The following is a 110563-nucleotide window of genomic DNA, read 5'->3' as shown; positions in this document are numbered from 1 at the left end:
TTCCTCCACTTCGATATCGCTGTCGCGGATGATGCGGAAGGTGCCGGCGCCCTTTACCTCGTAGCCGGGGAACAGCCTGTCGGTAAACATGCCGACCACATCCTCAAGCGTGATGTAGCGGATCGTGGCGCCGTCGTCCGGCAGCCGAATGAAGCGATCGAGCGTCGTCGGCAGGCGCAAGAGCCCCGTCATCGGCTCCTTGCCGTGCTTGCTGTGAAGCTGCAGGCCCATCGAGAAGCCGAGATTGGGAATGAACGGAAACGGGTGGGCCGGATCGATCGACAGCGGCGTCAGGATCGGGAAGAGCTCCGCGTCGAAGGAATTGGCGAGCCACGTACGATCCTCCGGAGCAAGCGCCGCCGGCCGCACGACCAGAATGTCTTCCTTGGCAAGATATTGTTGCAGCACCGCGAGCGATGCCTGCTGTTCCATCTGCAGGTTGCCGATCTCCTGCAAGATCGCATCGAGCTGTTCGACCGGCGTCTTGCCGTCCGGACTGCGCACGGCAATCCCCTGACGCACCTGCCCCTCGAGGCCCGCAACGCGGACCATGAAGAATTCGTCGAGATTGGTCGCCGAAATGGAAAGGAAGCGCACCCGCTCCAGAAGCGGATGGGCGGTGTTCAACGTTTCTTCCAAAACGCGGCGGTTGAACTGGAGCCAGGAGAATTCACGGTTGATGAAGCGATCCGGGCTCAGCAGCAATTGATCGGCGGCATTTGCGGCCATCGGCTCGGTTTGCTGCGTTTCCGTTGTCATCGAATCCATCTTATAAACCTCCGCTAACCCTTTGGGTTCTCGATCCAAGTTCCGCGACCACGGTGTCACAGTCAATCGCCGGAGCCTGAATTTCCAAAATCGTTGAGCACTTCCGCGGCCATGGGCCGGGTGATCCGGGTGCCGCGGGCAAGCGCCAGACGATCCAGCCGGTCGACGATCGCCTGAGCCGCCCCGAGCGAACGCTCCATGCGGTTGACGATGTAGCCGACCAGCTTGTCATCGATATAAAGCTGCCGGTCCGCGAAAAGTTTCACGATAACCTGCGCCAGCAGTTCCTCGTCCGGTTCGCCGATCTCCACGACCGTAGCCGCTTTCAGGCGCGACTTGAGGTCGGGCAGCGTCACGCCCCAGGACATCGGCCAGAGCCGCGACGTCATCAGCAGGCTATGGCCGTTCTCCCGCACGCTGTTGATCACGTGGAAGAGTTCGGTCTCGTTGAAACCGCGCCGCTCCGCATCTTCGAAAAGCACCGGGCCGGCGGCGGCAAGTGCGGCTGCATTCGAACCAGCCACCGGGTGAATGTCGGCGGCGCCGGCCTTCTCGCGCCAGATATGGGCAAGGTGCGATTTACCTGATCCCACCGGTCCCGCGAGCACCACGACAGGCGATGGCCAGGCCGGCCATTCGTCGACGATCGCGACGGCCGCCGCCAGCCGCTCGGAGACCAGGAGGTCATCCCGGCCTTTCGCCGCATCATGGGTGAATTGCAGCGGCAACTGCTCGTTTTTCCGCCGCTCGCGTTCGCTTGTTTCTGTCATTGGTCTTTCGGTGCGCCGATCTGCGCGTCGTTTCCGCTGTGCTCCAGCACATGGGGCGGTGGCTCGTCCTGCCAGGGAAGCGTGGCCGTCCGGCCGTAATAGATGTCGCTGTCAAGATACCGCGACAGGGCGAAGCGGACAAGCACGCCGACGACGGCTGCAGCCGGCACGGCGATCAGAAGACCCACGAAGCCGAACATCGCGCCGAATGCAAAGAGCGCGAACATCAGCCAGACGGGATGCAGCCCGACGCTTTCGCCCACCAGCTTCGGCTGCAGAATGTTGCCCTCGACAAACTGGCCGACAAAGAAGACGCCGGCGACCGCCAGTATCCACGGATAATCCGGCCAGAACTGCACCAGCGCGACGCCGACCGAAAGCACCAGCCCGATCAGAGAACCGATGTAGGGAATGAAGCTGATCATGCCGGACACGAAGCCGATCAGAAGCCCGAAATTGAGACCGACGATCGACAGGCCGACCGCATAGAAGATGCCGAGGATGAGGCAGAGCGAACCCTGGCCGCGAATGAAACCGGCGACCGATTCATCCATTTCCCGGGCGATCCGGCGCACGGTATTGACCTGGTCGCGCGGAATCCAGTTGTCGACCTTGGACACCATCCGATCCCAGTCGAGCAGGATATAGAAGGCGACCACAGGCGTGACGATCAGCAGGGAAACCACGTCGACAATCGCCTTGCCGGAATTCCAAATCTGACCGAGCAGCGATCCGATAAAGCCGGCACCCTGGCTCAGCACTTCGGAGAAATTCTGTTTGATCGTCTCGATCTGGCTGCCGACCCAATGGGGCAGGAAGGAGGTTTCGGGGCTGGAGATGATCTGCTGCAACTGCGAGATATAACCCGGCAGCGCAGCGGCAAATTCGGTGAACTGGTTGATGATGATCGGGATCACCAGCATCAGCGACAGCACGAAGACCAGCACGAAGCAGACCAGGATCACCACCGTCGCCATCAGGCGGCTCAGTCCGCGCCGCTCCAGCCAGTCGGCCACCGGATCGAGAAAATAGGCGAGCGCCATACCCGCCACGAAGGGAAGCAGGATCGAGCGGAAGAACCAGAGAAAGACGACAACGACCGAAAGCGCACCGATCCAGAAAAGGATGTGGCGTCTGAGGTTTGCACCGTTAACATGGTATGGCATCGCCGCTCCCTTCAAGCGTGACCGGGGTCGCCGACAGGGATAGGATGCCCGCGCCCGCGTGGTCAAGAGTTCGATCGCAGTGCAGCGAGCCTGTGAAAAGCCTTCAAAACTGCGCCCAACGCTTGCATCCGGCGTCATGTCGTGCAATTGCGGGCCGCTATGACGATCATTGGAGACGGACGATGAGCGAGGCGGGCAAGAACGGTCTCACCTATAGCGATGCCGGTGTCGATATCGATGCGGGCAACCTCTTGGTCGAAAAGATCAAACCGGCGGTGCGCTCCACCCGCCGCCCCGGCGCGGACGGCGAGATCGGCGGCTTCGGCGGCCTTTTCGACCTCAAGGCCGCAGGCTTCACCGATCCGATCCTCGTTGCCGCGAATGACGGCGTCGGCACAAAGCTGAAGATCGCCATCGACGCCGATTTCCATGACACCGTCGGCATCGATCTCGTTGCCATGTGCGTCAACGATCTCGTCGTGCAGGGCGCAGAGCCCCTCCTCTTCCTCGACTATTTCGCCACCGGCAAGCTCGATCCCGACCAGGGCGCTGCGATCGTCACCGGCATTGCCGCCGGCTGCCGCGAGGCGGGCTGCGCGCTGATCGGCGGCGAGACGGCCGAAATGCCGGGCATGTATTCCGACGGCGATTACGATCTCGCAGGCTTTGCGGTGGGCGCTGCCGAGCGCGGCCAGTTACTGCCGGTCGGAGACATCGCCGCCGGTGACCTTATTCTCGGCCTCACCTCTTCGGGGGTCCATTCGAACGGCTTCTCGCTGGTCCGCAAGATCGTAGCGCTTTCCGGCCTCGCCTGGGATGCGCCTGCCCCCTTCCGTGACGGCATGACTCTGGGTGAAGCGCTCCTGACGCCCACCCGCATCTACGTGAAGCCGCTCCTGAAGGCGATCCGCGAGACCGGTGCGCTGAAGGCCTTGGCGCATATCACCGGCGGCGGTTTCCCGGAAAACATTCCGCGCGTGCTGCCGAAGAACCTTTCGGCCGAGGTCGACCTCGATTCCATCCCCGTGCCGCCCGTATTCTCCTGGCTGGCCAAGACGGGAGGCGTGGAACCCAAGGAAATGTTGCGGACCTTCAACTGCGGCATCGGCATGATCGTCGTGGTCGCCGCCGAGAATGCGCAGGCCGTCAGCGACATTCTGCGGGCGGAAGGTGAAGTGGTCGTGCCGCTCGGCCGCATGGTCGATCGCCCCGAAGGCGGCGCCGGCGTCATCTATCAGGGCACGCTCGGTCTATGATCGGGACGCCGCGCAAACGCGTCGCCGTGTTCATCTCCGGCGGCGGCTCCAACATGCTCTCGCTCGCGGATGCCTGCGCCGCACCGGACTTTCCCGCCGAAATCGTCGCCGTCATTTCCGATAAGGCTTCGGCCGGCGGACTTGCCAAGGCGGAAGCGCGCGGCATCAAAACCTTCGCCTTCGAGCGCAAGAGCTTCGCGAGCAAACAGCATCACGAGGCGGCAATCCTTGCGGCGCTGGATGAAATCCGGCCCGACATTCTCTGCCTTGCCGGCTTCATGCGGCTCCTATCCGGCGATTTCATCAGCCGCTACGAGGGCCGCATCCTCAACATCCACCCTGCCCTCCTGCCGCTTTTCGCAGGCCTGCATACGCATCAGCGAGCCCTCGATGCCGGCATGAAGATCGCCGGCTGCACCGTGCATTTCGTAACGGAAGGCATGGATGAAGGCCCGATCCTCGCCCAGGCCGCCGTGCCGGTACTTGCCGGCGACACGGCCGAAACACTCGCCGCCCGCGTGCTGACCGTCGAACACAAGCTATACCCCCTGTCGCTGAAGCTCTTGGCCGAAGGTAAGGTGCGGATGGAGGGTGCGAAGGCTGCATTCTCCGACCTGCCGGAGACGGACCAAGCAAAGCTCATCTCGCCGGCTCTCTAGCTTTCTCGGTACGCCGAACGCCAGCTCAATCAGACTGATAGTTTGGCCCGATTGATCACCGCCCATTGCAGCAGCATTATCGTCTTGGCGTCGCAGATTTCACCGCTTTCGATCATCGCAACGGCTTCGTCGAGCGGCAATTCCAGAACCTCGATGTCCTCGTGCTCGTCTGCCACTCCCCCGCCTCCATTGACGCGGTCGGAGATATCAATCGGGGCGAAGAAGAAATGGACGTGTTCCATGATCGCGCCCGGCGACATGAAGGCCTTGAACAGGAAACGCACGTCGCGCAGACGGTAACCCGTCTCCTCCATCGCCTCCCGGCGGATCGCATCCTCCGGATGATCTTCGTCGAGAAGGCCGGCCGGCAGCTCGATCAGCCAGGCGGGCTCGCCGGCAAGATAGGCCGGCAGTCGAAACTGCTTCACCAGCACGACCGTATCGCGCTTGGGATCATAAAGCAGAATGCATGCCGCCGGCGTGCGGTGATAGATCTCGCGGTGCAGCCGGTGGGTCTCGCCATTCCTGTCGGTGTAATCGAGCTCGTAGTTGGCAAGCCGCGTCCAGCCATCCGACAGCGTCTTTTCGCTGACGATTTTCACCCGATCCCCCGTATCCGTCATGCGGCGTCCCTGCGAAGCCAAACCTTGTTGTCGTGGAAAGCGGCGCCGCCATAGGGCGCAACTGCGTCGGCGCCGGTCAGCACGTTGATGCCCTCGCCGTCGAGATGCGCCTTGTTCGGCCACAGCCCTTCGGCAATCAGTACGCCGGGGCGCGCTCCGGGCACCAGCCGCGCATGCAGGCGGATTTCGCCACGCATATTGCCGAGACGGACGATATCGCCGTCGATGATGCCTAGCCGCGCCGCATCGGAAGGTTCGATCATCACCTCCGGCCGGCCTTCCTTCTGGATCGAGCTTTTCGTTTCCGCGAAGGTGGAATTCAGGAAACTGCGCGAGGGCGAGGTCGCGAGCCGGAAGGGATGCGCCTCGTCCACCACCTCGATCACGTCGACCTGATCGGGAAATTTCGGCAGCTCCGCCACCGGCCCCATGGCGCCGAGATTTTTCGGCGGCTTGTTGGGCGACGGACCGTTCGCCCAGTCCGGGCTGAAACGGAACTTTCCATCCGGATATCCGAAGCCCTTCAGATAGTGGGCGGTCTCGAAATCCGGCTGCGCGTCGATCCATCGATCGCGCTTCAGCTCGTCGTAACTCGACCAGCCGCTCGCCTGCAGCAGGCGGTCGATATGCTCGCGTTCATCGAGGCCGAAACCGGCGTAGTGATCGACGCCGAGGCGCTTTGCCAGTTCCTCGATGACGAAGAGGTTGGTGCGTACCGTTTCCGGCGGCTCGACAAGCTTCGGCCCGAGCAGGATGTGGTTCTGGCCGCCGGCCCGGTAGATGTCGTCGTGTTCGAGGAACATGGTGGCCGGCAGCACGATGTCGGCCACATTTGCCGTATCGGTCATGAACTGCTCGTGCACGGCGACGAACAGGTCGTCACGCATGAAGCCTTGCCGCACCAACCGCTGTTCCGGCGCAACGTTCATCGGATTGGTGTTCTGGATCAAAAGGGCGGTCACCGGCCCGCCATATCGCAAAGCTTCGGCATCGCCGGTCAGCACCCTGCCGATCTGGGACTGATCGAGCTGGCGGATATCCGGATCGGCGTAGGCGGTGCCCATCAGCTCCGACTTTTTGAGCCGGAAAATGTCGCCGTTGTTGTGGAAGGCGCCGCCGCCTTCGTATTGCCAGGAGCCGAGCACGGTCGCGATCGACAGCGCCGCATGCATGGAAACGGTGCCGTTGCGCTGGCGCGCAAACCCGTAGCCAAGCCGGAAGAACGTCTTTTTCGTCGTGCCGACAAGGCGGGCGAAGGTCTCGATCTCGTCAACCGAAAGACCCGTGATCGCGGACGCCCATTCCGGCGTCTTCGTCTTCAGATGCGCCTCGAGGCCGGCCGGATCGTCGGCGTATTTCTCCATATAGGCGCGGTCGGCATGACCGTCGCGGAAGGCGATATGCATCACTGCGCAGGCAAGCGCAGCATCGGTGCCGGGCCGCAGCACGAGCGCCATGTCCGCCTGCTTCATGGTCGGGTTGTCGTAGATGTCGATGACGACGATCCTGGCGCCGCGCTCCTTGCGGGCCTTCACCGCGTGGGTCATCACGTTGACCTGGGTGGAGACCGCGTTGGTGCCCCAGATCACCACGCAATCGGACTTCGCCATCTCACGCGGATCGGGACCGCGAAGCGCTCCGGTCCCCATCACATAGCCGGTCCAGGCCATGTTGGTGCAGATCGTCCCGAAGAAGCCCGAATATTTCTTGGCGTGCCGCAGCCGCTCGATCGAATCGCGCTGCACCTGCCCCATCGTGCCGGCGTAGAAGTAGGGCCAGACGGCTTCCGAGCCGTGCTTGGCTTCCGCCTTGACGAAGGCATCGGCAATCTCGTCGAGCGCCGCCTCCCAGGAAACCTCTTGCCAGCTTCCCTCGCCCTTCCGGCCCCTGCGCCGCTTCGGCACCATCAGGCGACCTGGATGGTAGATGCGCTCGGAATAACGAGCAACCTTGGCGCAGATCACCCCGGCGGTATAGGTATTGTCAGCCGAGCCGCGCACCCGGCCGATGCGGCCGTCGGGCGTGAGGTCGACATCCAGTGCGCAGGCGGACGGACAGTCGTGGGGACAGACGGTATGGCCGACCTTGGTCGGCGCAGCGGCGGTTTTCGCGGTGATCGGGGTCGCAACGTTCATGGCTTTTCTATATTGCATGCTAGGCCACGCAAAAAGCGCGATTTGGCGCCCATCAAATTAATTCACGCGAGACAGCAGCGACGATGAACTACCGGCATATCTATCACGCGGGCAATTTCGCCGATGTCCTGAAACACGCGGTGCTGGCGCGGCTGATCCGCTATGCGCAGAACAAGGACAAGGCGTTCCGCGTGCTCGATACCCATGCCGGCATCGGGCTTTACGATCTTTCCTCCGAAGAGGCGCAAAAGACCGGAGAATGGCGCGACGGCATCGGCCGGCTGATGGAGGCCGAGTTGCCCGCAAGAGTATCCGAACTGCTCGAGCCCTATCTGATGGCGGTGAAGGAGCTGAACCCGAATGGCGGGCTGAAGCTTTATCCCGGCTCCCCGAAGCTCGCGCGGATGCTGTTCCGCCCGCGGGACCGGCTTTCTGCGATGGAGCTGCATCCGGAAGACTTCAACCGCCTGCACAACCTCTTCGAAGGCGATTTCCAGGTGCGGGCGACCGAACTCGACGGCTGGCTGGCGCTCGGCGCGCATCTGCCGCCGAAGGAGAAGCGCGGCATCATCCTCGTCGATCCGCCCTTCGAGGAAGAGGGGGAATATACACGGCTCGTCGGGGGGCTCGCCACGGCCTGGCGCCGTTTTCCCGGCGGCACCTACTGCCTCTGGTATCCGATCAAGAAGGGCGCGCCGATCAAGGCTTTTCACGAGGAACTGCAAGCGCTGGAAATCCCGAAGATGCTCTGTGCCGAACTTACGGTGAAGAGCGACCGGGAAGCGACCGGCCTGTCCGGCTCCGGGCTCGTGGTCGTCAATCCTCCCTTCACGCTGAAGGACGAGCTGCACGCAATCTTGCCGGTACTGAAGGACATTCTGGCGCAGGACCGGTTTGCCTCCCAGCGTGCCTTCTGGCTCCGCGGCGAATAGTCGGCTTCAAGAGTTTTCCCGCTTGCCGCGCTCCATGTCGGGCAGATGCTCGATCTTCCACCGCGACCGTTCGAACAGCAGGACTACCACCAGCGCCATCGCGAACGGGATGAGCAGGTAGAAGAGCCGGAAGATCAGCAGGGCGGCGATCACGTCGGCCTGGTCCATGTCCGGCAGTCCCATGATGAAGACGAGCTCGAGCACGCCCAGCCCGCCCGGCGCATGGGAGATGAGTGCGGCCGAAAAGGAAATCAGGAAGATGCCGAGGACGATCATAAAGCCCGGATTTCCCGTCTCGGGCAGCGCGAAATAGATGATTCCGGCCGCCCCTATGAGTTCGACCGGGGCGATGAGGAGTTGCGGCAGCACGACCGGCGGCGCGGGATAAAATATCTTCAGCGAGCCGATCTGAAGCGGCCGGAGCTTCATGAAGCTCGCCGCGACATAGAGCGCCACCAGCCCGAGCAGCACATATCCCGTCGCCGCCGATGCCTCCAATGGAAGGAGGTCGCCGAAACGACCCGTGACTTCGGGCTCGATGATCAGCACGATACCGGCGAGAAAAAGCGTGCCCAGAATGAACGTGAAGGAGCAGACTGCAATCAGCACGCCGATCTCAGCGGGCGTCAACCCCTTGGCGGAATAGGCCCGATATCGCACCACCGCTCCCGACACGACGGACGCGCCGATATTGTGAGAGAGCGCGTAGGTGGTGAAAGAACAGAGGGTGATGAAGAGCCAGTTCACCTTGCGGCCGAGATGCATCAGCGCGATCCGGTCATAACCGGCGAGCGCGGCATAGGCCAGCAATGTGGACAAACCACACAGGATCCAGTTTCCCGTCGAGATGGCGTCGAAGCTGTCTGCCAGCTCGTCGAGCGACAGGCCGCGAAGTTCCTGGTAGAGAAACCTTGCCGAAACGACGATGGTTATGGCGCCGACCACAGGCCAGAAGTACTTCTTGAATTTCATTCCGATATTGCCGTTCTTCCCACCCCTGTTTAAATCAACACCGTTAAGGCTTCGGTCGCATATTCATTGCAGGGGGTACCTTTGGCCGATCAACTTCGCCGGCGCGCTTTTAGTTGCTTCCTCGCCTGTTTTCTTGCCGTCGCTCCGGCCGCGGCGCAGGATAGAGCGGGAAAATTCGATTTCTACGTTCTGTCGCTCTCCTGGTCGCCGACCTTCTGCGCCACGCAAAATGGCGGCCGGAACGAGCAGCAATGCGGTGGAGATGAGGATTTCCGCTTCATCGTGCATGGGCTCTGGCCGCAATATGAAAAAGGTTATCCCGATTTCTGCCAGACACGCGAACCGCAGCGCGTGCCGCGCTCACTCGGTCAAACCATGTTCGACATCATGCCGTCGATGGGGCTTGTCGGCCATCAATGGCGCAAGCATGGAAGCTGCACGGGCTTGAACCAGGGCGAATATTTCGCCAAGGTCCGCGAGGCCTTCGGGCGCATCCGCCTGCCATCCGATCTCTCCCGCGGCGAAACCTCGGTCACCGCCTCAGCCGACCAGATCGAGGACCGATTCGTCGCTGCGAACCCAGGTTTGAGTCGCAGGGGCATCGCCACAAGCTGCGAGGGAAACCGGTTGGAAGAAGTGCGCATCTGCCTGACAAAGGACCTGTCTTTCCGCGATTGCCCGGAAGTGGACGGCGACGGCTGCAAGATCGGCCAGATCACCCTGCCTCCCGCTCAATGATTTCAAAAGAGGATCAATGATGAAGCTATTATATTCGCCGGCCTCCCCCTATTCCGCCAAAGCACGGATGGCCGCCCGTCATCTGGGCATCGAGATCACCGAGGTGAAGACCGATACCAACGCCAATCCGCCGGATCTCATCGACAACAATCCGCTCGGCAAGATCCCGGTGCTGATCCTAGACGGCGAGCCGCCGGTCTACGACAGCGTCGCAATCATGCACTATCTCGACCGTCTTTCGGGCGGAAAGCTCTATCCGAAGAAGGATGCGAAGCGCACCGAGGTCGAAGTTCTGGAAGCCTTGTGCGACGGAATCATGGATTGCCTGCTGGCGATCATCTACGAGCGTCGTTTCCACCCGGAAGACAAGATCCACCAGCCATGGATCGACAAGCAATGGGAAAAGGTCGTCCGTGGTCTCGATCACCTGGAAAAGAACCTGCCGAAGACCGGCAAGAAGCTGAATGGCGGCCATTTCGCGCTCGCGGCGCTGATCGGCTATCTCGACCTGCGCTTCAACGGGCAGTGGGCCGAGGGCCGTCCGGAACTCGCCTCCTGGCCGGACATTTTCAGCAAGCGCTTTTCGCATTACGGCGAGATGAAATCGGTCGGCTGACAACAAAAAAGCCCGGACCGAAGTCCGGGCTTTTCCCCAGCCTGTAAAGGCTTCGAAGCTTAGAACTTGACGCCGATACCGACCTTGACGCTGTGATCGTCGTAGCCCTTGGAAACCGAACCGGAGTCCAGACCGTAACGTTCCGCAGCGAAGTCCGTGTAGCGGTATTCGACACGAGCGGTGATGTTGTTGGTGATGAGAGCTTCCGCACCAGCACCGACCGTATAACCGACTGAGGTCTTGTTTTCCGACGAGGTTGCGTCGCTCAGTTCGTTGTCCTGCAGAGCCACACCACCGGTACCGTAGATCAGGAAGGGGTTCAGGTCGTAACCGACGCGAGCGCGAACCGAGCCGTTCCAGCCGGCCTTGCCTTCAAAGCCTTCGATCGTGGTGTTCTTTTCGCCGTTGTAGCCGACATCGGCTTCAACACCGTAAACGATCTGGCCGGACTGCCAGTTGTAGCCGGTGTAAGCACCGCCGCCAAACGCGCCATCGCGATCGCCAGTACCGCCGAAGCGGCCCCAGTCGTAAGAACCATAACCACCGAGGTAGAAACCTTCCCAGGTCGCGACCGGTGCCGGCTCTTCGACGGCTGCCGGAGCCTGCGGAATCTGGTCGACGGCATCAGCGGCATTGGCCGCGGAGATGGCGATGAAGCTGGCTGCCGAGGCCATCAGAGTTGCGATGAGAGTACGCATACATTTTCTCCTTTTACTGCTGTGCCGGGTCCGTCGCGACCAAATGCTGCGACGGCTTTGTTCCCTGCCCGCTGAGGCCGAATGTGGATGCGAATTGAGGAAATGAAAGAGCCGAAATGTGAATTGATTGTGGCGTGCAAAAGGCCGAAATTGGATGTTGCTGTATCGCAACATGTATATCATTAACCCTACTTATTCATTAATTTAACTATATACATCTTAAGCTCAATTAATTACTTCTTAAACCGAAAGAACTTCTCGGTCAATAGACCTTCCCTGCGCCGGCTCTACGGCCAAGACGCCGCATTTTCAACTTCTATCCTTAGAACAGCAGAGACAAAGGCACGAAAAACCTGCCGTCTGCACTGCAATAATGACCGAACGCATGAGTTTCATTTCCAGGTGCGCAGGCAAAGTAGGCGCCTGTTGCCAGATTCCTGCCTCAAACAACCGCCGCCTTCCGGGTCGCTCGTCGCTACCGCCCCAAAGGCTCGGACGGACGTCCGTCACTTCCCAAACAGAAGGCGAGTCACTATCTCTGCCTTGGGACCCGATGCCGGGTCGCCCACCCCGCCCGCAAAACTTTGACAAGCTGCCGATCACGGGCTCATGGTTCGAATCGGCGATGGCCAGCGACCGGCTCCGTTCCGGCATCTGGCGGAGACTTTGGAATGAATGGAACGAAGCTGCCGGATGGCGGCGTTCTTTATGACGAGACGGAAGAGGATGACGACGACGCTCCGGTGAGCGAGCCCGTCGAAGGGATCGTTGCGTCCGTCGACTGGAACGAGGCTCTCAAGAACGAGAGCGGCCTCAAGGGCGCCGAACTGATCGCCGAATTCGTCAAGCATCTGCCCAATGCGCCCGGCGTCTACCGCATGTTCAACGAGGCGGCCGACGTCCTCTATGTCGGCAAGGCGCGCAGCCTGAAGAAGCGCGTCGGCAACTATGCCCAGGGCCGCGTCCATTCCAACCGCATCGCCCGCATGGTGCGCGAGACGACGCATATGGAATTCGTCACGACGCGGACGGAAACCGAGGCGCTGCTGCTCGAGGCGAACCTGATCAAGCGCCTGCGCCCGCGCTTCAACGTGCTACTGCGCGACGACAAGTCGTTTCCTTATATCATGATCACCGGCGATCACCGGGCACCGGCAATCTTCAAGCATCGCGGCGCCCGCGCCCGCAAGGGCGATTATTTCGGCCCGTTTGCCTCGGCGGCCGCGGTCGGCCGCACGATCAACTCGCTGCAGCGCGCCTTCCTGTTGCGCACATGCACCGACAGCGTCTTCGAGACCCGCACCCGCCCTTGCCTGCTCTATCAGATCAAGCGCTGTTCCGGCCCCTGCACCCACGAAATCAGCGACGAGGGTTATGCCGCGCTGGTGAGCGAGGCGAAGGACTTTCTCTCCGGCAGGAGCCAGAACGTCAAGGCGGCGATCGCGAGACAGATGGCGGAAGCCTCCGAAGATCTCGATTTCGAACGCGCGGCCGTCTATCGCGACCGGCTCGCCGCGCTGTCGCATGTCCAGAGCCACCAGGGCATCAATCCGGCTGGCGTCGAAGAGGCGGATATCTTCGCCATCCACCACGAAGGCGGGCTCTCCTGCATCCAGGTCTTCTTCTTCCGCACCGGTCAGAACTGGGGCAACCGCGCCTATTTTCCGAAGGCCGATCCGCAGCTTTCTCCTGCGGAAGTCCTCAACGCCTTTCTCGCCCAGTTCTACGACGACAAGCCGGTGCCGCGGCAGATCCTGCTTTCCGAGACTGTCGAGGAACAGGAACTGCTCGCCATGGCCTTCTGCGAAAAGGCCGGTCACAAGGTGGCGATCTCGGTGCCGCAGCGCGGCGAAAAGAGAGACCTCGTCGATCATGTCCTGGCGAATGCCCGCGAGGCGCATGGCCGCAAACTCGCCGAGACGGCTTCGCAGGGGCGGCTTCTCGCCGGCTTTGCCGAGACCTTCGCCCTGCCCTATGTGCCGCGCCGGGTCGAAATCTACGACAACTCCCACATCATGGGCACCAATGCGGTGGGCGGCATGGTGGTGGCAGGGCCGGAAGGCTTCGTGAAGAACCAGTACCGCAAGTTCAACATCAAATCGACCGACATCACCCCCGGCGACGACTTCGGCATGATGCGGGAGGTGATGACGCGCCGCTTCTCGCGGCTGATCAAGGAAGAGGGCCTGCCCGACCGCAATGGACCCCCGGCAACCGCTGAGGATGCGGCAGATGCCGCCTTCCCCGCCTGGCCGGACGTGATCCTCATCGATGGCGGCCAGGGGCAGATGACGGCCGTGCGCGCCATTCTCGACGAGCTCGGCATCCGCGACGTCGTGACGGCGATCGGGGTCGCCAAGGGCGTCGATCGCGAGGCCGGCCGCGAGCGTTTTTTCGCGGATGGAAAGAGCGACTTTTCGCTGCCACCCCGCGATCCGGTGCTTTATTTCATCCAGCGGATGCGTGACGAGGCGCACCGTTTCGCCATCGGCTCGCATCGGGCCCGCCGCAAGAAGGAAATGGTCCGCAATCCGCTGGACGAGATTTCCGGCATCGGACCCGGCCGCAAACGCAAGCTCCTGCAGCATTTCGGCACGGCGAAAGCGGTTTCGCGCGCAGGCCTTACGGATCTGATGGCGGTGGAGGGCATTTCCGAAGCCGTGGCAAAACAAATCTACAATCACTTCCACGAGAATCGCGCCGGGTGAGGAAGGGCGGCGCAGCCGACGAAACGATCCGCTGAATCGTTTCGGATGACGAACACCCCGCGCCAAAGCGAAGGGCAGGTCGTTGCTCTGCCGCAATCCTTTTCAAAAAAGCCGCGAAGGCATGTTGACGGGCGCGGCTTCAGGCATCAACTAGGAAGAAATCGAGCTAACAGGTCGTCCATGGCTTCCCGCGCATACAACATCCCCAACCTGCTCACCTATGCGCGCATTCTGGCCGTGCCCGTCATCGTCCTCTGCTTCTTCATCGAGGGCCGGCTGGAAAGCTCGGATTTCGCCCGTTGGGCAGGGCTGACGATCTTCGTGATCGCCTCGCTCACCGACTATCTCGACGGCTATCTCGCCCGTATCTGGAACCAGACGTCGAATATAGGACGGATGCTCGACCCGATCGCCGACAAGCTTCTCGTCGCTTCCGTGCTGCTCCTGATGGCCGCAGACGGGACGATCGCGGGCTGGTCGCTCTGGGCGGCAATCACCATTCTCTGCCGCGAAATCCTCGTTTCCGGCCTGCGTGAATACCTCGCAGCGCTGAAGGTATCGGTGCCAGTGACGCGCATCGCCAAATGGAAGACGACGATCCAGATGGTGGCGATCGCCTTCCTGCTTGCCGGCCCCGCCGGTGACAAGATCATGCCCTACATTACCGAAATCGGCATCGCGCTTCTGTGGATTGCCGCGATCCTCACCTTCTACACGGGCTACGACTACTTCAAGGCCGGCCTGAAACATCTGGTGGACGAAGAATGAGCACCAAACTCGTCTATTTCGCCTGGGTGCGCGAACGCATCGGCAAGCCGGAAGAGGAAATCACCGTTCCGGCTGATGTCGTCACGGTACGGGATTTGCTGAATCATCTGAAGAGCCTGGGCGAGGAATACGAGAACGCGCTTCAATATCCGGAGGTGATCCGGGTAGCGATCGACCAGGAGCATGTCGAGCATTCGGAAAAGATCGCCGGCGCCCGGGAGATCGGCATTTTCCCTCCTATGACCGGAGGGTGAAACGGTGATCGTCGAGCCGCGGATCCAGGTGCAGAGCCAGGATTTCGACCTCCAGTCCGAGATCGACACCGTTACGGCCGGCCGCAAGAACATCGGCGCGGTGGTCACCTTCAGCGGCCTTTGCCGCGACGAGCACGGCGCGCTTTCGGCGCTTGAACTCGAGCACTATCCCGGCATGGCGGAGGCCGAAATGCGCCGTATCGCCGAGATCGCCATCGAACGCTTCTCGCTCTTGGGTCTCACTGCCGTCCACCGCTACGGAAAGATCATGCCGGGCGAGAACATCGTGCTGGTCGTCGCCGCCGCGCCCCACCGGCAGGCGGCCTTCGATGGCGCGAGCTTCATGATGGATTTCCTGAAGACCTCCGCCCCCTTCTGGAAGAAGGAACACGCAGCGGACGGCACGGCCCGCGACTGGGTGGCCGCCAAGGATGCCGACGACACCGCCCGCGACAAGTGGCGCTGATCTCTAGGGTATTGCCCGTTCCCGCCGGCTCATCACCAGGACCATGACCAGCATGGCGACGACCACCAGGTCGCGCCAGACGATCGGTCCATAGCCGCTCCAGAGCGTTTCGGCAAAGCCGATGACGGCGGCGCCGACGGCCGAGCGCAATGGGTTGGAATGGCCGCCGGCGGCAGCGATCAGCACCACCTTCAGCCCGAACAGCAAGCCCGCGCCAAAATCCATCGTGCCGTAGTGGGAGGTCGCGAGTACGCCGCAGACCGAGGCGTAAAGTGCTGCAGCCGCATAGGAGACGACGAAGACCAGCGAGGAATTGGTGCCGGAGAGCTCTGCCGCCAGCGGATCGTCCGCGACCGCCCGCCAGACGCGGCCCCAACGGGTATGGGCGAGCACCAGATACCCAAAACCGATCATCGCCAGCATCAGTGCGAAATTGATGAGTTGGATCAGCGTCAGCGCCACCGGGAAATCGTCGCTCCGCCAGAAAACCACCGAATTGTTGAGGAAAGGCGGCAGCCAGAGTTCGCGCGTGTTCGAGGCAAGCCTTGCTCCCTCCATCAGCACCATCAGCACGCCGAGCGAGGCGACGATCACCGCATTCGGCGAAATCCTTGCAAGCGGCCGCATGACGAATTGCCCCGCCACCACTCCCGCTCCGAGGCCGCCGGCCAGCGCCGCCACGGCACCGAGGCCAAGTGCTGCGGGAAAGACCAGCCACAGCTGGTTCCAACCGAAATGGGCAAATATCAGATAGATATGGCCCGAAAAGGCGAAGATCGCGCCGTAGGTGATATCCGCCCGCTTGGTCACGGCAAAGGCGATGGAGTAACCGAAGGCGAGCGCCGCATAGAGCGCAGCCAGCGGAAAGGCATTCGCCAGTTGCTGCAACAGATAGGCCATGGATCCTTCCTCAATCCAAGCTAATATAACTGGTAAAATGCCTTTAGCCAGTTATAATGACGGCATGAATTTTTCATGGACCCCGCACCGTTTTGCCGGAGGCGCTCTGGCGCTCGATGTCGCCAACAGCGTCATCCTGCGCTTCGACCCCGCGCGCAGCGTCGACCGTTTCGCAGAAGAGAAGCAGATGGACGCTTTTGCCGAGGCGACAAGCGCCTTTTCGGCCGAGCGCGCCCTGTTCGGCCAACTCTCACCGGTGCCGCCCGCAAACCGCGAACCTTTCCTGACGTTGCGAGAGGCCATCGACCGCTATTTTCGCGCGCGCGTTCAGGGGGATGACGGGTACGGCCTCCTGGCCGATCTGCTTGAAGCCACTGCAGCCATCCTGCGCCGTGCAGAGAAAGGTGCGCTCGAAGCGGCCACCGCCCATTCCGCCCTTCGGCTTCTCGCGAATGAAGAAATCACCCGGCTGAAGATCTGCGGTAATTGCGGCTGGCTGTTCGTCGATCGCAGCAAGAACCGCAGCCGCACATGGTGCGACATGACCGTCTGCGGCAACCGGGCAAAGGCCAGCCGCCACTATCGCCGAAAAAAGAAGGAGGCTGCACCATGATGCGCCGGCTGATCAGCTGCGGTCTCGCCGTGCTTCTGCTCGCCGCCTGCCAGCGCGAAGCCGAACAGCAGCTTGCCGAGCTTTCCGGGCGGATCTTCGTCTTCAACTACCGCGTGGCGACGGCGAACTACCTGGTGACGCTGAGACGAATTGGCACTTTGCCCGAGGGTGGATCTGTCGAGGCGGAGTTCGAAAACCCGCGAGGCGGAAACCCGCTGACCATCCGGGAAAAGCTGTTTCCGATGATGGAGAAGATCTCGCTCGCCAGCCCGCCGATCGAATGCGTCCGGCAGGACCGGCCCTATGCGGTAAAAATCCGCCTTCTCGACAGCGACGGCACGCCGCTCCAGACGATCGAAACCACCGTCACATCGAATGTCGATCAAAGCATATTGCCGGCAAAACCGCTGGTGGTCGGCCCGGGTTATGATCCGAACCCGGAGGTGTTCAAACCCGATGGCAGCGCCGATTATTCGCCGGTCGCCGATTGCCCTGCCTGAAGGTTACGCAAACCGGGCATGAAAAAAGCCGGAGCTTTCGCCCCGGCCTTTTTCTCGAGCTCTGCCTTGCGTCAATCAGCCGACGATTTCGGTTTCGGAGAACCAGTAGGCGATTTCCTGGGCAGCGGTTTCCGGAGCGTCGGAACCATGGACCGAGTTTTCGCCGATCGACAGTGCGAAGGTCTTGCGGATAGTGCCTTCGTCAGCGTTGGCCGGGTTGGTAGCACCCATGATTTCGCGGTTCTTGAGGATGGCGTTTTCGCCTTCGAGAACCTGAACGACGGTCGGGCCGGAGGTCATGCCTTCGACGAGTTCGCCGAAGAACGGGCGTTCCTTGTGGACGGCGTAGAAGCCTTCGGCTTCGCGCTTGCTCATCCAGACGCGCTTGGAAGCGATGACGCGCAGGCCGTTGTCCTCAAACACCTTGGTGATGGCGCCCGTCAGGTTGCGCCTGGTGGCATCCGGCTTGATCATCGAAAACGTGCGTTCAATCGCCATTGTTGTAATCCTTTATCGCCAACGGAAAGTGGGCGGTCTTTACCCGCCCCTTTCGCTGGAAACAAGGGGGTTCGGGCAATTTCACGCGGCTGTCACACGCCGCCCCGCCCCGTCATGCAGGTCCAGGCAGCGCTCGAACCAGCGTCCGACGGGATCATCGTCCTTGAAGACGTCCGCGCCGGCGGTGATGCGCATCCACTGCAGAGCGCCAAAGAGGATGTAGTCGGCAAAGAGCGGGGCATCGCCGCCGATGAACTCCTGATACTTCAGCGTATGGCGGATCGGCTCGAGCTTTGCAGCGAAGGCGTCGATCTCCGTGGAGCGCCCGGCTTCAATCTCCTCCAGGGTTTTGCCGAGGCGCGCCTCGCGGGTCTGGCGGAAATAGACCCGGTCGGTGTCACCCAGCATGTCATGGATGTTCTTCACCGCGATCTTCGTGATCGCCGTATGGATCACCAACTGCGAGAAGCCCTCGACGAACCGGGCCAATGCCTTGCCGCCCTCGCCGCCGAACAGCGTCGGACGGTCCGGATAGGTGTCCTCCAGGTAAAGCGCGATATCGAAGCTGTCGCGGATCAGTTCGTTGCCGTCCCTCAGGATCGGAACGGTCTTTGAAAATCCGCTCTCGACCTTCGAAATCTCGGTAAACGGCATCGGCTTCTCGATGAAATCCAGACCCTTGTGATGGAGCGCGAGCACGATCTTCCAGCAATGCGGAGAAAACGGGCGCGTTTCGTCGGCACCGCAGAGGGAATAGAGGATTCGTGTCATGTTTGGCTCCTGTGTCAGAGATGGCCGGATATTGAAAGCAAAGACCCGGAAGAATCCAGTCAGGAAATTTCATGAATGGCATCACGGAGATCGTCGGGCCGCTCGCATCGTCCATTCTCTCTTAACCCTGAAAGCAGAGGCCGTGCCGTTCTTCAGCGGATGTTAAACGGCACGCGTCATGGCTGGACTTGGTATCGAATAACCCGATCGGATCTTGGGGCAAGATATGACGAGCGAAGTCAGCAAGGCGGTGCGTGACCGGACCCTGCAGGTGGTGAGCCAGCACATGGCGAAGCTGGAGGTGAGCGGCCTGCCGCGCAATTACGAGCTTTTTCACGAGGCTTTGTCCGGCGCCGATGCGGCGCTCTCCCGCGAGGTGCTGGCACTGCCGCTCGCACCTTCCCAAACACTGCTCGATGAAATCGGTCTACGGTATCAACTGCCGGGCTTTGTCGCGCTTGCGCCTGCCAGGTCGCGCGATCACGAGATCAATCTGCTTCGGGACCTGCGGGAAAAGATGACGAGCGGCGTCACGCAGAAGCAAGGCTTCACGCGCGTGCTGGAAGCCGTCGCCCGCAGCCTTCGCGAAGACAGCAATGCCGGACCGATGGATATCCTTGCCGAGATCGAATATCTGAGCGTTTCCTTGTCGGATGCCGTCGTCGCGGAAACGGAACTCGAAGCCGTGCTCAAGGCGGGCGTCGATCGGCTCGTCACTTCGGAGCAAAAAACCGCCGCCGCCCGGGCGATCACCCTGCGGGATCGTCTTACCGCCCTGCCGAACCACGCCGCTTTCGCCGAGCGCCTGGAGACGCTCTATGGAGCAGAGGCCGACAGACGCGACATCGCCCTTTTCCTGGTCACCATCAACGACCTGCCGGACATTGCCCAGACCTATGGTGAGCCGGCCGCCAACCGCATCGTGAGAAAAGCCGCCTCGATTTTCCGCAAGGCGATCAAGAAAAACGACTTCCTTGCCCGCATCGGCAAGGGGGATTTCGCCTTCCTGTTTAAGGATGTCGGCCGCGACAGCGTGCATCCCATTGCCGAACGCCTCGCCGCGTCCATTGTCGACAACCTCGTCTTCGCGGTGTCGGACAGAGCAACGGCGACGCTGACGCTTTCGATCGGCGTTGCGCTCACCGGCGACGCCTTCTCGCCGCAGCAACTGCGCCTGCAGGCAACCGTAGCGCTCGATAGTGCGAAGGCGAACGGCCGCCCGGCAGTTTTCATGCCCGATCAGGCGAGCCGCTAAGATCCCCGTACAGAACCCATGACGACAGATGCTTGCGGCCGTCTTGCCTTCACAGGCAGTTTCGGCCAAAACCGCCGCCATGATCACGATTACCGACCTTTCCGCCCGTATCGCCGGGCGCCTCCTCCTCGACAATGCCAGCGTGACGCTTCCGGCGGGCGCGAAGGCCGGGCTTGTCGGCCGCAACGGCGCCGGCAAATCGACACTCTTCCGGGTGATCACCGGCGACCTCGCTGCCGAAAGCGGTTCGGTGACCATTCCGAGGAACGCCCGCATCGGCCAGGTCGCGCAGGAAGCGCCGGGCACGGAGGACTCGCTGATCTCGATCGTGCTCGCCGCCGACAAGGAGCGCACCGCGCTTCTCGATGAAGCCGAAACCGCGAGCGATCCACACCGCATCGCGGAAATCCAGATGCGGCTCGTCGATATCGACGCGCATTCGGCCGAAGCGCGCGCGGCAAGCATTCTTTCCGGCCTCGGCTTCGACCATGACGCCCAGCACCGCCCTGCCTCCTCCTTTTCCGGCGGCTGGCGCATGCGCGTGGCGCTCGCCTCGGTGCTCTTCGCCGAGCCCGACCTTCTGCTCCTCGACGAACCGACCAACTATCTCGATCTCGAAGGCACGATGTGGCTCGAAGACTATGTGCGGCGCTATCCGCACACGGTCATCATCATCAGCCACGACCGCGACCTCCTGAACAACGCGGTCAACTCGATCGTCCATCTCGATCAGAAGAAGCTCACTTTCTATCGCGGCGGCTACGATCAGTTCGAACGGCAGAAGGCCGAGGCCGACGAGCTGCAGATGAAGGCGAAGGCCAAGAGCGATGCCGCCCGCAAGCACATCCAGAGCTATATCGACCGCTTTCGCTACAAGGCCTCCAAAGCCCGTCAGGCGCAAAGCCGGATCAAGGCGCTGGAACGGATGGGTACCGTTTCCGCCGTGGTGGAAGACCATGTCCAGCCGATCACTTTTCCGGAACCGGAAAAGCAGCCCGCCTCGCCGATCGTCGCGATCAGCAAGGGCGCGGTCGGCTATGCGCCCGGCAAACCGATCCTGAAGAATATCGGCCTCAGGATCGACAACGACGACCGGATCGCCCTGCTCGGCTCCAATGGCAACGGCAAGTCGACCTTCGCAAAGCTGGTTTCGGGCAGGCTGGAGCTCGAAAGCGGCGAGATCAAGCTCGCGCCGAGCCTGAAGATCGGTTTCTTCGCGCAGCACCAACTCGACGACCTGATCCCCAATGAATCACCGGTCGACCATGTGCGCCGGCTGATGCCGGAAGCCCCCGAGGCCAAGGTGCGCGCTCGTGTCGCGCAGATGGGCCTCGCCACCGAAAAGATGAACACCGCCGCCAAGGACCTCTCCGGTGGCGAAAAGGCACGCCTTCTGATGGGGCTCGCGGCCTTCCACGCACCGAACCTCCTGATCCTCGACGAACCGACCAACCATCTCGACATCGACAGCCGCCGGGCGCTGATCGAGGCGCTCAACGACTACAACGGCGCCGTCATCCTGATTTCCCACGATCGCCACCTGATCGAGGCGACCGTCGACCGGCTGTGGCTCGTCAACGAGGGCACTGTCAAAACCTTCGAAGGCGACCTCGAGGAATACCGCGACCTGATCGTCTCTGCGGGACGCAAGAAGGACGAAAAGGCGCAGGCCCCGGACGAGCCTGCCTCCAAGGCCGACCAGCGCAAGGTCAATGCCGAAAAACGCGCCTCGCTCGCGCCGCTCAGGAAAAAGATCAACGAAATCGAATCCTTGACGGCCAAGCTGGAGAAACAGATTCAGGCTCTTGATAAAGAGCTTGCGGATCCGGCGCTCTACGACAAGTCGCCCGCAAAGGCCGCACAGAAGGCCAAGGAACGATCCGACGCGGCGGCGAAACTTGCGGCGGCGGAAGAGGAATGGCTGATGCTCTCGTCGGATTATGAAGAGGCGATGGCGGGCTGAACCTTGTCCACCTCATGAATATACACTACCTTCGGATGTATATTCACGAGGTGCCGCCATGCCCCTTTACGTCCGCGACGAACGCGTCAACGAACTGGCCGAGCAGGCCCGTAAAATTCTGAACGCGCCCACCAAGACGGATGCGATCCGACAAGCGCTGCAGCGTGTGGTGGAAACGTCCGAAGCATCGGACACCTCGGAGAAGCCGCCGCTTACCGAGCGGCTGAAGGCAATCCAGGACGAAGTGAAAAGGCTCGGGAAACCGAATCCGGATTTCGATGACAAAGCCTTCCTCGACGAGATGTGGGAAATCTGATGTTTCTGGATACGTCGGCGATCATTGAAATCCTGCTTAGCGATCCAAAATCAGAAGATTTGATCCGGCAATTGGAGGCATCCGACGACCCGCGATCGACAGGGCCTACCGTGGTGTACGAGGCTGCCGTCGTGCTGTCAGGGAAACAAAACCTGTCCGTTCCTGAATCCGAGCGGCTTGTCCGCTCATTGTTATCTGAACTGAACGTCACGGTCCTCGCGGCAACGGATCAAATTGCCTCGAAAGCCCTGGACGCCTTCGACCGCTACGGCAAGGGCCGTCATCCGGCGAAGCTTAATTTCGGCGATTGCTTCAGTTATGCCGGCGCCAAGGCCGCCGGGGCTGGTCTGCTCTATGTTGGTGACGATTTTGCCCTCACCGACCTTGCCTGAGCGGGCCCGTCCTTTTTGAAAACCCATGAACACGTTGAAGAGCTTTGCCATGGATCTTTTTCTCGAAACCGACGACGACCAGAAGACGCTCGCTTTCATCGCCGAGCGGAACGAGGCCTCCCGCGGGAAACTCTGGACCCCGGAATTCGAAAAGGATCGCGACGCGATCAAGGCGATGATCGAGCGCGACGACCGGCTGATCATTCCGACCCGGCGCGGCAAGTGGCTCTTCGATTTTCACCGCAGCACGGAAAACCCTCTCGGCGTCTGGCGGCGCCTTCCGGCCGATCAAGCGGCGCGGGCCGACGCACCATGGGAGCCGGTATTCGACCTCGATGACTTCTGCCGGAAAGAGGGCAAGCGCTGGATCTACAACGGCGCGGTGACCTGCCCCTGGGAGCCGACGCGTGTCCTCCTGCAGCTTTCCGACGGAGGTTCCGATCTGCAGCGCCTTCTCGAATTCGACGCGCAAACCAAAACCGTTGTCGAAGGCGGTTTCGACACGCCCGCCGTGCGCTCGCATGCGAGTTGGCTCAATCGCGATGAGATCTGCTATTTCGGCTCCATCGACGATGATTCCGCGACCCGTTCCGGCTGGCCGCGAGTGGGCCGGCGGCTGAAACGCGGTCAGAAGCCGCAGGACGCGCCGATCCTCCATGAGGCGGCCGACAGCGACGTCTACGGCTACAGCTTCGTCATCGACCCGATGTTCTGGAACGGGGCCGCAAGCGAACGGCAGATCGAGATCTTTTCGGCCTGCCACGAGATCGGCAAGCAGAGCATCCATGCCAGGGATGGTGACGGAAACCTGCGCCGTCTCGACCTGCCGACCGAGATCGATTTCTCGATCAACCACGATCATCTGCTCTGGCGGGCAAAAACGGACGAACGTTTTCCGATCGGCAGTCTGATCCTGCAACGCTTCACGCCATTTGCCGACGAGCCACTCGACAAGCCCGAGCGTGTCCTGTTCACGCCGAAGGAGGGGCAGTCCGTTTCACAGTTCTCGGTGCTCAAGACCTGGTGCGTCTTCATCGTCAGCGACCGCCTTAAGCCGAGGTTTTTCTTCCTCGACCTGACCAAGGCCGATGCCACGCCGCAGGAGCTTGCCCTGCCGGCCGAAGTCCAGTCGGTTTCCTTCCGGACACTCGATGCCGATCTTCATCAGGGAGAGGAAGTGCTGCAGGTGATCGGCCAGGGCTTCCTCAAACCTCCCGCCTGTTACATCCTCGACCTTTCGAGCCGCAACAACAAAGCGGAGCTTCGACAGACCGCAACGGCTCCCGCCTATTTCGACACGGAGGGAATGCGCTCGGAACTCCTGGAGGCGATATCGGAAGACGGCACCAGGGTGCCTTATCACATCATCCTTCCGAAGGCCTGGACGGAGGGCGAGCTGCCGGTCCTGATGTATGGCTATGGCGGTTTCGAAGCACCTCTCTCGCCCTATTATTCCGGCGCCAACGGCATCTGGCTCGAACAGGGCGGCGCCTATGTCCAGGCCTATATCCGCGGCGGCGGAGAATTCGGGCCGGACTGGCACCGCGTTGCCAAGCGCGCCGGCAGGCACAAGGCATTCGAGGATTTCGTCGCGGTCGCCCGCGATCTCGTCAAGCGCGGCTATACGAAGCCCTCGCGGATCGCCTGCACCGGCGGCAGCAATGGCGGGCTGCTGACGGCGGTCATGCTGACCCGCTACCCGGAGGATTTTGGCGCCGTCTGGACGCGCGTTCCGGTCATCGACATGTCGCGTTTCCATGTTTTTCCCGCCGGCAAGGCCTGGATGGACGAATATGGCAATCCCGACGAAGCGGCCGATCTCGACTACATGCTTTCCTACTCGCCGCTGCATCAGGTGAAAGCGGCCGGAGCGGTTGAATACCCGCCCGTCTACATCGAGAGCTCCTCCAACGACGACCGTGTGCATCCCTCGCATGCCCGCCGTTTCGCCAAGCGTCTGGAGGATAGCGGTCACAACCCGCTTTTCCACGAATTCGGTTCCGGCGGCCACGGCGGCGCCGGCGATTCCAGCGAACAGGCGGCGCGCCCGGCCATGGGCTACAGCTTCCTGCGCCAGACGATCATGCGGCCGCCCTCTTCGACCTGACGGCGCGAATACAGCGACGATTGTTAGGCGTACGTCCGGTGGACGTACAAACAACATTTAATCTTGGTGAATCTACTCATCGGCATCGTTCGGATACGATTAATCGTTGCATTACCGTTTATCGCTATAGTCACCGCTATCTTTCTTTTATTGATGGTCGACTTCATGTTGCGTTCGGGCCTGTTTCGTATTTTTTCTCGCCTGCTTGCCAATCGCCAGGGCAATATTGCGATCATGTTCGCCATTGTGCTCGTGCCGCTGATCACGGCTATCGGAGCAAGCCTCGACTACGTCCGCGCCTACAACACCCGGTCTAAAATGCAGGCAGACCTCGACGCCGCCCTGCTGGGCGCCGTCAAGAGCGTCGGAACCTTGAACGAGGCGGCACTCGAAGCACGCATCAAGGAATGGTTTGCCGCCCAGACCGATCTTGGAAGCGGCGGCTACACACTTGACGATATCGATATCGACACCTCCAACCACAAGATCACGGCAACCGTCCGCGCGTCGGTGGCGACGACCCTCCTCAAGGTCGCGGGCATAGACGATGTCGCCGTGGGCGTTGCCTCATCTGTCGAAGGTCCGGGCCGCGCCTACCTCAATGTCTATGTCGTTCTCGACAAGTCCGCATCCATGCTGCTTGCCGCCACGAGCGCCGGACAGGCCAGCCTGAGGGCTTCTCAGGCGGGCTGTGCGTTTGCCTGCCACACATCCGAAGGCAGCACGTTCAAACACAAGGGCAAGACCTATACCAACGTCTATGACCTTTCGGTGGCGATGGGGATCAAGCTGCGGGCCGACGTCTCCGTCGATGCGGTGGACGAGGTGTTGGATCTGGTCGACGCGGCAGATGCCTCCCACGAACGCATCAAGGTCGGGCTTTACACCATGGGCGAAACCGCAACCCAGGTGCTGGCACCGACCTTCTCCACCTTGAACGCCAAGAAAAAGCTGAGCGACAAGACGAGCGGCCTGACGAGCGCCACCTCGGAGGAAGCGACCTATTTCGATACTTCGTTCAGCGCGCTCAAGACCATGGTGGGGGCTGCAGGGGACGGATCGAGCGAAAACAGCCCGCTGAAGCTCATTCTGCTTTTGACGGACGGGGTCCAGTCGGAACGCAACTGGGTGCTGCAGGGAAATTCCGGCATCCGCTTCCCGACATCCAAGGGCTATCTGCAGACGGCCGTCGCTCCGATCAATTCCGCGTGGTGCAATCAGGTGAAAAGCCTCAATGCCACGGTCGGCGTTCTCTATACGGAATACCTGCCGATGCCTTGGGACTGGGGCTACAATGCCACGCTCGGCAAGACGATGACCAGCAGCGGCTACGCCTCGATCTGGGGCGGCACCGTCGCCCAGGGCCAGGGCAATACCACCCGCACCGACTACATTCCGACTGCACTCGAACAATGCGCAACGAGCGGCGATCTCTTCCTGCAGGCAAACTCTGCCGAGGAGATCGAAAAAGGCCTGTCCGCCCTCTTCAAGCAATATCTCTCCAAAGTCAGGCTGACGAGCTAGGAACCGCCCTCATGAATCGCTTCAAAGCCCTTCTACGCAACGATGACGGGGTGGCTGCGGTCGAGTTTGCGATGCTGGTCTTTCCGTTCCTGCTCTTCCTGTTTTGCATCCTCGACATGGCGCTCATGTTCTTCGTCGACAGCGCGCTCGACTCGGCGCTTCACATGGCGGCTCGCGAAGTGCGCGTCGGCACCGCCCATTCCGGGAGCTGGGACCTCGCCAAGTTCAAGAGCACGGTCTGCAACAACATGGCCCTCTCCTTCGGTTGCGAGGACGAACTGCTCGTGACAACGACGACCATGTCGGACTTTTCGTCCATGAGCTTCACCTCGGCCGTCAGCGGCGGCGTCCTTTCGGTCAGCGAAAGCTTTTCTCCGGGATCGTCAGGCGACTACGTGATGATCCAGGCCTTCCTGCCCTGGAGCAGCCTGCTTGCCAAGCTCGGAGCGGACGTCAACACGCTCGCCGACGGCAGCTACGTACTTTCCGCCGCGGCGGTTTTCAGAAACGAACCCTTCTGAGGCGGGCGATGGCACAGGCAAACGATCAAAAAGACAGGCCGCAAGGGCCGCGCCGCAAAGGCGTCCGGAGCCTGCTCGCCGATCGCGGCGGGCAATCCGCCATCGAATTCACGGTGCTTCTGCCTTTGATGGCGCTGATGTTTGCGGGTACCGTGGATCTGGGCGAAGGTCTGATGGTCCAGCGGAAGATCAACCAGATCGCAGAAGTTGCAAGCGACATTGTCTCGCAGGAAGCAAGCTGGAGCACCAGCGAACTTAAGACCCTCCTTGAGGGGACCGCGGCCGTCCTGACGCCCTTCGACAGCGCCGCCCTCGACATCCAGGTTGCGATCGTCGATTTCGATGCCGCAGGCAATGCAACCGTCAACTGGTCCCGCGCCTACCAGGCGGACCAGCTGGCCGCCGGTGCCCCGCCGCCATTCGACATACCCGACGACGTTGTCGAAAGCGGCGTCCAACTCGTAGTCAGCCGGGTGGACTACAAGATGACCACGCCGTTCACATCGCTGCTGTCGAGCATCACCGGCAACAGCGAGTACCGCTTCGTCGGAAAGGCGATCTCGCGGCCGCGCGTTGGCGACAAGATCACCTTGAAGTAGGCGAAAGCGGTCAGGCCTTCTTGACCCAACGCCCCTCTTCCGACTGCTGCCAATAGGTCAGCACGTGGCCCTCTGCCTTCAGCCGCTTCCAGTGGGTTCGGGCGTTTTCGAGCTGCACGGCGTCATATCCGTCGAACATGAAGACGACCCGCTCGTATGTCTCGACCGGCGGCGGGTCGGCGCCGTCGACCAGAAATCGCACACTTGCGCCGTTGCCGTTTTCCCCGCCCGCGGTCAAAAGGACGGGCTGAGCGTCCGCCATCGGCGCGGTATCCGTGCCGTGCGGCAGAAAGCTGTCCTCGCGGAAGGTCCACAGATGCGCGTCGAGGAAATCCCGACGCGCCTCCGCATTGGTCTGCACCACGACCTTCCAGCCGCGTTCGACGCTCTTTTCGAGCAGCGCCGGCAGCGCGTCTTCAAGTTTCGATTCCGTCAGGTGATAAAACAGGACCTCGGTCATCAGTCTTCGTAGTGCGCACGCACCAATTCGTCCAGAAGCCTGACGCCATAACCGGAACCCCAGGACTGGTTGATTTCGTTGGCGGGCGAATTCATCGCCGTCCCGGCGACATCGAGATGCGCCCAGGCTGTCTCACCGACGAAACGTTTCAGAAGCTGCGCGGCAGTGATCGAACCGGCACTGCGGCCCCCGGTATTCTTCATGTCGGCGAACCTGGAATCGATCATCTTGTCGTATTCCTTTCCGAGCGGCATACGCCACAGCTTCTCGCCCGTTACCTCGCCGACCGAAGCCAGCTGACCCGCGAGCGCGTCGTCGTTGGAAAAAAGCCCTGCATGCTGGTTTCCGAGCGCCACCACGATCGCGCCGGTGAGGGTCGCGAGATTGATCATGAACCGCGGCTTGAAGCGGTCCTTGCAGTACCAAAGCGCATCGGCGAGCACGAGGCGGCCTTCCGCGTCCGTATTGATGATCTCGATCGTCTGGCCCGACATGGTGGTGACGATGTCGCCCGGGCGCTGCGCATTGCCGTCAGGCATGTTTTCGACGAGGCCGATGATGCCGACCGCGTTGATCTTGGCCTTGCGGGCAGCCAGCGTGTGCATCAGACCCGTCACGGCCGCCGCGCCACCCATGTCGCCCTTCATGTCCTCCATGCCGGCGCCCGGTTTGATGGAAATGCCGCCGGTGTCGAAGACCACACCCTTGCCGACGAAGGCGACCGGCGCATCCTTTGCCTTGCCGCCCTTCCAGTGCATGATGGCGAGCCGCGGCGGCCTGACCGACCCCTGCGCCACGCCGAGCAATGCTCCCATGCCGAGCTTCTTCATCTCCTTCTCGGTGAGGATTTCCACCTCGACGCCGAGTTTTTCGAGATCCTTGGCCCTGTCGGCGAATTCCAGCGGACCGAGCGCATTCGGCGGCAGGTTGACGAGTTCGCGGGCCAGATTGACGCCGCCGGCGATCGCCTCCGATTCGCCGAAGGCGCTCTTGGCGGCGGCGGGGTTGGCGGTGACGATCGTTACCTTGACTGTCTTCGGTGCCTTGTCGTCGTCATCGTTCTTCTTGGTCTTGTAAGCGTCGAAGCTGTAGGCGCGCAGCAGCATGCCGAGCGCAAAGCCGGCCACCTGCGTGCCGCCGACGTCGAGGCCCGGCGCATCGAGGAAGATCGCCACCTTGCTCATCGATTTGATGGAAGCCGCCGCAACACCGCCGGCCTTCAGCCAATCCTGAGCGGCCAGCGCGTCCGCCTTGCCGAGGCCCAGCACGACCAGACGGTCGGCAGCCGAGCCTTGCGGCGCGATGATGTCGAGGGTGGTCGTGGCCTTGGCGGAAAACTTCGCGATCTCGGCCGCCCGGGCACCCACGCCGGCCGGATCGGCTTCCGCGACGCCCGCCGCAGGTCCGTCACCGGCAAGCTTAAGCTGGATGACGAGGCCGCCGTCGATCTTGGCGGACTTGGCGAAGGAGATATCGAATTTCACGGACATTGCGACTCCAGAAGGCTTTCGGACAGGAAGCCGCGATCATCCCCGTTTCGGGCTCGAACGCAAGGTCAGGAGACGTCAACTCTGCCGTGATATGGTCGAGGCGACCCGCCCCAGACGCCCGCAGTCATCGAACCCGCGTCAAAACGCGCTCTTCCGGGAGCCCACACCCGACGATATCGCCCTGCACCTGTTCAAATCGCGCGCCTCTTGGATTAGGGTCGCGCCGCCCGATCAACCGGATAGGATTGCATGCCCCTCCACTCTCGCACCGCCCCCCAATGGCGCATCGCCACGCGGCGCTTTTTTGCCAGACCGATGGGCTGGTTTCTGACGCTGATGATCCTGTGGTGGGCGCTGCTGGCGATCTTCTATCTGTTTCCGCAGATCGACCTGGCCGTCGCACGTGCCTTCTTCGAGGAAGCGGCATGCGGCCAGGCAGTCGAGCAGGGCCGGGTCTGCGGCGGATTTCCCTATGGCTCCGAGGTCGTGTTCGTAGTGATCCGGCGCATCCTCTTTTATCTCCCGTCGCTCATCGCGATCTACATCCTCTATCGGCTGATCGCCAATCTCCAGCATCACGGCGCAACCTACAGTCCCCGTAAGACGCGCGACTATTCGATCGCGCTGATCGCCTTCCTGATCGGGCCCTACGTGCTGGTCAATCTCATCCTCAAGCAGATCTCCAACCGGCCTCGCCCCTACGAAACGGATCTCTTCGGCGGCGGGGACGCCTTCGTCCCGGCCGGAGATTTCCAGGGCGCCTGTGTCGGCAACTGCTCCTTCATTTCCGGGGAAGCGGCCGGCGCCGGGTGGATGGCCTGCCTGATCGTGCTCCTGCCGAAACCGCTCCGCGCGGTCCTCGGCCCCCCACTCATCGCCGTCTCGCTCGTCTCGCCGGCGCTCAGAACCTCCTTCGGCGGCCATTACTTTTCCGACGTGACGCTCGGATGGCTGTCATCGCTGGTGATCTACGCCGGCGTGGCCGCGTGTTTCGAAATGTCACAGCGGCGGGGAAAACGGAATTCGCAAACAAATTTGTGACGCGCCCCCTGTCGCAAACGCCGCGCCAATCGCTTAGATAGGCGCAATCGTCGTCTCGCAGCGGCGGCATGCAGGAAGTCCAGGGCAGGAATGAAGCTTCTCGAACGCTACATATTGCGCCGGGTTTTCCAGATGTTTCTGGTGACGCTCGTGCCGGTGCTCACCATCATCTGGACCATCCAGGTGCTCGGACGCATCAACCTGGTCACGGATACGGGCCAGTCGATGGGCTCGTTCGCGACCCTTGCTACCTATATCCTGCCCACCATCATCCCCGTCGTCCTGCCGTTCGCGCTCGTCATCGGCATCACCCAGACGCTGACGGCGATGAACAATGATTCGGAACTGCCGGTCATCGACGCGGCGGGCGCCACCCGCAGCATCATCTACCGCCCGGTGCTGGTGCTGGGCCTCGCGCTCAGCCTGTTCTCCTTCCTGGTCACCAATTTCGTCGAGCCGCCTTCACGGGTCGCCGCGCGCCAGATGGTCGCCGCCGCCTATGCCGACCTGCTCTCCTCGGTGATCGAAGAGAAGACCTTCCGCAGCATCGAAAACGGGCTCTATGTCCAGATTTCCGAGCGCCATTCCGGCCGCGTGTTGAGAGGGCTTTTCGTCGTCGACTACCGCGATCCGAATTTCGACCTCATCTATTACGCCCGCGAGGGATCGATCGACGAAAGCGGCACGTCGCTGACCATGCGCGACGGCGAGGTTCACCGCAAATCCGCCGATGGCCGGATTTCGATCATCAAATTCGTGTCCTATGCCTTCGACCTTTCGGCAATGGCCAAGTCCGAAGGCGGTCTGCCGCAATATTCCACCGACCGCAGCCTGCTCTTTCTCTTGAACCCGGATCCGAACGACCCGCTCTACCAGAAATCGCCGGACAGCTACCGGGCCGAGCTGCACAGGCGCCTTTCCGACTGGCTGTTCCCGATCACCTTTGCGCTTCTGTCGCTGGTGGTTGCCGGAAACACGCGCTCGCATCGGCAGACGCGCGTGCATCCGATGGTTTATGCGCTCTTCCTTGCCTTTGCCATCCGCTGGCTCGGGTTCTCGGCGACCAACCTCGTGGAACTCCACCCACTCTACGCGCCGCTTCCCTATGCCGTGCCTATCTTCTTCTCGCTGATCGCGATCTATATGCTCGCGACCAACCGGCATTTTTCGACGCCCGCTTTCCTCTCCCGCGGGATGTCCCGCCTGACACGCAATCTGCAGCGCCGTTTTGCGTCCCGCAGCGCGGATGGAGGCGTGGCGTGATCTTCTCGACGCTCGGACGGTATTTCTTCCGCCGCTATATTGTGACCGCGCTCTGGTTCCTGCTGGGCGTCAGCGCCATCATTTTCCTGGCGGATTTCAGCGAGACGAGCCGCCGCATGTCGGGCTTCGTCGGTTACACGGTATCCGCCGGCCTGCTGATGACGGCCATGCGCGTACCGCTCATCCTGCAGCAGACCATTCCCACCCTTAGCCTCTTCATCGGCATGACGGTGCTGATTGCACTCAACCGCCGCTACGAGCTGGTGGTGACACGGGCAGCGGGCATTTCGGTCTGGCAGTTCGTTTCCCCCTTCATCGCCGGCGCCTTCCTGGTCGGCCTTGGGGTGTTGCTGGTGGTCAATCCGCTTGCTGCCTGGGGCCAGCGCGAATCGGCCTCCATGGAGGCGAGCTGGCGAGAGGCGAGCAACCGGGCTCGCGCATCGGCCTTCGTACCCTGGATCCGCCAGATCAGCGGCGACGACGACACGATCATCGGCGCCAAGAGCTACCAGGAGCAGGGAACATTCCTGATCGACGTCGCGGTTTTCCACTTCGACAAGGACGGTCGCGTCATCATGCGGCAGGACGCCAAGACGGCAAAATTGGAAAATGGTTACTGGCTTCTTAACGAGGTTTTGGAGAACCGGCCCGGCGAAATTCCAGTCCGTCGCGAGACTGCACAGGTTCGCACCAACTTGAAACAGGAATATATCCAGGAAAGCCTGGCGCAGCCGGAAAGCGTTGCGTTTTTTGATCTTTCCAGAAAAATCGAGGTCGGCAAATCTTTCGGCATATCCACAAAGGCGCTCGAGACGCAGTATCACTCGCTGCTGTCCCTGCCCCTGCTGCTCGTTGCCATGACTCTCATTGCTGCAACAGTCTCATTAAAATTCAGTCGCTTCGCCCAGTCCCGCTCCGTGATTCTGGGTGGAATAGTTTCCGGCTTCGTGCTTTATGTCGTAACCGTGCTTGTGAAGGCATTCGGGAGCAGCGGGGCGATTCCTCCCTTCGTGGCGGTCTGGGTTCCAGTCATCGTCGCGACGGCGCTTGGGACGACGATTCTGCTTCACCAGGAGGATGGCTAGTGGCGGTCAGTAACCGCAAACATATAAGACGGCTCGCCGCCGCCCTGCTGACAGGTGTGTCTGTATGCGTACTCGGCGTATCCGCAATGCCCCTGCATGCGCAGGATCTGGTGCCCGCTGCCGCGGATGGCGCCAAGCTCCTGCTGCGTGCCAATGAGCTTGTCTACAACCAGGATGCTCAGCAGGTCACCGCCACCGGTGGCGTGCAACTCTATTACAACCGCTACCGCATGGTGGCTCAGCGTGTTCAGTACGACCAGAAGACCGGGCGCGTCATGGCCACCGGCAATATCGAGCTGATCGAGCCCGGCGGAAACCGCGTCTATGCGGACGAGCTCGATGTGACGGACGATTTCGGCGAAGGCTTCCTCAATACGCTTCGCGTCGAAACCACCGACAATACCCGGCTTGCAGCCGAAAGCGCTGAGCGCCAGCCCGGCGACCTGATGGTGCTGAACAACACCGTCTACACGGCCTGCCTACCCTGCGCCAAGCAGCCCGGCAAGGCGCCGCTCTGGCAGGTCAAGGCCGAGCGCGTCGTTCGCAACGGCCAGACCCATACGATTCGGCTGGAGAACGCGCAGTTCGAACTGTTCGGCCTTCCGATCGGCAGACTACCTTTCGCAATCGAGGTGCCGGACGAGACGGTGGAGCGCAAATCGGGCCTCCTCTTCCCGCAGTTCAGCGCCAGCGACAACCTCGGCGTCGGCGTGGCGGTTCCCTATTACCATGTGTTCTCGCCGAGCATGGACGCGACGATCACCCCGACCTACTATTCCCATCAGGGATTGCTGCTGCAGGGGGAAATCCGCAACCGGTTCGAAACCGGCGAGCACACCTTCCGGTTTGCCGGCATTCACCAGAAGAATCCGGAATCGTTCGATTCCGGCACCAGCGACTATGAAGCCGACGATCGCTTCATGGTGGCCTCCAAGGCTGAATTCCAGATCAACCCGCGCTGGACCTTCGGCTGGGACGTCATGGCCCAGAGCGACAACAACTTTTCCAAGACCTATGAGCTGGAAGGCGTCGACGACGACACGTTCACGAACGACGTCTATCTGACCGGGCTTGGCACGCGGAATTATTTCGACCTGCACGGCTATTATTTCAACGTGCAGGACAACGCCGCCCGCAATACGCTCGAACAGCAGCAGGCGATCGTCTATCCGTCGCTCGACTACAGCTATTATGCGCCGGAGCCGATCCTCGGCGGCGAGCTCTCCATCAACGCCAACCTTACCAATCTCTCCCGCCGGGAAGACGACTGGTACACGGAAGGCACCACCAACCGCTTCCCGGGCCTTGAAGGCAGCTATAGCCGCTTCACGGTGGAAGCCGAGTGGAAGCGCACCTTCAACACCTTCGACGGGCTCCTGCTGACGCCTATCCTTGCCGCACGCGGCGACGGCCTGCGTCATACCGGCTCCGGCACGCCTGCCTTCTATGCCGGTGATCTCGAGCCGGAAGGCGGCGACAGCCGCTACATGGTCACCGCAGGTCTGGAAGCCCGTTATCCGATCCTGCTGACGACGGAAAACAGCAGCCATGTCATCGAGCCGATCGCCCAGATCTTCGTCCGTCCGGACGAGCAGATGGCCGGCGGACTGCCGAACGAGGACGCGCAGAGCTTTGTCTTCGATGCGACGTCGCTCTTCGAACGCGACAAGTTCTCGGGCTACGACCGGATCGAAGGCGGCACCCGTGCCAATGTCGGCCTGCGCTATACCGGCTCGTTCGATAACGGCATCGGCGTGAGAAGCATTGTCGGCCAGTCCTTCCACATCGGCGGGCAGAACTCGTTTGCGACAGAGGACCTGGTGCAGGCGGGCGCGAATTCCGGTCTGGAAACCAGCCGTTCCGACTATGTCGCAATGGCCGCGATCGATCTGCCGCAGGGCTTCACCGTGGGCGTGAACACGCGCTTCGACGAGAAGACCTTCGCGGTCAAGCGCACCGACGCCTCGCTGGGTTATACGACCCCGCGCGTGCAGGGTACCCTCGTCTATACGCAGGTCGATCCGCAGCCGGAATACGGCTCGGAAGAAGCGACCGACGTCCTGAAGAATTCGATGACCCTGCGGATCAACGAGAACTGGGCGCTTGCCGGCACGGCAACCTGGGATCTCGCCGACAAGGAGATCATCAAGCGCGGCATCGGCGTCAGCTATGCGGACGAGTGCACGATCTTCACGCTTGCCTATACTGACAAGCCGCAAAGCACTGCCGCCAACGACTGGACCGTCAGCGCGCGCCTGAGTTTCCGCACCCTCGGCGACATCAACATTGGCTCGACGAAGGAATACGATCAGGACTATCGCTATTAACGCGAATGGTTCTGATCTTTCCCCGTCATCGTTTCGCCGCAAGAATTGTGCAAGCGAGCCCAAATATAGTAAGAGTAAGGCGAGGCCGACCGGACAAGCAACCGGTCGGGGCGGGAAAGGAATTGGTACCATGTTTGCAATGACCGCAACGCGCAGGCTGGCGCTGGCGGCGGCCGTCCTGGCGGCCTCCATTGTCGTACAGCCGGTTTTCCAGCAGGCACAGGCGGCAAGCGGGATCGCAGCCGTCGTCAACCGGACGCCGATCACCAGCAGCGATGTTTCCCGTCGCGCCGCCTTCCTGCGCCTGCAGCGCCAGAAGGCGGATACGAAGACGGCCCGCGAAGCAATGGTGGACGAGATCCTCAAACGTCAGGAAATCGCCCGCAACAGGATGTCGGTCAGCACCGAAGAGGTCGACAAGGCATTCGAGCGCTTTGCTGCCAGCAACAAGATGAACCCGCAGCAGATGAGCCAGATCCTCGAAAAGGCTGGCGTCGGCGTGGAGCATTTCAAGAACTACATTGCCGTGCAGATGAGCTGGCCGCGCTTGGTCGGCTCCCGTTACGGCGGCGGCCGCGGTCGCATGTCGAGCCAGGAGCTCGTCACCCGCATGATGGAAAACAAGCAGAAGCCGGTCACCACCGAATATTTCCTGCAGCAGGTGATCTTCGTGGTGCCGCCGGCAAAGCGCAACGCCGTCCTCGGCAAGCGCCAGAAGGAAGCAAACGCGGCGCGCGGCAAGTTCCCCGGCTGCGAGCAGTCCAAGGAATTTGCGGCGACGATGCTGGATGTCTCCATCCGCAGCCTCGGACGCGTTCTCGCGCCGGAGCTGCCCGAAGAATGGAAGCCGCTGATCGAGAAGGCCTCGGGCGGCACCACGGGAACCCGGGTCACCGAACGGGGTGTGGAATTCCTCGCCATCTGCAACCAGCGCCAGGTCTCGGACGACTTTGCGGCCGAAGTGGTCTTCCGCGCCGAGGACCTCGGCAAGGAGCAGAAGTCCGGGCAGAACCCCAACGAGAAGAAGTTCCTCGACGAACTGCGCTCCAAGGCGCAGATCGAATATCGCTGATCGACCGCCGATACCGGAGTGCCCATGCCGCTTGATCGTCCGCTTGTACTCACGCAGGGCGACCCTGCCGGCATCGGTCCCGATATCACCCTCGCCGCCTGGGCTTCCCGGGACCGATACGGCCTGCCGCCCTTCCTGTTCCTCGGCGATCCCGCGGTTCTGAAATCACGGGCAGCACTTCTCGATCTCGACGTCCCGATCCGCGAAGCCGATACGGATAGCGCTCTGTCGGTCTTTGCCGATGCCCTGCCCGTCCTGCCCATCCCGGCTGGTGCCGAGGTCGCCGCCGGCGAACCGCATGTGGCCACCGCCAGAGGTACGATCGCGGCGATAGAAAAGGCGGTTTCGCTATGCTTCGAAGGCAAGGCGGCCGGCACGGTCACCAATCCGATCGCCAAGTCCATTCTCTATCAATCAGGCTTCGGTTTTCCCGGCCACACCGAGTTCCTCGCCGACCTCGCAGAGAAGGCGACGGGCCGGAAGCTGATGCCGGTAATGATGCTTGCCGGGCCGAAGCTGCGCGCCATCCCGGTGACCATCCACATTCCTTTGAAGGATGTTGCCGGCGCACTGACCGAAGCGCTGATCGAGGAAACCTGCCGGATCGCCCATCATGATCTCATCACCCGTTTCGGCATCGACAGACCGCGTCTTGCGGTCGCCGGTTTGAACCCGCATGCGGGGGAGGATGGCGCGATCGGCCACGAGGACCAGGATGTCATCCATCCGGTCATCTTCAAGCTGCGCGCCGAAGGCTTCCATGTGTTCGGGCCGCTGCCGGCCGACACCATGTTCCATGACGAAGCCCGTGGCCGATACGACGTGGCGATCTGCATGTATCACGACCAGGCATTGATCCCGGCGAAGGCGCTCGGCTTCGACACTTCCGTCAACGTGACGCTCGGCCTGCCCTTCATCCGTACCTCCCCGGACCACGGCACGGCCTTCGGCATCGCCGGCCAGGGCATTGCCCGCGAGACGAGCCTTGTCGAGGCCATCAAGCTTGCCGGCGAGCTTGCTGCGAAAGCCTCCGCCTGATGGCCACACTCGACGGTCTGCCGCCGCTGCGCGACGTGATCCAGCGTCACGGCCTCGATGCGAAAAAGGCGCTCGGGCAGAACTTTCTGCTCGACCTCAACCTCACCCAGAAGATTGCCCGCAGCGCCGGACCGCTCGAGGGCGTGACCGTCTTCGAGGTCGGCCCCGGCCCCGGCGGGCTCACGCGGGCGATCCTCTCCCTCGGCGCCAAGAAGGTCGTCGCCATCGAGCGCGACAGCCGCTGCCTGCCGGCGCTCGCCGAGATCGGCGATCATTATCCAGGCCGACTGGAAGTCATCGAAGGCGATGCGCTGAAGACGGACTTTTCCGCGCTTGCACCGGAAGGCCCCGTCAGGATCATCGCCAATCTGCCCTATAACGTCGGCACGCAGCTTTTGATCAACTGGCTGCTGCCGGAAAATGGCCGATGGCCGCCCTTCTGGGAAAGCCTGACGCTGATGTTCCAGAAGGAAGTGGGCCTCCGCATCGTTGCCGATGAGGATGACGATCACTACGGCAGGCTCGGCGTGCTCGCCGGCTGGCGGACGGATGCGCACATGGTCTTCGACGTGCCGCCCCAGGCCTTTACCCCGCCCCCGAAGGTCACCTCCACCGTGGTGCACCTGACGCCGCGGACAAATCCCCTTCCCTGCGAAGTTGCCAAGCTGGAACGGGTCACGCAGGCAGCGTTCGGCCAGCGCCGCAAGATGCTGCGCCAGAGCCTCAAACCGGTCGGCGGCGAACCCTTGCTCGTCAAGGCCGGCATCGACCCCGCAAGGCGCGCGGAAACGCTGTCCGTGGAAGAGTTCGTCCGGTTGGCGAACTCTCTTTGAGCCCGACGCTCGTCGCACGGACGTCCCGCCGCTGTTCAATTGGGTAGCGGGGGCAGATCGGGTGCGTTCAGCCCATCGAAGGGGTTCCGCCAGGCCTCGATGCCTTCAAGCTGCCCGTACCAGCGACGGACCGAGGGATAGTCGTCGATCGGCAGCCGCGCTGCATCGTTGAAGGGCAGAAACGTGCCCATGCGGAAATCGGCGAAGGAGACGGAACCTCCAGCCAGCCACGCCCGGCCCGAGAGTTCGGCTTCCAGTATCCGGGCGGCGACATGAAACTGCCTCAGGCCCGCCTCGACCATCGCCTGATCGCAGGCGCCGATGCCGTATCGTTGCTTCGTCCCGCGTTCCCAATGCACCATGTCGCAGGCCCTGACGAAGTTTTCCTTCCCCCAGCTTATCCACCGGATCATGTCGGGCTCGTCGTCGCCGGTGCGCCAGAAGTCGGAACCCGTGCAGCGCGAAAACCAGCAGGCGATCGCATCGGCTTCCCAAAGAGCTTTCCCGGAAAATTCGAGAATCGGCAGCAGCAGGTTGGGGTTGAGAGAAAGATAACGGTCCCCCTGAGCCGGAGACTGTGGCGAGGCGAACTCGAAATCAACCTCCGCATTCAGATATCGCGCGACCGTGACCGCGAGGCGGGGATTGGGATTGCGGCTGAAATACATCTTCATCGGGCTCGAACTCCGTTGCGCTTTGATGAAGACGCGCGGCGCAACGACTTTCCGACATGCAGTCGGCAGAATATTCGGCCCGACGAAACGTGTCGCTTCGCGACCTATGAGTCTGGATGCGGAAATTTGTCACCGCCGCTCAGGCGGCCTGATCGGGCTTTAACCTCCCTCACTGTCCTGCCGCGTTTTCCTGATGAAGTCGAGCATCAGTGATGCGGCCGGGGCCGCGTGCGTTTCAAGCAGCAGATGGCCGGCGTCGAGGATATGGGCCTCCATCCGCGGCAGAGCCTGCATCCATGACAGCACTTCGGGCAGGGCGAAAAACGCATCGTGCCTTCCCCAGAGCAACAGGGCGGGCGGCTGCCAGGACGCGAGATATTCGGCGATGGCGTCGAACCGGGCGACATGGTTCCCGTAGTCCGCGACGAGCGCCCGTTGCGTCTCCATCCGGCCCGGCAGACACATTACCCGCCAGTCCTCTTCCCAGTATCCGGCTGGAATTCGCGCAGCGATATCCGGGGGAACGTTGGCGATATACTGGTCGCGCATGCCCTCCAGTGTCAGATGGCTGGTGGCCGCCGCCTCGTTTTCCGGGCTGGGGTCTGCCCAGAAGGCTTCGGTCGCTGCCCATTCCGGCCCGAACCCCGTCCGATGAGCGTTGGCGTTCTGAACGATGAGACCCTTTACCTGTTCCGGCGCCTGCATGGCGATGTGGAGACCCACGGGCGCTCCGAAATCATGGAGGTAGACGTAACGCGGCCCGACTGCGAGCCGGTCCAGCAGCTCGGAAATCGCCTGACCGAAGGCTGAAAACGAGGACGTCGGCAGGACGTCGGATTCTCCGAATCCGGGCAGATCTGGGGCGATCACATAGGTAGCCTGCGACAGTATCGGCACGACCTCCCGAAACATCCGCGAGGAATTCGGAAATCCATGCAGGAGCAGCACCGCGGGTCTGGATACCTCACCTGCCGTGACGAAGGACAATTCCGTGCCGCCGGACAGGCGGAGCCGCTGCCGGGTCGCCGGGCGCATCTCTGGACCTCTTCAATTTAACCGTGTACCTCTCCCCAATGTCTGCGTTAAGGCATTTGTTCCAACGATAAACCGGCCGCCCCAATCCGCGCTGCGCGGAAAACCTGAGCCGTTCTCATTTCAAAATAAGATCGATCCGGTGTCGGATTGGCAAAGCAGCGTTCGTCCTTAGAGTCGTCTATTCCATCCATTCAAAAGGATCACGATTATGCCGAACACAATACGCTTGCATCGCGTCCTGGCGACCAGCCCGGAAAAGGTCTATCGCGCGTTCATCGAGGCGGACGCTGTCGCCAAATGGCTTCCCCCCAACGGCTTTGTCTGCACCGTGCATCATCTGGAGCCGACCGTCGGCGGCACGCACAAAATGTCGTTCCGGAACTTTACAACGGGCGCAAGCCACTCCTTTGGCGGCGAATATCTCGAACTCGTCCCGGGTCAACGCCTGCGCTATACGGACAAATTCGACGATCCCAACCTGCCCGGCGAAATGGAAGTCACCGTGACGTTGAAGAAAGTCTCTGTTGGGACCGAGGTCGACATAGTGCAGGCAGGTGTGCCGGACGTCATCCCGGCCGAGGCTTGCTATCTCGGCTGGCAGGAGTCGCTGCGAAATCTGGCGAAGCTTGTCGAGCCTGATATCAACGAATAGCGCATCGGGATCGGCAGAGGCTGTCGGCATCGGATCGCGACGACGATCTTCGCGATCCGATGCCAGAAAGATATCTGACGTCCCTTTATCCTCAATCGGGAAGGTTGAGCCTGCCTCCGGCTCCGAGGCGGGCCAGAACGGGCGGTGAAAACGGGCGACCCGCCCATTCCATCACGCTCCCACGAAAAGTCTGCCGTTCCTCATCCGAGGCGAACACTCTCGCCGGCCAGGGATGAGCGCTTATCTTGGACATCCAGAAATAGAACGTTCCGTCGTCCTCTTCGAGCGCATAGAGCGATTCCCACGTGCAGGTGATCGTCTGACCCAGCACCGTGTAGCAGATTCCATTTCTGTCCACGGTCGACTCCACAGGCTTGCCGATTACGCCGAGCTTGGTCAGTCGTCGATGATACATGAAACGCAGAAGCTGCCGGGCAGGATTGAGCAGGAGAACTGCAAGAAGCACGCAAACAACGACCGTCGCAACGATATAGATGGCCGACGTCACCACGTCGCCTTCCCGCCACCTATCGAAATTCAGGATCAGCGCGACGAAAAGCGCAACGGCTCCGACTGCTGCGACGGTCGGACCAAGCGGCAGCAACTGGCGCGTCGCATGCTGGATATCCAGATGGTCATCGAGGTTCAGCCGGAAGGATTTGTGAAAGCCGGGCCTATTGGCGGAAGGCCAGATTTTCGGAACGGAGCCGGGAGAACGCTCGGACATAGCTCAACCTTCCCATGTTGAAGCGCGGAACTCGATCCCGGTTTTAGTACTGACGACCTCTTCCTACGTCAACCAAGCACGATGACCGGCGGGAAGCAGCCCATTCGCCCTAGAGCTTCGGCTCTTCCTGAAGCAGTCCCTCGACGAAGTCGAACAGTCCGTATCGGCGGTCCCGCCGGATCCGCTCCGCCTTGACGATGCAGCTGACATAACCGAAGGCCTCATCGAGATCGTCGTTGACGATCACGTAGTCGTATTCCCGCCAGTGTTCGATCTCGGCGCGGGAATTCAGGAGCCGCGTGCGGATGACCTCTTCGGAATCCTCGGCACGGCGGTGCAGGCGCGACTGCAGTTCCGTCATCGACGGCGGCAGCACGAAGATCGAGACCACGTCCGCCTTCATCTTCTCCTGCAATTGCAGCGCGCCCTGCCAGTCGATGTCGAACAGCATGTCGCGGCCTTCCGCCATCGCCTGTTCGACCGGCTCGCGCGGTGTGCCGTAGAAATTGCCGTGAACCTCGGCCCATTCGAGCAGGTCGCCCGCATCGCGCATCCGCTCGAACTGATGGACGCTGATGAAATGATAGTGCTTTCCGGCGATCTCGCTCGGTCGCTTTGCGCGCGTCGTCACGCTGACGGAAATCTCGAGGCTTCGGTCTTCGTCCAGCAGGTTGCGCGCAATCGTCGATTTACCGGCGCCGGAGGGCGAAGAGAGGACCAGCATCAGCCCGCGCCGGGCGATCTTCACGGGCGAGGACGCATTGCCCTTCAACGATTGGGCCGGGCTCATGAACTACTCCAAATTCTGGACCTGTTCGCGGAACTGGTCGATGACGACTTTCAATTCGATACCTGCCGCGGTTACAGCAGCGGCATTGGATTTGGAACAGATTGTATTCGATTCTCTGTTAAATTCCTGTGCAAGGAAATCGAGGCGCCGTCCGACGGGCCCACCCTTGTCGATCAGATCCTTGGCCGCTGCCACATGCGCCTTCAGCCGGTCGATCTCCTCGCGAAGGTCGGCCTTGGTAGCGAGAATCGCCGCTTCCGCATGCAGGCGGTCGCGATCGAGCGTCGGCGCCTCCTGCAGGAGCGCCGCAAGCTGGAGGGACAGCCGCTTGACGATCTCTTCCGGCGAGCGGGAGGGATCGGTCTCGACGACCGCCGCAAGCTCTGCGATACGCTCGACCTGCCCCTTCAGGACCGCAGCAAGGGCCGCGCCCTCTCCTTCGCGCATCCGGCGAAGATGCTCCAGAGCCTCACCGAGACAGCCAAGGATCGCCGCGTCGCGGGCGGCGACCGCCTCCTCGCCCTCTTCGGGCTCCCGGATCTCCACGAGCCCGCGAATGCCCATCAGCGTATCCAGCCGCAGCGGAGCGGGATCGACGACATCGCCCAGCTCCTCGCGAAGCGACAGTACGGCGGCAAGCGCATCCCGGTTCAGCACCGCCTCCACCCGGGTTTCGGTGACCGTCAAATTGAGGGTCGCCTGCAGGTTTCCGCGGGAGAACTTTTCCGAGATCAGCCGGCGCACATCCGGCTCCAGCCGCTCGAGGCCCGGCGGCAGCCGCAGCCTTAGGTCGAGCCCCTTGCCGTTCACCGAGCGCAGTTCCCATGAAAAACGATTGCGCCCGCTCGACCCTTCGCTGCGGGCAAAACCGGTCATGGACTGCAAGGTCATCGAACTCTCCAGGTGAAGTGACGCAGGAAGCGGATCAATTGCTCTTCGGCGGCTTTTCCGCCTCTTCGCCATCCGGCTGACCGTCCACGACGGCTTCGGGATTGGCCGGCGCGCGATCGGCTTCTATCCTGCGCCAACGACGGACATTGGCGTTGTGTTCCTCGAGCGTCGCCGCAAAGACATGCCCCCCGCTGCCGTCGGCCACGAAATAGAGATCGTTGGTGCGCCAGGGATTGGCAACCGCCTCCAGAGCGGCCCGTCCGGGATTGGAGATCGGCGTCGGCGGCAGGCCCTTGATCTGATAGGTATTGTAGGGCGTCGGCTTGGCGATGTCGGATTTGAAGATCGGCCGGTCGCCCGGCTTTCCGTCGCCGCCGAAAAGCCCGTAGACGATCGTCGGATCGGATTGCAGGCGCATGCCCTTCTGCAGCCGATTGATGAAGACCGAGGCCACATGGGCGCGCTCGTCTTCCTTGCCGGTTTCCTTCTCGACGATCGAGGCCAGCACGACGAACTCTTCCTTCGTCTTGACCGGCAGGTCCGGATCGCGGCGCTCCCAGATCTGCTCGATCATCTTCTGCTGGGCGACACGCATCTGATGGATGATGTCGGCGCGCTTGCTGCCGCGCGAGAACTTGTAGGTGTCCGGACGCAGGCTGCCCTCCGGCGGCAGTTCCGCCGGCAGATCGCCCTCCAGCACCGCATCCTCGGCGAGCCGCAGCATCATCTGCCGCACCGTCAGGCCCTCCGGCAGGACGACCGAATAGAGGATCGACTTGCCCGATTCCAGCAATTCCATGATGTCCTTCATGGAAGCGCGCGCCTTGATCTCGTATTCGCCGGCCTTGAGCGTCGAACCGTCGCGCAGATAGGTCGCCGTCACGTAACGAAAGACGCGCGCGTCGGAGATGATCCCGTTGCGTTCGAGATTGCTGGCTATCTCGGCGACGCCGGTACCGGGACGGACCATGAAATGCGCGTTGGCTTCCAGCGGGCCGGCCCCCTGGAATGTCGAGATCATGTAGTAAAAGCCGGCGACCCCTGCGATGCACACGAGGACGACCATCGTCATCACGAAATTCAGAAAGATGACGAGCTGGCTGCGCGCCTTCTTCGATCGCCGCGGCGGTTCGGGCACGCGTTCGGGCTTCAGCGCCTCGTTCGGCGACTTCGGAATGATAGGGCCCCTGCCATTGCCTGCAGAAGGGTCACTCACATGATTCGTATCGCTCAACCGCGCCCCCCAAGAGACTCAAAACTTCGCCCGCTGTTTGGCCAAGCAATGCGGCAAAAAACAGGTCCAGAAGATGATACGCGCCGGCCTCGAAAGTCCAGCCGCATTTGCCACGACCAATTACGCGTCGTAACGGCGAAGCACGAGGGAGGCGTTCGTGCCGCCGAAACCGAAGGAATTGGAGAGCGCCACGTTGATCTCGCGCTTGCGTGCCTTGTGTGGCACGAGATCGATCGCCGTCTCGACATCGGGATTGTCGAGGTTCAGCGTCGGCGGCGCGATATTGTCACGGATCGCCAGGGTCGAGAAGATGGCCTCGACCGCACCGGCGGCGCCAAGCAGGTGACCGATCGCCGATTTCGTCGAGGACATGGAAATCTTCGACGCAGCATTGCCGACCAGTCGCTCGACAGCCCCGAGTTCGATCGTGTCGGCCATGGTCGAGGTGCCGTGGGCGTTGATGTAATCGATGTCCGACGCCGCCAGACCGGCCCGCTTCAGCGCGGCCGACATGCAGCGATAGGCGCCGTCGCCATCCTCCGAAGGTGCGGTGATGTGGAAGGCGTCGCCCGAAAGACCGTAGCCCACTACTTCCGCATAGATCTTTGCGCCGCGCGCCTTGGCGTGCTCCAGTTCTTCCAGCACGACGATGCCGGCCCCCTCGCCCATGACGAAACCGTCACGGTCGCGGTCATAGGGGCGCGACGCCTTTTGCGGGTCGTCGTTGTGCTGGGTCGAAAGCGCCTTGCAGGCCGCGAAACCCGCAAGCGAAATGCGGCAGATCGGCGATTCAGCGCCGCCTGCGACCATCACGTCGGCATCGCCGAGCATGATCAGGCGCGCTGCGTCGCCGATTGCGTGAGCGCCGGTGGAACAGGCGGTGACGACCGCATGGTTCGGGCCGCGCAGCTTGTGGCGGATCGACACCTGGCCGGAAACCAGGTTGATCAGGCGGCCGGGAATGAAGAAGGGAGAAATGCGGCGCGGGCCCTTGTCGCGCAGCGTATAGCCGGCCTCGACGATGCCTTCGAGGCCGCCGATGCCCGAACCGATCAGCACGCCCGTGGCAATCTGGTCTTCGTCGGTCTTCGGATGCCAGCCGGCATCTTCCAGCGCCATGTCGGCCGCGGCCACGCCGTAGATGATGAAGGGATCGACCTTGCGCTGTTCCTTCGGCTCCATCCAGTCGTCGACATTGAAGGTGCCGTTGGAACCGTCACCCACCGGTATGCGGCAGGCAACCTTGGCAGGCAGATCCTCCACCTCGAATTCCGTCACGACCCGGGCAGCGTTCTCGCCGGCGAGCAGACGCTGCCAGCTTGCTTCCGTTCCGCATCCGAGGGGAGATACCATGCCGGTACCGGTGATAACGACCCGTCTCATCGCCAGCGTTCCGCCTTAATTTCGCATGTTCTATTTGCTGAAACGGCCCGAACAAGCGGGCCGTCGTCGGGATTTGCCTTGCGGGCGTTATCCCAAATGTTTCGGATCGATCAGGCCTGGGCCTTTTCGATGAACTTGACGGCATCGCCGACGGTCAGAATGGAATCGGCCGCATCGTCAGGGATCTCGACGCCGAATTCTTCTTCGAAAGCCATGACAAGTTCGACGGTGTCGAGCGAATCCGCGCCGAGATCGTCGATAAAGCTTGCGCCTTCGACAACTTTGTCGGCATCGACGCCGAGGTGGTCAATAACAATTTTCTTCACGCGTTCTGCGATATCGCTCATGTCGGTTTCCTCGACCTTTGTCTTTCCGGATGCCCGAATAGCACCCGTACCCTGTTTAAAACCTGCACTCGCCGCCTCTCGACGCCGATGCCCGGCAAACCCGTTCCCCCCTCGTCAGGTTCCAGTCATGCCGCACTCACGCAATATGACGGCCTGCATTTCGGGGTGACTATTCACAGTCATGGCCCGCTTAACATGGTTTCCGTGTTCCGCAAAGCCAGAATTTGTTCCATTTCACCGCCGCCAACAGCCGATTGCGACAGGACATGCAACGCCGCACCGCAGCCTAGATCATCGCCATGCCGCCGTTGACGTGAATCGTCTGGCCGGTCACGTAGCCCGCCTCGTTCGAAGCGAGATAAAGAACCGCAGCGGCGATGTCCGCGCCGGCGCCCATCCGCTTCATGGGGATCGCGCCCAGGATGGCGTCCTTCTGCTTGTCGTTCAGCTTGCCGGTCATGGCGCTCTCGATGAAGCCCGGAGCGACGCAGTTGACCGTCACGTTGCGGGTGGCGATCTCCTGGGCCAGCGATTTCGAAAAGCCGATCAGGCCCGCCTTCGAAGCACAATAGTTCGCCTGACCGGGATTGCCGGTAACGCCGACGACCGAGGAAATGTTGATGATGCGGCCATGGCGGCGACGCATCATGGGATGGGTGAGTTCGCGGGTCAGGCGGAACACGGCCGTCAGATTGACTTCGAGCACCGAGTCCCAGTCCGCATCGCTCATGCGCACGAACAGGCCGTCCTTGGTGATGCCGGCATTGTTGACCAGGATGTCGACGCCTTCGAGTTCGGCCTCGGCCTTTTCGCCGAGCGCCTTCACTTCGTCGCGGTCGGAGAGATTGGCCGGGAAGATCTTGACGCGGTCCCCGCCGAGATCGGCGGCCAGCGCCTCCAGCTTCTCGACACGCGTGCCGTGCAGGCCGACAATGGCGCCCTGCTTGTGCAGCAGGCGGGCGATCTCTTCGCCGAGCCCGCCGGTTGCGCCGGTCACCAAGGCCTTGCGGCCAGTCAAATCAAACATGATCGAATCCTCTAGAGTCTCTTTCGTCAGCCAAGAATGGCAGCGAGCGCGGCATCGATATCGGCCGGCGCGTTGACGGCAAGGCCGGAAATATTCTTGTCGATGCGGCGGGCAAGGCCTGTCAGCACTTTTCCCGAACCGATCTCGTAGAGCGTCGTGACGCCATTGGCGCCGAACCACTCCACGGTTTCGCGCCAGCGCACCTGGCCGGTCACCTGGGTGACGAGCAGCGTGGCGATTTCCTCGGCATCGTAAACCGGGGCGGCGCGCACATTGGCGATGACCGGGACGACCGGGTTCTTCTTCTCGACCTTGTCCAGAGCGTGACGCATCGCGTCCGCCGCGGGCGCCATCAGGTCGCTGTGGAAGGGTGCGGAGACCGGCAGCATGATGGCGCGCTTGGCGCCCTTTTCCGTGGCAAGTGCGGCGGCCTTTTCAACCGCGGCCTTCGAGCCCGAAATCACCAGCTGCCCGCCGCCATTGTCGTTGGCGATCTGGCAGACGCCTTCCCGCCGTGCCTCGGCGCAAACCGCATCGACTTCGCCATGTTCCAGACCGATAATCGCGGCCATGGCGCCGTGCCCGACCGGTACGGCGCTCTGCATCGCGTCACCGCGGATGCGCAGCAGTCTTGCCGTATCGGAAAGCGAGAAGGTGCCGGCGGCACAGAGCGCGGAATATTCGCCGAGCGAGTGGCCGGCGACATAGGCGACCTTGTCTGCAAGCTTCAGGCCGCTGGCTTCCATGACGCGCATGGCGGCAATCGAAACGGCCATCAAGGCCGGCTGGGCATTGGCCGTCAGCGTCAGCGTTTCTTCCGGGCCGTTCCACATGATATCGGAGAGTTTCTGGCCGAGCGCCTCGTCGACCTCTTCGAAGACGGCCCGGGCTTCGGGATAGGCTTCCGCGAGGTCTTTCCCCATGCCGACGGACTGGCTGCCCTGTCCGGGGAACGTGAATGCGATGCTCATGGGTGGTTCCTTCCCTTATGTTTTGCCTCTCCATTCACATTTGAGCCCGGAGTGTCAAGGGCGCGGCGGCTTTCCGGGCCTTTTACGGCCCGTTCTCCCCTTGCGCTCCATCAAATCCTGCTTAGAGTGCCGCCGACTTTTCAGGACGGGATTTCATTCCATGCAGTATAAGAAACTTGGCCGGACGGAGCTCTCCGTGTCGGAAATCTGCCTCGGCACGATGACCTGGGGTACGCAGAACTCCGAAGCCGAAGCCCACGAACAGATGGATTACGCGGTTAGCAAAGGCGTCAACTTCTTCGACACGGCCGAACTTTATCCGACGACACCCGTAAGCCCGGAAACCTACGGCCGCACCGAACAGATCATCGGCACCTGGCTCAAGAAGAGCGGCAAACGCAAGGATGTGATCCTCGCCTCGAAGATTGCCGGAAGCGGCCGCCCGCATATCCGCGGCGGACGCGAGATCGGCGCCGAGACCCTCCGCGAAGCCCTGGATGCCAGCCTCAAGCGCCTGCAGACCGACTATCTCGACCTTTACCAGATCCATTGGCCGAACCGCGGCACCTTTCACTTCCGCAATTCCTGGACCTTCGATGCCTCTGCCCAGGATCGGGAAAAGGCCGCGGCGGAGATCTCCGAAATCCTCGAAACCCTGGGCGAGCTGGTCAAGGAAGGCAAGCTCCGCGCCATCGGCCTTTCGAACGAGAGCGCCTGGGGCACGCTGAAATACCTCCGCCTCTCGGAGGAAAACGGCCTGCCGCGGGTCGCCTCGATCCAGAACGAATACAACCTCCTCTACCGGCAGTTCGATCTCGATCTGGCCGAAGTCGCCCACCACGAGGACGTCGGGTTGCTGGCCTATTCGCCGCTTGCGGCAGGTCTTCTCACCGGCAAGTACCAGAACGGCGCAAGGCCGTCCGGCTCGCGGGCGACGATCAACGGCGACCTCGGCGGCCGCCTGACGCCCATGCAGGACCCGGCGGTAAAAGCCTATCTCGAGCTTGCCGAAAAACATGACCTCGAACCAGCCCAGATGGCGCTCGCCTTCTGCCTGTCGCGACCGTTCATGGCCTCCGTCATCATCGGCGCCACGACGACGGAACAGCTCAAGACCGATATCGGTTCGACGGATGTGAAGCTCTCCGAAGAGGTGATGAAGGAGATCGCCGCGATCCATCGGCAATATCCGATGACGCTATAGCGGAGCCACGGGCCGGGGGACATCTACCTCCAATAGGCGACTTGCTCCGGCCCTGAAAAAGGCAGCTAATCGGTCTCCTCCATACTTGGAGCGATGCGCTGAAACCATGCAATCCGTTCTTCATCGAAGAGAGTTCATCCGGCGTCGGAAGCAACTTAAACTGACGCAAAAGGAACTTGCCTCGGAGCTGGATCTGCCGTCGGACGAACTGCGGAAACTGGAAAGAGGCGACCAGCCGGTGCGCAGGCTTCACCTTCTGGCCCTCGACCAGCTCAGGCTGGAGGCCGCCACCCGGGATTCGGGCCTCGTTACCGCCGCGATGCTGCTGAACGCCGAGCACCTCCTGGAGAGGATCGGCTACCGGGTCATCCGAAGTCCATGACAGCAAGCAGGCATCGGGTTTAGCCGGTTTTCCAACACTCCCCTTGCCATCTGCCCAAAAATCCGTATAAGCGCGCTGTTCGAAACACCCGGTCTTCTGGCTGGTGGCTGAACGGAGGGCTGGTTTTCCGAAAGGAAAGCCGCATGGACCAAAGGGTCCGAGCCTCCCGTGTCTCCGCTCTCGACCGTCTCGATCAAACAACTTTTCTTGCCGGGCTTTGCCCATCAAGAGCAGTCGTTGAGGCTTAGCCGCCGAGGTCCGGGTCCGTTCAACCGCAAGAAAAGGCAAAAGCTTACATGGCTCTTTACGAACACGTATTCCTTGCCCGGCAGGATATGTCCCCGCAGCAGGTTGATGCCCTCGTCGAACAGTACAAGGGCGTCCTCGAAGCTAACGGCGGCAAGGTCGGGCGCGTAGAAAACTGGGGCCTCAAGTCCCTCACCTACCGCATCAAGAAGAACCGCAAGGCTCATTACGCTCTGATGGACATCGACGCGCCGGCTCCTGCCGTGCACGAGATGGAGCGCCAGATGCGCATCAACGAAGACGTCCTGCGCTACATGACGATTGCCGTCGAGAAGCACGAGGAAGGTCCGTCCGCGATGATGCAGAAGCGCGACCGTGACGACCGTCCGCGCCGTGACGGCGACGACCGTGGCCCGCGCCGCGACTTCGGCGATCGTCCGCCGCGCCGCGATTTCGGCGACCGTCCGGACCGTGGTCCGCGTGAAGGCGGCTTCGAGCGCGCCCCGCGCCCGCCGCGTGAAGCGTAATTGGCTATAAGGATAAGAAAAAATGGCTGACGTATCCTCCTCACCGGCTCGCCGTCCGTTCCATCGCCGCCGCAAGACCTGCCCGTTCTCGGGCGCCAATGCGCCGCGGATCGACTACAAGGACGTACGCCTGCTGCAGCGCTACATTTCCGAGCGCGGCAAGATCGTTCCGTCCCGCATCACGGCCGTTTCCCAGAAGAAGCAGCGCGAACTCGCCCAGGCGATCAAGCGCGCCCGTTTCCTCGGCCTGCTGCCTTACGTCCTGGCGTAATCTGAACTTTTGGACCCGCTGATCAAAAGTCGGCGGGTCCATTTCCCTTTCGCGATGGGCGCGGATCGGAAGCTTTCTTAATCCCATGTTGGGGATGAAGTGCCTGAGAAATCGAACCAGGCGTGATCCCCTAACTGCTTGACTGAGCAGGACAGCGAGACCGTGACGAACAAGATTCAAACCGTACTGCCGATCGGCATCATTGCCGGCATTGCCGCTACCCTGCTGGTGCTGGGCGCGAGTGCGCAGTCGTCTTTTGCATCCCTTCTCTATGCCGCTTCCGCGCTTCCCATTCTGATTGCCGGCCTCGGCTGGGGCAATCGCGCCGCCGTCGTCGGCATCCTGACGGCCGCCGTGCTCGGATCCGCTCTGGTTTCTCCGCTTTTTGCGCTCGCCATGGCGTTCTTCACGCTGATCCCCGCCGGCTGGCTTTCGCATCTCGCCAACCTGGCGCGGCCGGCGTCGGAACTCGGCGGCCCGGACCATCTGATGGCCTGGTATCCGATTTCGGACATCCTCCTGCATCTGTGCGGCCTGGTGACGATCGCCGTCATCGCGCTCGGCATCGCGATCGGCTACGGCCCGGAACTGACCGACCAGATGGTCGAGGCGATGATCGAGGTATTCAAGGCCCAGGAACCCGCCTTCACGCCGGATCCATCCGGGATGGCGCAGACCAAGGCGATGATCGTGCTGATGCTGCCGCTGGTGCAGGGCGGTGTCTGGGTCATGCTGCTGTTTGCGGCCTTCTATCTCGCCGTCCGCGTCGTTTCCCGTTCGGGCCGGGCGCTTCGCCCGCGCGAGGACATGCCCTCGGCGCTGCGCATGAACCGGCATGCGATCTTCATCTTCCTCGCCGGTATCGTCATGACCTTCCTGGGCGGCGTGCCGGCGATGGTCGGCGCCGTGATCTGCGGCACGTTCGGCGCCGGCTTCCTGATGGCGGGCTTTGCTTCCCTCCACTTCCGCAGCCAGGGCAAGGACTGGCGCGTGCCCGTGCTCATTCTTTGCTACCTCTCATCCATGCTTCTCCTGCCGGCGATCGGCATCCTCCTGCTCGGCCTGTCCGACACGCGGCGGACGATCGCACTGACGCCGGCGAAGTCTTCTGCCAATCCCAACGAAAACAAGAATTGACTGATCGAAAGGAACTGAACCATGCAAGTCATTCTGCTTGAACGCGTACCGAAGCTCGGCCAGATGGGCGAAGTCGTAAAGGTCCGTGACGGTTATGCCCGTAACTTCCTGCTGCCGCAGGGCAAGGCATTGCGCGCCAACGACGCCAACAAGAAGCGTTTCGAATCCGAACGCGCAACGCTTGAAGCCCGCAACCTCGAGCGCAAGGGCGAAGCCCAGAAGGTTGCCGAAGTGCTCGACGGCAAGTCCTTCATCATCGTCCGCTCGGCTGGCGAAACCGGCCAGCTCTACGGCTCGGTCGCCGCTCGCGACATCCTCGATACGCTGGCTGCCGAAGGCTTCAACGTCGGCCGCAACCAGGTCGACCTCAACCACCCGATCAAGGCCATCGGCCTGCACAAGGTGACGCTGCACCTGCACGCCGAAGTCGAGATTTCGATCGAAGTGAACGTTGCCCGTTCGCCGGAAGAAGCCGGTCGTCAGGCCAAGGGCGAAAGCCTCACCTCCGTCGACGCCATCTACGGCGTCGACGAAGACGCTCTGCGTCCGGAAGACTTCTTCGATCCGGAAGCCGATCGCGACAACGACGAAGAATAATCGTCTGTCGACCAGATCAAAGGAAACGCCCGGGTTCTTGCCCGGGCGTTTCGCTTTTTAGACTTAGGGGTTTGCTGCGGCCTCGATTTCGCGGATCAAGGGCTCCTGGTCTCCCGCCCAGAACCAATGATCCTCTCCTTCGACAAGGAGAAGCCGGGCATCCGGAATGTTCTCGGCCATATAGACTGCTGCTTCCATCCTCACGGCCCGATCTCCCTTCCGATGCATTACGGTCGTAGGAACCGGGATCTGAGGAAGAAGAGGACGGACGTCGACGTCCCGCAAGGCCGATAATACGGTCCGCATGGAACCCGGGCTCGACGCTGCCCGCAGCAGACTGGCCCACCATTGCTGCGTCAGGGCATCTCCCGCCAGGCTCGGCGCAAACGTGCGCAGATCCAACGCTCCGCCCCATTCCTTCGTAATCCTGCGGAGCCACAGGTCGAACTGCTGACTATCCAGAGCGAACGGATAGTCGGGGCTCCTGCATCCCTTTGCCATGGCCCCCCAGAGGATCAGGCGCCGAACGCGGCCGGGGTAGCGGGCGGCAAAGAAAATGCTTCCGGGTCCTCCCTCCGAAGCCCCGACGACGATGGCTCTCTTGCTCTGCGCTGCATCCAGCACGGCCGCCATGTCCCGGGCAACGGCTTCGGGCGTCGGGCAAGCCTCCGCCCTGTCCGAAAGCCCCACACCACGCCGGTCGAACAGGATGACGCGTCCAAGCTTTGCGACCCGCTCGATCCATCGGCGACAATGCTCATCCTCGAACGTCCGCTCCACATGCGAGACGAAGCCGGGAACAAGCAGGATGTCGACCGGCCCATCCCCCACCGTCCTGTAGGCCACGTGCAGACCGTCCACCGCGACATATCTCACGACCGAGGCCGGCAGGAGAGGCTGCGAGGCCGAGGCAGCATGTGCATGCTGCAAGGCGCGTGTTTCCTCGGACGGCGAGACCCCGAGGCTGCGCTGCAACAGATCGGCGCAAAACTGGTAGTGCCGCCGTGCCGACACGAAATCTCCGCCCTCGGCGGCCGCTCTTATCAGCTGGCGATGCGCTGCCTCGTTGAGCGGATCGCATTCCACCAGGCGCCCGGCGAATTTGGCGGCATCCGCGAACCGCCGTTCCTCGAATGCCGACTGGATCAGCCTTTCCAGAGCGTGCACCAGACGTCCCCGCAGCGCTTCGCGACGGAAGAATATCCATTCCTCCAGGTCCGACGCCTCATCGAGGTGGAAACCCTCGAGGAAGTCTGACGCATACACGCGCTCCGCATCCGCGAAGCCGTGACGCGCCAGCAGGTTCTCGAAGGTGGCGACGTCGCTGTCCACGGCCACGCGCTCCGACAGACGCATGTTCGCGCGGTCGCTCTCGACAATGTCGGCTCTGACCGCCTGGCGTATCTTGTAAATAAGCCGCCGCAGCCGAACCCGTGCCGTCTCGCCGTCGGCCTCCGGCCAGAGAAGAGCCGATACGGTTTCCCGCGGAACCGGTCCCTTCGCCGCGGCAAGGTAGATGATGAGAGCGAGCGCCCTGCGCTCTCCCAACTGCAGTGCGGCGTCATTCACGCTGACATCAGGATAACCGAAAAGGCGAAGCCGCAGCCGGAACGGCAGGTCGGCCTTTGCCGCAACCTTCGTCATCACACCCCCTCCCCAAGGGACGGTGAAGGGACGCTACGCAGCTAGGGTCCGATCCGTCCGACAAGACAATCATTATATGAAGAAAGGCCCATCCAATGAATATCAATCACGCGAAGACGCGATCCTCCACCCGTTTCGGTCTCCCCGGCCCTTCGACGATCAGCGTTCCTGCTCCTGCGAGCCGAGCGTTGCCGCAGCGGCCATATCCGGGACGCCGATTCAGATCGTCCCCGGAAGCAATCCCGGCACCGCCCTGGGTGCTTCTGCTTCCGTCCCGATCATCGTGGACTTCTTTCAACAGTTGCAAGCGCGAGGTGCGTCATGTGCAATCTGTGTGAAAGAGTTCTCTCATCCGTCGGACGGTCCGTCGTCACCATAGCATGCGGCGCATCGCCGTTCAGGACCATGCGCGAGCGCATGATACCGGCTGCTGCCGGCGACGTGCTGGAGATCGGTATCGGATCGGGCCACAACCTGGACCTCTACGACAGGGACAAGATCAGGACCCTGGTCGGAATCGATCCGGATACCAAGATGCTGGCGATGGCTCATCGCAGAGCGTGCGACCTCGGCAGGAATGTCCGGCTGATGGAGGCCTCCGCCGAAGAGTTGCCGGTGGAAACGCAGTCGGTCGACACCGTCGTCGCAAGCTATGTCCTCTGCACGATCCCCGATACGGAGAAGGCTCTTGCCGAGATCCGGCGGGTATTGCGGCCGCGCGGACGGCTCATCTTCCTCGAACATGCCGCCGCTCAGGGAAAGATCCTTCCGCATGTCCAAAGGAGGATGAATGCCGGCTGGCGGCTTCTTGCCGGCGGCTGCAATCTGGTCCGCGACCCGCTTTCGAAAATCGCCAACGGCGGGTTCGGCATAGACTCCCTGGTGGAAAGGGATTTCTCAGGCAGCATGCGCTTCCTGGGGCGCCATATCGCCGGGATTGCCGTCTCCGACACCCAATGATGCCTTGTCGCGAATCTGCGGAAGGCTTATCCTGCAGGGACCGTGACAGAGCGAATGATCGTTTTGTCACGGTCAAATCATCTTGTTCGATTGGTAGCGCGTTATCCACAAGCTCGCGGCGGGACTGTGGAGATCGTCGGATTCTGGAGATTCTCTTCGGGCCGTCCGTTCATCCGCCGCAAACTGCTGTAGGATCGCACGATTCCAAAAAAGACCTGATTGGGTAACATGCAGGACGTAGCACGCAAGCTGACGGCGATCAGCAACAAGGACGCGGAGCCCCACTACCGGGAAGCACCGAACAATATCGAGGCCGAACAGGCGCTGCTCGGCGCGATCCTGGTCAATAACGACGCCTATTACCGTGTCTCGGATTTCCTGAAGCCGGTCCACCTCCACGAGCCGCTGCACCGCAGGATCTTCGAGGTTGCCGGCGACATCATCCGCATGGGCAAGACCGCCAACCCGGTGACGATCAAGACCTTCCTGCCCGCCGACGACAAGGTCGGCGACCTGACGGTCGCCCAGTATCTCGCCCGTCTTGCCGCCGAAGCCGTTTCGATCATCAACGCCGAGGATTATGGCCGGGCGATCTACGATCTGGCGCTGCGCCGCGCGCTGATCACCATCGGCGAGGACATGGTCAACATCGCCTATGACGCGCCGCTCGACATGCCGCCGCAGACGCAGATCGAGGATACCGAACGCCGCCTCTTCGAACTGGCCGAAACCGGCCGTTACGACGGCGGCTTCCAGTCCTTCAACGATGCGGTGGCGCTCGCCATCGACATGGCCGGTCAGGCGTTCGAGCGCGACGGCCATCTCTCCGGCATCTCGACCGGCATCATGTCGCTCGACAGCAAGATGGGCGGGTTGCAGCGCTCCGACTTGATCGTGCTCGCGGGACGCCCCGGCATGGGCAAGACCTCGCTTGCCACCAACATCGCCTACAATATCGCCGCCTCCTACGAGCCGGAAGTGCAGCCCGACGGCTCCTTCAAGGCGAGGAACGGCGGTGTCGTCGGCTTCTATTCGCTCGAAATGTCGGCCGAACAGCTCGCCACCCGTATCATTTCCGAGCAGACGGAAGTCTCCTCGTCGAAGATCCGTCGTGGCGACATCACCGAGGCGGATTTCGAAAAGCTCGTCGCCTGCTCCCAGATGATGCAGAAGGTGCCGCTCTTCATCGACCAGACCGGCGGTATCTCGATCGCCCAGCTTTCCGCCCGCGCCCGCCGCCTGAAGCGCCAGCGCGGCCTCGATTGCCTGGTGGTCGACTATATCCAGCTGATGACCGGCTCGGGCAAATCCGGCGAGAACCGCGTGCAGGAAATCACCCAGATCACCACCGGCCTGAAGGCGCTCGGCAAGGAACTCAACGTGCCGATCATCGCGCTGTCGCAGCTTTCGCGACAGGTGGAAAGCCGCGACGACAAACGCCCGCAGCTCTCCGACCTTCGCGAATCCGGCTCGATCGAACAGGACGCCGACGTCGTGCTCTTCGTGTTCCGTGAGGAATACTATGTGAAGAACATGGAGCCGCGCGACATTTCCGATCCGAAATACCCGGAATGGGAAGCGCACATGGACAAGGTGAAGGGCACGGCGGACGTCATCATCGCCAAGCAGCGTCACGGGCCGACCGGCACCGTCAAACTGGCCTTCCAGTCGGAATATACCCGCTTCGCCGATCTCGCCGACCCGAGCTTCACGCAGTACGAAGAGCACTGATGGCGGCAGGCCTGCCTGTTTTTTGAGCAACAGGAAGCTCCGCAGTCGTTTCGTGACATAGGGGCCTCCCGAGACTTCCGACAATTCGGCTATCCCTAATGCAATTGGCATGGGGATTGCTCTCCTGTTTCCAGACCAAACAGGGGAGCATTCATGCAACGTCGAACCTTCATCTCACGCGCCTTCGCAGCAACGGCCGCTATTGCCGCCACTCTTGCAGGGCCGCTTCCGGCGCTGGCCGATGCGCTGGAAAGCATCAAGTCCAGCGGCAAACTGCGTGTCGCGGTACCACAGGATTTCCCGCCTTTCGGCAGCGTCGGCGCCGACATGGCCGCTAAAGGCTATGACATCGATATGGCAACGCTGATCGCCGAAAAGCTCGGCGTGAAGGTTGAACTCGTGCCGGTCACGAGCGCAAACCGCATTCCTTACCTGCAGACCAACAAGGTGGATCTGGTGATCTCGAGCCTTGGCAAAAATCCCGACCGCGAAAAGGTCGTCGATTTCTCCACCGCCTACGCTCCCTTCTACAATGGCGTCTTCGCTCCGGCAGGGCTGGACATCAAGTCCACCGCCGATCTCGCCGGCAAGACCGTCGGCGTCACGCGCGGTGCGATCGAAGATCTGGAACTGACGAAAGTCGCGCCGCCGAGCGCCACCATCAAGCGCTACGAAGACAACAACGGCACGATTTCCGCCTTCCTGTCCGGCCAGGTCGAAGCCGTCGCCACCGGCAACGTGGTCGCCGCCGCGATCCTCGAGCGGAACCCGCCAAAGCGTCCGGAGCCGAAGTTCCTCATCAAGAACTCGCCCTGCTATATCGGCCTCGGCAAGAACGAACCCGCTCTGCTCGAAAAGGTCAACGGCATCATCGCCACCGCCAAGACCGACGGCTCGTTGAACAAGATCGCCGAAAAGTGGCTCGGGACTTCGCTGCCCGCCGATCTCTGATCGTTTCCTCGGACTGCCGCCGCCTGTTGGCGCGGGCGGCGGACTTCTACAGACACGGGCGGGCGCGATGCACTATATCTTCGATTTCAGCTGGATCTGGGACTATGGTCCCGTCATCCTGAAGGGGCTTTTCGTCACCGTCGAACTGACTTTGGTCGGCGCGGTGGCCGGGGTGCTTCTCGGGATTTTATGCGCCTGGATCAGGACGCTCGGGCCGGAGATGCTCCGCCCGCCGGTGGCGGCCTATGTGGAACTGATCCGCAACACGCCCTTCATGATCCAGCTTTTCTTCATCTTTTTCGGCCTGCCCTCCGTCGGAGTTCAGCTCTCGGAACTGCAGGCGGCAAATCTTGCGATGATCATCAATCTCGGCGCCTATAGCTGCGAAATCATCAGGGCCGGCATCGAGGCCACGCCAAAGGGCCAGTTCGAAGCCGGTGCGGCGCTGGCGCTGAGGCCGCTGCAGACCTTCCGCCTGGTGATACTGGTGCCTGCCCTGCAGCGCATCTGGCCGGCGCTCTCCTCGCAGATCGTCATCGTCATGCTGGGATCGGCGGTCGTTTCGCAAATCGCCGCCGAGGACGTGACCTTCGCGGCCAATTTCATCCAGTCGCGCACATTCAGGGCCTTCGAGGCCTATATGCTTTCCACCGCGATCTATCTGCTGTTTGCGATTGCGCTGCGTCAATTGCTCAATCAGATGGGCCGCTGGATCTTTCCGAAAGTGGCTGCCCGATGAGCGATTTCACGACCTGGGACATCCTGCGCAACCTGTTGCTCGCGACCCGCTGGACATTGATCCTTTCCCTCACATCCTTCATCGGCGGCGGCATTGTCGGGCTGGCGATCCTGTTCCTTCGAATCGGGAAGTCGACCCTCGGCCGGCATTTCGCGCGCGGCTATGTGGAGCTCTTCCAGGGCACGCCGCTTCTGATGCAATTGTTTCTGGCCTTCTTCGGGCTCGGACTGTTCGGCATCGACGTGCCGGCCTGGCTGGCGGCGGGTGTGGCGCTGATCTGCTGGACTGCGGCATTCCTCGTCGAGATCTGGCGGGGCTGCGTGGAATCCATCCCGAAGGGGCAATGGGAGGCGGGGCAGAGCCTTGCCCTCAACCATGTCCAGCAGATGCGGCTGATCATCTTGCCTCAAGCGCTTCGGATCGCCATACCGCCGACGGCCGGTTTTTCAGTCCAGGTCATCAAGGGGACCGCGCTCACCTCCATCATCGGTTTTGTCGAACTGTCGAAGGCCGGCACCATCGTCACCAACGCCACCTTCCAGCCGTTCGTCGTCTACGGTTTCGTGGCCCTCATCTACTTCGCTGTATGCTTTCCGTTGTCGAAATTCAGCAAACATCTGGAACGTCGCGCTGCCGCGGCCTATGCGACCCGCTGACCGCCGCAGCCGCGCACGCCCTCCCCAACCTTTGCCGGCCCAATTGCGTGTCGACTTCCCAGATGGTCGCGAAAAGACCTCATTCGACGTTTCCACCTTGACGAGAACGGATAGTTCAGGCTTGAGCCAGAGTAGGACGCCCCCGCCGCATGGAAGACCGACCGATGACCGATCCCGATGATCTCCTCGCCGAACTCGCCGACTTCGAGATCGCGCCCGTGCGGCTGACGGTCGATCTCGGCGCGCTTGCCGACAACTGGCGGGAGATGGCACGCCGCTCCGGTTCCGCCCGCACCGCCGCCGTCGTCAAAGCGGATGCCTATGGCCTCGGTCTCGAGGATTGCGGCGTGGCGCTTTACGAAGCCGGCGCGCGCGACTTCTTCGTGGCGGTCGTGCAGGAGGGCGTGACGCTGCGCACTTATACCCCCGATGCCCGCATCTATGTGCTTTCGGGCATCTGGCCCGGCCAGGAGCAGATGTTCTTCGAGAACGGCCTGGTTCCGGTGCTCGCATCCGAAGAGCAGCTCGCCTTCTGGATGTCGGTGACCGCCGAACATGGCGACCACCCTTGCGCGCTGCAGGTCGATACCGGGTTCAACCGGCTCGGCATTCCGCTCGAGGATGCGATCGCCTTTGCCGACGACGTTTCGCGACCGGCGAGCTTTTCACCGGTACTGGTGCTGTCGCATCTCCATAGCGGCGATACGCCCTCCTCACCGCTCAACCGGACGCAACTCGAATCTTTCCGCAGGGTTGCGGAGGCTTTCGAAGGTATCGACGCAAGTCTTTCAGCCTCCGCTGGAATCTTTCTCGGCCCCGACTACCATTTCGATCTCACCCGTCCCGGCATCGCGCTCTACGGCGGCGAAGCGGTCAGCGGCTTGCCGAACCCGATGCAGCCGGTCGCCAAGGCGGAGGCGCGCATCATCCAGATTCGCGACGCCAAAAAGGGCGAGACGGTCAGCTATGGCGGCACCTACCAGCTTTCGCGCGACAGCCGGCTTGCCATCGTCGCCGCGGGCTATGCGGATGGCTACATGCGTTCGCTTTCCGGCTCCGGCGTGCCGCTGCGCCAGGCGGAGAAGGACGGCGCCTTCGGTTTCGTCGCAGACCGCAAGGTGCCGGTTGTCGGCCGCATCACCATGGATCTGACGATCTTCGACGTGACGGACATTCCGGCGACCGAAATCCGCACCGGCGACTATGTCGAACTCTTCGGCCCGAACATGCCGCTCGACGACGTCGCCCGCGCCGCCGGCACGATCGGCTACGAGCTGCTCACCAGCCTCGGGCTGCGCTACGAGCGGCGTTACATCTATCCGAACGAGTGAGTGCTGCCCCTCTTGGAAGCCGAAACTCCTCGTGCTATACGAGAACAAAAGGAGATCGAAATGACCGAGATCCATCTCAGCGACAAGGACAAGGCCTTCATTGAAGAGCAGGTGAAGGCGGGCGTTTATAAGGACGCGAACGAGGCCGTTGCAGTCGGACTGCGCCAACTTCAAGCGAAAACAGAAATGCTGAAACGGCTGATCCAAGAAGGATTGGACGACGTCGAAGCCGGCCGCGTTCATTCCTACGCCTCTGCGGAAGAATTCTCAAACGACATAAAGCGGATGGCCGACGAGAAGAGAATGGGGACCGGTTATTGAAACCCGCCAAAAGGTATGTGCAAATCCCCTCCTTACTCCGAGGGCAATGTCGTATGGGGGTAAGAAGCGGTGCGGCAAACTCCCTCTGATCTCCCCCCTTGAGGGGGAGATGTCACCGGAGGTGACAGAGGGGGGTGGCGCCGTGCACTCAATTGTCGAAGAGCATGCCGCAGCCCCCCTCTGCCCTGCCGGGCATCTCCCCCTCAAGGGGGAGATCGGCCTGACGCAACGTCCTTCTCAACCATCCCCGTCGTCCCGCCTTCGCTTTCCTCGGCACGGCTTTTCCCTTCTCTATCGGGATGGAGAAGACCGCTCGAAGCGTCGGAAAACAGAGCTATTCAATTCAACCGAAACCTGACCTCATGGCAAAACCAAAGACCCAATTCGTGTGCCAGAACTGCGGCACGGTGCACAACCGCTGGGCCGGCAAATGCGACGGCTGCGGTGAGTGGAACACCATCGTCGAGGAAGACCCGATGGGCGGCATCGGCGGCGGTCCCGGCAAGGTGCCGAAGAAGGGCCGCGCGGTCTCGCTGACCACGCTTTCGGGGGAGACTGAGGAAGCACCTCGCATCCATACCGGCATATCCGAACTCGACCGGGCGACCGGCGGCGGTTTCGTGCGCGGCTCGGCCGTCCTCATCGGCGGCGATCCCGGCATCGGCAAGTCGACGCTGCTGATGCAGGCCGCGGCCGCCCTCTCCCGTCGGGGTCACCGGATCATCTACGTATCGGGCGAAGAGGCCGTGGCGCAGGTGCGGCTGCGCGCCCAGCGGCTGGGCGCGGCCGACAGCGACGTGCTGCTCGCCGCCGAGACCAATGTCGAAGACATTCTTGCGACCATCGCCGAGGGCAAGCGGCCGGACCTCGTGATCATCGATTCGATCCAGACGCTCTGGAGCGACACGGCCGATTCGGCTCCCGGCACCGTCACGCAGGTGCGTACCGGCGTCCATGCGATGATCCGGTTTGCCAAGCAGACGGGCGCTGCCATGGTCCTCGTCGGCCATGTCACCAAGGAAGGCCAGATCGCCGGACCGCGGGTCGTCGAGCACATGGTCGACGCGGTCCTTTATTTCGAGGGCGACCGCGGCCATCACTACCGCATCCTGCGCACGGTCAAGAACCGGTTCGGCCCGACCGACGAGATCGGCGTCTTCGAAATGTCCGACAAGGGACTACGGGAAGTGTCGAACCCTTCCGAACTCTTCCTCGGCGAGCGCAATGCCAAGGCGCCGGGCGCCGCCGTCTTTGCAGGCATGGAGGGAACGCGCCCCGTGCTGGTCGAGGTCCAGGCCCTCGTCGCGCAGACGTCGCTCGGAACGCCGAGGCGGGCCGTGGTCGGCTGGGATTCGTCGCGGCTGTCTATGATTCTCGCGGTTCTGGAAGCTCATTGCGGCGTCAGGCTCGGGCAGCACGACGTGTATCTGAACGTGGCGGGCGGATATCGCATCTCCGAACCCGCGGCCGACCTTGCGGTCGCGTCGGCGCTCGTCTCGTCGCTTGCCGGGCTTGCCCTGCCTGCCGATTGTGTCTATTTCGGCGAAATCAGCCTCTCGGGTGCGGTAAGGCCGGTTTCCCAGACCGCGCAACGGCTCAAGGAGGCGGAAAAACTCGGTTTTGCGGGTGCGATGCTGCCGGCCACGTCCGCCGAAGTGCCGAAGGGGGCGAACGGACGCTGGGTCACCATCGAAGACCTGCCGGACCTGGTGTCGCGGATTGCGGGTTCCTCGTCGAAGCTGCGCCAAACACCGGAAGATGATTGATCTTCCGTTAACAGGTCCGCTGTTGTATGACGGCTGCGAGACAGCGGGGGCTGTCGCGAATTCGGCAAGTCTGGAGTAGTTCTTATATGCCCATCACAATTTTCGACGGTATCGTCATCGGCGTGACGCTGTTTTCTGCCGTGCTCGCCATGGTTCGCGGTTTTTCGCGGGAAGTGCTGTCGATCGCAAGCTGGGTAGGCTCCGTCGCCGCCGCCTATTACCTTTATCCGCTGCTTCTGCCCTACGCCAAGAACTACACGACCGATGACCGCATCGCGATCGCCGCCTCCGCCGGCATCATCTTCCTGCTTGCGCTGATCATCATCTCCTTCATCACGACGCGCATTGCCGACTTCATCATCGACAGCCGCATCGGCGCGCTCGACCGAACCCTCGGCTTCCTGTTCGGCGCGGCCCGCGGCATCCTTCTCCTGGTTGTCGCCGTCGCCTTCTGGAACTGGCTCGTCGACGTGCGCTCGCAGCCGATTTGGGTCACCCAGGCGAAATCGAAGCCTTTCCTCGATACCCTCGTCGCACGCCTCGAGGCTGTGCTGCCCGACGATATCGAGCCGCAGATCCGTGCCCGCATCCTGGGACGCGACGCAGCGCCGACCGAAGGTGCGCCCGCCCAGGAGCAGCCGCCGGCGGAAGATGCGCCGGCGACAAATAATTGACGTTATCTTGCGCTTGATGCAGCGCGAAACGTCACCATTTGTGGTATCATTCGCAGTAAAGTGAAAAACGGGCGGGGCTCGGGGAGTTTTTCCCCGGCCCGCCTTTCCGTTTTCCGAAGGGACAAGTTGTCCGAAAGGGATAAGGGCCAAGATGAGAGAGCCGGTTTCTGAGACGTTCGCCGACAACAACGTCAACGAGTGGGATGGCGATACGCTTCGCGAGGAATGCGGCGTCTTCGGGATTCTCGGTCACCCGGATGCGGCGACGCTGACGGCACTCGGCCTGCACGCCCTGCAGCATCGCGGCCAGGAGGCCGCCGGCATCGTCTCCTTCGACGGCCTGCGCTTCCACTCCGAACGCCGGATGGGCCTCGTCGGCGACCACTATACCGATCCCGCCACGCTTGCCCGTCTTCCCGGCAACATCGCCATGGGCCATGTCCGTTATTCGACCACCGGCGAAGTGGCGCTGCGCAATGTGCAGCCGCTGTTTGCGGAACTGGAAGTCGGCGGCATCGCGATTGCCCACAACGGCAATTTCACCAACGGCCTGACGCTTCGCCGCCAGCTCATCGCCGGCGGCGCCATCTGTCAGTCCACCTCCGATACGGAAGTGGTCCTGCATCTCATCGCCCGCTCCCGCTACGCCTCGACGGCCGACCGCTTCATCGATGCGATCCGGCAGATGGAAGGCGGTTATTCCATGGTGGCGATCACCCGCACCAAGCTGATCGCCGCCCGCGATCCCACCGGCATCCGCCCCCTGGTGATGGGCGAACTCGACGGCAAACCGATCTTCTGCTCCGAGACCTGTGCGCTCGACATCATCGGCGCGAAGTTCGTCCGCGACGTGGAGAACGGCGAAGTCATCATCTGCGAAATCCAGTCAGACGGCTCGGTCACCATCGACGCCCGCAAAGCCGGCAACGGTCAGTCCGAGCGCCTCTGCCTGTTCGAATATGTCTATTTCGCCCGGCCGGATTCGGTCGTCGGCGGCCGCAGCGTCTATGTGGCGCGCAAGAACATGGGCATCAACCTCGCAAAGGAAGCCGCGGTCGACGCCGATGTTGTCGTGCCGGTTCCGGATGGCGGCACGCCGGCCGCTCTCGGTTTCGCGCAGGAAAGCGGCATACCCTTCGAATACGGCATCATCCGCAACCACTATGTCGGCCGCACCTTCATCGAGCCGACGCAGCAGATCCGTGCCTTCGGCGTCAAGCTCAAGCATTCGGCGAACCGCGCGATGATCGAAGGCAAGCGCGTCATCCTCGTCGACGATTCGATCGTGCGCGGCACCACTTCGCTGAAGATCGTCCAGATGATCCGCGATGCGGGCGCCAAGGAAGTGCATTTCCGCGTCGCGAGCCCGATGATCTTCTATCCGGACTTCTACGGCATCGACACGCCGGATCGCGAAAAGCTGCTCGCCAACCAGTACGACAGCCTGGACGCGATGTGCCGGTATATCGGCGCGGATTCGCTACAGTTCCTGTCGATCAACGGCCTCTACCGCGCCGTCGGCGGCGAGGACCGTAACGACGCCCGCCCGCAGTTCACCGACCACTACTTCACCGGCGATTATCCGACCCGCCTCCTCGACAAGGACGGCGAAACGATGGGACGCAAGGTTTCGGTGCTCGCCAGCAACGGCTGAGACAAACGGACCAGTTTGCATTTCGCACTGAACGCTCTAGAAGGCTGCGGCAACGCAGCCTTCTTTTTTGTGCCGCGACAGGGTGAGGTGACAAGATGGACATTGACTTGAAGAACAGGATCGCGCTGGTCACCGGCGCCTCGCGCGGCATCGGCTATTTCACCGCGCTCGAGCTTGCCAAGGCCGGTGCGCATGTGATCGCCACCGCCCGCACCGTGGGCGGGCTCGAAGAACTCGACGACGCGATCAAGGCGGTCGGCGGTACTGCCACCCTGGTCCCGTTCGACCTCACCGACATGGCCGCGATCGACCGGCTCGGCGCCTCGATCTTCGAGCGCTGGGGCAAGCTCGACATTCTCGTGGCCAATGCCGGCATCCTCGGCGTCATCTCGCCGCTAGGACATATCGAGGCGAAGGTGTTCGAGAAGGTGATGCTGACCAATGTCACTGCCACCTGGCGGCTGATCCGTTCGGTCGAACCGCTGCTGACAAAATCGGATGCAGGCCGCGCCCTCATCCTGTCGTCCGGCGTCGCCAGCAATCCCCGCCCCTTCTGGGGCGCCTATGCGATCTCCAAGGCGGCCGTCGAAACCATGGGCCGCATCTGGGCTGCCGAAACCGAGCATACGTCGCTCAGGGTCAATCTCGTCAACCCGGGCGCCACCCGCACCGCCATGCGCGCCCAGGCCATGCCCGGCGAAGACCCCGAAACGCTGCCGCACCCTTCAGAAGTCGCCGAAAAGATGCTTTTCCTCGCCTCCCCCGAAATGACGGAAAGCGGGCGCCTGTTCGTGGTGCGTGAGAACAGGTTCGTGGATTTCAAAGCGCCGGAGTAAGATCAAAACCGGCGGCGTCACGCTATCATGTCAAAACAGGACATCTGGGTCCGATGACTGAGTCCGATATTCGACTTGTTCTGCAGGCGACGCTGCAGGCGCTCGTTGGCCTGCAGCTCAGTATTGCGCGCGATGCAGCATCCATGAAGGTTTTTCACTTTGGAGACATTCGCCCGCATATCTCGGGCAAGGGAACGGTTGGAGCATATGCGCTGCACATCCAATGCCCATGGAGAATTGTCTCCGATGATGGAGTGGTAACCGGGGCGTCCGACCGTTTTGTCCCTCCCTGCGAGGGAGCGGACGTAGATGACGAGGACGCAAGGTCGGGAAACCTTCAGCTGGTCCGGATTGCAGCCCTGCTGAAAGGTTACGACAGTTCTACAAAATCCCATGTAAACTCGACCAATGAGCTGGTTGTCGCGTCGGTCACCTCAGACAAATATGGCGGGGCCGATCTCCTCCTCTCGGGTGGCTACCGCCTCCAGATTTTCCCGGATAGTTCGCAGGAGGAGGACTGGCGCTTCATCGACCTTCAAGGACGTCACGTCGTCATCGAGAAGGGCCAAGCCTCGATTATGGAATAGCCTCTTCCATGGCAGCTTCAGATCAACCTTTATTCCACGTATATAGAACCCCGATTTTCCGCTATACTATGAGTCCTGCGTGAGGGATGCAGGACTTACTTGTCGGGGGACAATCTCATGAGAAACATCGCTTTCTACTTCTTCGTCGCAGCCGTGCTGTGCGTCACGGCCGGCATGTTCTGGGGCATTCACATGGCGATCTCAGGTGATCACATCATGGCGCCGGCGCATGCCCATCTCAATCTTATCGGCTGGACTACGATGGGCCTCTTCGGGCTCTATTACACTGTCACGCCGCAGGCCGCGGATACCCTGCTGGCAAAGATCCATCTCGGCTTTGCGCTCCTGGGGGTCCTCTGTATCGTGCCGGGCATCGCGATGGCGGTGTCCTCCGGCGGCGAGGCGCTTGCCGCGATCGGTTCGATCCTCACCGTCATCTCCATGCTGATCTTCCTGGTGACGGTCGCGCGGAACGGCATCGGCCGCCGGGTAGCCTGACGGCAATCGCCTTGGCGCAGGCAAAGGACTTGACCAAAGTTCCTGCCCGCGCCATAACCTCTTCCATGAAAACGGCGATTTCCATTTGCGGGATCATTATTCGCTAGCGCGATCGCTGGCCCGGCCGTTTTCGTCTCTCGAAAAGCCTTGAAGACAAACGACCCGGTCCCGCCGGCCGCTTGCTTTGGGAGAATTTCGATGAGCGTCACGCTCAAGCTCTACAATACCCTGACCCGCGAGAAGGCTGCATTCCAGCCGATCGACCTCGAGAACGTGCGCATGTATGTCTGCGGCCCGACGGTCTACGACTACGCCCATATCGGCAACGCGCGACCGGCGATCGTCTTCGACGTGCTCTTCCGGCTGCTGCGCCAGGTCTATGGCGAAACGCATGTTTCCTATGCCCGCAACATCACCGACGTGGACGACAAGATCAACGCGCGCGCATTGCGTGATCATCCCGGCCTGCCGCTCAACGAGGCGATTCGCCTAGTGACGGAAAAGACCGAGACGCAATACCACGAGGATGTGGCCGCGCTCGGCTGCCTGGAACCAACCGTCGAACCTCGTGCCACCGACAATATCGAGCAGATGGTCGACATCATCGAGAAGCTGATTGCCCGCGGCCACGCTTACGTCGCGGCCGGCGAGGTTCTGTTCGATACGAAGTCGATGGGCGATTACGGAAAACTCTCCAAGCGTCCGCTCGACGAACAGCAGGCCGGCGCCCGCGTCGCCGTCGACGCGCACAAGAAGAACCCGGGCGATTTCGTGCTCTGGAAGCTCTCCTCCCACAACGAACCCGGCTGGGAGAGCCCCTGGGGCCGCGGCCGCCCGGGCTGGCACATCGAGTGCTCGGCGATGAGCCAGCGCTATCTCGGCGAGGTGTTCGATATCCATGGCGGGGGGCTGGACCTCATCTTCCCGCACCACGAAAACGAGATCGCCCAGTCACGCTGCGCCCATGGCACGGACGTGATGGCGAATGTCTGGATGCATAACGGCTTCGTGCAGGTCGAAGGCCGCAAGATGTCGAAATCCGAAGGCAATTTCATCACCATCTACGATCTGCTGCACACGGAAAAGTTCGGTGGCCGCCAATGGCCGGGCGACGTGCTGCGGCTTGCCATGCTGATGACCCATTACCGCGAGCCGATCGATTTTTCCGTGAAGCGTCTCGAAGAGGCGGAGCGGCTGCTTACCCGCTGGCCGGCGGCCGATCCGGGCGACGCCGCGCCCTGCGATACGGTGCTGGAGGCGCTTTCCGACGATCTCAACACGGTGGCCGCCATTCAGGCGCTGCATGCGCTTGCCCATGAGGCGCATGCCGACAAGACCCTTCTGCCCATGTTTGCGGCGAGCGCCAACCTGCTCGGCGTGCTGCCGCAGAAGACGGAAGTGGACGAGGCGCTCGCCTCGGCCGTCGATGCGCTGGTCGCCATGCGGCTCGAGCTTTTGAAGGCGAAGAACTTTGCCGAGGCCGACAAGATCCGCAACGAGCTTTCGGAGAAAGGCATTCAACTCAAGGACGGCAAGGACGCCGCAACCGGCGAGCGGGTGACGACCTGGGAGCTGAAGCGGTAGGATAGGCAAGGCCTGTTAAAGGGAGGGAAAGGCGATGATCGACCACATGGGCATCAAGGTCGCGGATTTCGACCGCGCCAAGTCGTTCTACGACGCGGCCTTCGCGCCGCTCGGGGCCTCGTTGCTGTATATGGTGCCGGCGGAATATACCGGCGGCGTGAAAGTCGGCGGCTATGGCCGCGAGCGGGCAGTCTACTGGCTGCATGAAGGCACGCCGCCGGCCGATTATCATCAGCATATCGCCTTTACCGCCAACAGCCGCGCCGAGGTCGACGCCTTCTACTCGGCGGCGATCGCTGCCGGCGGCCGCGACAACGGCCCGCCTGGCTTGAGGCCGCATTACCACCCGAACTACTACGCCGCCTTCGTCTTCGACCTCGACGGCAACAATATCGAAGCGGTGTGCCATGCGCCGGAGGGTGCGTGATGGTCCTGGAACAGTAGGATGGCTATGGCGGTTGTGGCTACCCCCCTCTGCCCTGCCGGGCATCTCCCCCACACGGGGGGAGATCGGCAAGCCGCGCGGGCTTCCCAGACCACTAACCGTCGTCATCGTCGCAGCCATGCTCTAAGATATCGGTACTCCAATCCGCAGCAACACGTCAGCTTTGCGAATGTGCAACATCGACTTGCCTTGCGAAGGCACCTATCTCAGATTGTAACATTCAAGGTAGGCGGATGCGCTCGCTACTCTCCGAGCTCCCCCCTTGTGGGGGAGATGCCCGGCAGGGCAGAGGGGGGTGTTTCCTCAATCGCAGACGTCGAGGTTCTGGGCATGCCTCATACTCCCGTCCCTCCTCAACGGCGCGCAAATGCCAAGCGCATGCGCAAAGTGATGACGGACGCAGAGCTGAAACTCTGGAACGCCCTTCGCGCCCACCGACTTATGGGATTGAGCTTTCGCCGGCAGGTCCCGATCGCCGGCTACATCGTCGATTTTGCTTGCCCCACCCGCCGACTAATCGTGGAGGTGGATGGCTCGCAGCATGGCAGCGATACCAATCTTCGTTACGATGCAGATCGGACGCTGCGCCTCGAACGGGATGGTTGGACGGTCCTTCGCTTCTGGAACGACGACGTCCTGAACGACATCGACAACGTCTGCCTGCATATCGTGAGAACAGCGGAGGAGGCCTGCCCATGACGGAAATCCACACCGGCGGATGCCAGTGCGGCGCGGTGCGCTATCGTACGACGGGCGAGATCGGTTTCCCGCATCTTTGCCATTGCCGCATGTGCCAGAAGGCGGCGGGGAATTATTTCATGCCGCTCGGCGGCGTGAAGTGGGAGAATTTCTCCTTCAGCCGTGGCGAGCCGGCCTGGTTCCAGTCCTCCGAGACGGTGCGGCGCGGCTTCTGCGAAAAATGCGGCACGCCGCTCTTTTACGACGGAAGCAACGACCATATCAGCATCACGCTGGGCTCGCTCGACGATCCGCAAGGCCTCAAGCCTCGGCTCCAGACCAACCTCGCCCGCAAGATGCCCTGGTTCGGGGAACTCGACCGCCTTCAGCATGATACGGCCATGGACATGACGCCGGATGAGGAGAAGATCGTCAGGGCGACGAGCCACCAGCATCCGGATCACGATACGGATGTCTGGCCACCGGAGGATAGGCCATGAGCGATGTGACACGAACCGGCGGCTGCCAGTGCGGCGCCATCCGCTTCAGGCTCCAGGGCGAGCCTTTCGATTCCTCGATCTGCCATTGCCGCATGTGCCAGAAGGCCTTCGGCGCCTACTACGCGCCGCTGGTGGCGATCGGCGAGGCGAAACTTACCTGGACGCGCGGCGAGCTCAAATACTTCCAGTCGTCCAACCATGTGCGGCGCGGCTTCTGCGGGAACTGCGGCACGCCGATGACCTATGAGGCCGCCGACGGCATCGGCATTTCGGCCGGCAGTTTCGACGACCCCGCCTCGCTGCCGCCGATCGTGCAGTTCGGCGTCGAAGGCAAGCTTCCGTTCGTCGACCGGCTGCATACCCTGCCGGAGCGGCACACCATGGACGATATCGACTCGGCTCCCTTCCTGAGCGACATTGTCTCCAACCAGCATCCTGACCACGAGACCGAAACCTGGCCTATCGAGGGGCCCGCGGAGAACAAGCAATGACAGAGACTTTGAGAACAGGCGGCTGCCAGTGCGGCGCCGTGCGCTTCCGCACCCATGGCGAACTCGGCCGCGCCTCCATCTGCCACTGCCGCATGTGCCAGAAGGCCTTCGGCGGCTTTTTCGGACCGCTCGTCAGTGCGCCGAAGGACGGCGTCGAATGGACTCGTGGCGAGCCCAAATATTTCCAGTCATCGGTCAATATCGATCGCGGCTTCTGCGAAAACTGCGGCACGCCCCTCACCTACCGTTATCCCGGCGGCCTGGAGCTTTCGATCGGCTCCTTCGACAACCGCGACGACCTCGCGCCGAAGATCCAGGTCAATTATTCCTCGCACATCCCCTGGGTGACGACGATCTTCGAACAGCCGGTCCGCGACGTCATCGAAGAGGCCAAGCAGGAGCAGATCATTTCGTTCCAGCACCCCGACCACGACACGGCTGCATGGCCGTCCAAAGGGTTCTGACATGGCCGGCGATCCGGGCCTGACGACGCCAAAACGGCTTCTTATGGATTGATCGCCAAGGCCGCAGGGGTGGTGCTGATTACAATGGGAACCGTCGCCTACGCCCTGCTCGGCTAGTTGCCCTTGCCGTGTCCAAACCGCCCGAAGTGCAATGAACGATGAAGGACTTTTCATGACGGACATTTTTCGCACGCTCTATCCGGAGATCGAGCCCTATGAGACGGGCCAGCTCGATGTCGGCGACGGACATGTGATCTATTGGGAGCGGGTGGGCACCAAGGGTGCCAAGCCGGCCGTCTTCCTGCATGGGGGGCCGGGCGGCGGCTGCACTCCGCACCAGCGGCGGCTCTTCGACCCTGATCTCTACGACGTGCTGCTGTTCGACCAGCGCGGCTGCGGCCGCTCCAACCCGCATGCGAGCCTCGAAGCCAACACCACCTGGCACCTCGTCGCCGATATCGAGCGGCTGCGCGAAATGATCGGCGTCGAGAAATGGCAGGTCTTCGGCGGCTCCTGGGGATCGACGCTGGCGCTCGCCTATGCGGAAACCCATCCGGAGCGCGTCAGCGAACTTCTGGTGCGCGGCATCTATACGCTGACGAGGCCGGAGCTCGACTGGTACTACCAGTTCGGCGTCTCGGAAATGTTTCCGGACAAGTGGGAGGCATTCGTCGCTCCGATCCCGGAAAACGAGCGCCACGAAATGATGGCCGCCTATCACCGCCGCCTCACCGGCACCGACAAGGCCGAACAGATCCGCTGCGCAAAAGCCTGGAGCGTCTGGGAGGGTTCGACCATTACGCTTTTGCCCGACCCGCAGCTGGCGACCAGCCACGACGACGACCATTTCGCGCTCGCCTTCTCGCGCATCGAAAACCACTTCTTCACGAATGCCGGCTGGCTCGAAGACGGTCAGCTCCTGCGCGACGCGGTCAAGCTCAAGGGCATTCCGGGCGTCATCGTGCACGGGCGCTACGACATGCCCTGCCCGCTGAAATACGCCTGGCAGCTCTCAAAGGTGTGGACGGACGCGGATTTCCACATCATCGAAGGCGCCGGCCACTCGGTCTCCGAACCCGGCATCACCGACCGGCTGATCCGGGCGACGGACCGATTTGCGGGGAAGGGTTGAGCAACCTATGAGCCTGAAGAACACCCCCCTCTGGCCTGCCGGCCATCTCCCCCACAAGGGGGGAGATCGGATGGCAGCGATGTCCCGCCTCCAGGATGAGCTTTCGATTGCCGAAATGGCGTCGGAGACGGTTGATATTGTGGGAGGCCGGCGCGCCTTGCCGATCTCCCCCCTTGTGGGGGAGATGCCCGGCAGGGCAGAGGGGGGTATCACCGGCAACCGCCCGACAATGCTCCAGGAGGAGCGCCCATGACACGCGAACGCATCTATCTCTTCGACACCACGCTGCGCGATGGCCAGCAGACGCCGGGCGTCGATTTTTCCGTCGAGGACAAGATCGCCATCTCGAACCTGCTCGACGAATTCGGCATCGATTATGTGGAGGGCGGTTATCCGGGCGCCAATCCGACCGACACCGCCTTCTTTACGCAGAAGCGGACGGTCAAATCGAAATTCGTTGCCTTCGGCATGACGAAGCGTGCCGGCATGTCCGCCTCCAACGATCCCGGCCTTGCCGTGCTGCTGCAGGCGAAAAGCGACGCGATCTGTTTCGTGGCGAAGAGCTGGGACTATCACGTGCGGGTGGCGCTCGGCTGTTCCAACGAGGAGAACCTGGAATCCATCCGCGACAGCGTCGAAGCCGCCCGGCATGTGGGAAAAGAGGCGCTGGTCGATTGCGAGCATTTCTTCGACGGCTACAAGGCCAACCCGGACTATGCGGTTGCCTGCGCGAGAACCGCCTATGATGCCGGCGCCCGCTGGGTGGTGCTCTGCGACACCAATGGCGGCACGCAGCCGAACGAGGTGCGCGAGATCGTCGCCGCGGTGATCGCGGCCGGCATTCCGGGCTCCTCGCTCGGCATCCATGCCCATGACGACACCGGCCAGGCGGTCGCCAATTCGCTGGCCGCGATCGAGGCGGGCTGTCGGCAGATCCAGGGGACGCTGAACGGCATCGGCGAACGCTGCGGCAATGCCAATCTCGTCACCCTGATCGGCACGCTGTCGCTGAAGGAAGCCTATTCCAGCCGCTTCGAGACGACGATCGATGCCGAACGCCTCACCGGCCTCACCAACCTCTCCCACGCCTTCGACGAGCTGCTGAACCGCTCGCCGCACCATCAGGCACCCTATGTCGGGGCCTCGGCTTTCGCCACCAAGGCCGGCATCCATGCCTCGGCGCTGCTCAAGGACCCGCGCACCTACGAACACGTCACGCCGGAAAGCGTCGGCAATTTCCGCAAGGTCATGGTGTCGGACCAGGGCGGCAAGTCGAATTTCATCAACGCCCTGAAGCGGCGCGGCATCGAGGTCGGCAAGGACGATCCGAAGCTCGACCAGCTGATTTCCATCGTCAAGGAGCGAGAGTCCTCCGGCTATGCCTATGAAGGGGCGGATGCGAGTTTCGAACTGCTCGCCCGCCGCACGCTCGGCACCATTCCGGACTTCTTCTCGGTCGAGGGGTTCCGCGTGATGGTCGAGCGCCGGTTCGATTCCCACGGCCGCATCAAGATCGTTTCGGAAGCGGTGGTGAAGATCGTCGTCGACGGCGAGACGCATATGTCGGTCGCCGAGGGCGACGGCCCGGTCAACGCGCTCGACAGGGCGCTGCGCAAGGATTTCGGCAAATACCAGCACGAGATCGACGACCTCGTGCTCGCCGATTTCAAGGTGCGTATCCTGAACGGCGGCACCGAGGCGATCACCCGCGTGCTGATCGAATCGACCGATTCCAGCGGCGTGCGCTGGTGGACGGTCGGCGTGTCGGAAAACATCATCGACGCCTCCTTCCAGGCGCTGATGGATTCGGTCATCTACAAGCTGATGAAGAACCGGGAGCTGGCGGGCAAGATCGCTGCGGAGTGAGGCCGGGCAATGGCTAGGGAAATGATCACCGACATCGAGGACTTTTTTGCGAAAGGATGCGGCCGCTGCGACCGCTTTGCGACAGCAGACTGTTCGACGCGGCAATGGGGTCATGGACTGAGCGAGCTTCGCCGGATCTGTCTTGCTTCAGGGCTCGTCGAGACGGTGAAATGGGGGCATCCCTGCTACATGCATGCAGGCCGCAATATCGTGATCTTCGGCGCCTTCCGTGGCGATTTCCGCCTCAGTTTTTTCAACGCGGCACTGATGAAGGACCCTGAAGCCGTGCTCGAAAAGCAGGGGCCGAATACGCGGCATCCCGACATGATCCGCTTTGTGGACAATGTGCAGGTGGCGGCGACGGAGCCGGTCATCCTCTCCTATCTGAAGGAAGCGATGGGCTATGCTGAGGCGGGCATCAAACCGCCGAAAGAGGAAAACGAAATCGAACTGCCTGACGAGCTGGTCGAGGCTTTGGATTCCGATCCCGAACTTGCAGAAGCTTTTCGCGACCTGACGCCGGGGCGGCAGAAAAGCTATGCGATCAATCTCAGCTCGGTGAAGAAATCCGAAACGCGGATTTCACGCATTGCCAAATTCCGCGATCATATCCTTGCCGGGAAAGGCGCAATGGAGCGGTGAAGGGGGTTTGGGAAAGTTCCCCAATCAGCCCGGAAGCTCGCCCCATGGCTATTTAGGAGCGACACCGCTCGGCGAATTCGGAGACGGCCGTGCTGCCGACATTCCACGGCAATTCCGTACCCGTTTCCATCAAGCTAATTCTGAGCCGCTCCTCCTCTTGCGCATCCAGTGGCGGACCAGACAAAAGCGCTACCACTTCGTCAGTAAGGAGGGGACTTATCAGCACATCGCTATCGTCGCCTCTATGCAATGTTGCACCGGTTATTACACCGCTGAGCGCGTTTCGAATGTCCCCTGTTCGCCTTCGGATACGGGAAAAACGCGATATATGTACGCGGACGTCCTTGTAGGTTCCCTTCTCAAGGTACGTCGTTTCGATGGGGATGCGTGTGTTGAGAACGAACTGCATAGGTTGATTATCTGAACACATTATCCACGCAGAGCTTGAAGGGTGCCTGGTTGTTGCAATCCGCAATTTATCGACCGGATCTGGAAACAAGGGGAATTCCGCAGTTCGGTCATGTTCTCGAAAGGGTGCCATCAACCATTCGATGCCAGTTTTCAGGATGTGCCGGGATCCAATAAAAAGAACCAGCACGAATGCCACCGCAAATACCGGCTTGAAACGCCTCAAATCCTCGCCTCCAGCCGCGATAACAAGCTCTCTTTACCCCTACTGTCACCATACGCCGACGCGGCTTGCCTTCCCCCATGCCCGCCCTCCTCAAACCTCCTCGAACGAGAGCCCCCAGTCCTCCTCGCCGTACCACTCCTCCCCTTCAGGCGGTGTCTGCCAGCGAAAGCTGCGCACCCGGTAGCCCCGGCGGCTTTGGAATGCCTCGGCAAGCCGGTCATGGCGGCCGGCGGGAGGGGGTTCCTGTCCCTCCGCCCAGACGAAGGAGACCGGCTGCAGGAAACGCGCACCGAAGCTTTCGGCTCGCCGCCGGTCTACGAGAAGGAAGCCGGCCCGGCGGGTGAAGCCGGTCGGCCGGCCGTTCTCGATCGCCGGCACGCCGAGCGGAAACAGCAGCCGACCGCCGATATCGAGATTGTCGATCCAGGCTTCGGGCGGGTGGTCGAGCGCGAAATTGGCGTAGATGACATCCGCGTCCTCCGTCGGCCATTCGGTCGCATCGCCCGTAAAGACTTCGACCTGCGGATAGGCGGCAAGGTTCTTCCGCGCGCTTTGCGCCAGCGCCTCGTCATATTCGACCGCGACGATCCGCCCCGACGGCCCGACGAGTTCGGCGATAATCGCCGTATAATATCCCGTCCCGGCGCCGAGATGGGCAACCGTCTCTCCTTCCCTGATTCCAAGCACGTGAAGGGCGCCCGCATGCAGCGAGGGCATGCCGTTGTTGACGCCGCGCTTGACGTCGATGCCGATCAGCGCGTCCTGATAGAGAACGACGGGATCGCTGGAAGCCAGCTCCCTATAGTTGCGAAAGTCGTTGTAAAGCCAGGGCGGCGGCCCGACGAAATCCTCGCGCGCGACGGCGGAAAATGCCGCCAGCAGCCGGTCATTGCCGGCCACTCCCGCCTTCGCCAATATCTGCCTGGCATAGAACTGGCGGTGCAGCGGCGCATCTTCGAAAGCCATTCAACACTCCACTTTTACGACACCACGATACGATCCGAAGCCCGCAGAATCGTGACAGGTCATGGATCCTTCACCGAAATGAATTGGTTCAGCGCAACCTATTCGTTTAGACCGACCAATCACAGCACAAAATGTTTGGAAACACCTCATGGCTACCGACACCTTTCCGGCTCCCGTCAAGAACGAGGATACGCCGCGCGGCTTCGCTTTCGGGCTGGCAGCCTATTTCCTGTGGGGGTTTCTGCCGATCTACATGAAGGCCGTTGCCCATATTCCCGCGCTGGAAGTGCTTTCCCACCGGGTGATCTGGTCGGTGCCGGTCGCCGGCATCGTGCTCTTGGCGCTCGGTCGGACGGGCGATCTGAAGGCGGCGATCCGCTCGCCGCGGACCATGGCGATGGCCGGCCTTACCGCGGCCCTGATCACCGTCAACTGGATGACCTATATCTGGGCGATCAGCGCGGGCCGCGCTCTCGATACCGCGCTCGGCTACTTCATCAACCCACTCTTCAGCATCTTCCTGGCGGCCGTGCTGCTGAAGGAAAAACTTTCCGGCGTGCAGCTGGTGGGGATTGCGCTCGTGGTCGCGGCCGTTGCGATCCTCACCGTCGATGCCGGCGGGCTTCCCTGGGTTTCGCTGGTGCTGACGATCAGCTGGGGATTCTATGCCTTTTTTCGCAAGACCCTGCCGGTCGGACCGAACCAAGGCTTTTTCCTTGAGGTCGCGATCCTCGCCCTGCCTTGCCTGTTCTACATCGTCTATCTCGAAACGACCGGTCAGGGCCATCTGATGCAGACGGGCTTTTCGGACAGCCTGCTGCTGCTTGCCAGCGGGCTGGTGACCGCGGTGCCGCTGATCATGTATGCCAACGGCGCCAAGCTTCTGACCCTCTCCACGATCGCGATCATGCAGTATATCGCGCCGACGATGATCTTCCTGATCGCCGTCTTCGTCTTCCACGAGCCGCTGAGCCTCGTGAAGCTCGGCGCCTTCGTGCTCATCTGGTCGGCGCTGATCATCTACACCTGGTCGATGCGGCGCCAGACGCGCGGCAGCAGGACCTGACCCTCCGGAGAGATCGATGCAAATCAGCGATATTCCGTTCGGCACCACGGATTGGAACGCCGTGCCCAGAACGGAGCACAGGGGCGAGACCGGCCTTGCCGTCTGGCAGACGCGTCATTTCGGCGGCATCCGGGTTCGGATGGTGGAATATACGCCGGGCTATCTGGCCGACCACTGGTGCGTCAAGGGCCATATCCTGCTCTGCATCGAGGGCGAACTGACCACCGAACTGGCCGACGGCCGCGTTTTTATCCTGAAGCCGGGCATGAGCTACCAGGTGGCCGATGATGCCGAGCCGCACCGCTCCTCAACGGAGATCGGCGCGAAACTCTTCATCGTCGACTGAAACCCGATCCGCGCGCAACAGACCGCGCCGCTTCTCAGAGACGCGAAATCACCGCCTCTTCGCCGCCTGAGCGGCCGCGGTCTTCACCATGCTCCAGGATCGCGGGGACGATGTCCTCGATGTCGGGGATGACCAGCGGCTGCACGAGATGGGCGCGGTGGATGAAGCCCTGCTCCCGCATGTGATGAATGAGGTCCAGCATCGGGTCCCAGAAGCCGCCGATATTGGCAAAGACCATCGGCTTCTCGTGCCGGCCGAGCTGCGCCCAGGTCATGATCTCGACGATCTCCTCCAGCGTGCCGATGCCGCCCGGCAGGGTCACGAAAGCGTCAGAGCGCTCGAACATCTTGTGCTTGCGCGCATGCATGTCGTCGGTCACAATCAGTTCGTCGAGCTGGCCCAGCGAATGGCGGGTCGCCTCCATATCGACAAGAAATTCGGGAATGATGCCGGTGACCTGACCGCCGTTCGACAGAACGCCGGCTGCGACCGCGCCCATAATGCCCTTCGTGCCTCCGCCATAAACCAGCCGAAGCCCATGGGCGGCAATGGATTTTCCGAGCGCGCGGCCCGCCGCGATATAGGCGGGATCACGTCCCGGTTGCGAGCCGCAATAGACGCAAATGGATCGAATCGGCACAAGTATTCTCCGTCAGGCATTCAAAGGGAGGCATAGGCATGCCCGAATGTGGAAATTGACGGGAAACGCCCGGAAGAGCAAGGCTTTATACCGTGAAAAGCTTGTGAAGACAGGAGGAAAAGGTTAATCCGAATATGCGACGCTAGGCCTTGTTCCTTTGATCCGGATCCTTCTGCCGGAAGGATTTTGAGGCCCGTCGGGAGAGACATTGATGATGAAAAACCGTGCGGGCTTGCTGGCCCTGATTGTACTTGCCGCTGCATCGCTTCTGATGGTGTTTTTCGTGTTGCCGAGGATCAGCCAGGATGCAAAGCCGATCGGCGAAGCGATCAATGCCGCAGGCGACGCCGTGAAGGAAGCAATCACCGAGCCGCAGCAGACCGCCAAGGCCCCGGAAGCACCGAAAACGGGCGAGCAGGCAGCCGCTCCGGCCCCATCCTCTTCCGCAAAGCCTGAGGCTCCTGCGCCGTCCTCCACGCAACCGGCAAGCCAGGCCGCGGCTGCATCGCCCTCCTTCGACGTGTTGCGCGTCGAGCCGGACGGCTCGACCGTGATCGCCGGACGCGCCGCACCCAATTCCAAGCTCGAAATCACCAACGGCGCCGCCGTCGTGGCCAAGGTCGATGTCGGCCCGAGCGGCGATTTCGCGGTGGTGCTCGACAATCCGCTGCCGCCCGGCGACCACCAGCTCGTGCTGAAGGCGACCGGCAAGGACGGCAAGGCCGTGACCTCCGAAGAGACCGCGACGGTTTCCGTTCCAGCCAACAAGAGCGGCCAGCTGCTCGCCATGGTGACCAAACCTGGCAAGGCAAGCCGCGTGATGACGCTGCCCGGGCAGAACCCGGCCTCGCCGTCGCAAACCGCCGGATCGCAGGCGCCGGCCGGGCTGCCGGCAACGATCTCTCCCGCGTCAGTGCCCGCCGCAGCCGCCTCCGATATCGCCGGTGTGTTGCCTGGCCTGCCTGCCGGCTCCTCGAACCTTGCTTCCTCGGCGCCGAATGTCGCCATGGCCTCGCCCATCCCGGACAATGCGGCTTCGGCCGATCTGCGGGTAACCGCCGTCGAGATCGAAGGAGCCAAGCTTTTCATCGCCGGCATCTCGAAACCGGGAACCTCGGTTCGCGGCGAGGCTGACGGCAAGCCGATCGGCACCGCCAAGGCCGGCCAGGACGGCAGCTTCGTGATCGAAGGGCTGACCGACCTTTCGGTCGGCGATCACCGGATCAGTGTCGAATCGCTTTCGGCGAGCGGCCAGGCGCTGTTGCGCGTCGAGGTGCCTTTCAACCGTCCGGCGGGTGAACAGGTCGCCGCGGTTGCCGGCTCGTCGGTCGCGACCTCCATGAGCGGCGTCGATGGCGGTGCGTTCGACAAGCTGCGCAACGAGACCGTCCGTGCCTTCAACCTCCTCAAAAACCTCTACGGCGCCGGCAAGGTACCGTCGATGGAAGAGGTCGCCGCCGCCCGGTCGGCAACCGGCATCGCCCTCAAGTCGCTGGCGGAATATCAGCTGCCTGCAGACGCATCTGCCGCCGCCCGTCCGATCGCGGACGCTGCAGCCAGAGAAGCAGCAGCAGCACTCGCGGCGCTCGACGCTTTGCCGGGGGATGTGGCTGCCGTCGGCGCCGGGCTGAACCAGGTGGCCGGCATGGTCGGCAAGGCAGTCGGCCCTGTCATCGCCTACCAGCTCAAGAGCGGTGCCGAAATGGCCGCGGCCGCCCCTGCCGGCACGGGCGACGCCGCCGGCGCCAAGACGATCCAGCAGGCGCCGCTCACCCAGAGCGAGCGCAATTCCGTGATCATCCGGCGCGGCGACACGCTGTGGCAGATTTCCCGCCGCCTCTACGGCCAGGGTGTCCGCTACACGACGATCTATCTCGCCAACCAGGATCAGATCGGCAATCCGGACATCATCCAGCCCGGCCAGATCTTCGGCGTACCGGAAGAGTTCCGGCCGGATTCGGAAGAGCTCCACCGCCAGCGCCTGCACCCGAAGCGCTCGTAAAGCCGGTTTCTGTCCCCTTCCGCCTGGCGGGAGGGGACGTTTTTGCCCGCTTGCGAAAATTTCCGCGCCGACAATCAAACCCTTATCCTCTTCGTCCGCCCCGTCTTATCCCCGCCTTTCGAAGCGAGGCGATAATCCTCCCGTCATCGGATGGGAAACCGGGTTCTAGAACCGGTCGCATCCTCGGGTTCGAAAGGCTCGGTTTCCGGTGATGGTTGCGGAAGGTGCCAAGGAGGGCTGGGAAATCCTCCAAAAGCGTCAAACGCGGCCGGGGCAGGCGGAAAGCCTGATATCCAATACCCTGAAATACCCCGCCTGCCCTCCTCCCGACCTCAACCGCCCCGGAAAAATGTCCGGCGCGGGCGGAGGTGTTTGTACGTTCTTGCATGGAATAGGGCCGACCGCGCCATCCTCGAGCCGTTGCCGGCGCAGCCAGACGAAGCGATTGCGACGCGCGCGTGCTTCCCTTAGCTTGCAGCTCGCACGCCGACCACTCCCGACAGGCGCTCAAGCAGAAGAAGCCAAAGATGAACCAGAGCCTCGCGTTGATCGCCCTCGTCGTTCGTGATTATGACGAGGCAATCGATTTCTACGTCAACAAGCTCGGCTTCGTGCTGGTGGAGGACACCTATCAGCCGGAGCAGGACAAACGGTGGGTCGTCGTCAAGCCTGAAGGAACCGGCGGCACGTCGCTGCTGCTTGCCCGCGCCTCCACGGCCCATCAGAGCGAATATATCGGCGATCAGGCTGGAGGGCGGGTCTTCCTGTTCCTGCGCACGGACGACTTTTGGCGGGACTACAACAATCTGGTTGATCGCGGCGTCGAATTTGCAAGGGAGCCGAAGGAGGCCGACTACGGGATCGTGGCGGTCTTCAAGGACCTTTACGGCAACCTCTGGGACCTGGTCGAATTTACCGACGGCAGGGCCTGATTCACAAAGCTCCTTTTCTCGACTTGAAATTGCTTCTGTTCCGCCCCATATCAACTTATGATGGCAGCCTTGATACGGGCGCTGCGGTCGAGGGCTTGGACCCCTGGCCCCAACAAAGGAGGACGGCATGTCTTCCACCGCGATCCGATTTCGTTCTCATGACGACGAAAGCCTTGTTCGGAAGGCGTTGATTGCGTCGAGCTTCCTGATTGCCCTCTACTTCATGGGAGGAGCATGGTCGTGGTTATGATCTTTTCCATCAAGGCTGGACCTGCCGACGACAAAATCCTGCAGCGCATCCTCAAGAGAGGACGTTACGCCACCCTGGATCTGGAAGCAGGCCCAGGGCCGGATCATCCCGAAGAGGTGGTGATAATCCGGCGTATTCTCGGCAGCATGATTTCTTCGGAGAACTATCCGTCGTCGCCGCATATGCAAATACGGCGGCATCGGGCCGACCTTGCGTCGTGGGAGAATGAGGGAGGATCCACTTCCTCCACCTTCGAGGAGAGACCGACATGCTGACCGCAAGATGGATTCGTCCCGTAAGAATAGGCGACGCCTGGATCGTTAGTCCCCTGGAGGCGCATAACTTCATGATGACCGAGTGGCCGAATTCGAAGAGCCTGAAATTTGCGGCGGCGCATCTGTCGATATTGGCAGCGCTCGATGGCCGCCAGTCGCCGGAGGACGCGCGCGGGCAATTCGTCAATGCCTTGAAGGATGCAAAGCTGGACTATCGCGCAGGCCTTCAATGACCTCCACGACGAGCATCAAGACGGTCACTTTCCACAATACCTTTCAGCTGCCCGGCATGGAACGCGAACATGCGCCGGGGGTATTCGATGTGCAGATAACCCGGGAACCACTCAACGTGATGTGGGAAGCCTATCATCAGACGATGACACTGATGCTGACATCCGGTGGGCTGGTGGAAGCCATAGACATTACCGCGACCGATCTTGAGGACGCTCTCGTCAGGGACAGTCGCTAGAACTTGTTTTCGGGCGGCGGAGCAGCGAGCCCCGGCCTTTTTACAAAGCGAATGACGGCGATCATATATCACCAGTGTAGCTGGCGTGAGCGTTTGTACGAAAGCAGACCGAGCCGGACCTACCATAAAGGCACAGATTATAGTGGATCGGAGAATAAGAGGGATAACCGCTATGAAGCGTCCCGCGATCCTACTGCTTGAAGATCAGCCGCTTGTTTCCTGGGAAGTCGAAGAAATGCTGCGTGACGCCGGTTTGGGCGAGGCAGCGGTGATGGCTTCATGTCGCGATGCCCAAGCGTGGCTGGTTGACGAATCTCCGAACGCGGCTGTCGTAGACGTCTTCCTGCGAGACGGCGAATGCGTCGAAATTGCAGAAACCCTGGTGAAGCGCAATATTCCTTTTGTCGTCCACAGCGCTCACAGCCAGCCGTCCGACATCCACACGGTATTCCTCAACGGCCAGTGGATACCCAAGCCGGCAGATCCGGCCGAGTTGCTCCACGCCATCCGCGTGTGCCTGCTACAGGCCCATTGCGCGTAAGGGGCTAGAAGCTCCATCCGCTGTCGTCGTCCACACCGCCAGCGAGAAACCTGCTCCGCCAATCACGAACCGGAGGACCCGAACTTTCATCAAACCGTCATTGCAACATCCCCCGTCCACCCTTATGTGCCGGGTGGCGTTTTGACGCGCCCTCGCGGAGACTTTCATGGCGGACAAGAAAAAGACCGTATCGGCGGATGCCAGCAATCCGCTCGGCACCCTCGTCAACCTGTGGCCCTATATGTGGCCGCAGGGCCGTGCGGATCTGAAGGCGCGTGTTCTCTGGGCGACCTTCTATCTGTTCCTCGCAAAGTTCGTGCTGCTCGCCGTCCCCTATTTCTTCAAATGGGCGACGGATGCGCTGAACGGCAGACTGGACATGGCGGGGATTCTTCCGGCTTTCCTGCTCGGCGCCGTCATCCTCGTGATCGCCTACAATTTCACCCGTATTCTGCAGGTGGGGCTGAACCAGCTCCGCGACGCGCTGTTTGCCTCGGTCGGCCAACATGCGGTGCGCCAGCTCGCCTACCGCACCTTCGTCCACATGCACCAGCTTTCGCTGCGCTTTCATCTCGAGCGCAAGACGGGCGGGCTCTCGCGCATCATCGAGCGCGGCACCAAGGGCATCGAAACGATCGTCCGCTTCACGATCCTCAACTCGGCGCCGACGCTGCTCGAATTCGTGCTGACAGCGATCATCTTCTGGGTCAGCTACGGCTTCTGGTACGTGCTCGTCACCGCCGTCACCGTCTGGCTCTATATCTGGTTCACCATCAAGGCGAGCGACTGGCGCATCGCCATCCGCCGCTCGATGAACGATAGCGATACGGACGCCAACACGAAAGCGATCGATTCGCTTCTCAATTTCGAGACCGTCAAATATTTCGGCAACGAGGGAATGGAAGCGAAGCGCTTCGACGCCTCCATGGCGCGCTACGAAAAAGCCGCCACCGACGTCTGGACCTCGCTCGGCTGGCTGAACTTCGGCCAGGGCGTCATCTTCGGCCTCGGCCAGACGGTGATGATGGTCATGTCGGCGCTGGCCGTGCAGCGGGGCGAGCAGACGATCGGCGATTTCGTTTTCGTCAATGCGCTCCTGATGCAGCTTTCCGTGCCGCTCAACTTCATCGGCTTCGTCTATCGCGAAATCCGCCAGGGACTGACGGATATCGAGCAGATGTTCGACCTTCTGGAAGTGGAGCCTGAAGTGGTCGACCGGCCGGATGCGAGGAAACTGGATATCCGCCAAGGCTCGATCGCCTTCAAGGACGTGCATTTCTCCTACGACCCGGCGCGGCCGATCCTGAAAGGCATTTCTTTCGAAGTGCCGGCCGGCAAGACGGTGGCGATCGTCGGCCCCTCGGGCGCGGGCAAATCGACCATCTCGCGCCTTCTCTACCGCTTCTACGATATTCAGAACGGCGCGATCACCATCGACGGCCAGGACATCCGGCAGCTGACCCAAAAATCGCTGCGCGCCGCGATCGGCATGGTGCCGCAGGATACCGTTCTCTTCAACGACACGGTCGCCTATAACATCCGCTACGGCCGGCCCTCCGCCACCAATGAGGAGGTCCAGACCGCCGCCGAGGTGGCGCAGATCGGCCATTTCATCCGCACTCTTCCCGAGGGTTTCGACACCAAGGTCGGCGAGCGCGGCTTAAAACTCTCCGGCGGCGAGAAGCAGCGCGTTGCGATTGCACGCACCATCCTCAAAGCCCCGCCGATCCTGATCCTCGACGAGGCGACTTCGGCGCTCGACACCACCACCGAGCACGAAATCCAGTCGGCCCTCGACACGGTTTCGAAAAATCGCACGACGCTGGTGATCGCTCACCGGCTGTCGACCGTCATCAATGCGGACGAGATCATCGTGCTGCGCGACGGCCTGATCGCCGAACGCGGCACCCATGCCGGCCTGCTCGATCAGAACGGACTCTATGCCTCGATGTGGAACCGCCAGCGCGAAGCGGTGCAGGCCGAAGAGCAGTTGCGGAAGGTGCGCGAAAGCGACGATCTCGGCATCATCCTGCGCGGCGCTCCGGCGGCCGAATGAGCGCTCAACGGATCAAGAGGAAAACAATGAGATCTTCCTGGAAAAGAATGGCGGTGTTCAGCACCATTGCGCTCGCCTATCTCCTCGTCCTGACCCTCTACGGCTCGCCGCTTCTGGCGTTTACCACCTGGATGGGCTGGGTCCCGCCGCAGCCCTGAAGCGCGGGGCGGCCGCTCAGCCCGGCGGGCGCCGAACTGCGCTGGGCGGGAGCAGTCCTTTTCGCGGACCGAGGCGTCGCCTCATTTGCGATAGTCGAACAACCACTTCACGCCTGCGACGGAGACCGTGATAAAGCCCATCCATCCCGCCCAAATTTCGACATAGACAGGCGGGCTCACCGGAGCCGTTCCCTCGATGTCGTAGTAGCCGACAGTGATGAACGCGGCGCAGAATACGAAAGCGAACGTGGCGACGATCCAAATGCGCAGATAGGTCATGCATCCCCCCGTTCAGGTGTATAGCCACACTCGACGCGCGGTGTGCCGAGCGCATCAATAGTCGGTTTCAGGCGGCTTGGCAGGTCGTCCGATAGATGTAGGCCAGCCTTCGGCGCGACGAATCGACGGCCGATTTCCGCCTGCCTCGATCGTCGTGTATCGCTGGCCCCAAGCATAAAGCCGCAAATTTCACGATGCCGGGGCCGAACCGCCTGGATTTTTTTGTCGAAAAATAATGACGAACCGGCACGAAGGCCTCTCCCATTCACGGCCATTTCACGCGCGATTGACGGCAAGGTTGTTACCTGCGCTTGCCAACAGACTGCTTGGTGGCTCGAACGGGAAAAACGGTCGAGCCACCTCTTTTGTGGGCAATACTGCGTCGGGGGTATGGGGATGGGGCTCGCGCTCGGGCGGACCAGCGCGGGCCTTATCGCTCGAGGTTGGACCACAGCGCTTCACGCGGTCGTTTCTCCGGAATTGACGTCACGGCAAAAGCGTCCCTGCTCCTCTGTCCAGCTCAACCGCCCTCGCCACGTCGCGACGGAACCGCATTGCCGCAAAAACGGTTTCCCTGTAGTCAGTTCGGGCTGACCATCCAGGAGAAAACGGTTGATCAATCTCTTCGACACCATCCGCAACACGCTCGTGCCGATCCACAAGGAAGGTTATGTCTTCGTGGCGGCCTTCTTCATCGCCTCGCTGATCCTCGGCTGGATCGCCGAACCGCTGTTCTGGGTCGGCCTCGTGCTGACGCTGTGGTGCGCCTATTTCTTCCGCGACCCCGAACGCCTCGTGCCGCAGGACGACGACCTCGTGCTGAGCCCCGCCGATGGCCGCATCTCGCATGTCGCCTTCGTCGTGCCCCCGGCGGAACTCGAACTCGGTTCCGAGCCGATGCTGCGCATCTCGGTGTTCATGAATGTCTTCGACTGCCATATCAACCGCTCGCCGGTGCGCGGCCAGGTGAGCCGCATCGAATACCGCCCCGGCCAGTTCATCAATGCCGAACTCGACAAGGCGAGCGAGGATAACGAACGCAACGGCCTCGTGATCGAAACCCGCCACGGCAAGGTCGGCGTCGTTCAGATCGCCGGCCTCGTGGCCCGCCGTATCGTCTGCTGGGTGAAGCCCACGGAGCCGGTCAATGCCGGGGAACGTTTCGGCCTCATCCGCTTCGGTTCGCGCCTCGACGTTTTTGTGCCCGCCGGCGCCCAGCCGCGGGTCTCGGTCGGCCAGTTGGCGCTCGGTGGCGAGACCGTGCTTGCCGAATTCGGCTCCTCCAAGGGTCCGACGATCAGCCGCCGCGCATAACGGAGTACGAGAGCATCATGGAAACCCCGGGCCGCACCGCCTCGACCCCTTCCTCCCCTGAGCCGAACAGGCCGAACGACGAGGCCCGCGGGCCGCGCCTGCGCGAAATCCCGCTGCGGCTCATGGTGCCGAACCTGATCACGGTGCTGGCCATCTGCGCCGGCCTGACGGGCATCCGACTGGCATTCGAGGGGCGCTACGAGCTTGCGGTCGCCATGGTGCTGCTCGCCGCCTTTCTGGACGGCATCGACGGGCGCGTTGCGCGTCTCCTCAAGGCGACCTCGAAATTCGGGGTGCAGATGGATTCGCTTGCCGACATCATCAATTTCGGCGTCGCGCCGGCGCTCGTCTCCTATGCTTTCCTGCTGCACAACGCCAAGTCGATCGGCTGGATCGCCGGACTTCTCTATGCGATTGCCGCCGGTCTGCGTCTTGCCCGTTTCAACGTGATGGCGGACCGCGAGATCAAGGCGGCGTGGCAATCGGAGTTTTTCGTCGGCGTCCCGGCCCCGATGGGCGCCATGCTGGTGCTTCTGCCGGTCTATCTCGGCTTCCTCGGGGTCGAGCCGTCACCTTTGTTCGTCTTTGCGAGCGTCGCCTACACCGTCCTGATCGGCTATCTGCTCGTCTCCCGGCTGCCGGTCTGGTCGGGTAAATCGAGCCGCATCCGGCGCGACCTCATGCTGCCGATCCTGCTTGCCGTGGTGCTCTATGTGGCTCTGCTGATGAGCTATACCTGGGAGGTGCTGTCGGTCACCGTCATCGCCTATCTCTGCGTGCTGCCCTTCAGCGCGCGTGCCTGGCACCGCCGCTACGGCACCATCACCATCGAGGACGACAGCGCTACCGTCTGACGGGCGCCAATCTTGGTAAGTTGCAGCTTCCGCGCAACAGTTTCCCGCAAGATGAAGGTTTTATGAAAAGCTGGCGAGGGTGCCGGCTTGTCCAGCCACGATTCTGCCCGCTTTAATGCGGAGAGGCGCAATCGCAGGAATGCAAGAACAAAAGATTCGCGTGTGTGAGGAGACAGCCATGAGCAGCGAAAAGCCAGCCAAGAAGACCGAAGCCAAGCAGGATATCAACCCGCCCTACCGCCCGCTGGCGCTCAAGGCCGTGGTTGCCGCAGCGCTCATGCTGAAGCGCAAGCCGAAGCTCACGCCGGCCGGCTGATTTTACTGGCCGCTGAGGAAGCTCCAGAACAGCCCCAGCGCGAGCAGGCCCATCACCACACCGATGACGACATCCAGAACCCGCCAGGCGGCGGGTCTGGCAAATAGCGGTGCCAGGAACCGCGCGCCGTAACCAAGCCCGAAGAACCAGGCGAACGAGGCGACCGCCGCACCGGCGCCGTAGGCGACCCGTTCAGCTCCTTCGAAGGCGGCAGACAGGCTGCCGAGCAGCACGACCGTATCCAGGTAGACATGCGGATTGAGGAAGGTGAAGGCAAGGCAGGTCATGACCGCCGCCTTCAGGCCAAGGCTTTCCGGAGCACCGGCGACCATGGCGCCCGGCTTTGCCGCGCGGCGGAAGGCCATGAAGGAATAGGTGCCGAGGAAGACCGCACCGCCGAGCGTCACCGCTGAAATCAGAACCGGCGATCGTGAGACGACGGTGCCGAGGCCGGCGACCCCGGCGGCAATCAGCAACGCATCGGACAGCGCACAGATCAGGCAGAGGATGAAGACATGGCTGCGGATCAGCCCCTGGCGCAGGATGAAGGCGTTCTGGGCGCCGATTGCGATGATCAGCGAGCCGCCGAGGGCGAAACCGGAAAATCCGGCAGAGAGCAGGTTCATGAGGATATCTCGCCTGAAAAGGGAGGAAGGGTCAGAAGAGCGACATTTGCGCGGTGTCGGGCTTTTCGCCTTTCGGCGGCTTCTCTTCCGGGACGGCGACGGCGACCGGCTTCTGCAGATCCGGCCCCATATTCGAGACCTTGTTGACGAGATCGGAGACCGGCAGCGCCTCGAAAAAGTCCTCCTGCGTCGGCCGCATCAAATCTTCCACATGGCGCGGCTCATGCGTCTTGCAGTCCAGCCAGCGCTCGAAGTCTTCCGGCTGGATGACCACCGGCATACGGTCGTGGATGCCGCGGATCGCCGCATTCGCCGTGGTCGTCATGATCGCCGCCGTATCCACTTCCGAGCCGTCTGCCGACGACCACGTCTCCATCAAGCCGGCAAAGGCGACGATCCCGCCATGCTTCGGACGGATCCAATAGGCCTGCGGCTTGACGCCGCTCTCCTTCGGCGGCCGGCGCCATTCGTAAAAGCCCGCCGCCGGTATGAGAACGCGACGATGGCGCATGGCGGCGCGGAACGAGGCCTTGCCGACTGCCGTTTCCGCCCGCGCGTTGATCAGCAGAGGAAAATCCTTCGGGTCCTTCAGCCAGCCCGGAAGCAATCCCCAGCGGGCGAGCAGAGCCCGCCGTGTCGGGAGATTGCTGCCCGGCTCGCGACTTTCCGATTCGATCACCACCAGGATCGGCTGCGTCGGGGCGATATTGTAACGGGCCGGGAAATCATCGAGATCCACCAGACCGAAAAATTCCGCAATATCCTTGGGAATCGCCGTCAGGGCGTAACGTCCGCACATGCGCCTGTCATGGCATCGGCCTCAAAATGCGTCAAGCGGGTCGGCCGCTAGGCGCTCCGAGGTCCGAAGAGGATGATCGCCGCCGCCGGCAAGGCAGACGGCCACGCCCAGCACATCCCAGCGGTCCGGCACCCGCGCCTCCACCATCCACAACCACAGAATCGAGGCAAGGATATAGATGCTGCCATAGGCGGCATAAGCGCGTCCCGCCGCCTCGCTCGGCACCAGCGCCAGCGCCCAGGCAAAGAGAACGAGCGAGACCATGCCCGGCGCCAGCCACCAGACCGATTTCTCCAGCCGCCACCAAGCCCAGAAAGCAAAGCAGCCGGCGATCTCGGCGAGTGCGGCAAAAGAGTAGAGGGCGTAGGTTTTCATGAGGACGTTAGTCAAAGTCCCTGGGCTTCACATCCTGCGCCATATGCATCACGCGAAGAATCACGATCCGATCAGGATAGGAACGATAGTAGATGCAGCGCTGACGATAGGGGAAGCCGCGTAACCCCGGCGCAATGTGATCCCTTGGCGAGCCGGTGAAGTCGGCATCGGCAATCCAGGCGATCTTGGCCGTTATGTCCGCTATGAATTCCTGAGCGTAATAGGGACTGCTTTCGGCGATATGACGACGAATGTTGCGCAGGTCGGCGCGAGCCAGCGGCGCGATGATGAGGCGCTTGCGACCGCTAATCGTCGTCGCTTTCGTTCATGATATCCGCAAGCAATTCGGCGCCCGAAGCATACTCCTTACCCAGGCCCGCCTCAATTTCCGTATCCGCGGCGTAGATCGCCTGACGGAGCGACTGCATCCGCATCTCGTAGTCTGCAAGCATGCGAATTCCGGCGCGTACGGCTTCAGTCTCCGTACCAAAACGGCCATTTTTCACCAAATCGGCCAGAATTCCATCATAGGCATCCCCGAGGGAAAACGTCTTTGCCCGTGCCATTGAATGCTCCTTCGGTTGAAGCATACGATAAAATACAATACTTTTACAATATCGCCTTCGCGACTCTTGGAATGATATAGCGCCTCCCAAATGGACATCGTCATGCCCTCCTCCCCGCAAGCCGCATCCTCCGCCATTCTCGAACGGGATGGCCGGTTCCTGCTGATCCGCCGGATGAACCCGCCGTCGGCGGATCTCTTTGCCTTTCCGGGAGGCCGCGCCGAACCGGGCGAGATGCCGGATGAAACCGCCTTGCGGGAGTTTTTCGAAGAGACCGGCGTTGCGGCTCGAAACCCGGTCCTGTTCGCCACCTATGACCTGATGAGCGAAAGGGAGGGCGGCAGTCATTTCTTTCTCTCGGTCTTCCGCGTCGAGGCCGATGCCGATACGGAAGTCGTCGCAGCCGACGATGCCGCGGATCCGGGCTGGTATACGGTTGAGGAAATCCGCTCCCTGCCCGTGCCGCCGAGCGTGCTCGAATGCGCCGAAAGGCTGGCGGCGGAGATCAAGGCCCGCTAAGAGACTAGTATGCCGCGCCGGATCCCGTTCATGAGTTCTATTTCGCGATTTGTCCTGATTGTGCTTGTGGCCGCCGTCACGGCAGCGCCGCTCGCCGCCCAGACGGCGAAACAGCCGACTGCAAAACAACCGCCCGCCGCGCCCGCACCGCCGCCAGTCGTGGAAGAAAAGCCGGCTCCTTACGAGGGACAGCTTACCCGCCTTGCAGAGGTTCTCGGCTCCATCCAGTATCTGCGGACGCTGTGCGGCGTGCCCGCCTCCGACTGGCGCGCCTCGATGCAGCAACTGCTGGAGGCCGACACCGCGAACGAACCCAAGCGGCGCGAGAAACTGACTGCGGCCTTCAACCGCGGTTATCGATCCTTCGCCGCAGTGCACACCTCCTGCACGACTGCGGCAAGGACGGCGGAGGAAAGATACCGTAACGAAGGCGCAACACTTGCCACAGAAATTGCGACACGCTTCGGAAATTAGAGGATTATTTACCTCTTTTGGCGGGAGGCCGTGTCGTTTTGATAAAAGACTGATAAAGTTTTTAACGGGCTAGTAATCAAACGGGCACCGAGGACAACAGAATGCAGACAGGCCGCAACGACATCGACGACATGATTGTGCATGAGAAGATGCAGGCTGCCTTGGAATATCAGAGCGAGGCCTGGGCCGACGGCCGGGCGGACGGCATCGAACCGGAGATCATCGCCGACGCGGCCCTGGTCCTTGCCATGCGGGAAACCATCCGCATCCATGGCGAGCTGGGTGCCGAAGCCATGCTCGAATCACTGAAAACCCGTATGCTCGCTGGCGAATTTTCTCCCGAGCGAATGATTCAATAGACAGCCGAGGTTTCCATGCGACCTGCAGAGGAAACGACCATTTCCCCGATTCTCACCCGCCTCTGCGCGGCAACCGTGCTTGCGGCCGCGCTCAGCCTGACGGCCGGCGGCAGCGCATCGGCGCTTTCCGCGCTCGCCCCCGATCAGGACGGACGCGCTCCGGCCCAGCAGAGCCAGGAGAAGCAGATTCTCCAGGCCCTGGACGGCACGACATTGCCGCCGCCGGGTCCGGCCATCAACCGGCCGCAGACGAGCGCCGAAGAAGCCCCCGCGCCGGCGCCCGACCAGAAGGCGGCCGAGACGCCTGCAAACGACAACGATCAGCCCGCCGAGATCATCCTCGACATGTCGAAGCTGCCGCAGCCGGTCAAACACATGCGCGAACAACTCGTCGAAGCCGCCGCCTCCGGCGATATCGCAAGGCTGCGCCCGTTGATCGCCACCGGCGACAAGCAAACGCAGGTGATGAACGGCGAAAGCGACGATCCGATCGAGACGCTCAAGAGCTTTTCCGGCGATCCCGACGGGCAGGAAATCCTCGCCATCATTCTCGACATTCTTTCGACAGGGGCTGCCCGTTTCGATGCCGGCACACCTGAGGAAGCTTACATCTGGCCCTATTTCACCGGCAAGGCGCTCGGCTCTTTGACGCCGCCCGAGCGGGTCGATCTCCTGCGAATCGTCACCGCCGGCGACCTCGCCGGCATGGAAGAGAACGGCAACTACAACTTCTTTCGCATCGGCATCAGCCCAGACGGCAAATGGAAGTTCTTCTCCGGCGGGGATTGAGAGAACGACAAGTCTTGTCGCCGCCCGCGGGAAGACTTACCTCTCTGTTTTCCTGACAACCGGATTGCCATGCCATGTCCGCCGCCTTTCTTCCGACGCGTAGCCTGATCCGCCTTTCCGGGCACGATGCGCAGGAATTCCTGCAGGGGCTCATCACCACCGATATCGACGAGCTGCCGCCCGGCGAAGCGCGTCCCGGTGCGCTGCTGACGCCGCAGGGCAAGATCCTGTTCGATTTCCTCGTCTGGCGCGAAGGGGACGGCTTTCTCATCGAAACCGAAGCGTCGCAGCGCGAGGCGCTGATGCGGCGGCTGACCATGTACAAGCTGCGCGCCGCGGTCGACCTCGCCGCCGAAACGACGGAGGGCGTGACGGTATTCTGGGACGACGAAGCGGAGAAGGGCGCCGTGAAGGATGCGGCTTTCGCCAAGGCCGGCATTACGCTCCTGCGAGCACCCGGCAAACAGGCGGACGGGCCGGAGGACGCTTATCACGCGTTGCGGGCGGACGCAGGTGTGGCACTTTCCGGCCATGACTACGCGCTGCAGGACGCCTTTCCGCACGACGTTCTGCTCGACAAGACAGACGGGCTTTCCTTCCGCAAGGGCTGCTATGTCGGTCAGGAAGTGGTTTCCCGGATGCAGCATCGCCGCACGGCGAGACGGCGGCTGGCGCTGGTTTCCGGCGATGCGTCGCTGCCCGCCTCCGGCATCGAAATCATTGCTGGCGGCAAGACCGTCGGCGCACTCGGCTCGGTTGCCGGCAACAAGGGACTTGCTGTCGTCCGCATCGATCGCGTCGGCGATGCCCTGGCGCGCGGTCTGCCCTTCATTGTGGGCGATGTGGCGGTAAAGCTCACGCTGCCGGAATGGACCGGACTTTCATTCCCGATCGAGGCTCAAGAGGCCGAACCGTGACCGCAGCCACGATTTCGGCCGAGAGCAATGCGCCGGGCGCCCGCGCCTGGCAGCGCATGCTATCCGGACGGCGGCTCGACCTGCTCGACCCCTCGCCGCTCGACATCGAGATCTCGGATATCGCCCACGGGCTTGCCCGCGTCGCCCGCTGGAACGGCCAGACGCGCGGCGACCATGCCTTTTCGGTCGCCCAGCATTGCCTCGTCGTGGAGGAAATCTTTCGCCGCTGCAACACGTCGTGCAGCGCCGACGCGTTGCAGATGACGCTGCTGCACGACGCTCCGGAATATGTCATCGGCGATATGATCTCGCCGTTCAAATCGGTCGTCGGCGGCGGCTACAAGGCTGTCGAACAGCGGCTGGAAGCGGCGATCCATCTGCGCTTCGGCCTGCCGCCGCATGCCTCGCGGGATTTGAAGGCTCTGATCAAGAAGGCCGACACGATCGCCGCCTTCTTCGAGGCTACCGAACTCGCCGGTTTCTCCGTCACCGAGGCGCGAAAATTCTTCGGCCAGCCGCGCGGCATCGCCCGTGACATGCTGCCGATCACGCCGATGCCGGCGCTCGAGGCACAGCAACGCTTCCTCGACCGCTTTCATGGCATCGAGACCGAACGCGGCCTCGGGAACCAGGTGACGAAGGCGGTCAAATCGACCAAGGGGACGCCATGACCGCGATCGTCGTCTGTCCCCTCGCCCATATTGCCGAGATGGCCGTCAGGCACCACGCCGGCGCGATGGTGAGCCTCATCGCCGAGCGCCAGGATTTTCACCGGCCCGGCGTGATCGCAGCCGAACGCCACCTGAAGCTCGCCATGAACGACATCGGTTTTGCCGGGACCGGCGACCTCATCGCCCCGAGCGAGGCGCATGTCGAACGCCTGATCGCCTTCGTGCGGGACTGGGATCAATCCGCGCCGATCCTCATCCACTGCTGGATGGGCGTCTCCCGTTCCCCGGCGGCTGCGGTCATAGCGGCATTGGCGCTCCACCCGGAGGAAGACGATTTCGGACTTGCCGGTCGGCTCCGAAAAGTGGCGCCGCATGCGACGCCGAATTCGCGGCTGATCGAGATCGGCGATCATATGCTTGGCCGTAACGGGCGTCTGATTGCGGCGGTCAAAAGCATCGGCCGCGGGGCGGAAACGGATGGCCGGGCATCCTTCGTATTGCCCCTCGAAATTGCTTCCGAGCTGAAAATCTAATTTTACCAATGATTTAGAAGCATGATAAAAAGGTCTTCTTTTTTGACTTGACCTCCAGGCCTCCTGCCCCAATTACGGGCACTTCGGAGAAAGGAGCAGCCGGCCGGATGGAACAGGCATCGGATTTCGTTGTGGCGACAAGAGCGGCGCTCGCTCAATTGAGCGCGCTGGCGGTGCAGTATTCCTTTGCCGTGATCGGCGCCCTGGTGCTTCTCGTCGTCGGCTGGATCGCCGCGCGGATGCTGAGCAACTGGGCCCATAGCGGGCTGTCGCGCATACACGGCATCGACGCCACCCTTGCCCAGTTCTTTTCCAACATCATCCGCTACGTGGTCCTGATCCTGGTCATCGTCATGGTGCTCGGACAGTTCGGCGTGCAGACGGCGTCGATCCTCGCAGCCCTCGGCGCGATCGGCCTCGCGGTCGGATTGGCGCTGCAGGGCACGCTGCAGAATATCGCCGCCGGTATCATGCTGCTCGTGCTTCGCCCCTTCCGCGTCGGCGAGACGATCGAGACCAGCAGCGTCACCGGGACCGTCATCGAAGTCGGCCTCTTCGCGACCGAACTGAAGACGGCTGACGGAATCTATCGCCTTGCACCGAACTCGACCCTCTGGAACGTGCCGATCACCAATTACAGCCGGCGCAGAACCCGCCGCAACGAGATTTCCGTCCATATCGACGCGGACGAGGACATTGGCTCAGCACAGGCGAAGCTCCTCCAGATGGCCCGCGACGACAGGCGCGTGCAGGACGATCCCGCACCCGCCGCCTTCGTTGCGGAATTCGATTCCAGTGGCACGAAAGTTACACTTCGATACTGGACAAATAGCGGCGATTGGTGGAATGCCAGCCGCGACCTGACGAAGGCGATCAAGCTCGCTTTCGACAGGCAACCCGAACAGATTCCAGACCCTCAGGTAAAATCGCGCGACACTGCCGGTGCGAGCGGACCTCCGACTCCTCACGGTGCGGACGAACTGGCGACAGCGCGGACCTGAAGGAAAGGATGCACCAGGTCTGGCCTTACGAGGAGGCCGGACCTGGTGCGCAAAACCTTCGAAGACTTCTATCCTTGAGCCCGTGAACCGGTCTCAGACGGCATTGACGCTGAAGTCCTGCGAACCCTGCCAGACGATGTCCCAAGCGGCGCCCGGCCGGACGTTACGGATCGCCGTCGGCTCGAACGCCACAAGGCAGCGTCCGCCCTGATGGCGCACCGATGGATAGATCAGCCCGTCATGTCCCTCCCGCCGCAATTTTTCGGCGAGCAACTGCCCTTGCGGATAACCAAGAGCCGGATCGGGGTCGAGTGCGGGGTGTGATGCCTCGTCGCTGATGTCGGGAAAGTCGCCGATGAAATCGGCGAGCAGTTCGACATATCGCGCCGTCTCCTCGAATAGCCCGATGAAACGCAGCTCCCTCGTCTTGTGGTAGGCGACTTCCGCGATCGAGGTCATCGTGTCCCAGCTGCAATACCAGGCGCCACGGCTTTCGGCGTTGAAGCGGTTACCGCCCGCGCGGGTATAGGTGAAGGCAGCGTTGATATGGCTGTTGCCATAGACCTGCAGGTCGTGCCTGCGGCGCTTCCAGGCAAGTTCCCGACGATCGAGATGCAGGTTCAGCCCCCGCTCGGCGATCAGGCGAGCGCTTGTCAGTCCCTCGATCTCGGCCAGGATCTCCAGCTCCTCGTCGCTGTCGACGAGGCCGCGCAGGCTGGGTGGCTTGTGGTAGGTCGCCGGGATCAGGCGCACCAGGCCCCGGTCGCTCAGCGCCGTGATAATCACGCGCCGCCCCGCAGCGCGTCGAGATAGTTGCGCACCCTCAAAAACTGCGGCAACCCCTCCTCGATCAGCGTATCCACCGGACGGGCGCCCTCAAACAACGGGCCGCTGTTCGGGAGCGTCATCCAACGGCTGGCGATCGGCTCGCTGAAATAGAGCTTCAGGGCTTTATAGATGCCGATCACGGCGCTGAGCCGCAGCATCTGGTCCTTGGTGAGCCCGCCGGCATAACCGGGCTTCCTCGCACGCTTCCAGGTGCTGTCCGACATATCCGCCAAACCGGCCGCCTCGTTGAGGGATACCCCCCACTCGCCCATCACATTGCCGAAAGCCTTCAGGGCAACGGCCGCCAGTTGCTCGGCATCATGCTTTTTCGGCGCGACTTCCACGGGGACCTGTCCTTGTTGGCATCAATCGCAAAGGTAGTCCAAATGAACCAAATGTAAAGGTCATATGGACAAAACAAGATGCACCCAAGGGAAGCAGGATTCGGGAGCCGTCTATTGCGCCATCGTGGAGCGGTGCGCCCAACCGGTCATGCGCTTCTCGATCCAGGCCATGAGCGCGTACATGGCGATGCCTTCCACGGCCAGCATCAGCAGGCCGGCGAAGACGAGCGGCACGTTGAACTGGCTCTGGGCGGAACTCATCATGTTGCCGAGGCCGTAATTGGAGGCAACCGTTTCCGAGACGACGGAACCGACGAAGGCGAGCGTAATCGCGATCTTCAGCGAGCCGAAGAAATAGGGCATGGAGCGCGGGATGCCGACCTTCAGCATGATATCCATCTTCCTGGCGCCGAGCGCGCGCAGCACGTCCTCGGTCTCCGGCTCGATGGTGGCAAGCCCGGTCGCAACATTGACGACGATCGGGAAGAAGGAGATCAGGAAGGCGGTCAGGACCGCCGGAATCGTGCCAATGCCGAACCAGATGACGAGGATCGGCACCAGCGCGACCTTGGGAATGGCGTTGAAGCCGATCATCAGCGGATAGAGGCCGGCATAGATCGTCTTCGACCAGCCGATGAAAAGGCCGATGCCGAGACCCGCCACGACCGCAATCGCGAAACCGAGCGTGGTGGTGTAGAGGGTCTGCAGCGAATTCTTCCAGATCGGCGACCAATACTGCAGGATCGCCTGGAAAACGCGGGAGGGCGCCGGCAGGATGGTGGGCGGCATTTCGAGCGCGATGACCAGCAGCTCCCAGAGGACGAACAAGCCGATCGTGTAAAGCCAGGGCGCCAGCGCGACCCAGTTGATCCGGGCGAGCGGCTTTGCCGGTGTGGCGGCAGCGTTCTCGGCGGCGATGCTCATGCGGCCACCCGCGCCTGAGCGATCTCGCCATGCAGTTCATGCACCATGTCGTTGAAGCCCTTCTCGTACATGAGGTCCAGCTCGCGCGGCCGGGCGAAGGGCACGACATGCTCCTTCAGCACCCGACCGGGACGCGCGCTCATGACGAAGATGCGGTCGGCCAGAAAGGTCGCCTCGCGCAGGTCGTGGGTAACGAGGACGATGGTGACGCCCTGCGCCGCGTGCAGGTCGCGAATGACGCACCAGAGTTCTTCACGGGTGAACGCGTCAAGCGCGCCGAAGGGCTCGTCGAGCATCAGGAGTTCCGGCTCGTGGATCAGCGCCCGGCAGAGATTGGCGCGCTGCTGCATGCCGCCCGAAAGCTGCCACGGGAATTTCGAGCCGAAGCCCTTCAGCCCGACGGTCTCAAGCAGGCGCTCGGCCTTCTCGACATATTCCGCCTTATGCTTGCGCAGCCGGTGGCGGTGCCGTTCGACAATTTCCAGCGGCAGGAGGATGTTGTCGAGCGTCGTGCGCCAGGGCAGCATTGTGGGGTTCTGGAAAGCCATGCCGACGATCGACACCGGCTCCGTGACCTGCTTGCCGGCAACGATCACACCGCCGCCCTGCGGGATATGCAGGCCGGTGACGAGCTTCATCAGCGTCGATTTTCCGCAGCCGGACGGACCGACGACCGCCGCGAACTCGCCCTTGCCGACCTTCATGCTGAGGCCGGACACGGCGAGCGTGCCGTTCGCGCCGCCATAACGCATGTCGACATTTTCAATGGAAACCAAGGGGGAAACGAGGTGCGCCAACGGCGTCTCTCCGCAGTCATTCATCATTTGAGACGAGAGAGAACCCGGTTTGACCCGGGTTCTCCATCGACGATCAAGGAAGCATTCGCTCTTCCTTGGGGGGCAGGAAGCTTGCGTCGAACACCTGATCGGCCTTCACATTGCCCTTGAGGCCCATGGAGACCTTCAGCGTATCGATCGAGGCGGTGAGCCTAGCCGGATCGATGCCGCCGAAACCGTTGGCGACGACATAAGGGGTCTTGATGTTCATGGAATTCGCCATGTTGAGGCGCTGCAGCTCGATGTCCTTGTTCAGCGTCTCGTTGCGCTTCAGGACGGCGGCAACGCCTTCTTCCGGCTTGGCGACGGCATCGGCAAAACCCTTGGCGAGCGCCTTCACGAAACCCTTTACGGCGGCCGGATTCTTGGCAGCGAAGTCAGCGTTGACCGTAATGCCGTTGCCGTAGAGGTTGAGGCCGTTTTCAGCCATCAGGATCGTGGCGATGTCCTCGTCCTTGATGCCCTGCGCCTTGAGGTTCAGGATGACCGAGAAGGCGAAACCGAAGACGGCATCGACCTTGCCCTGGGCGAGCATCGGCTCACGGACCGGAAAACCGATCGATTCGATGGCGATCTTGCTGTCGTCGATCTTGGCGACCTGCTTGAAGGCCTTCCACTGGGCGAAGGCGCCATCCGGCGGCGGCGCGCCGAGCTTCTTGCCCTCGAGCGACTTGGGATCGGTGGTGACCCCGAGCGATTTGCGGCCGACGACGGCAAAGGTCGGGCGCTCGTAGACCATCATGATCATCTTGATCTTCTGCGACGGATCCTCGTCGAGGAACTTGATCAGCGAATTGATGTCGCCGAAACCGATCTGATAGGCGCCGGTGGCGACCCGCGGGATTGCCTCGACCGAGCCGTTGCCGGTGTCGATCGTGACGTCGAGGCCTTCCGCCTTGAAGTAACCCTTGTCCTGGGCAAGCAGAAAACCGGCAGCCGGCCCCTCGAACTTCCAGTCAAGCGTCACCTTGACCGGCGTTTCCGCCAAGGCCGGTAGGGCCGGCATAGTGAAACCGGCGGCAAGCGCCAGCGCCGTGACGGCGGAAAGTTTGGAAAGCAGTCTGCGCGAGATCATGAAAGGTCGTCCCCTGGAGGTTTTTTGTTTGATGGCCATCCAAGCCTTTCTTCTGCTGTTGCGCAAGCTGAAATTGCACACAAAGTCATCATATTTTATGATAGATCAAATTTTGTGCACAAGACGATTTTGCCGGCAACATCCTGCTGCGGTTTTCGGCACGGGCGCCCGCGGCGCCCACCAAGCGGAGCGACTGAAATCGGCGTAGGAAACTTGGAAAGGGTAACGCTTTCCATGGCTTCGTCATTCGATTGGACGAAAGGGGTGGCTCTTCCCTTTCCTCACCCGGCAATTGTATAAAGCCTGGAACAATTCCTCCATCCGCGAGCCCGCCGATGACCGAAATCCTGCTGCTGTTTCTCGTCATCCTGGTGTTTGGCCTGCACCGCCGGGCATCCAACCGCATCACCGGACTGGAAAAGGAACTGGAGGCGGTCAAGGCCGATCTCCTGGCGCGGCAGGGGCTTCCGCTTCCAGCGGCGGTGACCGCGGCTTCCGCCGAAGCGGCGGCCGAGGCGACCGCAGACGAACCGGCATCGCCGGTCGAACTCGCGGCGCGCGAAGGCGTCGAGGATGCGGCGACCGCCGAAGATCTCGCAGCGGCATCGGCGAATGCCGAGGAAAGCGAACTCGGAGCCGGTCAGGAAAATCTCATACCCGCCACGGCACCTCAACCGGCTGCCAAGCCGAAAACGAAGGAAAATCTCGAGAGCTATCTCGGCGCCCGCTGGCCGGTCTGGGTGGGCGGCGTGGCACTTGCCTTCGGCGGCATTTTCCTGGTGCGCTATTCGATCGAGGCCGGCCTGCTGGGGCCTGCCGCACGCCTCACCCTCGCCTTCCTGTTCGGCCTTGTCCTGATGGTGGGCGGCGAAGTGGTGCGGCGGCGCGCCATGCCGCAGGCCTCGGAGCGCTTCAGGAATGCGATGATCCCCGGCGCGCTGACGGCGGCAGGCGCTGTGACGCTGCTCGGCGCGGTTTTCGCGGCCTATGCAGTCTACGAATTCATCGGGCCGACGAGCGCCTTCATCCTGCTGGCCCTCGTCTCCTTCGCGACGATCGCGCTCTCGCTGCTGCACGGACAGGCGCTGGCCGGGCTTGGACTGCTCGCCTCGTTGATCACGCCGGCACTGGTGGCGAGCGAGGAGCCGAGCGCCCATGCGCTCTTCCTCTTCCTCGGCCTCACCTGGTTTGCGGTCAACGCCGCCTCGCGCTTCCGCCGGTGGACCGTCGTGCCGACGCTTGCCAATATCGGCATCGGGCTCTGGGTCATCGCTTACGCGATGGGCGCGGACGAATTCGACGCCATGCCGCCGACGCTGACGCTGATCGTGATGATCGCCGGCACAGGCTTTTTCTGGCCCGGTGCACGATACGGCCTGGACCGGCCGGCGAAGCCCGGCTGGAGCGCGCTTCTCGGGCGTTCACCTCTGCAGATCACGCTGTCGGTCTCGATCATGGCGGTCCTGCCGGCGCTTGCCATGCTGCTTGCGGATTTTCCGGCCGGAATCGACCCGCTCTTCGCCTCTGCCGCGGTGATCGCCGCGCTCGCGGCGCTCGGCGCGAGCCGGGCCTATGCGGTCTGGCCGGCGTTGATCTCCTCTGCAGGCGCCGTACTCGCCATCGCGCTGACAGCGCTTCTGCTGCTCGACTACATTCCACCGCCGCCGACCGAAGGTCAGCCTGTGGCGGTCTTGACCTATACACACGAGATCGTCATCAGCCTGGCTCTCGGCGCGATTTTCACGCTTCTCGGTTTTGCCTTCCTGAGGCGATTCCGCAGCACTGAGCCTGAATTCTCGGTCCTCTGGAGCGTGCTGATGCCGGCCTTGCCGGTGACGCTCGCGATAATCAGCTTCCTCAACTTCGGCAATCTCGGCCGCGACTGGACGCACGGGCTCTATGGCCTCGCTCTCGGCGTGGTTCTGCTTGCCGGCGCAGACTGGCTGTTTCGCAGGAGCGCGGAAACGACGGAGGACCGGATCGGCTCTCCTATCGACTGGCCGGCCAATCTTCTCGTCGCCGGCTCCTTCGCAGGCTTTGCGCTTTCGCTGCATGCGCTGACCAACGGCATCGTGACGACGATCCTGCTTTCGGTTCTCGGCTTCGCCTACGTTCTGGCGATGCAGATACGCTCCTGGCCAGCGCTGCCCTGGATGATGGCGGCCGCCACATTGATCGTCTTCGGCCGTATCGCCTGGGAACCGACGCTGGTCGGCATCAACAGCCTCGGCACGACGCCCTTCTTCAACGCCTTGCTGCCAGGCTACGGCATTCCGACGCTGCTTGCGATCGCAACCGCCTGGCTGCTTAGAGATTCCCCGGATTTCCGCATCCGCAACGTCATGCAGGCGCTCGCCTCGCTCGCCGGCCTGATGACGGTCGCCGTCTTGGTGCGGCACGCAATGAACGGCGGCGTGCTGGACGACCGGGTGCCGACGCTTGGCGAACAGTCGATCTATACCTTGGTGACGGTCGGCTTCTCGGGCGTGCTGCTGACCCTCGATCTCAAGTCTCCGAGCCCGGTCTTCCGCTGGGGTTCGATGATTGCCGGCGTGATCGCGACGCTCAACGTGCTGTCGCTGCATCTCTTCGCGCTGAACCCCTATTTCAGCGGCGAGAGCACCGGCCCCTGGCCCTTCTTCAACCTGCTGCTCATCGGCTATCTTCTGCCGGCGCTCGCCTATGGCCTCGTCGCCTGGTATGCGCGCGGGCGGCGGCCGCAGCCCTATGTCGTCATGCTGGCGCTCGCCGGCGCCGTGCTCGGCTTCCTCTGGGCGACGCTTTCGGTGCGCCGCTTCTGGCAGGGCGAGAACATCGCCGACTGGAAAGGCTTCCTGCAGGGCGAAACCTATACCTATTCGGTGGTCTGGCTGCTGATCGGCGTGGCACTGCTGGCGCTTGGCTCGAGGCTTGACGCCAAGAGCCTGCGGCTTGCATCCGCCGGCCTGGTCCTCGTCGCGGTCGTGAAGGTGTTCCTCGTCGACATGTCGAACCTCGAAGGCATCCTCAGGGCAGTCTCGTTCATCGGCCTCGGCGCGGTGCTGATCGGCATCGGGCTTTTCTACCAGCGCATTCTGGTGAAGAAGAACGGTGAACCCGAACTCGCCGATTCGCAGGAACCCGCATCGTGACCGTTTCGCTTGCCGCAGCCTTCTCGCCTTTCGAGGAGCTTGCCAGAACCCTGATCCCGCACGCGACGGAAGGCGACGACGGCAGCCACGACATCGCCCATATCCTGCGCGTCTTCCGCAACGCCCTGCGCATCCATGCGCAGGAGGGCGGCGACGGCCGGGTACTCGCAGCCGCGGTGCTGCTCCACGATTGCGTCGCGGTCGAGAAGAACTCGCCCTTGAGATCGCAGGCTTCGCGACTGGCGGCGGAAAAGGCCGCAGACATTCTTGCCGGCATCGGCTGGAGCAAGGCGGATATCGAAGCCGTGGCACATGCGATCACGACCCACAGCTTTTCGGCAAACATCACGCCGGAGACGCTGGAAGCGAAGATATTGCAGGATGCCGACCGGCTGGATGCGATCGGCATGGTGGGGGCGGCCCGCTGCTTCTACATCGCCGGCCGCATGGGCTCCGGCCTCTACGATCCCGTCGATCCGCTCGCAAAGGACCGGCCACTGGACGACAAGGCCTTCGCCATCGACCATTTTGCAGTCAAGCTGTTCAAGCTCGCCGACGGTTTCCAGACCGCCACAGGACGCGCTCTGGCGCACGAGCGGCACGAACGGCTGAAAACAGTGCTCGACCTCTTCGTCGACGAAATCTGAGGGATATCATCATGCGCGTGAGCGAACTCAACTTCTATCCACTGAAGAGCGGCCGCGGCATTACCCTCGCCGAGGCGGAAATCGGACCGGAAGGCATTCCCGGCGACCGACGGATGATGGTGACCGATCCTTCCGGCCATTTCATCACGCAGCGGGAACTGCAGGCGCTGGCGCAGCTTCAGGTGACGCCTGGAGACGGCGGCTTCCGCTTCGCGATCGACGGCAAGGGCGAGATCGAGGTGAAGCAGCCGCCGACCGACCGTCGCTTGGACGTGGCGGTATGGAAATCGATAGTCAGCGCGGCGGTGGCTGATGATGCGGTCAACGAGACCCTTTCAGGCTGGCTGGGCCGCGACATCCGGCTGGTCTTCTTCGACGACCAGTCGACGCGTACGGCGAGCGCCGAATGGGCGGGGCCGGATACGCCCGTCACCTTCGCGGACGGCTATCAGGTGCTGATCACCACGACCGGATCGCTCGCTGCCCTCAATGCCGACATGGAAAAGCATGACGAGGGCTCTATCGGCATGGAGCGTTTCCGGCCGAATATCGTGCTCGATCATGACGAGCCCTTCGAGGAAGACAACTGGGAAGGCGTCGAGATTTCCGGTATCCGCTTCGACTTCGTCAAACCCTGCGCCCGCTGCATCATGACTACCCAGGACCAGCAGACGGGCTCCCGCGAAGCACCGAGCCCGATGGCAGCCATGGGCCGCATCCGCATGTCCGCCGACCGGCGGGTGCCGGGTCCCCTCTTCGGCTGGAACGCAGTGCCGCGCAGCACCGGCCGCATCAAGCTCGGCGATGCAGCGACGGTAACGGCGGAGCGGGATGCCTGGGCAATCAAGCGCCGCGCGTAATCCGGGCTGATGTCGATGATCGTCACGGAAAGACTGATCCTCCGGCGTCCCCGGCTTGCAGACGTCCCCGAGCTTTTCGAATTCCTGGGCGATCCAAAAGCCATGCAGTTCACTCACGTAGACCGCTCATTGAAGGAATGTCGGCGACGGGTGGCGGTGCATGAGTGGCGGCGCCGCAGGGACGGGTATGCGCCTTGGACGGCAGAGCTCAAGGAGAGCAATCGGGTCATCGGCTGGGGCGGGCTTTACGACGATCCCTTCGACCCCGGCTGGGGCGTCGAACTCGGCTACTATTTTCACCCCGATGCCTGGGGAAAAGGGTTCGGCAGCGAGCTGACGACGGCTGCTTTGCAAGAGGCGGACGAAGCTCTGAAACTGCCGAAAGTCGCGGCCTTCGCCCGCCGGGAAAATACCGCTTCACGACGTTTGCTGGAGAAAGCGGGCTTTACCTTGGTGCGCTATGTGCCAGAGATGGAACGCTTTTATTTCGAGCGGCTGCGGAAGTGACGGTTCCGATATTGAATGGAGGCGGAAGGCTCGTTGCAGAGCTATGGTTGAAATCCCGGCTGTGCCTGCATGGTCTGGAGATCGATCGGCATCGAGATATGCTCGTGGGCGATCAGCCACCGGCCCTCGACCTTGCGGAAGCCGGATGTCACGCGGACCCAGTAGTCGACCTTGTCTCCGCCTGTCCTTAAGCTCCTGACGTGGCTCAGGCTGTGGCAGAATCCGACATCGCCATTCGCCGCAATCTGCAAGTCGTGGAGTTCATAATCGATCGCTCCTTCAATCGAGGCGAACCATGTTTCGAAGTTCTTTCGATAGGCATCCGCGCTCCGGATCTGCGCGGGTGGCCTGATGTCGAAGACCACGGTGTCCGCGGCGTAATAGGCCATCAGGGCATCGACGTCCTTGGCGCGCAATGCGTGCGCCAAACCATCCACGCGCGTGCGGATTTCTTCTTCTTCGACGGTTGAGGTTGCTGCTGTCGGCATGACACTCTCCTACAGATGGGGAGCCGCAGGACCTGGAATGCATCGCCCAAAGCCCCGGCTCGCCAGCTTTCGCAAAAGTCCGCCCGGGGCAATCTACCACGGGCGGCTCAGGGCACCAAAGGCCGATCCAGATCTGTCGAGTGCCGGCCCGGTGTGCGGGAAACCGCTTACTCTGCCGGGTTCAATGCGGCAGATGGCGGGGCCACCTGCCGCGATGGGTTGCTGAGACGGCCGTAACCGAGCAGCATGGTGGCGAGGGCCGTGAGGCCGCCGGCGACCGCAACCCAGAAGCCGTTCGAGGCGCCATAGGCATCGATCGTCCAGCCGGCGACCGAGGAGCCGAGCGCGAAGCCAATGCCGACGCCGGTCATGGCGTAGGTGATGCCCTCGGTAAGCTGCGAAGAGGGCACGATGCGCTCGATCAGGCTCATGCCGGTGATGAAGGTCGGCGAGATCGCCGCACCGGCCAGGAAAACCACCAGCGTCAGCACCCAGAGATTGTCGGCGAAAGGCATGGGCAGCGTAGTGACGGCGGCGATCAGGCTCGCGAAAATCAGGCGGCGGGCGAGCGGCGTCTTGAACTTGATGGCGCCGATGACGAGACCCACGACAAACGAACCGGCGGCATAGGCCGAGAGGATGTAGCTCGCCGCGCCCTTATTGCCCATGGCCTCCGCAAACGCGACCACCGAAACCTCGGCCGTTCCGAAGATCGTGCCCATGCCGGCAAAGACCGTCACCACGAACCACATGGAGAGGAGCCGCATGACCGAACCGCTGCCGGTTTCGCGCTGCGGATCGACCTTGGGTTCGGTCGATTTCTGGGCGACGAAGAGGGCGGTGCCGATGGCGAGGAAGGCGGCAGAGGCGAGAACGCCTGCTTCCGGGAAGAGGGAAACGCTGAGGCCGATACCGACCACCGGGCCGAAGATATAGACCACCTCGTCGAGCACGGATTCAAACGCGAAGGCGGTATGGAGCTCAGGCTGATCGCGGTAGATCTCCGTCCAGCGGGCTCTTACGATCGCCATCATGCTCGGCATCAGGCCGGCAACAAGAGCAAAGGCGAAGAGCGTCCAGTTCGGCCATCGCTGCCAGGCCGCGACGGCAAGCCCGACCAGGGCGAGAAAGGTGACGATGGTCGTCGGAACGAGAACCGCCGACTGACCTCTCGCATCTATCCAGCGCGAGACCTGCGGAGAGATGAAGGCATTGGCGAGCGCGAAGGTGGCCGATACCGCCCCCGCAAGCCAATATTCACCGTGGGTCTGCGACAGCATCGCGACAGCGCCAATCGTCGTCATCGGCAGCGGCAGGCGGGCTATAAAACCCGCGGCGGAGAAAGCTTTCGTCCCCGGCCTCCGGAATATTTCACCATAGGGATTGGGCATTACGGGCTCCTTGAGTTATGTTGGGATGACCTTTACATACGCCGCGTATGAGAGCTAAATAGTAGCATACGTCTCGTATGTCAATTAACATACGCATCGTATGCGAATAAATTTCTGGAGTTCCGCATGGCCCATAAGCCGCGCAAGGAAATGATCGCCGAAACCCGCGCCAAGCTGATCGCCTCAGCACGCCACGCCTTTGCCACGCAAGGTTATGCGGAAGCGTCGATGGACGACTTCACCGCCCAGGCGGGGCTGACGCGCGGCGCTCTCTACCACCATTTCGGCGACAAGAAGGGGCTGATGCAGGCCGTCATTTCCGAAATCGATGCAGAAATGTCCGACCGGCTTTGCGCCATTTCCAGCAAGGCGGAAACGGCCTGGCAGGGCTTCGTCGATGAAAATATCGCCTATATCGAGATGGCGCTGGAGCCGGAAATCCGCCGCATCATGCTGCTCGACGGGCCGGCGGTGCTCGGCGATCCCTCGAGCTGGCCGAACCAGAACGCCTGTATCCGTAGCATGACGGCGCGCGTCCAGACGCTGATCGATGAAGGCACGATCCGGGACGTGGACGCGGAGGCGACCGCGCGCCTCGTCAATGGCGCGACGCTCAGCGCAGCACTTTGGATTGCCGGCGCAGAGGATCCTCAGGCCGCCTCGAAGAAGGCCGCGGAGGCGTTTCTGGTGATGGTTTCCGGCCTGCTGAAGGAAAAGGTTCCGGCTTAGCGGCCGTTTGGAGCCTTGGCCTGCGAGATGGCATCGCGAAGCACGTCAAAGACGCGCGGGCCGAGCATCTGGGAAACGTTGAAGCGCATGAAGTTCGTCGCAGATTGCGACAGGCTGAACGCATTTCCAGGTGCCAGCACGACATTCCTTTCCAGCGCCACCCGCGCAACGCCGGCCGCATCCACATCGTCCGGCAACCGGCACCAGAGAAACATGCCCGCCTGCGGTTCGATCCAGGGCGTGATGCCGAGGCCCTTCAGTTTTGCCGAAACATCGGCCATCGCCTGGGACAGACGCGTCCGCAGAGCGTCTACGTGTCTGCGATAATTGCCGTCGCTCAATACGTTGAGGACCAGTTCCGAGGTCAGCCTCCCGCCGCCGAAGGTGGTGGCGATCTTGAGGTCGGTCAGGCCATCGATCCATTCGGGCTTGGCGGCAATGAAGCCGCAGCGAGCCGAGGCAGACAGGGTCTTCGAAAAGCTGCCGATATGGATGACCCGGTCGAGCCCGTCGAAGGCGGCCAGACGCGGCGCGGCGACATGCTCGAAATCCGCGAATATGTCGTCTTCGATGACAGTGAGGTCGAACTGATCCGCAAGCTTCAGGACACGATGGGCCGCCACCGGGGAAAGCACGGCACCCGTCGGATTGTGAATGGCGGAATTGGTGATGTAGAGCCGCGGCCGATGCTCCGCGCAGGTCTCGGCGAAAACCTGAAGATCGGGGCCTGAGGCCGTGTAAGGGACGCCGACGATCTTTGCCCGATGAGCCCGCAGCAAGGCATGGAAGTTGAAGTAGCAGGGATCGTCGACCAGCACCGTATCACCGGGTTCGATGAGAAAACGGCACAGAAGATCGATCGACTGGGTTCCGGATTCGGTCAGCATGACCTGATCCGGCGACGCTTCGATCCCCCGTTCGGCCATCCGCCGCGCAATGATCTGGCGAAGCGGCGGCAAACCCAGCGGCGAGCCGTAATCGGCCAGTGAAGGGCCTTCGCTACGGGAAAGCGCCCGCAGCGCCCGGCGGATGCTCTCTTCCGGAAGCCACGACGGCGGCAGCCACCCACAACCCGGCTTCAGCCCGCCCTCGCCCGCTTCCAGGGATTGGCGGGATACCCAGAAGGGATCGACGGCGCGGTCGAGCTTGGGCCCGACCTCGGAGAGCGAGAACGGCGCCGCCTGGCTCGCGACATAAAAGCCCGAGCCCGGCCTCGACAGGATCGCCCCTTCGGCGACGAGACGTTCATAGGCGTCGACCACCGTCGAGGTGGAGACCTTGAGCGTGCCTGCCAGCCCGCGAACCGATGGCAGCTTGGCGCCCGGCGTCAGGCTGCGGCCGGCGATGCGCTGTCTGATCGTGGTCATGACCATCGACACCCGGGTGCTGCCCGCCGCCTCACCGTTCATCCGTACTGCATCCTTCACCATAACAGTTTCGCGAAACCGTATCAGACCGTAGCTGGCCAAGCCACTCACCGTGACGGATAAGAACTGGAAAATGATGGAGTGCTTCATGGACCGTACAGCAGCCGGATGGATCAACGGGTTTATCGGCGTGGTCATCTTCAGCGGCTCGCTTCCCGCCACCCGCGTGGCGGTGATGCAATTCGATCCGGTGTTCCTGACGGTCGCGCGGGCCGCGATCGCGGGAATATTGGCAGTCGGGCTGCTCCTGCTGTTTCGGGAGAAGCGGCCGTCGCGGAGCGACGTCACATCTCTGGTCGTGGTCGCCCTCGGCGTCGTGGTCGGCTTTCCGCTGCTGACCGCGCTTGCGCTGCAGCACGTCACCTCGGCGCATTCCATCGTCTTCATCGGTCTGCTGCCGCTTGCGACGGCGATCTTCGGCGTCATCCGGGGCGGAGAAAGACCAAAACCCGCATTCTGGCTGTTCTCGATCCTCGGAAGCGGGCTGGTGGCCGGGTTCGCGCTGGCCCAGGGACTGACGGCCTCGCCGCTCGGCGATGCGTTGATGCTGGCGGCCGTCATCGTCTGCGGTCTCGGTTATGCCGAAGGCGCCAGGCTTTCGCGGAGGCTCGGCGGATGGCAGGTGATTTCCTGGGCGCTCGTCCTGTCGCTGCCGCCGATGATCGTTACCGCGTTCGCCACCATGCCTGAAAACTTCTCCGGCATCGAAGCTCCGGCACTGGCCGGCCTCGCCTATGTCTCGCTGTTCAGCATGCTGATCGGCTTCGTCTTCTGGTATCGCGGCCTCGCCCAGGGCGGCATCGCCTCGGTCGGTCAGTTGCAGCTCCTGCAGCCGTTCCTCGGGCTGGCTCTCGCTGCGACCCTTCTGCGCGAATCCGTAAGCTGGGCGATGTTTGCGGTGACGGTCGCGGTGATCCTCTGTGTCGCCGGTGCGCGCAAGTTCGCCAGGTGATACGTACGCCTTAGAACCCGTGGGGCTCGGCGGTCGATCTCTTTCCCGCCTGACGCATGGCAGGTATTCGCAAAAGCAGATCTCCTGACATCTTGGAGAACGGCCGGAAACGGACTAATTATTCCGTTCCTCCCCTGCCCGGCGCTTTCTGCCGGTGCGACCGGCCCCAGAAGTAGACCTCCCGCATGACACCTCGGTCCATCGGCATTCTCTGCGCGCTTTCGGCCGTGGCCATCTTTTCCGTTCAGGACGGCATCTCGAAACATCTCGGCACAGCCTATCCGCCGATCTTCGTGACGATGATCCGCTACTGGGCCTTTGCGGGCTTTGCGCTGTTTCTCGCAGGCCGCTCGCCGGTCGGACTGAAAGGCGTCGTCGCAGCCAACCGGCCATGGCTGCAGATCGCTCGCGGCGTGCTCCTCGTGACCCAGATCGTGGTGTCGATCTTCTCCTTCGCGCGGGTCGGCCTCGCCTCCACCCATACCATCTTTGCCGCAACGCCGCTGGTCGTCGCCTGTCTTTCGGTGCCGTTTCTCGGAGAGCGAGTTGGCTGGCGCCGCTGGGCTGCCATCGGCATCGGCTTTATCGGCATCCTGATGATCATCAACCCGATGCAGGCGACGTTCGATGCAAAGATCATCATCCCTATCGTCGGCACGCTGATGTTTGCGGTCTACTCGATCATGACGCGGCTCGCGAGCCGGACCGACACGCCCGACACCGCCTTCTTCTACACCGGCGTCGCCGGGGCGCTGGCGATTACGTTCGTCGGTCCGTTCTACTGGACGCACATCACGCTCGGTGACTGGTTCTGGATGCTCGCCCTCTGCATCACCGGCATGAGCGGGCACTATCTCCTGATCCGCGCCTATGACCTGCTCGATGCCGTCGTCGTACAGCCGATGTCCTATATCCAGACCGTGATCGTCTGCCTGATGGGCGTCTTCCTTTTCGGCGAGGTAATGACGGTGAACGTGGTCGCCGGTTGCACGGTCGTCATCGCCGCCGGCATCTTCACCATCTGGCGGGAGGCCCGGCTTGCGCGCGCCCACCCTCCGGCGATCGATCCGCCCGGAACTCCTTGAGCTCCATCAAATGCAGTGATGGATCGATTTAGCAAAAGTCGTTTTCCGAATGCCGCCTGCAAAGGTATGATTTGCTCCTCATTTGCAGGAGGAACCCTATGAGCCAATCAGCGACCCCGGCCGTGCGCTCGCCCATGCCCTGGCTAGAGCAGGTCCTGTAATCGATGAATCGATTGTGAGGTGACGGGGCGAGCCGAAGCTGATTCAACATCCACAGCGGAGAGGTGGATGATGGCACAGGCACTAAGCGATGATCTTCGACTACGCGTA

The 110563-nt window shown here is 62.1% G+C and carries 122 protein-coding genes and 1 pseudogene (1 of these 123 cut by a window edge); 83 read left to right on the top strand and 40 right to left on the bottom strand.

Annotated features, from left to right (window positions below):
• The 3 genes from C5L13_RS23990 to C5L13_RS23980 form a co-directional block, all read right to left on the bottom strand.
• On the bottom strand, positions 1-759 hold the start of the coding sequence (locus C5L13_RS23990) for an RNA degradosome polyphosphate kinase (RefSeq protein ID WP_245571455.1). Its footprint begins 1425 nt before the window's first position; the window shows 759 of its 2184 coding nt (coding positions 1-759); it begins with the start codon at positions 757-759; the stop codon falls past the left edge of the window.
• A 71-nt stretch (positions 760-830) separates the two neighbouring features.
• On the bottom strand, positions 831-1538 hold the full coding sequence (gene hdaA, locus C5L13_RS23985; RefSeq protein WP_105385786.1) for a DnaA regulatory inactivator HdaA: 708 nt from the start codon (positions 1536-1538) through the stop codon (positions 831-833).
• Entirely contained in the window at positions 1535-2704 is a 1170-nt protein-coding gene (locus C5L13_RS23980) for an AI-2E family transporter (protein WP_105385785.1), read from the bottom strand. The genes hdaA and C5L13_RS23980 overlap by 4 nt, the downstream gene beginning before the upstream one ends.
• Positions 2705-2886: 182 nt before the next feature.
• Here C5L13_RS23980 and purM point away from each other — a divergent pair, with 182 nt between their 5' ends.
• Positions 2887-3960 (top strand): phosphoribosylformylglycinamidine cyclo-ligase, encoded by a 1074-nt coding sequence (gene purM / locus C5L13_RS23975; RefSeq protein ID WP_105385784.1) that lies wholly within the window; start codon positions 2887-2889, stop codon positions 3958-3960.
• Positions 3957-4619, top strand: a complete 663-nt coding sequence (gene purN / locus C5L13_RS23970) for a phosphoribosylglycinamide formyltransferase (RefSeq protein ID WP_105385783.1) — start codon at positions 3957-3959, stop codon at positions 4617-4619. The genes purM and purN overlap by 4 nt, the downstream gene beginning before the upstream one ends.
• Positions 4620-4648: 29 nt before the next feature.
• On the opposite strand, the gene C5L13_RS23965 is transcribed toward purN, so the two are convergent.
• Together C5L13_RS23965 and C5L13_RS23960 are read right to left on the bottom strand one after the other, a co-directional pair.
• On the bottom strand, positions 4649-5242 hold the full coding sequence (locus C5L13_RS23965; protein WP_105385782.1) for an NUDIX domain-containing protein: 594 nt from the start codon (positions 5240-5242) through the stop codon (positions 4649-4651).
• Complete coding sequence (locus tag C5L13_RS23960; RefSeq protein WP_105385781.1) at positions 5239-7377, bottom strand: molybdopterin-containing oxidoreductase family protein; 2139 nt, start codon at positions 7375-7377, stop codon at positions 5239-5241. Before C5L13_RS23960 ends, C5L13_RS23965 begins: the two co-directional genes overlap by 4 nt.
• An 83-nt stretch (positions 7378-7460) precedes the next feature.
• On the opposite strand from C5L13_RS23960, the gene C5L13_RS23955 reads away from it, so the two are divergent.
• Positions 7461-8309, top strand: a complete 849-nt coding sequence (locus tag C5L13_RS23955; protein ID WP_105385780.1) for a 23S rRNA (adenine(2030)-N(6))-methyltransferase RlmJ — start codon at positions 7461-7463, stop codon at positions 8307-8309.
• Positions 8310-8315: 6 nt separating this feature from the next.
• Here C5L13_RS23955 and C5L13_RS23950 read toward each other — a convergent pair whose 3' ends face one another.
• Positions 8316-9281, bottom strand: coding sequence for a lysylphosphatidylglycerol synthase domain-containing protein (locus tag C5L13_RS23950; protein WP_105385779.1), 966 nt, complete (start codon positions 9279-9281; stop codon positions 8316-8318).
• Between the two features lie 81 nt (positions 9282-9362).
• Here C5L13_RS23950 and C5L13_RS23945 point away from each other — a divergent pair, with 81 nt between their 5' ends.
• Both C5L13_RS23945 and C5L13_RS23940 read left to right on the top strand, forming a co-directional pair.
• On the top strand, positions 9363-10019 hold the full coding sequence (locus C5L13_RS23945) for a ribonuclease T2 family protein (protein WP_105385778.1): 657 nt from the start codon (positions 9363-9365) through the stop codon (positions 10017-10019).
• A 19-nt stretch (positions 10020-10038) separates the two neighbouring features.
• The gene (locus C5L13_RS23940) at positions 10039-10635 is read left to right on the top strand and encodes a glutathione S-transferase (RefSeq protein WP_105385846.1); all 597 of its coding nucleotides are present in this window, start codon (positions 10039-10041) and stop codon (positions 10633-10635) included.
• A gap of 59 nt (positions 10636-10694) precedes the next feature.
• On the opposite strand, the gene C5L13_RS23935 is transcribed toward C5L13_RS23940, so the two are convergent.
• Positions 10695-11333, bottom strand: a complete 639-nt coding sequence (locus C5L13_RS23935) for an outer membrane protein (RefSeq protein WP_105385777.1) — start codon at positions 11331-11333, stop codon at positions 10695-10697.
• 671 nt (positions 11334-12004) lie between these two features.
• Between C5L13_RS23935 and uvrC the strand changes: the two genes are divergently transcribed.
• The 4 genes from uvrC (at position 12005) to C5L13_RS23915 (ending at position 15529) form a co-directional block, all read left to right on the top strand.
• Entirely contained in the window at positions 12005-14041 is a 2037-nt protein-coding gene (gene uvrC / locus C5L13_RS23930) for an excinuclease ABC subunit UvrC (protein WP_105385776.1), read from the top strand.
• 180 nt (positions 14042-14221) lie between these two features.
• Positions 14222-14809, top strand: a complete 588-nt coding sequence (gene pgsA, locus C5L13_RS23925) for a CDP-diacylglycerol--glycerol-3-phosphate 3-phosphatidyltransferase (RefSeq protein ID WP_105385775.1) — start codon at positions 14222-14224, stop codon at positions 14807-14809.
• Positions 14806-15063: a molybdopterin converting factor subunit 1 gene (gene moaD, locus C5L13_RS23920; protein ID WP_105385774.1), complete on the top strand. Its 258-nt coding sequence runs from the start codon at positions 14806-14808 to the stop codon at positions 15061-15063. The genes pgsA and moaD overlap by 4 nt, the downstream gene beginning before the upstream one ends.
• 4 nt (positions 15064-15067) lie before the next feature.
• Entirely contained in the window at positions 15068-15529 is a 462-nt protein-coding gene (locus tag C5L13_RS23915) for a molybdenum cofactor biosynthesis protein MoaE (protein ID WP_105385773.1), read from the top strand.
• Positions 15530-15532: 3 nt separating this feature from the next.
• Here C5L13_RS23915 and C5L13_RS23910 read toward each other — a convergent pair whose 3' ends face one another.
• The gene (locus C5L13_RS23910; RefSeq protein WP_105385772.1) at positions 15533-16429 is read right to left on the bottom strand and encodes a branched-chain amino acid ABC transporter permease; all 897 of its coding nucleotides are present in this window, start codon (positions 16427-16429) and stop codon (positions 15533-15535) included.
• 64 nt (positions 16430-16493) lie between these two features.
• Here C5L13_RS23910 and C5L13_RS23905 point away from each other — a divergent pair, with 64 nt between their 5' ends.
• Together C5L13_RS23905 and C5L13_RS23900 are read left to right on the top strand one after the other, a co-directional pair.
• A complete protein-coding gene (locus tag C5L13_RS23905; RefSeq protein ID WP_105385771.1) occupies positions 16494-17042 on the top strand; it encodes a CGNR zinc finger domain-containing protein in 549 nt (182 codons plus the stop codon).
• Positions 17042-17542, top strand: a complete 501-nt coding sequence (locus tag C5L13_RS23900) for a hypothetical protein (RefSeq protein WP_105385845.1) — start codon at positions 17042-17044, stop codon at positions 17540-17542. Before C5L13_RS23905 ends, C5L13_RS23900 begins: the two co-directional genes overlap by 1 nt.
• 75 nt (positions 17543-17617) lie before the next feature.
• On the opposite strand, the gene ndk is transcribed toward C5L13_RS23900, so the two are convergent.
• Together ndk and C5L13_RS23890 are read right to left on the bottom strand one after the other, a co-directional pair.
• Positions 17618-18040 (bottom strand): nucleoside-diphosphate kinase, encoded by a 423-nt coding sequence (gene ndk, locus C5L13_RS23895; protein ID WP_105385770.1) that lies wholly within the window; start codon positions 18038-18040, stop codon positions 17618-17620.
• A gap of 81 nt (positions 18041-18121) precedes the next feature.
• The gene (locus C5L13_RS23890) at positions 18122-18811 is read right to left on the bottom strand and encodes a glutathione S-transferase family protein (RefSeq protein ID WP_105385769.1); all 690 of its coding nucleotides are present in this window, start codon (positions 18809-18811) and stop codon (positions 18122-18124) included.
• 226 nt (positions 18812-19037) lie between these two features.
• Here C5L13_RS23890 and C5L13_RS23885 point away from each other — a divergent pair, with 226 nt between their 5' ends.
• The 8 genes from C5L13_RS23885 (at position 19038) to C5L13_RS23850 (ending at position 27488) form a co-directional block, all read left to right on the top strand.
• Positions 19038-20066 carry a GGDEF domain-containing protein gene (locus tag C5L13_RS23885; RefSeq protein WP_105385768.1) on the top strand — a complete coding sequence of 343 codons (1029 nt, stop codon included), beginning with the start codon at positions 19038-19040 and terminating at the stop codon, positions 20064-20066.
• Positions 20067-20145: 79 nt separating this feature from the next.
• Positions 20146-22029, top strand: coding sequence for a ribosomal protection-like ABC-F family protein (abc-f, locus tag C5L13_RS23880; RefSeq protein ID WP_105385844.1), 1884 nt, complete (start codon positions 20146-20148; stop codon positions 22027-22029).
• A 58-nt stretch (positions 22030-22087) separates the two neighbouring features.
• On the top strand, positions 22088-22345 hold the full coding sequence (locus C5L13_RS23875) for a type II toxin-antitoxin system VapB family antitoxin (protein WP_105385767.1): 258 nt from the start codon (positions 22088-22090) through the stop codon (positions 22343-22345).
• Complete coding sequence (locus C5L13_RS23870) at positions 22345-22737, top strand: type II toxin-antitoxin system VapC family toxin (RefSeq protein WP_105385766.1); 393 nt, start codon at positions 22345-22347, stop codon at positions 22735-22737. Before C5L13_RS23875 ends, C5L13_RS23870 begins: the two co-directional genes overlap by 1 nt.
• A gap of 49 nt (positions 22738-22786) precedes the next feature.
• Positions 22787-24844 (top strand): prolyl oligopeptidase family serine peptidase, encoded by a 2058-nt coding sequence (locus tag C5L13_RS23865; protein WP_105385843.1) that lies wholly within the window; start codon positions 22787-22789, stop codon positions 24842-24844.
• Positions 24845-25009: 165 nt separating this feature from the next.
• Complete coding sequence (locus C5L13_RS23860; protein ID WP_105385842.1) at positions 25010-26368, top strand: pilus assembly protein; 1359 nt, start codon at positions 25010-25012, stop codon at positions 26366-26368.
• Positions 26369-26379: 11 nt separating this feature from the next.
• Positions 26380-26889, top strand: coding sequence for a TadE/TadG family type IV pilus assembly protein (locus C5L13_RS23855; protein ID WP_158693514.1), 510 nt, complete (start codon positions 26380-26382; stop codon positions 26887-26889).
• A gap of 8 nt (positions 26890-26897) precedes the next feature.
• Positions 26898-27488, top strand: coding sequence for a TadE/TadG family type IV pilus assembly protein (locus C5L13_RS23850; RefSeq protein WP_105385764.1), 591 nt, complete (start codon positions 26898-26900; stop codon positions 27486-27488).
• 10 nt (positions 27489-27498) lie between these two features.
• On the opposite strand, the gene C5L13_RS23845 is transcribed toward C5L13_RS23850, so the two are convergent.
• Together C5L13_RS23845 and C5L13_RS23840 are read right to left on the bottom strand one after the other, a co-directional pair.
• On the bottom strand, positions 27499-27948 hold the full coding sequence (locus C5L13_RS23845) for a DNA polymerase III subunit chi (RefSeq protein WP_105385763.1): 450 nt from the start codon (positions 27946-27948) through the stop codon (positions 27499-27501).
• Positions 27948-29438 (bottom strand): leucyl aminopeptidase, encoded by a 1491-nt coding sequence (locus C5L13_RS23840; RefSeq protein ID WP_105385762.1) that lies wholly within the window; start codon positions 29436-29438, stop codon positions 27948-27950. Before C5L13_RS23840 ends, C5L13_RS23845 begins: the two co-directional genes overlap by 1 nt.
• A 249-nt stretch (positions 29439-29687) precedes the next feature.
• On the opposite strand from C5L13_RS23840, the gene C5L13_RS23835 reads away from it, so the two are divergent.
• The 7 genes from C5L13_RS23835 to rsmA all read left to right on the top strand — a co-directional run bounded on the left by C5L13_RS23835 (position 29688) and on the right by rsmA (position 38097).
• Positions 29688-30479 carry a phosphatase PAP2 family protein gene (locus tag C5L13_RS23835; RefSeq protein WP_105385761.1) on the top strand — a complete coding sequence of 264 codons (792 nt, stop codon included), beginning with the start codon at positions 29688-29690 and terminating at the stop codon, positions 30477-30479.
• A gap of 90 nt (positions 30480-30569) precedes the next feature.
• Positions 30570-31742, top strand: coding sequence for an LPS export ABC transporter permease LptF (gene lptF / locus C5L13_RS23830; protein ID WP_105385760.1), 1173 nt, complete (start codon positions 30570-30572; stop codon positions 31740-31742).
• A complete protein-coding gene (gene lptG / locus C5L13_RS23825) occupies positions 31739-32827 on the top strand; it encodes an LPS export ABC transporter permease LptG (protein ID WP_105385759.1) in 1089 nt (362 codons plus the stop codon). Before lptF ends, lptG begins: the two co-directional genes overlap by 4 nt.
• Positions 32827-35154 (top strand): LPS-assembly protein LptD, encoded by a 2328-nt coding sequence (locus C5L13_RS23820; RefSeq protein WP_105385758.1) that lies wholly within the window; start codon positions 32827-32829, stop codon positions 35152-35154. The genes lptG and C5L13_RS23820 overlap by 1 nt, the downstream gene beginning before the upstream one ends.
• A 130-nt stretch (positions 35155-35284) precedes the next feature.
• The gene (locus tag C5L13_RS23815) at positions 35285-36226 is read left to right on the top strand and encodes a SurA N-terminal domain-containing protein (protein ID WP_105385757.1); all 942 of its coding nucleotides are present in this window, start codon (positions 35285-35287) and stop codon (positions 36224-36226) included.
• Positions 36227-36250: 24 nt separating this feature from the next.
• Positions 36251-37264 carry a 4-hydroxythreonine-4-phosphate dehydrogenase PdxA gene (gene pdxA, locus C5L13_RS23810; RefSeq protein WP_105385756.1) on the top strand — a complete coding sequence of 338 codons (1014 nt, stop codon included), beginning with the start codon at positions 36251-36253 and terminating at the stop codon, positions 37262-37264.
• Positions 37264-38097 carry a 16S rRNA (adenine(1518)-N(6)/adenine(1519)-N(6))-dimethyltransferase RsmA gene (gene rsmA, locus C5L13_RS23805; RefSeq protein WP_105385755.1) on the top strand — a complete coding sequence of 278 codons (834 nt, stop codon included), beginning with the start codon at positions 37264-37266 and terminating at the stop codon, positions 38095-38097. The genes pdxA and rsmA overlap by 1 nt, the downstream gene beginning before the upstream one ends.
• Before the next feature lie 35 nt (positions 38098-38132).
• Here rsmA and C5L13_RS23800 read toward each other — a convergent pair whose 3' ends face one another.
• Both C5L13_RS23800 and C5L13_RS23795 read right to left on the bottom strand, forming a co-directional pair.
• Positions 38133-38771: a glutathione S-transferase family protein gene (locus C5L13_RS23800; RefSeq protein ID WP_105385754.1), complete on the bottom strand. Its 639-nt coding sequence runs from the start codon at positions 38769-38771 to the stop codon at positions 38133-38135.
• A 159-nt stretch (positions 38772-38930) separates the two neighbouring features.
• On the bottom strand, positions 38931-39806 hold the full coding sequence (locus C5L13_RS23795; protein ID WP_105385753.1) for an alpha/beta fold hydrolase: 876 nt from the start codon (positions 39804-39806) through the stop codon (positions 38931-38933).
• Between the two features lie 208 nt (positions 39807-40014).
• On the opposite strand from C5L13_RS23795, the gene C5L13_RS23790 reads away from it, so the two are divergent.
• Entirely contained in the window at positions 40015-40458 is a 444-nt protein-coding gene (locus C5L13_RS23790) for an SRPBCC family protein (protein ID WP_105385752.1), read from the top strand.
• A 91-nt stretch (positions 40459-40549) separates the two neighbouring features.
• Here C5L13_RS23790 and C5L13_RS23785 read toward each other — a convergent pair whose 3' ends face one another.
• From C5L13_RS23785 to fabD, 8 genes are all read right to left on the bottom strand, one after another.
• On the bottom strand, positions 40550-41185 hold the full coding sequence (locus C5L13_RS23785; RefSeq protein WP_105385751.1) for a YcxB family protein: 636 nt from the start codon (positions 41183-41185) through the stop codon (positions 40550-40552).
• Positions 41186-41294: 109 nt separating this feature from the next.
• Positions 41295-41975 carry a guanylate kinase gene (gene gmk, locus C5L13_RS23780; protein ID WP_105385750.1) on the bottom strand — a complete coding sequence of 227 codons (681 nt, stop codon included), beginning with the start codon at positions 41973-41975 and terminating at the stop codon, positions 41295-41297.
• 3 nt (positions 41976-41978) lie between these two features.
• Positions 41979-42866, bottom strand: a complete 888-nt coding sequence (locus tag C5L13_RS23775; RefSeq protein WP_105385749.1) for a YicC/YloC family endoribonuclease — start codon at positions 42864-42866, stop codon at positions 41979-41981.
• A 34-nt stretch (positions 42867-42900) separates the two neighbouring features.
• Positions 42901-44100 (bottom strand): endolytic transglycosylase MltG, encoded by a 1200-nt coding sequence (gene mltG / locus C5L13_RS23770; protein WP_105385748.1) that lies wholly within the window; start codon positions 44098-44100, stop codon positions 42901-42903.
• Between the two features lie 120 nt (positions 44101-44220).
• Positions 44221-45483 carry a beta-ketoacyl-ACP synthase II gene (fabF, locus tag C5L13_RS23765; protein WP_105385747.1) on the bottom strand — a complete coding sequence of 421 codons (1263 nt, stop codon included), beginning with the start codon at positions 45481-45483 and terminating at the stop codon, positions 44221-44223.
• Positions 45484-45593: 110 nt separating this feature from the next.
• A complete protein-coding gene (locus C5L13_RS23760; RefSeq protein ID WP_003502080.1) occupies positions 45594-45830 on the bottom strand; it encodes an acyl carrier protein in 237 nt (78 codons plus the stop codon).
• Positions 45831-46116: 286 nt separating this feature from the next.
• Positions 46117-46857, bottom strand: a complete 741-nt coding sequence (gene fabG / locus C5L13_RS23755; protein ID WP_105385746.1) for a 3-oxoacyl-[acyl-carrier-protein] reductase — start codon at positions 46855-46857, stop codon at positions 46117-46119.
• 26 nt (positions 46858-46883) lie between these two features.
• Positions 46884-47828, bottom strand: a complete 945-nt coding sequence (fabD, locus tag C5L13_RS23750; RefSeq protein WP_105385745.1) for an ACP S-malonyltransferase — start codon at positions 47826-47828, stop codon at positions 46884-46886.
• A gap of 160 nt (positions 47829-47988) precedes the next feature.
• Here fabD and C5L13_RS23745 point away from each other — a divergent pair, with 160 nt between their 5' ends.
• The 6 genes from C5L13_RS23745 (at position 47989) to rplI (ending at position 52192) form a co-directional block, all read left to right on the top strand.
• Complete coding sequence (locus tag C5L13_RS23745) at positions 47989-49032, top strand: aldo/keto reductase (protein ID WP_105385744.1); 1044 nt, start codon at positions 47989-47991, stop codon at positions 49030-49032.
• 106 nt (positions 49033-49138) lie between these two features.
• Positions 49139-49414, top strand: coding sequence for a helix-turn-helix domain-containing protein (locus tag C5L13_RS23740; RefSeq protein ID WP_105385743.1), 276 nt, complete (start codon positions 49139-49141; stop codon positions 49412-49414).
• A gap of 296 nt (positions 49415-49710) precedes the next feature.
• The gene (gene rpsF / locus C5L13_RS23735; protein ID WP_105385742.1) at positions 49711-50187 is read left to right on the top strand and encodes a 30S ribosomal protein S6; all 477 of its coding nucleotides are present in this window, start codon (positions 49711-49713) and stop codon (positions 50185-50187) included.
• A 22-nt stretch (positions 50188-50209) separates the two neighbouring features.
• Complete coding sequence (rpsR, locus tag C5L13_RS23730; RefSeq protein WP_105373679.1) at positions 50210-50458, top strand: 30S ribosomal protein S18; 249 nt, start codon at positions 50210-50212, stop codon at positions 50456-50458.
• 162 nt (positions 50459-50620) lie between these two features.
• Positions 50621-51595, top strand: coding sequence for a YybS family protein (locus C5L13_RS23725; RefSeq protein ID WP_105385841.1), 975 nt, complete (start codon positions 50621-50623; stop codon positions 51593-51595).
• A gap of 21 nt (positions 51596-51616) precedes the next feature.
• The gene (gene rplI / locus C5L13_RS23720) at positions 51617-52192 is read left to right on the top strand and encodes a 50S ribosomal protein L9 (protein WP_105385741.1); all 576 of its coding nucleotides are present in this window, start codon (positions 51617-51619) and stop codon (positions 52190-52192) included.
• A 63-nt stretch (positions 52193-52255) separates the two neighbouring features.
• Here rplI and C5L13_RS23715 read toward each other — a convergent pair whose 3' ends face one another.
• A complete protein-coding gene (locus C5L13_RS23715; RefSeq protein WP_105385740.1) occupies positions 52256-53836 on the bottom strand; it encodes an alpha/beta hydrolase in 1581 nt (526 codons plus the stop codon).
• Between the two features lie 321 nt (positions 53837-54157).
• Here C5L13_RS23715 and C5L13_RS23710 point away from each other — a divergent pair, with 321 nt between their 5' ends.
• The 23 genes from C5L13_RS23710 (at position 54158) to C5L13_RS23600 (ending at position 74342) form a co-directional block, all read left to right on the top strand.
• Positions 54158-54796, top strand: a complete 639-nt coding sequence (locus tag C5L13_RS23710; RefSeq protein WP_105385739.1) for a class I SAM-dependent methyltransferase — start codon at positions 54158-54160, stop codon at positions 54794-54796.
• Positions 54797-55024: 228 nt separating this feature from the next.
• Complete coding sequence (locus C5L13_RS23705) at positions 55025-56527, top strand: replicative DNA helicase (RefSeq protein ID WP_105385738.1); 1503 nt, start codon at positions 55025-55027, stop codon at positions 56525-56527.
• Between the two features lie 153 nt (positions 56528-56680).
• On the top strand, positions 56681-57478 hold the full coding sequence (locus C5L13_RS23700) for a transporter substrate-binding domain-containing protein (protein WP_105385737.1): 798 nt from the start codon (positions 56681-56683) through the stop codon (positions 57476-57478).
• Between the two features lie 67 nt (positions 57479-57545).
• Entirely contained in the window at positions 57546-58217 is a 672-nt protein-coding gene (locus tag C5L13_RS23695) for an amino acid ABC transporter permease (protein WP_105385736.1), read from the top strand.
• Complete coding sequence (locus C5L13_RS23690; protein WP_105385735.1) at positions 58214-58873, top strand: amino acid ABC transporter permease; 660 nt, start codon at positions 58214-58216, stop codon at positions 58871-58873. Before C5L13_RS23695 ends, C5L13_RS23690 begins: the two co-directional genes overlap by 4 nt.
• Positions 58874-59037: 164 nt before the next feature.
• Positions 59038-60204: an alanine racemase gene (alr, locus tag C5L13_RS23685; RefSeq protein ID WP_105385734.1), complete on the top strand. Its 1167-nt coding sequence runs from the start codon at positions 59038-59040 to the stop codon at positions 60202-60204.
• A gap of 60 nt (positions 60205-60264) precedes the next feature.
• Entirely contained in the window at positions 60265-60525 is a 261-nt protein-coding gene (locus tag C5L13_RS23680; protein WP_105385733.1) for a type II toxin-antitoxin system ParD family antitoxin, read from the top strand.
• A gap of 362 nt (positions 60526-60887) precedes the next feature.
• A complete protein-coding gene (gene radA, locus C5L13_RS23675; protein ID WP_105385732.1) occupies positions 60888-62291 on the top strand; it encodes a DNA repair protein RadA in 1404 nt (467 codons plus the stop codon).
• An 86-nt stretch (positions 62292-62377) separates the two neighbouring features.
• Entirely contained in the window at positions 62378-62965 is a 588-nt protein-coding gene (locus tag C5L13_RS23670) for a CvpA family protein (RefSeq protein WP_105385731.1), read from the top strand.
• A 151-nt stretch (positions 62966-63116) separates the two neighbouring features.
• Positions 63117-64619, top strand: a complete 1503-nt coding sequence (gene purF / locus C5L13_RS23665) for an amidophosphoribosyltransferase (RefSeq protein ID WP_105385730.1) — start codon at positions 63117-63119, stop codon at positions 64617-64619.
• Between the two features lie 95 nt (positions 64620-64714).
• Positions 64715-65455, top strand: coding sequence for an SDR family NAD(P)-dependent oxidoreductase (locus C5L13_RS23660; RefSeq protein WP_105385729.1), 741 nt, complete (start codon positions 64715-64717; stop codon positions 65453-65455).
• 53 nt (positions 65456-65508) lie between these two features.
• Positions 65509-66042 carry a hypothetical protein gene (locus C5L13_RS23655; RefSeq protein WP_105385728.1) on the top strand — a complete coding sequence of 178 codons (534 nt, stop codon included), beginning with the start codon at positions 65509-65511 and terminating at the stop codon, positions 66040-66042.
• Positions 66043-66159: 117 nt separating this feature from the next.
• Entirely contained in the window at positions 66160-66540 is a 381-nt protein-coding gene (locus C5L13_RS23650) for a hypothetical protein (RefSeq protein WP_105385727.1), read from the top strand.
• 198 nt (positions 66541-66738) lie between these two features.
• Complete coding sequence (gene cysS / locus C5L13_RS23645; protein WP_105385726.1) at positions 66739-68124, top strand: cysteine--tRNA ligase; 1386 nt, start codon at positions 66739-66741, stop codon at positions 68122-68124.
• 34 nt (positions 68125-68158) lie between these two features.
• A complete protein-coding gene (locus C5L13_RS23640; protein WP_105385725.1) occupies positions 68159-68551 on the top strand; it encodes a VOC family protein in 393 nt (130 codons plus the stop codon).
• Positions 68552-68899: 348 nt separating this feature from the next.
• Positions 68900-69268 (top strand): endonuclease domain-containing protein, encoded by a 369-nt coding sequence (locus tag C5L13_RS23635; protein WP_105385724.1) that lies wholly within the window; start codon positions 68900-68902, stop codon positions 69266-69268.
• Complete coding sequence (locus C5L13_RS23630; RefSeq protein ID WP_105385723.1) at positions 69265-69747, top strand: GFA family protein; 483 nt, start codon at positions 69265-69267, stop codon at positions 69745-69747. Before C5L13_RS23635 ends, C5L13_RS23630 begins: the two co-directional genes overlap by 4 nt.
• A complete protein-coding gene (locus tag C5L13_RS23625; RefSeq protein WP_105385722.1) occupies positions 69744-70238 on the top strand; it encodes a GFA family protein in 495 nt (164 codons plus the stop codon). The genes C5L13_RS23630 and C5L13_RS23625 overlap by 4 nt, the downstream gene beginning before the upstream one ends.
• Positions 70235-70702, top strand: coding sequence for a GFA family protein (locus C5L13_RS23620; RefSeq protein WP_105385721.1), 468 nt, complete (start codon positions 70235-70237; stop codon positions 70700-70702). Before C5L13_RS23625 ends, C5L13_RS23620 begins: the two co-directional genes overlap by 4 nt.
• Before the next feature lie 172 nt (positions 70703-70874).
• Positions 70875-71834: a prolyl aminopeptidase gene (pip, locus tag C5L13_RS23615; protein WP_105385840.1), complete on the top strand. Its 960-nt coding sequence runs from the start codon at positions 70875-70877 to the stop codon at positions 71832-71834.
• Between the two features lie 70 nt (positions 71835-71904).
• Positions 71905-72087 (top strand): hypothetical protein, encoded by a 183-nt coding sequence (locus C5L13_RS23610; RefSeq protein ID WP_170117314.1) that lies wholly within the window; start codon positions 71905-71907, stop codon positions 72085-72087.
• Positions 72084-73700, top strand: coding sequence for a citramalate synthase (gene cimA, locus C5L13_RS23605; protein WP_105385720.1), 1617 nt, complete (start codon positions 72084-72086; stop codon positions 73698-73700). The genes C5L13_RS23610 and cimA overlap by 4 nt, the downstream gene beginning before the upstream one ends.
• Positions 73701-73721: 21 nt before the next feature.
• Positions 73722-74342, top strand: coding sequence for a YdeI/OmpD-associated family protein (locus C5L13_RS23600; RefSeq protein WP_105385719.1), 621 nt, complete (start codon positions 73722-73724; stop codon positions 74340-74342).
• Positions 74343-74394: 52 nt separating this feature from the next.
• Here C5L13_RS23600 and C5L13_RS28835 read toward each other — a convergent pair whose 3' ends face one another.
• A complete protein-coding gene (locus C5L13_RS28835; protein WP_158693513.1) occupies positions 74395-74976 on the bottom strand; it encodes a hypothetical protein in 582 nt (193 codons plus the stop codon).
• A 90-nt stretch (positions 74977-75066) separates the two neighbouring features.
• Positions 75067-75942: a protein-L-isoaspartate O-methyltransferase family protein gene (locus tag C5L13_RS23590; RefSeq protein ID WP_105385717.1), complete on the bottom strand. Its 876-nt coding sequence runs from the start codon at positions 75940-75942 to the stop codon at positions 75067-75069.
• A 148-nt stretch (positions 75943-76090) separates the two neighbouring features.
• Between C5L13_RS23590 and rarD the strand changes: the two genes are divergently transcribed.
• Together rarD and C5L13_RS23580 are read left to right on the top strand one after the other, a co-directional pair.
• Positions 76091-77008: an EamA family transporter RarD gene (rarD, locus tag C5L13_RS23585; RefSeq protein ID WP_105385716.1), complete on the top strand. Its 918-nt coding sequence runs from the start codon at positions 76091-76093 to the stop codon at positions 77006-77008.
• 16 nt (positions 77009-77024) lie between these two features.
• The gene (locus tag C5L13_RS23580) at positions 77025-77354 is read left to right on the top strand and encodes a DHCW motif cupin fold protein (protein WP_105385715.1); all 330 of its coding nucleotides are present in this window, start codon (positions 77025-77027) and stop codon (positions 77352-77354) included.
• Positions 77355-77388: 34 nt separating this feature from the next.
• On the opposite strand, the gene C5L13_RS23575 is transcribed toward C5L13_RS23580, so the two are convergent.
• Positions 77389-77994: an LOG family protein gene (locus C5L13_RS23575; RefSeq protein WP_205836880.1), complete on the bottom strand. Its 606-nt coding sequence runs from the start codon at positions 77992-77994 to the stop codon at positions 77389-77391.
• A 211-nt stretch (positions 77995-78205) separates the two neighbouring features.
• Between C5L13_RS23575 and C5L13_RS23570 the strand changes: the two genes are divergently transcribed.
• The 7 genes from C5L13_RS23570 to C5L13_RS23540 all read left to right on the top strand — a co-directional run bounded on the left by C5L13_RS23570 (position 78206) and on the right by C5L13_RS23540 (position 84519).
• Positions 78206-79996, top strand: a complete 1791-nt coding sequence (locus tag C5L13_RS23570) for a LysM peptidoglycan-binding domain-containing protein (RefSeq protein WP_105385713.1) — start codon at positions 78206-78208, stop codon at positions 79994-79996.
• Positions 79997-80523: 527 nt separating this feature from the next.
• Positions 80524-80928, top strand: a complete 405-nt coding sequence (locus C5L13_RS23565; RefSeq protein WP_105385712.1) for a VOC family protein — start codon at positions 80524-80526, stop codon at positions 80926-80928.
• Between the two features lie 246 nt (positions 80929-81174).
• The gene (locus C5L13_RS23560) at positions 81175-81453 is read left to right on the top strand and encodes a hypothetical protein (RefSeq protein WP_245571453.1); all 279 of its coding nucleotides are present in this window, start codon (positions 81175-81177) and stop codon (positions 81451-81453) included.
• Positions 81447-81686 (top strand): DUF982 domain-containing protein, encoded by a 240-nt coding sequence (locus C5L13_RS23555; protein WP_105385710.1) that lies wholly within the window; start codon positions 81447-81449, stop codon positions 81684-81686. The genes C5L13_RS23560 and C5L13_RS23555 overlap by 7 nt, the downstream gene beginning before the upstream one ends.
• Positions 81683-81922, top strand: coding sequence for a hypothetical protein (locus C5L13_RS23550; protein WP_105385709.1), 240 nt, complete (start codon positions 81683-81685; stop codon positions 81920-81922). Before C5L13_RS23555 ends, C5L13_RS23550 begins: the two co-directional genes overlap by 4 nt.
• Before the next feature lie 172 nt (positions 81923-82094).
• Complete coding sequence (locus C5L13_RS23545) at positions 82095-82463, top strand: response regulator (RefSeq protein WP_105385708.1); 369 nt, start codon at positions 82095-82097, stop codon at positions 82461-82463.
• Between the two features lie 166 nt (positions 82464-82629).
• Complete coding sequence (locus tag C5L13_RS23540; RefSeq protein ID WP_105385707.1) at positions 82630-84519, top strand: ABCB family ABC transporter ATP-binding protein/permease; 1890 nt, start codon at positions 82630-82632, stop codon at positions 84517-84519.
• A 239-nt stretch (positions 84520-84758) separates the two neighbouring features.
• Here the strand turns inward: C5L13_RS23540 and C5L13_RS23535 are convergent, their stop codons facing one another.
• Complete coding sequence (locus C5L13_RS23535) at positions 84759-84956, bottom strand: hypothetical protein (protein WP_105385706.1); 198 nt, start codon at positions 84954-84956, stop codon at positions 84759-84761.
• A gap of 615 nt (positions 84957-85571) precedes the next feature.
• On the opposite strand from C5L13_RS23535, the gene C5L13_RS23530 reads away from it, so the two are divergent.
• The 3 genes from C5L13_RS23530 (at position 85572) to C5L13_RS29060 (ending at position 87440) form a co-directional block, all read left to right on the top strand.
• Positions 85572-86270, top strand: a complete 699-nt coding sequence (locus C5L13_RS23530; RefSeq protein WP_105385839.1) for a phosphatidylserine decarboxylase — start codon at positions 85572-85574, stop codon at positions 86268-86270.
• A gap of 17 nt (positions 86271-86287) precedes the next feature.
• Entirely contained in the window at positions 86288-87124 is an 837-nt protein-coding gene (pssA, locus tag C5L13_RS23525; protein WP_105385705.1) for a CDP-diacylglycerol--serine O-phosphatidyltransferase, read from the top strand.
• A 178-nt stretch (positions 87125-87302) separates the two neighbouring features.
• On the top strand, positions 87303-87440 hold the full coding sequence (locus tag C5L13_RS29060) for a hypothetical protein (protein WP_170117313.1): 138 nt from the start codon (positions 87303-87305) through the stop codon (positions 87438-87440).
• Between the two features lie 2 nt (positions 87441-87442).
• On the opposite strand, the gene C5L13_RS23520 is transcribed toward C5L13_RS29060, so the two are convergent.
• The 5 genes and pseudogenes from C5L13_RS23520 to C5L13_RS23500 all read right to left on the bottom strand — a co-directional run bounded on the left by C5L13_RS23520 (position 87443) and on the right by C5L13_RS23500 (position 89806).
• Complete coding sequence (locus C5L13_RS23520) at positions 87443-88060, bottom strand: LysE/ArgO family amino acid transporter (protein WP_407070465.1); 618 nt, start codon at positions 88058-88060, stop codon at positions 87443-87445.
• 37 nt (positions 88061-88097) lie between these two features.
• Positions 88098-88865, bottom strand: a complete 768-nt coding sequence (locus tag C5L13_RS23515) for an SOS response-associated peptidase (protein ID WP_105385703.1) — start codon at positions 88863-88865, stop codon at positions 88098-88100.
• Positions 88866-88912: 47 nt separating this feature from the next.
• Positions 88913-89240, bottom strand: a pseudogene (locus tag C5L13_RS23510) (YnfA family protein).
• Positions 89241-89247: 7 nt separating this feature from the next.
• Positions 89248-89517 (bottom strand): type II toxin-antitoxin system RelE/ParE family toxin, encoded by a 270-nt coding sequence (locus tag C5L13_RS23505; RefSeq protein ID WP_342588197.1) that lies wholly within the window; start codon positions 89515-89517, stop codon positions 89248-89250.
• Positions 89518-89545: 28 nt separating this feature from the next.
• Positions 89546-89806 carry a type II toxin-antitoxin system ParD family antitoxin gene (locus C5L13_RS23500; RefSeq protein WP_105385702.1) on the bottom strand — a complete coding sequence of 87 codons (261 nt, stop codon included), beginning with the start codon at positions 89804-89806 and terminating at the stop codon, positions 89546-89548.
• Between the two features lie 102 nt (positions 89807-89908).
• Between C5L13_RS23500 and C5L13_RS23495 the strand changes: the two genes are divergently transcribed.
• The 8 genes from C5L13_RS23495 (at position 89909) to C5L13_RS23460 (ending at position 95069) form a co-directional block, all read left to right on the top strand.
• A complete protein-coding gene (locus C5L13_RS23495; protein ID WP_105385837.1) occupies positions 89909-90325 on the top strand; it encodes an NUDIX hydrolase in 417 nt (138 codons plus the stop codon).
• A 30-nt stretch (positions 90326-90355) separates the two neighbouring features.
• A complete protein-coding gene (locus C5L13_RS23490) occupies positions 90356-90799 on the top strand; it encodes a TIGR02301 family protein (protein WP_105385836.1) in 444 nt (147 codons plus the stop codon).
• Positions 90800-90900: 101 nt separating this feature from the next.
• Positions 90901-91158, top strand: coding sequence for a hypothetical protein (locus C5L13_RS23485; protein WP_105373724.1), 258 nt, complete (start codon positions 90901-90903; stop codon positions 91156-91158).
• 15 nt (positions 91159-91173) lie between these two features.
• Positions 91174-91947, top strand: coding sequence for a hypothetical protein (locus C5L13_RS23480; protein ID WP_105385701.1), 774 nt, complete (start codon positions 91174-91176; stop codon positions 91945-91947).
• Positions 91948-92021: 74 nt separating this feature from the next.
• Positions 92022-92864, top strand: coding sequence for a CAF17-like 4Fe-4S cluster assembly/insertion protein YgfZ (gene ygfZ, locus C5L13_RS23475; protein ID WP_105385700.1), 843 nt, complete (start codon positions 92022-92024; stop codon positions 92862-92864).
• A 56-nt stretch (positions 92865-92920) separates the two neighbouring features.
• The gene (locus C5L13_RS23470) at positions 92921-93535 is read left to right on the top strand and encodes a YfbR-like 5'-deoxynucleotidase (protein ID WP_245571449.1); all 615 of its coding nucleotides are present in this window, start codon (positions 92921-92923) and stop codon (positions 93533-93535) included.
• Positions 93532-94068 carry a tyrosine phosphatase family protein gene (locus C5L13_RS23465; RefSeq protein WP_105385698.1) on the top strand — a complete coding sequence of 179 codons (537 nt, stop codon included), beginning with the start codon at positions 93532-93534 and terminating at the stop codon, positions 94066-94068. Before C5L13_RS23470 ends, C5L13_RS23465 begins: the two co-directional genes overlap by 4 nt.
• A gap of 107 nt (positions 94069-94175) precedes the next feature.
• Positions 94176-95069 (top strand): mechanosensitive ion channel family protein, encoded by an 894-nt coding sequence (locus C5L13_RS23460; protein WP_105385697.1) that lies wholly within the window; start codon positions 94176-94178, stop codon positions 95067-95069.
• A gap of 93 nt (positions 95070-95162) precedes the next feature.
• On the opposite strand, the gene C5L13_RS23455 is transcribed toward C5L13_RS23460, so the two are convergent.
• From C5L13_RS23455 to C5L13_RS23435, 5 genes are all read right to left on the bottom strand, one after another.
• Positions 95163-95855 carry an RES family NAD+ phosphorylase gene (locus tag C5L13_RS23455; protein WP_105385696.1) on the bottom strand — a complete coding sequence of 231 codons (693 nt, stop codon included), beginning with the start codon at positions 95853-95855 and terminating at the stop codon, positions 95163-95165.
• Entirely contained in the window at positions 95852-96241 is a 390-nt protein-coding gene (locus tag C5L13_RS23450) for an MbcA/ParS/Xre antitoxin family protein (protein ID WP_205836879.1), read from the bottom strand. Before C5L13_RS23450 ends, C5L13_RS23455 begins: the two co-directional genes overlap by 4 nt.
• Before the next feature lie 111 nt (positions 96242-96352).
• Complete coding sequence (locus C5L13_RS23445) at positions 96353-97165, bottom strand: ABC transporter permease (RefSeq protein ID WP_105385695.1); 813 nt, start codon at positions 97163-97165, stop codon at positions 96353-96355.
• Positions 97162-97917 carry an ABC transporter ATP-binding protein gene (locus C5L13_RS23440; RefSeq protein WP_105385834.1) on the bottom strand — a complete coding sequence of 252 codons (756 nt, stop codon included), beginning with the start codon at positions 97915-97917 and terminating at the stop codon, positions 97162-97164. The genes C5L13_RS23445 and C5L13_RS23440 overlap by 4 nt, the downstream gene beginning before the upstream one ends.
• A 118-nt stretch (positions 97918-98035) precedes the next feature.
• Entirely contained in the window at positions 98036-99076 is a 1041-nt protein-coding gene (locus C5L13_RS23435) for an ABC transporter substrate-binding protein (RefSeq protein ID WP_105385833.1), read from the bottom strand.
• 335 nt (positions 99077-99411) lie between these two features.
• Between C5L13_RS23435 and C5L13_RS23430 the strand changes: the two genes are divergently transcribed.
• The 4 genes from C5L13_RS23430 to C5L13_RS23415 are packed head-to-tail and all read left to right on the top strand — an operon-like array spanning position 99412 to position 104221.
• Entirely contained in the window at positions 99412-102207 is a 2796-nt protein-coding gene (locus tag C5L13_RS23430) for a DUF2339 domain-containing protein (RefSeq protein WP_105385694.1), read from the top strand.
• Positions 102204-102854 (top strand): HD domain-containing protein, encoded by a 651-nt coding sequence (locus C5L13_RS23425; protein ID WP_105385693.1) that lies wholly within the window; start codon positions 102204-102206, stop codon positions 102852-102854. The genes C5L13_RS23430 and C5L13_RS23425 overlap by 4 nt, the downstream gene beginning before the upstream one ends.
• 11 nt (positions 102855-102865) lie before the next feature.
• A complete protein-coding gene (locus C5L13_RS23420) occupies positions 102866-103714 on the top strand; it encodes an MOSC domain-containing protein (protein WP_105385692.1) in 849 nt (282 codons plus the stop codon).
• Positions 103715-103729: 15 nt separating this feature from the next.
• Positions 103730-104221 carry a GNAT family N-acetyltransferase gene (locus tag C5L13_RS23415; RefSeq protein WP_105385832.1) on the top strand — a complete coding sequence of 164 codons (492 nt, stop codon included), beginning with the start codon at positions 103730-103732 and terminating at the stop codon, positions 104219-104221.
• 41 nt (positions 104222-104262) lie between these two features.
• On the opposite strand, the gene C5L13_RS23410 is transcribed toward C5L13_RS23415, so the two are convergent.
• On the bottom strand, positions 104263-104709 hold the full coding sequence (locus tag C5L13_RS23410) for a YybH family protein (protein ID WP_105385691.1): 447 nt from the start codon (positions 104707-104709) through the stop codon (positions 104263-104265).
• A gap of 167 nt (positions 104710-104876) precedes the next feature.
• The gene (locus C5L13_RS23405; protein ID WP_105385690.1) at positions 104877-106100 is read right to left on the bottom strand and encodes an MFS transporter; all 1224 of its coding nucleotides are present in this window, start codon (positions 106098-106100) and stop codon (positions 104877-104879) included.
• A 126-nt stretch (positions 106101-106226) separates the two neighbouring features.
• Here C5L13_RS23405 and C5L13_RS23400 point away from each other — a divergent pair, with 126 nt between their 5' ends.
• A complete protein-coding gene (locus tag C5L13_RS23400) occupies positions 106227-106829 on the top strand; it encodes a TetR/AcrR family transcriptional regulator (RefSeq protein WP_105385689.1) in 603 nt (200 codons plus the stop codon).
• Here C5L13_RS23400 and C5L13_RS23395 read toward each other — a convergent pair.
• Positions 106826-108259: an aminotransferase-like domain-containing protein gene (locus C5L13_RS23395; protein WP_105385688.1), complete on the bottom strand. Its 1434-nt coding sequence runs from the start codon at positions 108257-108259 to the stop codon at positions 106826-106828. The genes C5L13_RS23400 and C5L13_RS23395 overlap by 4 nt on opposite strands.
• Before the next feature lie 85 nt (positions 108260-108344).
• On the opposite strand from C5L13_RS23395, the gene C5L13_RS23390 reads away from it, so the two are divergent.
• On the top strand, positions 108345-109208 hold the full coding sequence (locus tag C5L13_RS23390; RefSeq protein ID WP_105385687.1) for a DMT family transporter: 864 nt from the start codon (positions 108345-108347) through the stop codon (positions 109206-109208).
• Positions 109209-109393: 185 nt separating this feature from the next.
• Positions 109394-110293, top strand: a complete 900-nt coding sequence (locus tag C5L13_RS23385; protein WP_105385686.1) for a DMT family transporter — start codon at positions 109394-109396, stop codon at positions 110291-110293.
• Positions 110294-110563: the final 270 nt, after the last annotated feature.

The sequence above is a fragment of the Neorhizobium alkalisoli genome, assembly GCF_002968635.1.
Lineage (GTDB): Bacteria > Pseudomonadota > Alphaproteobacteria > Rhizobiales > Rhizobiaceae > Neorhizobium > Neorhizobium alkalisoli.
Note: the sequence above shows the minus strand (reverse complement) of the source record. Positions and strands in the feature narration are given on the sequence as shown.

Excerpts from the sequence above, each read along its gene's own strand:
- hdaA (WP_105385786.1), bottom strand. The coding sequence starts at position 1,538 with ATGACAGAAACAAGCGAACGCGAGCGGCGGAAAAACGAGCAGTTGCCG.
- C5L13_RS23980 (WP_105385785.1), bottom strand. The coding sequence starts at position 2,704 with ATGCCATACCATGTTAACGGTGCAAACCTCAGACGCCACATCCTTTTC.
- purM (WP_105385784.1), top strand. The coding sequence starts at position 2,887 with ATGAGCGAGGCGGGCAAGAACGGTCTCACCTATAGCGATGCCGGTGTC.
- purN (WP_105385783.1), top strand. The coding sequence starts at position 3,957 with ATGATCGGGACGCCGCGCAAACGCGTCGCCGTGTTCATCTCCGGCGGC.
- C5L13_RS23965 (WP_105385782.1), bottom strand. The coding sequence starts at position 5,242 with ATGACGGATACGGGGGATCGGGTGAAAATCGTCAGCGAAAAGACGCTG.
- C5L13_RS23960 (WP_105385781.1), bottom strand. The coding sequence starts at position 7,377 with ATGAACGTTGCGACCCCGATCACCGCGAAAACCGCCGCTGCGCCGACC.
- C5L13_RS23955 (WP_105385780.1), top strand. The coding sequence starts at position 7,461 with ATGAACTACCGGCATATCTATCACGCGGGCAATTTCGCCGATGTCCTG.
- C5L13_RS23950 (WP_105385779.1), bottom strand. The coding sequence starts at position 9,281 with ATGAAATTCAAGAAGTACTTCTGGCCTGTGGTCGGCGCCATAACCATC.
- C5L13_RS23940 (WP_105385846.1), top strand. The coding sequence starts at position 10,039 with ATGAAGCTATTATATTCGCCGGCCTCCCCCTATTCCGCCAAAGCACGG.
- C5L13_RS23935 (WP_105385777.1), bottom strand. The coding sequence starts at position 11,333 with ATGCGTACTCTCATCGCAACTCTGATGGCCTCGGCAGCCAGCTTCATC.
- uvrC (WP_105385776.1), top strand. The coding sequence starts at position 12,005 with ATGAATGGAACGAAGCTGCCGGATGGCGGCGTTCTTTATGACGAGACG.
- pgsA (WP_105385775.1), top strand. The coding sequence starts at position 14,222 with ATGGCTTCCCGCGCATACAACATCCCCAACCTGCTCACCTATGCGCGC.
- moaD (WP_105385774.1), top strand. The coding sequence starts at position 14,806 with ATGAGCACCAAACTCGTCTATTTCGCCTGGGTGCGCGAACGCATCGGC.
- C5L13_RS23910 (WP_105385772.1), bottom strand. The coding sequence starts at position 16,429 with ATGGCCTATCTGTTGCAGCAACTGGCGAATGCCTTTCCGCTGGCTGCG.
- C5L13_RS23905 (WP_105385771.1), top strand. The coding sequence starts at position 16,494 with ATGAATTTTTCATGGACCCCGCACCGTTTTGCCGGAGGCGCTCTGGCG.
- C5L13_RS23900 (WP_105385845.1), top strand. The coding sequence starts at position 17,042 with ATGCGCCGGCTGATCAGCTGCGGTCTCGCCGTGCTTCTGCTCGCCGCC.
- ndk (WP_105385770.1), bottom strand. The coding sequence starts at position 18,040 with ATGGCGATTGAACGCACGTTTTCGATGATCAAGCCGGATGCCACCAGG.
- C5L13_RS23890 (WP_105385769.1), bottom strand. The coding sequence starts at position 18,811 with ATGACACGAATCCTCTATTCCCTCTGCGGTGCCGACGAAACGCGCCCG.
- C5L13_RS23885 (WP_105385768.1), top strand. The coding sequence starts at position 19,038 with ATGACGAGCGAAGTCAGCAAGGCGGTGCGTGACCGGACCCTGCAGGTG.
- abc-f (WP_105385844.1), top strand. The coding sequence starts at position 20,146 with ATGATCACGATTACCGACCTTTCCGCCCGTATCGCCGGGCGCCTCCTC.
- C5L13_RS23875 (WP_105385767.1), top strand. The coding sequence starts at position 22,088 with ATGCCCCTTTACGTCCGCGACGAACGCGTCAACGAACTGGCCGAGCAG.
- C5L13_RS23870 (WP_105385766.1), top strand. The coding sequence starts at position 22,345 with ATGTTTCTGGATACGTCGGCGATCATTGAAATCCTGCTTAGCGATCCA.
- C5L13_RS23865 (WP_105385843.1), top strand. The coding sequence starts at position 22,787 with ATGGATCTTTTTCTCGAAACCGACGACGACCAGAAGACGCTCGCTTTC.
- C5L13_RS23860 (WP_105385842.1), top strand. The coding sequence starts at position 25,010 with ATGTTGCGTTCGGGCCTGTTTCGTATTTTTTCTCGCCTGCTTGCCAAT.
- C5L13_RS23855 (WP_158693514.1), top strand. The coding sequence starts at position 26,380 with ATGAATCGCTTCAAAGCCCTTCTACGCAACGATGACGGGGTGGCTGCG.
- C5L13_RS23850 (WP_105385764.1), top strand. The coding sequence starts at position 26,898 with ATGGCACAGGCAAACGATCAAAAAGACAGGCCGCAAGGGCCGCGCCGC.
- C5L13_RS23845 (WP_105385763.1), bottom strand. The coding sequence starts at position 27,948 with ATGACCGAGGTCCTGTTTTATCACCTGACGGAATCGAAACTTGAAGAC.
- C5L13_RS23840 (WP_105385762.1), bottom strand. The coding sequence starts at position 29,438 with ATGTCCGTGAAATTCGATATCTCCTTCGCCAAGTCCGCCAAGATCGAC.
- C5L13_RS23835 (WP_105385761.1), top strand. The coding sequence starts at position 29,688 with ATGCCCCTCCACTCTCGCACCGCCCCCCAATGGCGCATCGCCACGCGG.
- lptF (WP_105385760.1), top strand. The coding sequence starts at position 30,570 with ATGAAGCTTCTCGAACGCTACATATTGCGCCGGGTTTTCCAGATGTTT.
- C5L13_RS23815 (WP_105385757.1), top strand. The coding sequence starts at position 35,285 with ATGTTTGCAATGACCGCAACGCGCAGGCTGGCGCTGGCGGCGGCCGTC.
- pdxA (WP_105385756.1), top strand. The coding sequence starts at position 36,251 with ATGCCGCTTGATCGTCCGCTTGTACTCACGCAGGGCGACCCTGCCGGC.
- rsmA (WP_105385755.1), top strand. The coding sequence starts at position 37,264 with ATGGCCACACTCGACGGTCTGCCGCCGCTGCGCGACGTGATCCAGCGT.
- C5L13_RS23800 (WP_105385754.1), bottom strand. The coding sequence starts at position 38,771 with ATGAAGATGTATTTCAGCCGCAATCCCAATCCCCGCCTCGCGGTCACG.
- C5L13_RS23795 (WP_105385753.1), bottom strand. The coding sequence starts at position 39,806 with ATGCGCCCGGCGACCCGGCAGCGGCTCCGCCTGTCCGGCGGCACGGAA.
- C5L13_RS23790 (WP_105385752.1), top strand. The coding sequence starts at position 40,015 with ATGCCGAACACAATACGCTTGCATCGCGTCCTGGCGACCAGCCCGGAA.
- C5L13_RS23785 (WP_105385751.1), bottom strand. The coding sequence starts at position 41,185 with ATGTCCGAGCGTTCTCCCGGCTCCGTTCCGAAAATCTGGCCTTCCGCC.
- gmk (WP_105385750.1), bottom strand. The coding sequence starts at position 41,975 with ATGAGCCCGGCCCAATCGTTGAAGGGCAATGCGTCCTCGCCCGTGAAG.
- C5L13_RS23775 (WP_105385749.1), bottom strand. The coding sequence starts at position 42,866 with ATGACCTTGCAGTCCATGACCGGTTTTGCCCGCAGCGAAGGGTCGAGC.
- fabF (WP_105385747.1), bottom strand. The coding sequence starts at position 45,483 with ATGAGACGGGTCGTTATCACCGGTACCGGCATGGTATCTCCCCTCGGA.
- C5L13_RS23760 (WP_003502080.1), bottom strand. The coding sequence starts at position 45,830 with ATGAGCGATATCGCAGAACGCGTGAAGAAAATTGTTATTGACCACCTC.
- fabG (WP_105385746.1), bottom strand. The coding sequence starts at position 46,857 with ATGTTTGATTTGACTGGCCGCAAGGCCTTGGTGACCGGCGCAACCGGC.
- fabD (WP_105385745.1), bottom strand. The coding sequence starts at position 47,828 with ATGAGCATCGCATTCACGTTCCCCGGACAGGGCAGCCAGTCCGTCGGC.
- C5L13_RS23745 (WP_105385744.1), top strand. The coding sequence starts at position 47,989 with ATGCAGTATAAGAAACTTGGCCGGACGGAGCTCTCCGTGTCGGAAATC.
- C5L13_RS23740 (WP_105385743.1), top strand. The coding sequence starts at position 49,139 with ATGCAATCCGTTCTTCATCGAAGAGAGTTCATCCGGCGTCGGAAGCAA.
- rpsF (WP_105385742.1), top strand. The coding sequence starts at position 49,711 with ATGGCTCTTTACGAACACGTATTCCTTGCCCGGCAGGATATGTCCCCG.
- rpsR (WP_105373679.1), top strand. The coding sequence starts at position 50,210 with ATGGCTGACGTATCCTCCTCACCGGCTCGCCGTCCGTTCCATCGCCGC.
- rplI (WP_105385741.1), top strand. The coding sequence starts at position 51,617 with ATGCAAGTCATTCTGCTTGAACGCGTACCGAAGCTCGGCCAGATGGGC.
- C5L13_RS23715 (WP_105385740.1), bottom strand. The coding sequence starts at position 53,836 with ATGACGAAGGTTGCGGCAAAGGCCGACCTGCCGTTCCGGCTGCGGCTT.
- C5L13_RS23710 (WP_105385739.1), top strand. The coding sequence starts at position 54,158 with ATGTGCAATCTGTGTGAAAGAGTTCTCTCATCCGTCGGACGGTCCGTC.
- C5L13_RS23705 (WP_105385738.1), top strand. The coding sequence starts at position 55,025 with ATGCAGGACGTAGCACGCAAGCTGACGGCGATCAGCAACAAGGACGCG.
- C5L13_RS23700 (WP_105385737.1), top strand. The coding sequence starts at position 56,681 with ATGCAACGTCGAACCTTCATCTCACGCGCCTTCGCAGCAACGGCCGCT.
- C5L13_RS23695 (WP_105385736.1), top strand. The coding sequence starts at position 57,546 with ATGCACTATATCTTCGATTTCAGCTGGATCTGGGACTATGGTCCCGTC.
- C5L13_RS23690 (WP_105385735.1), top strand. The coding sequence starts at position 58,214 with ATGAGCGATTTCACGACCTGGGACATCCTGCGCAACCTGTTGCTCGCG.
- alr (WP_105385734.1), top strand. The coding sequence starts at position 59,038 with ATGACCGATCCCGATGATCTCCTCGCCGAACTCGCCGACTTCGAGATC.
- C5L13_RS23680 (WP_105385733.1), top strand. The coding sequence starts at position 60,265 with ATGACCGAGATCCATCTCAGCGACAAGGACAAGGCCTTCATTGAAGAG.
- radA (WP_105385732.1), top strand. The coding sequence starts at position 60,888 with ATGGCAAAACCAAAGACCCAATTCGTGTGCCAGAACTGCGGCACGGTG.
- C5L13_RS23670 (WP_105385731.1), top strand. The coding sequence starts at position 62,378 with ATGCCCATCACAATTTTCGACGGTATCGTCATCGGCGTGACGCTGTTT.
- purF (WP_105385730.1), top strand. The coding sequence starts at position 63,117 with ATGAGAGAGCCGGTTTCTGAGACGTTCGCCGACAACAACGTCAACGAG.
- C5L13_RS23660 (WP_105385729.1), top strand. The coding sequence starts at position 64,715 with ATGGACATTGACTTGAAGAACAGGATCGCGCTGGTCACCGGCGCCTCG.
- C5L13_RS23655 (WP_105385728.1), top strand. The coding sequence starts at position 65,509 with ATGACTGAGTCCGATATTCGACTTGTTCTGCAGGCGACGCTGCAGGCG.
- C5L13_RS23650 (WP_105385727.1), top strand. The coding sequence starts at position 66,160 with ATGAGAAACATCGCTTTCTACTTCTTCGTCGCAGCCGTGCTGTGCGTC.
- cysS (WP_105385726.1), top strand. The coding sequence starts at position 66,739 with ATGAGCGTCACGCTCAAGCTCTACAATACCCTGACCCGCGAGAAGGCT.
- C5L13_RS23640 (WP_105385725.1), top strand. The coding sequence starts at position 68,159 with ATGATCGACCACATGGGCATCAAGGTCGCGGATTTCGACCGCGCCAAG.
- C5L13_RS23635 (WP_105385724.1), top strand. The coding sequence starts at position 68,900 with ATGCCTCATACTCCCGTCCCTCCTCAACGGCGCGCAAATGCCAAGCGC.
- C5L13_RS23630 (WP_105385723.1), top strand. The coding sequence starts at position 69,265 with ATGACGGAAATCCACACCGGCGGATGCCAGTGCGGCGCGGTGCGCTAT.
- C5L13_RS23625 (WP_105385722.1), top strand. The coding sequence starts at position 69,744 with ATGAGCGATGTGACACGAACCGGCGGCTGCCAGTGCGGCGCCATCCGC.
- C5L13_RS23620 (WP_105385721.1), top strand. The coding sequence starts at position 70,235 with ATGACAGAGACTTTGAGAACAGGCGGCTGCCAGTGCGGCGCCGTGCGC.
- pip (WP_105385840.1), top strand. The coding sequence starts at position 70,875 with ATGACGGACATTTTTCGCACGCTCTATCCGGAGATCGAGCCCTATGAG.
- C5L13_RS23610 (WP_170117314.1), top strand. The coding sequence starts at position 71,905 with ATGGCAGCGATGTCCCGCCTCCAGGATGAGCTTTCGATTGCCGAAATG.
- cimA (WP_105385720.1), top strand. The coding sequence starts at position 72,084 with ATGACACGCGAACGCATCTATCTCTTCGACACCACGCTGCGCGATGGC.
- C5L13_RS23600 (WP_105385719.1), top strand. The coding sequence starts at position 73,722 with ATGATCACCGACATCGAGGACTTTTTTGCGAAAGGATGCGGCCGCTGC.
- C5L13_RS23590 (WP_105385717.1), bottom strand. The coding sequence starts at position 75,942 with ATGGCTTTCGAAGATGCGCCGCTGCACCGCCAGTTCTATGCCAGGCAG.
- rarD (WP_105385716.1), top strand. The coding sequence starts at position 76,091 with ATGGCTACCGACACCTTTCCGGCTCCCGTCAAGAACGAGGATACGCCG.
- C5L13_RS23580 (WP_105385715.1), top strand. The coding sequence starts at position 77,025 with ATGCAAATCAGCGATATTCCGTTCGGCACCACGGATTGGAACGCCGTG.
- C5L13_RS23570 (WP_105385713.1), top strand. The coding sequence starts at position 78,206 with ATGATGAAAAACCGTGCGGGCTTGCTGGCCCTGATTGTACTTGCCGCT.
- C5L13_RS23565 (WP_105385712.1), top strand. The coding sequence starts at position 80,524 with ATGAACCAGAGCCTCGCGTTGATCGCCCTCGTCGTTCGTGATTATGAC.
- C5L13_RS23560 (WP_245571453.1), top strand. The coding sequence starts at position 81,175 with ATGATCTTTTCCATCAAGGCTGGACCTGCCGACGACAAAATCCTGCAG.
- C5L13_RS23555 (WP_105385710.1), top strand. The coding sequence starts at position 81,447 with ATGCTGACCGCAAGATGGATTCGTCCCGTAAGAATAGGCGACGCCTGG.
- C5L13_RS23550 (WP_105385709.1), top strand. The coding sequence starts at position 81,683 with ATGACCTCCACGACGAGCATCAAGACGGTCACTTTCCACAATACCTTT.
- C5L13_RS23545 (WP_105385708.1), top strand. The coding sequence starts at position 82,095 with ATGAAGCGTCCCGCGATCCTACTGCTTGAAGATCAGCCGCTTGTTTCC.
- C5L13_RS23540 (WP_105385707.1), top strand. The coding sequence starts at position 82,630 with ATGGCGGACAAGAAAAAGACCGTATCGGCGGATGCCAGCAATCCGCTC.
- C5L13_RS23535 (WP_105385706.1), bottom strand. The coding sequence starts at position 84,956 with ATGACCTATCTGCGCATTTGGATCGTCGCCACGTTCGCTTTCGTATTC.
- pssA (WP_105385705.1), top strand. The coding sequence starts at position 86,288 with ATGGAAACCCCGGGCCGCACCGCCTCGACCCCTTCCTCCCCTGAGCCG.
- C5L13_RS29060 (WP_170117313.1), top strand. The coding sequence starts at position 87,303 with ATGAGCAGCGAAAAGCCAGCCAAGAAGACCGAAGCCAAGCAGGATATC.
- C5L13_RS23515 (WP_105385703.1), bottom strand. The coding sequence starts at position 88,865 with ATGTGCGGACGTTACGCCCTGACGGCGATTCCCAAGGATATTGCGGAA.
- C5L13_RS23500 (WP_105385702.1), bottom strand. The coding sequence starts at position 89,806 with ATGGCACGGGCAAAGACGTTTTCCCTCGGGGATGCCTATGATGGAATT.
- C5L13_RS23495 (WP_105385837.1), top strand. The coding sequence starts at position 89,909 with ATGCCCTCCTCCCCGCAAGCCGCATCCTCCGCCATTCTCGAACGGGAT.
- C5L13_RS23490 (WP_105385836.1), top strand. The coding sequence starts at position 90,356 with ATGAGTTCTATTTCGCGATTTGTCCTGATTGTGCTTGTGGCCGCCGTC.
- C5L13_RS23485 (WP_105373724.1), top strand. The coding sequence starts at position 90,901 with ATGCAGACAGGCCGCAACGACATCGACGACATGATTGTGCATGAGAAG.
- C5L13_RS23480 (WP_105385701.1), top strand. The coding sequence starts at position 91,174 with ATGCGACCTGCAGAGGAAACGACCATTTCCCCGATTCTCACCCGCCTC.
- ygfZ (WP_105385700.1), top strand. The coding sequence starts at position 92,022 with ATGTCCGCCGCCTTTCTTCCGACGCGTAGCCTGATCCGCCTTTCCGGG.
- C5L13_RS23470 (WP_245571449.1), top strand. The coding sequence starts at position 92,921 with ATGCTATCCGGACGGCGGCTCGACCTGCTCGACCCCTCGCCGCTCGAC.
- C5L13_RS23465 (WP_105385698.1), top strand. The coding sequence starts at position 93,532 with ATGACCGCGATCGTCGTCTGTCCCCTCGCCCATATTGCCGAGATGGCC.
- C5L13_RS23460 (WP_105385697.1), top strand. The coding sequence starts at position 94,176 with ATGGAACAGGCATCGGATTTCGTTGTGGCGACAAGAGCGGCGCTCGCT.
- C5L13_RS23445 (WP_105385695.1), bottom strand. The coding sequence starts at position 97,165 with ATGAGCATCGCCGCCGAGAACGCTGCCGCCACACCGGCAAAGCCGCTC.
- C5L13_RS23440 (WP_105385834.1), bottom strand. The coding sequence starts at position 97,917 with ATGCGTTATGGCGGCGCGAACGGCACGCTCGCCGTGTCCGGCCTCAGC.
- C5L13_RS23435 (WP_105385833.1), bottom strand. The coding sequence starts at position 99,076 with ATGATCTCGCGCAGACTGCTTTCCAAACTTTCCGCCGTCACGGCGCTG.
- C5L13_RS23430 (WP_105385694.1), top strand. The coding sequence starts at position 99,412 with ATGACCGAAATCCTGCTGCTGTTTCTCGTCATCCTGGTGTTTGGCCTG.
- C5L13_RS23420 (WP_105385692.1), top strand. The coding sequence starts at position 102,866 with ATGCGCGTGAGCGAACTCAACTTCTATCCACTGAAGAGCGGCCGCGGC.
- C5L13_RS23415 (WP_105385832.1), top strand. The coding sequence starts at position 103,730 with ATGATCGTCACGGAAAGACTGATCCTCCGGCGTCCCCGGCTTGCAGAC.
- C5L13_RS23410 (WP_105385691.1), bottom strand. The coding sequence starts at position 104,709 with ATGCCGACAGCAGCAACCTCAACCGTCGAAGAAGAAGAAATCCGCACG.
- C5L13_RS23405 (WP_105385690.1), bottom strand. The coding sequence starts at position 106,100 with ATGCCCAATCCCTATGGTGAAATATTCCGGAGGCCGGGGACGAAAGCT.
- C5L13_RS23400 (WP_105385689.1), top strand. The coding sequence starts at position 106,227 with ATGGCCCATAAGCCGCGCAAGGAAATGATCGCCGAAACCCGCGCCAAG.
- C5L13_RS23395 (WP_105385688.1), bottom strand. The coding sequence starts at position 108,259 with ATGGTGAAGGATGCAGTACGGATGAACGGTGAGGCGGCGGGCAGCACC.
- C5L13_RS23390 (WP_105385687.1), top strand. The coding sequence starts at position 108,345 with ATGGACCGTACAGCAGCCGGATGGATCAACGGGTTTATCGGCGTGGTC.
- C5L13_RS23385 (WP_105385686.1), top strand. The coding sequence starts at position 109,394 with ATGACACCTCGGTCCATCGGCATTCTCTGCGCGCTTTCGGCCGTGGCC.